The sequence below is a fragment of the Phyllobacterium sp. GQ127 genome (assembly GCF_059758635.1).
Genome location: NZ_JCAXDZ010000001.1, coordinates 965,957 through 1,079,081, shown reverse-complemented (window position 1 = coordinate 1,079,081; position 113,125 = coordinate 965,957). Strand labels below are relative to the sequence as shown.

General features: G+C 53.4%; 112 protein-coding genes (2 of these 112 cut by a window edge). 64 read left to right on the top strand and 48 right to left on the bottom strand.

Annotated features, from left to right (window positions below):
* Both cobN and cobO read left to right on the top strand, forming a co-directional pair.
* On the top strand, positions 1-2,267 hold the 3' portion of the coding sequence (cobN, locus tag AC6CHM_RS05565) for a cobaltochelatase subunit CobN (protein WP_498172320.1). The gene continues 1,465 nt to the left of window position 1, outside the view; only the last 2,267 of its 3,732 coding nucleotides appear in the window; the start codon falls outside the window, past its left edge; its stop codon occupies positions 2,265-2,267.
* A gap of 26 nt (positions 2,268-2,293) precedes the next feature.
* Positions 2,294-2,932 (top strand): cob(I)yrinic acid a,c-diamide adenosyltransferase, encoded by a 639-nt coding sequence (gene cobO, locus AC6CHM_RS05560; RefSeq protein WP_115052677.1) that lies wholly within the window; start codon positions 2,294-2,296, stop codon positions 2,930-2,932.
* A 40-nt stretch (positions 2,933-2,972) separates the two neighbouring features.
* On the opposite strand, the gene AC6CHM_RS05555 is transcribed toward cobO, so the two are convergent.
* Positions 2,973-3,764: a TSUP family transporter gene (locus tag AC6CHM_RS05555; RefSeq protein ID WP_498172319.1), complete on the bottom strand. Its 792-nt coding sequence runs from the start codon at positions 3,762-3,764 to the stop codon at positions 2,973-2,975.
* A 173-nt stretch (positions 3,765-3,937) separates the two neighbouring features.
* On the opposite strand from AC6CHM_RS05555, the gene AC6CHM_RS05550 reads away from it, so the two are divergent.
* The 3 genes from AC6CHM_RS05550 to cobM are packed head-to-tail and all read left to right on the top strand — an operon-like array spanning position 3,938 to position 5,529.
* Positions 3,938-4,366 (top strand): tellurite resistance TerB family protein, encoded by a 429-nt coding sequence (locus AC6CHM_RS05550; RefSeq protein WP_115052679.1) that lies wholly within the window; start codon positions 3,938-3,940, stop codon positions 4,364-4,366.
* Positions 4,366-4,758: a cobalamin biosynthesis protein gene (locus AC6CHM_RS05545; RefSeq protein WP_115052680.1), complete on the top strand. Its 393-nt coding sequence runs from the start codon at positions 4,366-4,368 to the stop codon at positions 4,756-4,758. Before AC6CHM_RS05550 ends, AC6CHM_RS05545 begins: the two co-directional genes overlap by 1 nt.
* A 9-nt stretch (positions 4,759-4,767) precedes the next feature.
* Positions 4,768-5,529, top strand: coding sequence for a precorrin-4 C(11)-methyltransferase (cobM, locus tag AC6CHM_RS05540; RefSeq protein ID WP_115052681.1), 762 nt, complete (start codon positions 4,768-4,770; stop codon positions 5,527-5,529).
* Here cobM and AC6CHM_RS05535 read toward each other — a convergent pair.
* Positions 5,515-6,270, bottom strand: a complete 756-nt coding sequence (locus AC6CHM_RS05535) for a cobalt-precorrin-6A reductase (protein WP_307285908.1) — start codon at positions 6,268-6,270, stop codon at positions 5,515-5,517. The genes cobM and AC6CHM_RS05535 overlap by 15 nt on opposite strands.
* Positions 6,263-7,378: a cobalt-precorrin-5B (C(1))-methyltransferase gene (locus tag AC6CHM_RS05530; RefSeq protein WP_307286615.1), complete on the bottom strand. Its 1,116-nt coding sequence runs from the start codon at positions 7,376-7,378 to the stop codon at positions 6,263-6,265. The genes AC6CHM_RS05535 and AC6CHM_RS05530 overlap by 8 nt, the downstream gene beginning before the upstream one ends.
* A 105-nt stretch (positions 7,379-7,483) precedes the next feature.
* Here AC6CHM_RS05530 and cobA point away from each other — a divergent pair, with 105 nt between their 5' ends.
* The 4 genes from cobA to cbiB are packed head-to-tail and all read left to right on the top strand — an operon-like array spanning position 7,484 to position 11,638.
* Complete coding sequence (gene cobA, locus AC6CHM_RS05525) at positions 7,484-8,323, top strand: uroporphyrinogen-III C-methyltransferase (protein WP_354344521.1); 840 nt, start codon at positions 7,484-7,486, stop codon at positions 8,321-8,323.
* On the top strand, positions 8,320-9,618 hold the full coding sequence (locus AC6CHM_RS05520; protein WP_498172318.1) for a cobyrinic acid a,c-diamide synthase CobB: 1,299 nt from the start codon (positions 8,320-8,322) through the stop codon (positions 9,616-9,618). Before cobA ends, AC6CHM_RS05520 begins: the two co-directional genes overlap by 4 nt.
* Positions 9,618-10,628, top strand: a complete 1,011-nt coding sequence (gene cobD / locus AC6CHM_RS05515) for a threonine-phosphate decarboxylase CobD (protein ID WP_498172664.1) — start codon at positions 9,618-9,620, stop codon at positions 10,626-10,628. Before AC6CHM_RS05520 ends, cobD begins: the two co-directional genes overlap by 1 nt.
* Positions 10,629-10,657: 29 nt before the next feature.
* On the top strand, positions 10,658-11,638 hold the full coding sequence (gene cbiB, locus AC6CHM_RS05510; RefSeq protein WP_498172317.1) for an adenosylcobinamide-phosphate synthase CbiB: 981 nt from the start codon (positions 10,658-10,660) through the stop codon (positions 11,636-11,638).
* Between the two features lie 13 nt (positions 11,639-11,651).
* On the opposite strand, the gene AC6CHM_RS05505 is transcribed toward cbiB, so the two are convergent.
* Genes AC6CHM_RS05505 through AC6CHM_RS05490 form a run of 4 tightly spaced genes read right to left on the bottom strand, consistent with a single transcriptional unit; the run spans position 11,652 to position 16,230 of the window.
* Positions 11,652-12,488, bottom strand: coding sequence for an ABC transporter permease (locus tag AC6CHM_RS05505; protein WP_354343997.1), 837 nt, complete (start codon positions 12,486-12,488; stop codon positions 11,652-11,654).
* On the bottom strand, positions 12,485-13,432 hold the full coding sequence (locus tag AC6CHM_RS05500; protein ID WP_336439852.1) for an ABC transporter permease: 948 nt from the start codon (positions 13,430-13,432) through the stop codon (positions 12,485-12,487). Before AC6CHM_RS05500 ends, AC6CHM_RS05505 begins: the two co-directional genes overlap by 4 nt.
* A 31-nt stretch (positions 13,433-13,463) precedes the next feature.
* Complete coding sequence (locus AC6CHM_RS05495; protein ID WP_498172315.1) at positions 13,464-14,945, bottom strand: ABC transporter substrate-binding protein; 1,482 nt, start codon at positions 14,943-14,945, stop codon at positions 13,464-13,466.
* Positions 14,946-14,958: 13 nt separating this feature from the next.
* Positions 14,959-16,230 (bottom strand): acetylornithine deacetylase/succinyl-diaminopimelate desuccinylase family protein, encoded by a 1,272-nt coding sequence (locus tag AC6CHM_RS05490; protein ID WP_115052688.1) that lies wholly within the window; start codon positions 16,228-16,230, stop codon positions 14,959-14,961.
* A gap of 161 nt (positions 16,231-16,391) precedes the next feature.
* Here AC6CHM_RS05490 and AC6CHM_RS05485 point away from each other — a divergent pair, with 161 nt between their 5' ends.
* From AC6CHM_RS05485 to AC6CHM_RS05475, 3 genes are read left to right on the top strand one after another with little or no spacing between them, the layout of a single operon-like run.
* Entirely contained in the window at positions 16,392-19,244 is a 2,853-nt protein-coding gene (locus AC6CHM_RS05485) for a molybdopterin oxidoreductase family protein (RefSeq protein ID WP_498172313.1), read from the top strand.
* Positions 19,241-20,008 carry a 4Fe-4S dicluster domain-containing protein gene (locus tag AC6CHM_RS05480; RefSeq protein ID WP_115052690.1) on the top strand — a complete coding sequence of 256 codons (768 nt, stop codon included), beginning with the start codon at positions 19,241-19,243 and terminating at the stop codon, positions 20,006-20,008. The genes AC6CHM_RS05485 and AC6CHM_RS05480 overlap by 4 nt, the downstream gene beginning before the upstream one ends.
* The gene (locus AC6CHM_RS05475) at positions 20,008-20,907 is read left to right on the top strand and encodes a dimethyl sulfoxide reductase anchor subunit family protein (RefSeq protein WP_498172312.1); all 900 of its coding nucleotides are present in this window, start codon (positions 20,008-20,010) and stop codon (positions 20,905-20,907) included. The genes AC6CHM_RS05480 and AC6CHM_RS05475 overlap by 1 nt, the downstream gene beginning before the upstream one ends.
* A 5-nt stretch (positions 20,908-20,912) precedes the next feature.
* Here AC6CHM_RS05475 and AC6CHM_RS05470 read toward each other — a convergent pair whose 3' ends face one another.
* The 6 genes from AC6CHM_RS05470 to AC6CHM_RS05445 all read right to left on the bottom strand — a co-directional run bounded on the left by AC6CHM_RS05470 (position 20,913) and on the right by AC6CHM_RS05445 (position 26,514).
* Complete coding sequence (locus tag AC6CHM_RS05470; protein WP_307285880.1) at positions 20,913-21,845, bottom strand: lipid A biosynthesis lauroyl acyltransferase; 933 nt, start codon at positions 21,843-21,845, stop codon at positions 20,913-20,915.
* A 6-nt stretch (positions 21,846-21,851) separates the two neighbouring features.
* Complete coding sequence (locus AC6CHM_RS05465; protein ID WP_337354593.1) at positions 21,852-22,880, bottom strand: zinc-binding dehydrogenase; 1,029 nt, start codon at positions 22,878-22,880, stop codon at positions 21,852-21,854.
* A gap of 116 nt (positions 22,881-22,996) precedes the next feature.
* Positions 22,997-24,274, bottom strand: a complete 1,278-nt coding sequence (locus tag AC6CHM_RS05460; RefSeq protein WP_336439860.1) for a beta-ketoacyl-ACP synthase — start codon at positions 24,272-24,274, stop codon at positions 22,997-22,999.
* 11 nt (positions 24,275-24,285) lie between these two features.
* Positions 24,286-25,470 carry a beta-ketoacyl-ACP synthase gene (locus tag AC6CHM_RS05455; RefSeq protein ID WP_115052694.1) on the bottom strand — a complete coding sequence of 395 codons (1,185 nt, stop codon included), beginning with the start codon at positions 25,468-25,470 and terminating at the stop codon, positions 24,286-24,288.
* A 71-nt stretch (positions 25,471-25,541) separates the two neighbouring features.
* Entirely contained in the window at positions 25,542-25,823 is a 282-nt protein-coding gene (locus AC6CHM_RS05450) for an acyl carrier protein (protein ID WP_008123430.1), read from the bottom strand.
* Positions 25,824-25,929: 106 nt separating this feature from the next.
* Positions 25,930-26,514 carry a histidine phosphatase family protein gene (locus AC6CHM_RS05445; RefSeq protein ID WP_115052695.1) on the bottom strand — a complete coding sequence of 195 codons (585 nt, stop codon included), beginning with the start codon at positions 26,512-26,514 and terminating at the stop codon, positions 25,930-25,932.
* A 96-nt stretch (positions 26,515-26,610) separates the two neighbouring features.
* On the opposite strand from AC6CHM_RS05445, the gene AC6CHM_RS05440 reads away from it, so the two are divergent.
* From AC6CHM_RS05440 to AC6CHM_RS05430, 3 genes are all read left to right on the top strand, one after another.
* Positions 26,611-27,570: an AEC family transporter gene (locus AC6CHM_RS05440; protein ID WP_307286605.1), complete on the top strand. Its 960-nt coding sequence runs from the start codon at positions 26,611-26,613 to the stop codon at positions 27,568-27,570.
* A gap of 139 nt (positions 27,571-27,709) precedes the next feature.
* Positions 27,710-29,167, top strand: coding sequence for an NAD-dependent succinate-semialdehyde dehydrogenase (locus tag AC6CHM_RS05435; protein WP_498172663.1), 1,458 nt, complete (start codon positions 27,710-27,712; stop codon positions 29,165-29,167).
* Positions 29,168-29,253: 86 nt separating this feature from the next.
* Entirely contained in the window at positions 29,254-30,273 is a 1,020-nt protein-coding gene (locus AC6CHM_RS05430; RefSeq protein WP_498172309.1) for an aldose epimerase family protein, read from the top strand.
* Here the strand turns inward: AC6CHM_RS05430 and AC6CHM_RS05425 are convergent.
* Positions 30,270-31,184: a sugar kinase gene (locus tag AC6CHM_RS05425; RefSeq protein ID WP_498172308.1), complete on the bottom strand. Its 915-nt coding sequence runs from the start codon at positions 31,182-31,184 to the stop codon at positions 30,270-30,272. The genes AC6CHM_RS05430 and AC6CHM_RS05425 overlap by 4 nt on opposite strands.
* Positions 31,185-31,315: 131 nt before the next feature.
* Between AC6CHM_RS05425 and AC6CHM_RS05420 the strand changes: the two genes are divergently transcribed.
* Positions 31,316-31,927 (top strand): pyridoxamine 5'-phosphate oxidase family protein, encoded by a 612-nt coding sequence (locus tag AC6CHM_RS05420; RefSeq protein ID WP_115053265.1) that lies wholly within the window; start codon positions 31,316-31,318, stop codon positions 31,925-31,927.
* 17 nt (positions 31,928-31,944) lie between these two features.
* Here AC6CHM_RS05420 and phnF read toward each other — a convergent pair whose 3' ends face one another.
* Positions 31,945-32,691, bottom strand: coding sequence for a phosphonate metabolism transcriptional regulator PhnF (gene phnF / locus AC6CHM_RS05415; protein WP_498172306.1), 747 nt, complete (start codon positions 32,689-32,691; stop codon positions 31,945-31,947).
* A gap of 90 nt (positions 32,692-32,781) precedes the next feature.
* Here phnF and phnG point away from each other — a divergent pair, with 90 nt between their 5' ends.
* From phnG to dusA, 16 genes are all read left to right on the top strand, one after another.
* Complete coding sequence (phnG, locus tag AC6CHM_RS05410; protein WP_498172304.1) at positions 32,782-33,276, top strand: phosphonate C-P lyase system protein PhnG; 495 nt, start codon at positions 32,782-32,784, stop codon at positions 33,274-33,276.
* On the top strand, positions 33,276-33,887 hold the full coding sequence (phnH, locus tag AC6CHM_RS05405) for a phosphonate C-P lyase system protein PhnH (RefSeq protein ID WP_115052702.1): 612 nt from the start codon (positions 33,276-33,278) through the stop codon (positions 33,885-33,887). The genes phnG and phnH overlap by 1 nt, the downstream gene beginning before the upstream one ends.
* Before the next feature lie 3 nt (positions 33,888-33,890).
* Complete coding sequence (locus AC6CHM_RS05400) at positions 33,891-34,988, top strand: carbon-phosphorus lyase complex subunit (protein ID WP_498172302.1); 1,098 nt, start codon at positions 33,891-33,893, stop codon at positions 34,986-34,988.
* Positions 34,985-35,266, top strand: a complete 282-nt coding sequence (locus tag AC6CHM_RS05395; RefSeq protein ID WP_307285842.1) for a hypothetical protein — start codon at positions 34,985-34,987, stop codon at positions 35,264-35,266. The genes AC6CHM_RS05400 and AC6CHM_RS05395 overlap by 4 nt, the downstream gene beginning before the upstream one ends.
* The gene (locus tag AC6CHM_RS05390) at positions 35,263-36,144 is read left to right on the top strand and encodes an alpha-D-ribose 1-methylphosphonate 5-phosphate C-P-lyase PhnJ (RefSeq protein ID WP_498172301.1); all 882 of its coding nucleotides are present in this window, start codon (positions 35,263-35,265) and stop codon (positions 36,142-36,144) included. The genes AC6CHM_RS05395 and AC6CHM_RS05390 overlap by 4 nt, the downstream gene beginning before the upstream one ends.
* Positions 36,141-36,917: a phosphonate C-P lyase system protein PhnK gene (gene phnK, locus AC6CHM_RS05385; RefSeq protein ID WP_307285838.1), complete on the top strand. Its 777-nt coding sequence runs from the start codon at positions 36,141-36,143 to the stop codon at positions 36,915-36,917. The genes AC6CHM_RS05390 and phnK overlap by 4 nt, the downstream gene beginning before the upstream one ends.
* Positions 36,918-36,919: 2 nt before the next feature.
* A complete protein-coding gene (phnL, locus tag AC6CHM_RS05380; protein ID WP_115052706.1) occupies positions 36,920-37,630 on the top strand; it encodes a phosphonate C-P lyase system protein PhnL in 711 nt (236 codons plus the stop codon).
* Positions 37,627-38,241 (top strand): DapH/DapD/GlmU-related protein, encoded by a 615-nt coding sequence (locus AC6CHM_RS05375; RefSeq protein WP_115052707.1) that lies wholly within the window; start codon positions 37,627-37,629, stop codon positions 38,239-38,241. Before phnL ends, AC6CHM_RS05375 begins: the two co-directional genes overlap by 4 nt.
* Positions 38,242-38,336: 95 nt before the next feature.
* Positions 38,337-39,170, top strand: coding sequence for a phosphonate ABC transporter ATP-binding protein (gene phnC, locus AC6CHM_RS05370; RefSeq protein WP_115052708.1), 834 nt, complete (start codon positions 38,337-38,339; stop codon positions 39,168-39,170).
* 78 nt (positions 39,171-39,248) lie between these two features.
* Positions 39,249-40,160 (top strand): phosphonate ABC transporter substrate-binding protein, encoded by a 912-nt coding sequence (gene phnD, locus AC6CHM_RS05365; RefSeq protein WP_307286597.1) that lies wholly within the window; start codon positions 39,249-39,251, stop codon positions 40,158-40,160.
* A 70-nt stretch (positions 40,161-40,230) separates the two neighbouring features.
* Entirely contained in the window at positions 40,231-41,199 is a 969-nt protein-coding gene (gene phnE / locus AC6CHM_RS05360; protein WP_498172300.1) for a phosphonate ABC transporter, permease protein PhnE, read from the top strand.
* The gene (gene phnE / locus AC6CHM_RS05355; RefSeq protein ID WP_498172299.1) at positions 41,196-42,527 is read left to right on the top strand and encodes a phosphonate ABC transporter, permease protein PhnE; all 1,332 of its coding nucleotides are present in this window, start codon (positions 41,196-41,198) and stop codon (positions 42,525-42,527) included. Before phnE (AC6CHM_RS05360) ends, phnE (AC6CHM_RS05355) begins: the two co-directional genes overlap by 4 nt.
* 66 nt (positions 42,528-42,593) lie before the next feature.
* A complete protein-coding gene (locus tag AC6CHM_RS05350) occupies positions 42,594-43,301 on the top strand; it encodes a DUF1045 domain-containing protein (RefSeq protein WP_115052711.1) in 708 nt (235 codons plus the stop codon).
* 1 nt (position 43,302) lies between these two features.
* On the top strand, positions 43,303-44,442 hold the full coding sequence (locus AC6CHM_RS05345; protein ID WP_307285815.1) for an alpha-D-ribose 1-methylphosphonate 5-triphosphate diphosphatase: 1,140 nt from the start codon (positions 43,303-43,305) through the stop codon (positions 44,440-44,442).
* On the top strand, positions 44,442-45,071 hold the full coding sequence (gene phnN, locus AC6CHM_RS05340; protein WP_307285814.1) for a phosphonate metabolism protein/1,5-bisphosphokinase (PRPP-forming) PhnN: 630 nt from the start codon (positions 44,442-44,444) through the stop codon (positions 45,069-45,071). The genes AC6CHM_RS05345 and phnN overlap by 1 nt, the downstream gene beginning before the upstream one ends.
* Positions 45,072-45,157: 86 nt before the next feature.
* Positions 45,158-46,162, top strand: a complete 1,005-nt coding sequence (dusA, locus tag AC6CHM_RS05335; RefSeq protein WP_498172297.1) for a tRNA dihydrouridine(20/20a) synthase DusA — start codon at positions 45,158-45,160, stop codon at positions 46,160-46,162.
* On the opposite strand, the gene AC6CHM_RS05330 is transcribed toward dusA, so the two are convergent.
* The 3 genes from AC6CHM_RS05330 to AC6CHM_RS05320 are packed head-to-tail and all read right to left on the bottom strand — an operon-like array spanning position 46,159 to position 47,881.
* On the bottom strand, positions 46,159-46,860 hold the full coding sequence (locus AC6CHM_RS05330) for a TIGR02281 family clan AA aspartic protease (protein WP_498172295.1): 702 nt from the start codon (positions 46,858-46,860) through the stop codon (positions 46,159-46,161). The two genes, dusA and AC6CHM_RS05330, sit on opposite strands and share 4 nt — an antisense overlap.
* A 1-nt stretch (position 46,861) precedes the next feature.
* On the bottom strand, positions 46,862-47,089 hold the full coding sequence (locus AC6CHM_RS05325; protein WP_498172293.1) for a DUF1289 domain-containing protein: 228 nt from the start codon (positions 47,087-47,089) through the stop codon (positions 46,862-46,864).
* Positions 47,090-47,107: 18 nt separating this feature from the next.
* Positions 47,108-47,881 (bottom strand): adenosylcobinamide-GDP ribazoletransferase, encoded by a 774-nt coding sequence (locus tag AC6CHM_RS05320; protein WP_498172291.1) that lies wholly within the window; start codon positions 47,879-47,881, stop codon positions 47,108-47,110.
* A 122-nt stretch (positions 47,882-48,003) separates the two neighbouring features.
* On the opposite strand from AC6CHM_RS05320, the gene cobT reads away from it, so the two are divergent.
* Positions 48,004-49,023 (top strand): nicotinate-nucleotide--dimethylbenzimidazole phosphoribosyltransferase, encoded by a 1,020-nt coding sequence (gene cobT, locus AC6CHM_RS05315; protein WP_115053267.1) that lies wholly within the window; start codon positions 48,004-48,006, stop codon positions 49,021-49,023.
* Positions 49,024-49,058: 35 nt separating this feature from the next.
* Here the strand turns inward: cobT and AC6CHM_RS05310 are convergent, their stop codons facing one another.
* The gene (locus AC6CHM_RS05310; protein WP_115052718.1) at positions 49,059-49,499 is read right to left on the bottom strand and encodes a DoxX family protein; all 441 of its coding nucleotides are present in this window, start codon (positions 49,497-49,499) and stop codon (positions 49,059-49,061) included.
* Positions 49,500-49,589: 90 nt separating this feature from the next.
* Entirely contained in the window at positions 49,590-51,113 is a 1,524-nt protein-coding gene (locus AC6CHM_RS05305; protein ID WP_354343959.1) for a sensor histidine kinase, read from the bottom strand.
* Between the two features lie 239 nt (positions 51,114-51,352).
* On the opposite strand from AC6CHM_RS05305, the gene AC6CHM_RS05300 reads away from it, so the two are divergent.
* The 4 genes from AC6CHM_RS05300 to AC6CHM_RS05285 all read left to right on the top strand — a co-directional run bounded on the left by AC6CHM_RS05300 (position 51,353) and on the right by AC6CHM_RS05285 (position 53,762).
* Positions 51,353-51,913, top strand: a complete 561-nt coding sequence (locus AC6CHM_RS05300; RefSeq protein ID WP_498172289.1) for a thermonuclease family protein — start codon at positions 51,353-51,355, stop codon at positions 51,911-51,913.
* Entirely contained in the window at positions 51,910-52,521 is a 612-nt protein-coding gene (locus AC6CHM_RS05295; protein ID WP_498172287.1) for a glutathione S-transferase, read from the top strand. Before AC6CHM_RS05300 ends, AC6CHM_RS05295 begins: the two co-directional genes overlap by 4 nt.
* A 15-nt stretch (positions 52,522-52,536) precedes the next feature.
* Complete coding sequence (locus tag AC6CHM_RS05290) at positions 52,537-53,157, top strand: uracil-DNA glycosylase family protein (protein WP_498172285.1); 621 nt, start codon at positions 52,537-52,539, stop codon at positions 53,155-53,157.
* 110 nt (positions 53,158-53,267) lie between these two features.
* Positions 53,268-53,762, top strand: a complete 495-nt coding sequence (locus tag AC6CHM_RS05285; protein WP_115052723.1) for an Lrp/AsnC family transcriptional regulator — start codon at positions 53,268-53,270, stop codon at positions 53,760-53,762.
* A 54-nt stretch (positions 53,763-53,816) separates the two neighbouring features.
* Here the strand turns inward: AC6CHM_RS05285 and AC6CHM_RS05280 are convergent, their stop codons facing one another.
* Positions 53,817-54,686 carry an NAD(P)-dependent oxidoreductase gene (locus AC6CHM_RS05280; RefSeq protein ID WP_115052724.1) on the bottom strand — a complete coding sequence of 290 codons (870 nt, stop codon included), beginning with the start codon at positions 54,684-54,686 and terminating at the stop codon, positions 53,817-53,819.
* 58 nt (positions 54,687-54,744) lie between these two features.
* On the opposite strand from AC6CHM_RS05280, the gene AC6CHM_RS05275 reads away from it, so the two are divergent.
* A complete protein-coding gene (locus AC6CHM_RS05275) occupies positions 54,745-57,198 on the top strand; it encodes a penicillin acylase family protein (RefSeq protein WP_498172283.1) in 2,454 nt (817 codons plus the stop codon).
* Between the two features lie 9 nt (positions 57,199-57,207).
* Here the strand turns inward: AC6CHM_RS05275 and AC6CHM_RS05270 are convergent, their stop codons facing one another.
* The 8 genes from AC6CHM_RS05270 to moaA all read right to left on the bottom strand — a co-directional run bounded on the left by AC6CHM_RS05270 (position 57,208) and on the right by moaA (position 63,670).
* Positions 57,208-57,828, bottom strand: coding sequence for a glutathione S-transferase family protein (locus AC6CHM_RS05270; RefSeq protein WP_115052726.1), 621 nt, complete (start codon positions 57,826-57,828; stop codon positions 57,208-57,210).
* Between the two features lie 23 nt (positions 57,829-57,851).
* A complete protein-coding gene (locus AC6CHM_RS05265; RefSeq protein ID WP_115052727.1) occupies positions 57,852-58,688 on the bottom strand; it encodes an ABC transporter permease in 837 nt (278 codons plus the stop codon).
* Complete coding sequence (locus tag AC6CHM_RS05260; RefSeq protein WP_115052728.1) at positions 58,685-59,398, bottom strand: ABC transporter permease; 714 nt, start codon at positions 59,396-59,398, stop codon at positions 58,685-58,687. Before AC6CHM_RS05260 ends, AC6CHM_RS05265 begins: the two co-directional genes overlap by 4 nt.
* Before the next feature lie 103 nt (positions 59,399-59,501).
* The gene (locus AC6CHM_RS05255; RefSeq protein ID WP_336439881.1) at positions 59,502-60,293 is read right to left on the bottom strand and encodes an ABC transporter substrate-binding protein; all 792 of its coding nucleotides are present in this window, start codon (positions 60,291-60,293) and stop codon (positions 59,502-59,504) included.
* Positions 60,294-60,529: 236 nt separating this feature from the next.
* Complete coding sequence (gene mobB, locus AC6CHM_RS05250) at positions 60,530-61,039, bottom strand: molybdopterin-guanine dinucleotide biosynthesis protein B (RefSeq protein ID WP_498172281.1); 510 nt, start codon at positions 61,037-61,039, stop codon at positions 60,530-60,532.
* A complete protein-coding gene (gene mobA, locus AC6CHM_RS05245; RefSeq protein WP_498172279.1) occupies positions 61,036-61,665 on the bottom strand; it encodes a molybdenum cofactor guanylyltransferase MobA in 630 nt (209 codons plus the stop codon). The genes mobB and mobA overlap by 4 nt, the downstream gene beginning before the upstream one ends.
* Before the next feature lie 2 nt (positions 61,666-61,667).
* Complete coding sequence (locus AC6CHM_RS05240) at positions 61,668-62,546, bottom strand: DMT family transporter (RefSeq protein ID WP_115052731.1); 879 nt, start codon at positions 62,544-62,546, stop codon at positions 61,668-61,670.
* A 134-nt stretch (positions 62,547-62,680) separates the two neighbouring features.
* Complete coding sequence (gene moaA, locus AC6CHM_RS05235) at positions 62,681-63,670, bottom strand: GTP 3',8-cyclase MoaA (RefSeq protein ID WP_307286592.1); 990 nt, start codon at positions 63,668-63,670, stop codon at positions 62,681-62,683.
* A 237-nt stretch (positions 63,671-63,907) separates the two neighbouring features.
* Between moaA and AC6CHM_RS05230 the strand changes: the two genes are divergently transcribed.
* Positions 63,908-64,285 (top strand): gamma-butyrobetaine hydroxylase family protein, encoded by a 378-nt coding sequence (locus AC6CHM_RS05230; protein ID WP_498172278.1) that lies wholly within the window; start codon positions 63,908-63,910, stop codon positions 64,283-64,285.
* A 1-nt stretch (position 64,286) separates the two neighbouring features.
* Here AC6CHM_RS05230 and AC6CHM_RS05225 read toward each other — a convergent pair whose 3' ends face one another.
* The gene (locus tag AC6CHM_RS05225; protein ID WP_115052734.1) at positions 64,287-64,898 is read right to left on the bottom strand and encodes a L,D-transpeptidase family protein; all 612 of its coding nucleotides are present in this window, start codon (positions 64,896-64,898) and stop codon (positions 64,287-64,289) included.
* A gap of 289 nt (positions 64,899-65,187) precedes the next feature.
* Here AC6CHM_RS05225 and AC6CHM_RS05220 point away from each other — a divergent pair, with 289 nt between their 5' ends.
* Positions 65,188-67,104, top strand: coding sequence for a L,D-transpeptidase family protein (locus tag AC6CHM_RS05220; RefSeq protein ID WP_498172277.1), 1,917 nt, complete (start codon positions 65,188-65,190; stop codon positions 67,102-67,104).
* 6 nt (positions 67,105-67,110) lie between these two features.
* Here AC6CHM_RS05220 and AC6CHM_RS05215 read toward each other — a convergent pair whose 3' ends face one another.
* The 6 genes from AC6CHM_RS05215 to AC6CHM_RS05190 form a co-directional block, all read right to left on the bottom strand.
* Positions 67,111-67,851 carry a proteasome-type protease gene (locus tag AC6CHM_RS05215; protein WP_115052736.1) on the bottom strand — a complete coding sequence of 247 codons (741 nt, stop codon included), beginning with the start codon at positions 67,849-67,851 and terminating at the stop codon, positions 67,111-67,113.
* 30 nt (positions 67,852-67,881) lie between these two features.
* Complete coding sequence (locus AC6CHM_RS05210; RefSeq protein WP_115052737.1) at positions 67,882-68,679, bottom strand: transglutaminase family protein; 798 nt, start codon at positions 68,677-68,679, stop codon at positions 67,882-67,884.
* Positions 68,680-68,684: 5 nt separating this feature from the next.
* Complete coding sequence (locus AC6CHM_RS05205) at positions 68,685-69,626, bottom strand: alpha-E domain-containing protein (protein WP_307285758.1); 942 nt, start codon at positions 69,624-69,626, stop codon at positions 68,685-68,687.
* 81 nt (positions 69,627-69,707) lie between these two features.
* Complete coding sequence (locus AC6CHM_RS05200) at positions 69,708-71,120, bottom strand: circularly permuted type 2 ATP-grasp protein (RefSeq protein ID WP_115052739.1); 1,413 nt, start codon at positions 71,118-71,120, stop codon at positions 69,708-69,710.
* A 230-nt stretch (positions 71,121-71,350) separates the two neighbouring features.
* The gene (locus AC6CHM_RS05195; RefSeq protein WP_115052740.1) at positions 71,351-71,860 is read right to left on the bottom strand and encodes a BA14K family protein; all 510 of its coding nucleotides are present in this window, start codon (positions 71,858-71,860) and stop codon (positions 71,351-71,353) included.
* A 115-nt stretch (positions 71,861-71,975) separates the two neighbouring features.
* Positions 71,976-72,659 (bottom strand): phosphoglycolate phosphatase, encoded by a 684-nt coding sequence (locus AC6CHM_RS05190; protein WP_498172275.1) that lies wholly within the window; start codon positions 72,657-72,659, stop codon positions 71,976-71,978.
* A 183-nt stretch (positions 72,660-72,842) separates the two neighbouring features.
* Here AC6CHM_RS05190 and rpiA point away from each other — a divergent pair, with 183 nt between their 5' ends.
* The 3 genes from rpiA (at position 72,843) to gor (ending at position 75,706) form a co-directional block, all read left to right on the top strand.
* A complete protein-coding gene (rpiA, locus tag AC6CHM_RS05185; protein ID WP_498172274.1) occupies positions 72,843-73,562 on the top strand; it encodes a ribose-5-phosphate isomerase RpiA in 720 nt (239 codons plus the stop codon).
* Positions 73,563-73,654: 92 nt separating this feature from the next.
* On the top strand, positions 73,655-74,200 hold the full coding sequence (locus AC6CHM_RS05180) for a DUF2059 domain-containing protein (RefSeq protein ID WP_336439888.1): 546 nt from the start codon (positions 73,655-73,657) through the stop codon (positions 74,198-74,200).
* Between the two features lie 114 nt (positions 74,201-74,314).
* Positions 74,315-75,706, top strand: a complete 1,392-nt coding sequence (gene gor / locus AC6CHM_RS05175; protein WP_498172273.1) for a glutathione-disulfide reductase — start codon at positions 74,315-74,317, stop codon at positions 75,704-75,706.
* A 12-nt stretch (positions 75,707-75,718) separates the two neighbouring features.
* Here the strand turns inward: gor and AC6CHM_RS05170 are convergent, their stop codons facing one another.
* The 3 genes from AC6CHM_RS05170 to AC6CHM_RS05160 all read right to left on the bottom strand — a co-directional run bounded on the left by AC6CHM_RS05170 (position 75,719) and on the right by AC6CHM_RS05160 (position 77,245).
* Complete coding sequence (locus AC6CHM_RS05170; protein WP_498172271.1) at positions 75,719-76,036, bottom strand: BrnA antitoxin family protein; 318 nt, start codon at positions 76,034-76,036, stop codon at positions 75,719-75,721.
* The gene (locus AC6CHM_RS05165) at positions 76,020-76,277 is read right to left on the bottom strand and encodes a BrnT family toxin (RefSeq protein WP_498172270.1); all 258 of its coding nucleotides are present in this window, start codon (positions 76,275-76,277) and stop codon (positions 76,020-76,022) included. The genes AC6CHM_RS05170 and AC6CHM_RS05165 overlap by 17 nt, the downstream gene beginning before the upstream one ends.
* 86 nt (positions 76,278-76,363) lie before the next feature.
* Complete coding sequence (locus AC6CHM_RS05160; protein ID WP_498172268.1) at positions 76,364-77,245, bottom strand: alpha/beta hydrolase family protein; 882 nt, start codon at positions 77,243-77,245, stop codon at positions 76,364-76,366.
* A 196-nt stretch (positions 77,246-77,441) separates the two neighbouring features.
* Here AC6CHM_RS05160 and AC6CHM_RS05155 point away from each other — a divergent pair, with 196 nt between their 5' ends.
* From AC6CHM_RS05155 to gltX, 8 genes are all read left to right on the top strand, one after another.
* A complete protein-coding gene (locus tag AC6CHM_RS05155) occupies positions 77,442-78,821 on the top strand; it encodes a class II 3-deoxy-7-phosphoheptulonate synthase (protein ID WP_115053270.1) in 1,380 nt (459 codons plus the stop codon).
* 80 nt (positions 78,822-78,901) lie between these two features.
* The gene (locus tag AC6CHM_RS05150; RefSeq protein WP_498172267.1) at positions 78,902-79,333 is read left to right on the top strand and encodes a GFA family protein; all 432 of its coding nucleotides are present in this window, start codon (positions 78,902-78,904) and stop codon (positions 79,331-79,333) included.
* A 96-nt stretch (positions 79,334-79,429) separates the two neighbouring features.
* A complete protein-coding gene (gene nhaA, locus AC6CHM_RS05145; protein ID WP_354343933.1) occupies positions 79,430-80,605 on the top strand; it encodes a Na+/H+ antiporter NhaA in 1,176 nt (391 codons plus the stop codon).
* Between the two features lie 60 nt (positions 80,606-80,665).
* Positions 80,666-81,100 carry a GFA family protein gene (locus AC6CHM_RS05140; RefSeq protein WP_498172265.1) on the top strand — a complete coding sequence of 145 codons (435 nt, stop codon included), beginning with the start codon at positions 80,666-80,668 and terminating at the stop codon, positions 81,098-81,100.
* A gap of 97 nt (positions 81,101-81,197) precedes the next feature.
* Positions 81,198-81,548, top strand: coding sequence for a diacylglycerol kinase (locus AC6CHM_RS05135; RefSeq protein ID WP_115052749.1), 351 nt, complete (start codon positions 81,198-81,200; stop codon positions 81,546-81,548).
* A 52-nt stretch (positions 81,549-81,600) separates the two neighbouring features.
* Positions 81,601-83,274 carry an NAD+ synthase gene (locus AC6CHM_RS05130; RefSeq protein ID WP_498172263.1) on the top strand — a complete coding sequence of 558 codons (1,674 nt, stop codon included), beginning with the start codon at positions 81,601-81,603 and terminating at the stop codon, positions 83,272-83,274.
* A gap of 360 nt (positions 83,275-83,634) precedes the next feature.
* Complete coding sequence (locus tag AC6CHM_RS05125) at positions 83,635-85,449, top strand: ABC transporter ATP-binding protein (protein ID WP_307285716.1); 1,815 nt, start codon at positions 83,635-83,637, stop codon at positions 85,447-85,449.
* A gap of 66 nt (positions 85,450-85,515) precedes the next feature.
* Complete coding sequence (gene gltX, locus AC6CHM_RS05120; protein WP_498172261.1) at positions 85,516-86,889, top strand: glutamate--tRNA ligase; 1,374 nt, start codon at positions 85,516-85,518, stop codon at positions 86,887-86,889.
* Here the strand turns inward: gltX and AC6CHM_RS05115 are convergent.
* Together AC6CHM_RS05115 and AC6CHM_RS05110 are read right to left on the bottom strand one after the other, a co-directional pair.
* Positions 86,807-87,856: a DUF2865 domain-containing protein gene (locus tag AC6CHM_RS05115; protein WP_498172260.1), complete on the bottom strand. Its 1,050-nt coding sequence runs from the start codon at positions 87,854-87,856 to the stop codon at positions 86,807-86,809. The genes gltX and AC6CHM_RS05115 overlap by 83 nt on opposite strands.
* Before the next feature lie 67 nt (positions 87,857-87,923).
* The gene (locus AC6CHM_RS05110) at positions 87,924-90,221 is read right to left on the bottom strand and encodes an NADP-dependent malic enzyme (protein ID WP_440805964.1); all 2,298 of its coding nucleotides are present in this window, start codon (positions 90,219-90,221) and stop codon (positions 87,924-87,926) included.
* A 195-nt stretch (positions 90,222-90,416) separates the two neighbouring features.
* Here AC6CHM_RS05110 and AC6CHM_RS05105 point away from each other — a divergent pair, with 195 nt between their 5' ends.
* The 3 genes from AC6CHM_RS05105 to AC6CHM_RS05095 all read left to right on the top strand — a co-directional run bounded on the left by AC6CHM_RS05105 (position 90,417) and on the right by AC6CHM_RS05095 (position 93,667).
* On the top strand, positions 90,417-91,238 hold the full coding sequence (locus AC6CHM_RS05105; RefSeq protein WP_115053272.1) for a UDP-2,3-diacylglucosamine diphosphatase: 822 nt from the start codon (positions 90,417-90,419) through the stop codon (positions 91,236-91,238).
* The gene (locus AC6CHM_RS05100) at positions 91,228-92,301 is read left to right on the top strand and encodes a glycosyltransferase family 4 protein (RefSeq protein WP_498172258.1); all 1,074 of its coding nucleotides are present in this window, start codon (positions 91,228-91,230) and stop codon (positions 92,299-92,301) included. Before AC6CHM_RS05105 ends, AC6CHM_RS05100 begins: the two co-directional genes overlap by 11 nt.
* 163 nt (positions 92,302-92,464) lie before the next feature.
* Positions 92,465-93,667: an MFS transporter gene (locus tag AC6CHM_RS05095; RefSeq protein ID WP_115052756.1), complete on the top strand. Its 1,203-nt coding sequence runs from the start codon at positions 92,465-92,467 to the stop codon at positions 93,665-93,667.
* A gap of 10 nt (positions 93,668-93,677) precedes the next feature.
* Here the strand turns inward: AC6CHM_RS05095 and dgcA are convergent, their stop codons facing one another.
* Positions 93,678-94,661: an N-acetyl-D-Glu racemase DgcA gene (gene dgcA, locus AC6CHM_RS05090; protein WP_498172257.1), complete on the bottom strand. Its 984-nt coding sequence runs from the start codon at positions 94,659-94,661 to the stop codon at positions 93,678-93,680.
* Positions 94,662-94,720: 59 nt separating this feature from the next.
* Here dgcA and AC6CHM_RS05085 point away from each other — a divergent pair, with 59 nt between their 5' ends.
* From AC6CHM_RS05085 to AC6CHM_RS05070, 4 genes are all read left to right on the top strand, one after another.
* Complete coding sequence (locus AC6CHM_RS05085; RefSeq protein WP_115052758.1) at positions 94,721-95,896, top strand: ABC transporter permease; 1,176 nt, start codon at positions 94,721-94,723, stop codon at positions 95,894-95,896.
* A gap of 45 nt (positions 95,897-95,941) precedes the next feature.
* Positions 95,942-96,820 carry an ABC transporter ATP-binding protein gene (locus AC6CHM_RS05080; RefSeq protein WP_336439900.1) on the top strand — a complete coding sequence of 293 codons (879 nt, stop codon included), beginning with the start codon at positions 95,942-95,944 and terminating at the stop codon, positions 96,818-96,820.
* A 47-nt stretch (positions 96,821-96,867) separates the two neighbouring features.
* A complete protein-coding gene (locus AC6CHM_RS05075; protein ID WP_115052760.1) occupies positions 96,868-97,860 on the top strand; it encodes an MlaD family protein in 993 nt (330 codons plus the stop codon).
* A 61-nt stretch (positions 97,861-97,921) separates the two neighbouring features.
* Positions 97,922-98,506, top strand: a complete 585-nt coding sequence (locus AC6CHM_RS05070) for an ABC-type transport auxiliary lipoprotein family protein (protein ID WP_370878830.1) — start codon at positions 97,922-97,924, stop codon at positions 98,504-98,506.
* 203 nt (positions 98,507-98,709) lie between these two features.
* Here AC6CHM_RS05070 and AC6CHM_RS05065 read toward each other — a convergent pair whose 3' ends face one another.
* Positions 98,710-99,132, bottom strand: coding sequence for a rhodanese-like domain-containing protein (locus AC6CHM_RS05065; RefSeq protein ID WP_498172254.1), 423 nt, complete (start codon positions 99,130-99,132; stop codon positions 98,710-98,712).
* Between the two features lie 67 nt (positions 99,133-99,199).
* On the opposite strand from AC6CHM_RS05065, the gene ftrA reads away from it, so the two are divergent.
* Positions 99,200-100,222: a transcriptional regulator FtrA gene (ftrA, locus tag AC6CHM_RS05060; RefSeq protein WP_354343925.1), complete on the top strand. Its 1,023-nt coding sequence runs from the start codon at positions 99,200-99,202 to the stop codon at positions 100,220-100,222.
* Between the two features lie 261 nt (positions 100,223-100,483).
* On the opposite strand, the gene AC6CHM_RS05055 is transcribed toward ftrA, so the two are convergent.
* Positions 100,484-105,571 carry an apolipoprotein A-IV repeat region-like domain-containing protein gene (locus tag AC6CHM_RS05055; RefSeq protein WP_498172252.1) on the bottom strand — a complete coding sequence of 1,696 codons (5,088 nt, stop codon included), beginning with the start codon at positions 105,569-105,571 and terminating at the stop codon, positions 100,484-100,486.
* Positions 105,572-105,875: 304 nt separating this feature from the next.
* Between AC6CHM_RS05055 and AC6CHM_RS05050 the strand changes: the two genes are divergently transcribed.
* The 3 genes from AC6CHM_RS05050 to AC6CHM_RS05040 all read left to right on the top strand — a co-directional run bounded on the left by AC6CHM_RS05050 (position 105,876) and on the right by AC6CHM_RS05040 (position 108,049).
* On the top strand, positions 105,876-106,244 hold the full coding sequence (locus AC6CHM_RS05050) for an Hpt domain-containing protein (protein WP_115052765.1): 369 nt from the start codon (positions 105,876-105,878) through the stop codon (positions 106,242-106,244).
* An 85-nt stretch (positions 106,245-106,329) separates the two neighbouring features.
* Positions 106,330-106,650 (top strand): 2Fe-2S iron-sulfur cluster-binding protein, encoded by a 321-nt coding sequence (locus tag AC6CHM_RS05045; protein ID WP_115052766.1) that lies wholly within the window; start codon positions 106,330-106,332, stop codon positions 106,648-106,650.
* A 373-nt stretch (positions 106,651-107,023) separates the two neighbouring features.
* Positions 107,024-108,049 (top strand): NAD(P)/FAD-dependent oxidoreductase, encoded by a 1,026-nt coding sequence (locus tag AC6CHM_RS05040; protein ID WP_115053273.1) that lies wholly within the window; start codon positions 107,024-107,026, stop codon positions 108,047-108,049.
* 159 nt (positions 108,050-108,208) lie between these two features.
* On the opposite strand, the gene AC6CHM_RS05035 is transcribed toward AC6CHM_RS05040, so the two are convergent.
* Positions 108,209-108,832, bottom strand: coding sequence for a DUF922 domain-containing Zn-dependent protease (locus AC6CHM_RS05035; protein ID WP_115052767.1), 624 nt, complete (start codon positions 108,830-108,832; stop codon positions 108,209-108,211).
* A gap of 128 nt (positions 108,833-108,960) precedes the next feature.
* Here AC6CHM_RS05035 and folP point away from each other — a divergent pair, with 128 nt between their 5' ends.
* Positions 108,961-109,800 (top strand): dihydropteroate synthase, encoded by an 840-nt coding sequence (gene folP / locus AC6CHM_RS05030; protein WP_498172249.1) that lies wholly within the window; start codon positions 108,961-108,963, stop codon positions 109,798-109,800.
* On the top strand, positions 109,797-110,312 hold the full coding sequence (folK, locus tag AC6CHM_RS05025) for a 2-amino-4-hydroxy-6-hydroxymethyldihydropteridine diphosphokinase (protein ID WP_498172248.1): 516 nt from the start codon (positions 109,797-109,799) through the stop codon (positions 110,310-110,312). The genes folP and folK overlap by 4 nt, the downstream gene beginning before the upstream one ends.
* An 87-nt stretch (positions 110,313-110,399) precedes the next feature.
* Here the strand turns inward: folK and AC6CHM_RS05020 are convergent, their stop codons facing one another.
* From AC6CHM_RS05020 to AC6CHM_RS05010, 3 genes are all read right to left on the bottom strand, one after another.
* Positions 110,400-110,936 carry a hypothetical protein gene (locus AC6CHM_RS05020; protein ID WP_115052770.1) on the bottom strand — a complete coding sequence of 179 codons (537 nt, stop codon included), beginning with the start codon at positions 110,934-110,936 and terminating at the stop codon, positions 110,400-110,402.
* Positions 110,937-111,058: 122 nt separating this feature from the next.
* Positions 111,059-112,138 carry a YcjF family protein gene (locus AC6CHM_RS05015; RefSeq protein WP_498172246.1) on the bottom strand — a complete coding sequence of 360 codons (1,080 nt, stop codon included), beginning with the start codon at positions 112,136-112,138 and terminating at the stop codon, positions 111,059-111,061.
* On the bottom strand, positions 112,135-113,125 hold the 3' portion of the coding sequence (locus tag AC6CHM_RS05010) for a YcjX family GTP-binding protein (protein WP_498172245.1). 485 nt of this gene lie beyond the right edge of the window; the window shows 991 of its 1,476 coding nt (coding positions 486-1,476); its start codon lies off the right edge, out of view; it ends in the stop codon at positions 112,135-112,137. Before AC6CHM_RS05010 ends, AC6CHM_RS05015 begins: the two co-directional genes overlap by 4 nt.

Genomic DNA, 113,125 nt, shown 5'->3' with positions numbered 1-113,125 from the left:
ATAACCTATTTGCGCTGCCTTTGGCGAGATACGGCGAAACTCTTGTCGGCATTCAGCCAGCTCGTGGTTATAATATTGACCCGAAAGAGACTTACCATTCGCCTGATCTTGTGCCGCCGCATGGTTATATCGCATTCTATGCCTATCTGCGGAGCGTGTATGGTGCCCATGCCATTGTACATGTCGGCAAGCATGGCAATCTGGAGTGGCTGCCGGGCAAATCCCTCGCGCTATCCGAAGCATGCTATCCAGAGGCGGTTTTAGGCCCTGTTCCCCATATCTATCCTTTTATCGTCAATGACCCAGGTGAGGGTACGCAGGCAAAACGCCGTTCATCGGCAGTTATTATCGATCATCTGACGCCGCCACTGACCCGTGCTGAAAGCTATGGACCGTTAAAGGATCTCGAGGCGCTTGTTGACGAATATTACGAAGCCTCGGGTGTTGATCCGCGTCGCCTTGTGCGTCTAAAGGGACAAATTCTCGATCTCGTGCGCGATATTGGTCTCGACACGGATGCTGGCATTCATGACCATGATCCAGATGATCTCGCTCTGCAAAAACTTGATGCCTATCTCTGTGATCTCAAGGAAATGCAGATTCGCGATGGATTGCATATTTTCGGGCAATCCCCCAAAGGCAGCCTGTTAACCGATTTGGTTGTGGCTTTGGCGCGTGTACCCCGCGGTTCGGGGCATGGATCTGATCAAAGTCTGCAACGTGCGATTGCTTTGGATCTCAAACTCGATGGCTTTGACCCGCTTGATTGTGACATGGCCGCGCCATGGGAAGGTTTGCGTCCGCAAGGCCTGAGAACTCTTTCCGATGCGTCTTGGCGTATCGCCGGGGACACGGTCGAGCGCATTGAAATCCTCGCGGCCAAGCTGGTAGCGGGTGAAGTTGAATGCCCTGAAGATTGGGTTACGACTACGGCGGTGCTGGAAGGCATCCGCGACAATCTGCATCCAGCTGTTTCAGCATGTGGCGACGCAGAAATTAATGCACTTTTGACGGCACTTGACGGACGTTTTGTAGCACCGGGACCTTCGGGAGCACCAACACGCGGACGGCCGGACGTTTTGCCAACAGGCCGCAACTTTTTTTCCATCGATACGCGCGCTGTGCCGACACCCGCCGCATGGGAATTGGGACAAAAATCTGCCGAGCTTTTGATCCGCCGATATACGCAAGATCATGGCGAATGGCCGACATCATTTGGTCTAACCGCTTGGGGCACGTCGAATATGCGCACTGGCGGAGATGATATTGCGCAGGCACTGGCGCTGATTGGAGTCAAACCCGTGTGGGACATGGCATCCCGCCGGGTTACTGGATATGAAATCATTCCGATTGCTTTGCTGGGGCGTCCGCGCGTGGATATAACCTTGCGTATTTCCGGCTTTTTCCGGGATGCTTTCCCTGATCAAATTGCATTATTTGATACTGCCGTTCGTGCGGTGGGAGCATTGGACGAAGACGAGCAGGACAATCCTATTGCTGCGCGTATGCGTAGTGAACAGGCGCAGTTGATTGCCGAAGGTGCCGACGAAAAGCTTGCCAAACAACGCGCGGGATTCCGTGTTTTCGGCTCAAAGCCGGGTGCTTATGGCGCCGGGCTGCAAGCGCTTATGGATGAGAATGATTGGGCGAAGCGCGATGATTTGGCCGAAGCGTGGCTGGTCTGGGGCGGCTACGCCTATGGTGCAGGCGAAGAAGGCAAGGCCGAGCGTGGCCTTCTCGAAGAACGATTGCGGACGGTAAATGCCGTTGTTCAAAATCAGGACAATCGGGAACATGATTTGCTTGATTCAGACGAGTATTACCAGTTTGAAGGTGGTATGTCGGCTGCGGTGGAGCTTGTGTCGGGCGAGCGGACCACGATCTACCACAATGATCATTCGCGCCCTGAAAAACCAGTCATCCGTACACTGGAAGAAGAGATTGCACGCACTGTGCGTGGGCGCGTGACAAACCCCAAATGGATTGCGGGTGTCATGCGTCATGGCTACAAGGGCGCTTTTGAAATGGCTGCCACAGTTGATTACCTGTTTGCTTTTGCCGCTACGACAGGGGCTGTGGGCGATCACCATTTTGAGGCAGTCTATCAGGCATTTCTGGTGGATGACGATGTGAGGGCTTTTCTTGCTGAGAAAAACCCCCATGCGCTGCGTGATATCGCCGAGAAACTGGAAGCTGCCGTGGATCGTGGTTTCTGGTCGCCACGTTCCAATTCGGCACGATTTGAACTGAGTAAGCTTGCTGCTTGAGATTATGATTCGGAAGGACACGCCAAATGGCTGAAAAATCACAAAAATTACAGAACCTGACCGAAGAGGAAATCAACGAACGGCACGCAGACAAGATGCGTAAGAAAAAGGCCGTTCGCGACAAGATACAGGCCACGAAAACGGACGAGAAGGGCTTGGTCATTGTCAATACGGGCAAAGGCAAAGGCAAGTCCACCGCCGGTTTCGGTGTTGTCTTCCGCGCATTGGGGCACGGAATGAAAGTCGGCGTCATTCAGTTCGTGAAAGGCTCGTGGGATACGGGTGAGCGCTGGGTTCTCGAAAAGTTTCCGGAGCAAGTGACGATTTCTGCCATGGGCGAGGGGTTTACCTGGGAAACGCAGGACCGTGCACGTGACATTGCGATGGCGCGCAATGCGTGGGAGCAGGCAAAGGCGATGATATTGGATGACGAAACTGAGTTGGTGCTTTGTGACGAACTGAATATCGCGCTTCGATATGATTATCTGCCCGTCGATGAAATCATTGACGTCTTGAAACAGAAGCCACACATGAAACATGTCATTATCACAGGTCGTAATGCCAAGGATGAGCTAATCGAGTTTGCCGACCTTGTGACGGAAATGGAAATGATCAAACATCCTTTCCGTGCGGGCATCAAAGCACAGAAGGGTATCGAGTTCTGATGATGTAAGGCTGGCTGGTATTGCCGCTTGAAGTCGGACTTTAGAACAAGTCCGACAGCCACACACGGACTGGATTGTCGCTGTCAAGCAGAAGCTTGGTTGCCAAGGCCAGACATACGATGATGAGAAGCGGCTTGATGATTTTCGCGCCATTTTTCATAGCCATGCCAGCGCCAATGCGTGCACCAATGAACTGCGCCACTCCCATCAATAAACCGATTTTCCAGTTGATTGCGCCAAGAAATGCGAATGTTATGAATCCGCCAAGATTTGACGAGAAGTTCAGCAGTTTCGTGTGAGCAGTGGCTTTCAACAGGCCAAAACCTGCAAGGGAAACGAAAGAAAGCATGAAGAACGAGCCCGTGCCGGGCCCGAAAAGCCCATCATAGAAGCCGATCAAGGGAACGATGCAAAGGCCAAAAATAAAGGGTGTAAGGCGCTGCGCACTGTCCACATCGCCCATATTGGGTTTGACAGCAAAGTAAAGCGCGATTGCTATTAGCAACAATGGCAAAAACGCGCGCAGCACGTCTCCGGGCAAGAACCCGGCCAGCAGAGCACCCCCAACCGCTCCAAGCGCTGCCATCAAGGCTGACGGCAGCTGCTTTTTCAAATCGACATGGCCCTTTTGCGCGTATGCCACGGTTGCGGAAGCCGAACCAAAAAGCGATTGCAACTTGTTGGTCCCGAGCGATTCTATTGGTGACATGCCGGCCAGCAATAGCGCAGGTACTGTCACCAACCCGCCTCCTCCCGCAATCGAGTCTATGAAGCCTGCCGCGAAGGCGGCAGCGATCAAAATCAAATGAACATTGTCGAAAAAGGCGGACATGGCGGGAGACTCGTTTGAACGAGGCGGACAATAGTTGGATTTTCGCGTTTGGCGAGCGGTTTTGCGGGACAGTTATAGGGCTTGATGCGATTAGGCGCCCGCTGTGTTGTTTACGCACTTGAATTTGCTGGGTTGCGCTGCAATCAATTACGTCAAATCATTTCGGGGGTATAATGAGCGAGAGCATTTTTGATCGGATCACAGCGTTTCTGGGCACAAAGAGCGCGGTGCAGAAGGTAGCGGATGATCCGGTGCTCACAGCCGAACTTTTGCTGCTTTTGCATGTGGCGTTGGCGGATGGAAAAACTGAAAAGGCTGAGTATGCTGCGATCATGCGGATAGCATCGACCGATTTTGGTATTTCGCCCGACGAATTCGGAGAAGTTGCTGAATACCTCAAGGACTTTGGTTATGAGACCACCAGCAGCCAAGCGGCGCTGGCCTTTGCGGATGTTCCTTTTGAACGCAAGGTGCAACTGCTGCGCCATCTTCTTACGATCGCAAATGCGGATAATGAGCTTGATCCCAAAGAAGCCAATCTTATCCGCAAGACTGCGGAAATGTTGGGCGTAACTCCGGAAGAGCTGCATAAGTCTCATTAATGGAAACCTATACTCTTGGGCTTGGGTGTGAGCGCGGTTGTGATCCTGCCGAGCTGCTTGCTCTAGCAGAACACGTTATAACCACCGCCGGACGCGATATTTCGCGGCTAGCCGGTCTATTCACTATCGATCAGCGGATGAACGAGCCAGCGATTGTCTATGTCGCCACCCGCCTAGCAGTTCCTTTATACGCATTTGATGCCGCCAGGTTGGAAGTGGAAACGCCGCGCTTGCTCAATCCGTCTGCGCAGGTTTTCGCGCTTGTGGGTTGTCACGGCGTCGCTGAAGCTGCCGCGCTGGCGGGTGCGGGATCCAAAGCGCAGCTAATAGTTGGCAAGACAAAATCAGCTCACGCCACCGCGGCACTTGCAGTTTACAACGCAATCCCATAGCGAATTATCATGATTGTTCATTTTATTGGAGCGGGCCCCGGTGCCCCGGACCTTATCACAGTGCGGGGATTGAAGCTGATTCAATCTTGCCCTGTTTGTCTATATGCAGGCTCACTCGTCCCGCCGGAAATGGTTGCGGAGGTGCCGGAAGGCGCGCGCGTGGTCGACACGTCTTCGCTCAATCTCGATGAAATTATTGCAGAGTTTGAGTTGGCGCATGCGGAGGGCAAGGACGTAGCGCGTGTCCATTCCGGCGACCCATCGATTTATGGAGCGGTTGCCGAGCAAATGCGACGGCTGGATGCGCTGGGTATTGAGTATGACGTAACGCCGGGCGTGCCTGCCTTTGCTGCAGCAGCTGCCGCGCTTAAAAAGGAACTTACCGTTCCTGAGGTGTGTCAAACCATTATCCTCACCCGGACTTCGATGAAATCGTCCGCCATGCCAGCAGGAGAGGAGCTTGCGACTTTAGGCAAATCCGGTGCCACCATGGTGATCCATTTGTCGATCCGTAATTTGAAACGCATTGAGGAAGAGCTTTCCCCGCTTTATGGCGATGATTGTCCCGTCATTATCGCCTATCGTGTGGGTTGGCCGGATGAACAATTTCTTCACGGAACACTTGCAGATATCGCCAAAAAGGTTGCCGATTCTGGTTTGATGCGCTCCGCGATGATCTTTGTCGGGCGGGGATTATCCGCCGACGGCTTCAGGGATTCAGCGCTTTACCATAAGAGCCACAGCCACACATTGCGTTCAGGTTCCAAGTGAATTCAATGTCTCCCTGACAAAACCGATAACGCTCTCCACGTCGGGCAATGTGCGGATTTCTGGGCGACGCGGTCGTTCAAGCATGATGACAGGAATACCCAGATCGCGGGCCGCCGTGATTTTGGCATAGGAGGCCTTGCCGCCCGAATTGCGGCAGACGATGTGGGTGATCCGCTTGGCGATAAGAAGGCTGGCCTCGCTTTCAACGGTCCCCGGTTTAGACAATTCCAGCTCGAAGTCGACAAGATCAAGGGGTGCTTCAGGCGGATCGATCATGCGAACCACGAAGTGCACGCTGTTTCGCTTGGAGAATGTTGCGATATGTTGTTTGCCAAGCGCCAGCAGCACCCGTGCCTTTGATGGAATAGCATCTGCCGCCTGCGCCAATGTATCGACCACAATCCACTTGTCGCCAGGTTTCTTAAGCCATGCAGGACGTTCCAGTCTTACAAATGCGATCGGATTTACAGTTGTGCTGGCAAAAATAGCATTATCCGATATTTGCGTGGCAAAAGGGTGGGTCGCGTCAATTAACAGCTTGACGTTTTCGGCCTTGAGATAGTCTGCCAACCCTTGAGGTCCGCCAAAGCCGCCAACGCGGATTTCGCCCGCAATTTTTGCAGGCGCGAGGGTCCGGCCGGCTAGTGATGAAATCACGCGCAGATGCGGTGCTTGCAAACGGGATGCGAGTTTAACTGCTTCCGCCGTGCCACCCAGAATGAGAATTGTTGTTTCAGACACGGGCGAGTACAGTCCCTTTGCGGTCAGTCACAATAACCTCCACGTCGACAGGGGCACCCTTCAGTGTATCAATTGCGGTCTGTTTCGCCTTGATGGCAATTGCGTGTGCAAGGTCAATCCCAAGCTCTTGAGTTATTTCAAGCACTTCCTGGGCCGTATTCGCATTTAGAATCCGGTTTCTCTCGGCTGGGGCTAGCCCGAGGTTTTCCGCCTCGTCTGCCAGAAAGGTCATATCAACCTGGCTGCGGCCTGAATGAAGATCGAGAGCGCCTTGCGCAAGCTTGGTCAGTTTCGCAAATCCGCCCGCAATTGTGAGCCTGTCAATTGGGTGCACACGCAGATATTTGAGCAATCCTCCGGCAAAATCCCCCATATCGAGAAGTGCAATCTCAGGCAGATTGTATATTGCCTGAGCAGCGTCCTCTGACGTGGATCCTGTTGCGGCAAGAACGTGTTTCAGTCCTGCTGCACGAGAAACATCAATGCCACGATGAATGGAATGTATCCAGGCAGCGCAAGAAAACGGGTGAACAATTCCGGTTGTCCCCAAGATGGAAATGCCGCCAACAATTCCGAGGCGGGGGTTCCATGTCTGCTTGGCCAGTTCTTCGCCGTCCGGAACCGATATTGCGATTAGCAGATCCGCTGGCAAATCATATTCTGCGCATATTTCTTCGCATATCTTTGTCATCATCTCGCGGGGCACCGGATTTATAGCGGCTTGCCCGGGAGGAATGGGAAGGCCGGGCAGTGTAACTGTGCCAACACCTTCGCCAGCGGCAAACTGAATGCCGCTTCCCGGCGGTGCCGGGAACACCGTGGAGATTATGGTTGCACCATGTGTAACATCAGGGTCGTCTCCCGCATCTTTTACAATTCCAGCCATTGCGTAGCCTTCACCAATCGATTCTATGGCAAGCTGGAAGTGTGGAACTTCGCCTTTAGGCAAAATGATTGCCACCGGATCAGGAAATTCACCCGTGATCAGCGCGAGCAATGCTGCTTTGGTTGCTGCAGTTGCGCATGCCCCGGTTGTCCAGCCGCGGCGCAAGGGGGCCCCGCCGGGTTCGTGTGGTTTGCGCAAGGCGGTCTCAGGCTCGTTATTCATTCCAACCTTATAGACCAGCTTGTGCAATCGTTGCATGATTTTTCCGACAGGTGCATTCTTGCAGACAGAAAAATTGTGCTATGCGCAGATGAACGAGGTTAAATGATGCGCGCAAAGCGGAATAAGCTGCCGAAATTTGAGATTGGACATGTCTGGCTTGTTGGAGCCGGACCCGGTGATCCAGGACTTTTGACGTTGCATGCAGTCAATGCTCTGGAGCAGGCCGACGTGATTGTCTATGACGCGCTGGTGAACGAAGAATGTCTCTCATTTGCTGGCCCGTCCGCTGTTTTGGAATATGCCGGCAAGCGCGGTGGTAAACCTTCACCACAGCAACGGGATATCTCTCTTCGGCTCGTTGAGCTCGCCCGTGCGGGCAAGCGGGTGCTCCGCCTGAAGGGTGGCGATCCATTTGTATTCGGCAGAGGCGGCGAGGAGGCACTTACCCTTGTCGAACATGACGTGCCGTTCCGGATTGTTCCCGGCATAACTGCTGGCATTGGCGGACTGGCCTATGCCGGTATTCCCGTTACCCATCGAGAAACCAATCAAAGCGTTACCTTTTTGACAGGGCACGATGCCACTGGCCTTGTTCCCGATTCGATGGACTGGAAGAGCATTGCACAGGGCTCTGCCGTTATCGTCATGTACATGGCGATGAAACATATTGGTCTTATAGCTTCGCGCTTGATGGAGGCGGGCCGCCCCTCTGACGAACCTGTCGCATTCGTCTGCAATGCCACTACCGCTCATCAGCAGGTGCTTGAAACAACGCTGGAGAAAGCAGAGTCTGATGTGGAGGCTGCTGATCTCAGGCCTCCGGCCATAGTGGTCGTTGGGCAGGTCGTTCGACTGCGTGGTGCGTTGGACTGGCTAGGCGCGCTTGAAGGTCGCGTCCTGACAAATGACCCGCTCGGTACGCGGCGCGCGAAGGATGCCGGATGAAAGGTTTCCTGATTGCCGCGCCCTCATCAGGTAGCGGAAAGACAACGGTTACGCTTGGCCTTTTGCGGGCATTGCGCAATTTGGGCGTTAATATTGCTCCCGCAAAAGCAGGTCCGGATTATATTGACCCTGCCTATCATGCGGTTGCCGGTGGCGCGCCGTGTGTCAATCTTGATCCTTGGGCCATGCGGCCCGACCTCATCAGTGCGCTAGCCTCCAGGCACGCAGAAGGCGACAAGACGTTGATCGTTGAGGGCATGATGGGGCTGTTTGACGGCGCTTCGGATGGCAAGGGCTCTGCCGCTGATCTGGCCAAACATTTATCCCTGCCCATTATTCTGGTTGTCGATTGTGCCCGCCAATCGCATTCAATTGCCGCACTTGTCAGTGGGTTTCGTGATTTCCGGCGAGATGTCATGATTGCAGGACTTATTCTTAACCGCGTTGGCAGTGCGCGTCATGAAATGATGCTGCGTTCTGCATTGCAGCCGGTCGGGATTGCCGTATTGGGATCATTACCCAAAAGCGAACAATTGCAGCTGCCGGAAAGACATCTTGGCTTAGTGCAAGCAGGCGAGCACCGTGATCTCGACAATTTCCTTGAAAATGCTGGTTTGATGGTCTCCGAACGAATTGATATCCACAGCATTCTCGACATTGCAGGACGATATGGCTCATTGGAATCGATGGCTAACATCAAGCGCGTTCCTCCGCTGGGGCAGAGGATAGCGGTGGCGCACGACAATGCTTTTGCGTTCTCCTATTTTCATTTGCTGGATGGTTGGCGCAGGCGTGGTGCTGAAATCAGCTTCTTTTCTCCGCTTGCCGATGAGGTCCCTGCCGCGAACAGTGATGCGATTTATTTGCCTGGCGGCTATCCCGAGCTTTATGCGGGTAAGTTAGCCGCAGCCAACCACTTTGCCGAAGGGATGAAGCAGGCAGCGGCCAAAACAATCCCAATCTATGGTGAGTGCGGTGGCTATATGGTGCTTGGCGAAAGCATCGAAGATGCTGCGGGAGTTTCACATAGAATGCTCGGTTTATTGCCTGTTGAAACAAGCTTTGCAAAGCGCAAACTGCATCTGGGCTATCGACGACTGACGCCCGTCGAAGGGTCGCCTTTCCACACGCCCTTGACCGGACATGAATTTCACTACGCGAGCATTGTGCGAGAAGGAAAGGCACACCGCTTGTTTCATGTTAGCGATGCTTTGGACAATGATCTGGGCGATGCTGGTTTGCGCGTCGGTTCGGTCAGTGGTTCCTATATGCATGTAATTGATTTGGTTGGATGATGCAGATTGAACATGGAGGCGCCCTTGATGGCGCTGTAGCGCGGTTTGGCGGTGCGCCGTCGGATTGGATTGACCTTTCGACTGGCATTAATCCGGAATTGTTTCCATTGCCCGAGATTGGGCCGGAAATCTGGAACAGATTGCCGGATCAGAAGCTGTTAGCCACGGCAATTGCCTCAGCGCGGCGCTACTACGGCACCCGCGCTGAGGCCGGTATTGTCGCTGCGCCCGGCACTCAAGCTCTGATACAAATATTGCCGGAATTGATGCAAGTTGGTGAAGTCACGATCATTGGTCCCACATATCAAGAGCACGAGTTTTCATTCAAACAGGCTGGATGGCATGTTTCCCATCAGACTCAAATTGGCGAAATTCCTCGATCTGCAAAGATTGTTGTGATGGTCAATCCTAACAATCCCGACGGTCGGATTGTGCCTGCGGAAATCTTGATTAATCTTGCCAAGGAAATGCATGGCAGAGGTGGATATCTCATCGTGGATGAAGCCTTTGCTGACCCCCATCCAGAATGCAGCGTCGCTGCATATGCAGGCATGGATGGGCTGATTGTTCTCAAATCATTTGGCAAGTTCTTCGGCCTTGGCGGACTACGTCTCGGTTTTGCTTTGACCACCCATGCATATGCTGAGCGATTGGAACTGAGGCTTGGACCATGGGCCGTATCCGGGCCAGCGCTTGCCATAGCAGCCCATGCGTTTTCTCATGCGAAGCTTTTGAGCGAGTACACCTCGAGATTAAAAATTCGCCGCAAATTGCTCGCAGATGTACTTTCGAAAGTTCAACTAATCGAGATTGGTGGAACGATGCTGTTTTCTCTAGTCAAATTCGATGAGGCGCATCGGCTTCATGACACATTATGCGAGCAGCGTGTCTTTACCCGGAAATTTAATAATGCGCCGCAGCACTTACGGTTCGGACTCCCGCTCGATGAGTTGGCAGCGAGCCGGTTGCATAAGCGACTTGCCTTGGCACTGAGTGCAATCCAGAACTGATATTTTGATTCAACAGGATAGAATCTATAATGGAAATCAACCTCTTGATCCTGTTTCTTGCCCTGCTGGCAGATCGTTATTTTGGCGACCCCGAATGGTTGTGGAAAAAAATACCGCATCCGGTTGTTATGTTTGGCAGAGCTATTTCCTATGTGGACAAGCGCTTTAATGTGCCGGGCAATTCCGACCAGCGGCGTCGGCGCGATGGTTTTCTTGCTGTGCTGGGACTTTTATTGCTTTCCGCGGCCATTGGCTTCTTTGTGCATCTGGCATTACGGACAATTCCGCCTTTTGGTGGTTTGATTGAAGCTATTATCGTCGCTGTTTTCTTGGCGCAGAAGAGTCTTGGCGATCATGTTGAGAGGGTCGCAATAGCATTGCGCGAAGAAGGGCTGATTGGCGCACGGCATGCTGTTTCAATGATTGTGGGTCGCGATCCGGACGTTCTGGATGAGCCCGCGATCAGTCGGGCTGCCATTGAAAGTCTCGCGGAAAACACCTCGGACGGCATCATTGCTCCCGCGTTCTGGTTTGTACTGCTCGGGCTGCCTGGTCTATTCGCCTATAAAATGCTGAACACGGCTGATTCCATGATCGGACATTTGAATGATCGTCATCGCGATTTTGGCCGCTTTGCCGCAAAGCTGGACGATGCTGCCAATTGGGTACCGGCGCGTTTAACTGGTTTGTTGATCGCTTGTGCGGCTTGGGTCGCTTACGGTTACCGGGCCGCCAAACAGTCTTTCGATGTCATGATGCGGGACGCTCGCTTGCATAGATCGCCAAATGCTGGCTGGCCTGAAGCGGCAATGGCGGGGGCAATCGACGTAGCGCTGGCGGGCCCGCGCATTTATGGCGGCGTCATCGCAAATGAACCAATGTTGAATGGTGCTGGGCGGCGGGACGCGGGCTTGGAGAATATCGAGGATGCTTTACATGTTTTCAGCACAACAACAGCGATCTTCGCGATAGCAGTTCTTACCCTTTTTATTGTTGGCCTGTTTTTCTAGAGCAAGCGCACTATCAGCGCATATAGCGCAATTTGGGATCGAGAAAGTCTCTAAGCCCGTCGCCAAGCAAATTGAGCCCGAGCACTGTCACCATGATGGCCAGTCCTGGAAAAAGGGCCATGTGCGGCGCGAGGCTGATCATGGTTTGTGCCTCAAACAGCATTCGGCCCCAGCTTGGCATTGGCGGTTGAGCGCCGAGTCCGACATAGGACAGCCCTGCTTCAGCAAGAATGCCGAGGGAAAACTGGATTGTGCCCTGTATAATCAAGACATTGGCCAAGTTCGGCAGGATGTGATCGAGGGTGATACGGCCTTCACCTTTGCCGATGGCCCGAGCGGCAAGAACAAATTCCCGAACCCAAAGCGCTAGCGCCGCTCCTCGCGCGACACGCGCGAACACTGGAATGTTGAAGATGCCGATGGCAATGATAGCGTTAACGGCTCCAGGGCCAAAAATGGCGGTGATCATGACGGCCGACAGAAGGGCAGGGAAAGCAAAAATGAGGTCGTTGAATCGCATAAGCATCTCGTCGACAATGCCGCCGCGGGCAGCCGCCCAAAGTCCCAATGGGACACCGATACCAGCGCCAATCGCAACCGAAACAAACGCGACGAAAATCGAAGCGCGGCTGCCGACCATGATCATAGACAGGATATCTCGACCGAAATGGTCTGTACCCAGCCAGTGCGAAATGGATGGCGGCTTTAACTTCGCGACTATATCAAGCGCTGAGACGCTGTAGGGCGTCCACAAGAACGATAGACCAGCCATCAATGCCACGATAAGCGTGATGATCGTTCCAATCAGAAATGACCTGTTGCCGATCAGACTTTCGAATTTGCGGCTCACGTGCGGCTCCACAAACGCGGGTCGACAATGGCGTAGGACAGATCAACGAGGACATTAACTGCAATCACAGTAGCCACGAGAATCATGACGACACCCTCTACCACTATCAGGTCGCGTTGAGTGATTGCTTGGAATACCAAGCGCCCCAGACCCGGCAGGTAGAATACATTCTCCACGATGATTGTACCGGCGAGGAGAAATGAAAATTGCATGCCAAGTATAGTCAAGACGGGTATTAGCGCGTTACGCAACGCATGATGATAAAGCACTTTGCGCCGTGACAGCCCTTTGGCACGGGCAGTGCGTATATAATCTTCGCCGAGAACATCTAGCAAAGAAGATCGGGTTACCCGAGCAAGAATGGAAGCTTGAGGCAGGGCCAAGGCAACCGATGGCAATATCAGTGACTTTATGCTCGGCCAAAAGCCGTTTTCCCATCCAGCGAACCCGCCAGCTGGCAAAAGACGTAACACAACTGCAAATATATAGACGAGGAGCAGAGCAAACCAGAAATTCGGGATTGCTACGCCAACTTGCGCAATTCCCATCGCAGTCGTGTCTGCTGTGCTGCCGCGCCTTGATGCTGCGAATATTCCAATCGGAATGGCTATTATTGTCGAAAGAGCGAGCGAAATCAGCGCCAAAGGTAGGGAAACCGCAATCCGCTCTTTAATGAGATCAATTACCGGAACCGAATAGGTGTAAGACTTGCCAAAATCTCCGGTCAGCAAATCGCCCAGCCAACTGAAATATCGTAAAATCAGGGGTTGGTTAAATCCCATCTGATCTTGCAGGGCTCGAACGGCGTCTTCGGTAGCATTCATGCCGAGCATTAGTCGCGCCGGATCGCCCGGCACAACTTCCAACACGGCAAATACAATGATTGATGCCGCCAGCAACGTAAGGATGCCAATAACCACGCGTTTTGACGCGTAGCTCAGCATGCCATCCCTTTTTGAAAGCCAGGAGTCATCTTTAATCGGCCCATTTTACTGCGGTCAAATCATTTGCCTGAATTGGCCCGTTCTCCCAAAGGCCCTCGATTTTTACGTCCCATATGCCGGTTTTTGGCAATTGAAACAAAAATGCTGCGGGTTCGTCGGCTGCGAGCAGCTTTTGCGCCTGCTGATAAAGCTCAATGCGCTTTGGTCCATCGGAAGTTGCATCTATCTGCTTGATCAATTCCTTAAACGGAGCGCTGTCATAGTTGAAATAGTAATCATCGCGCGCAAAAATGTTGAGATCGTTTGGCTCGGTGTGAGAAACGATTGTCATGTCATAATTTTTATTCTTGAAGACTTGGTCGAGCCATTGCGCCCATTCTACCGGGATAATTTCGGCTTCTATCCCAATCTCACGCAGTTGAGCGGCAATAATCTCGCCGCCACGCCGTGCATAGGTCGGGGGTGGCAATTTGAGCGTTATCTTGAAGCCGTCGGCATAACCAGCTTCAGCCAAAAGCTTCTTGGCAAGTTCGGGATCATAGGCCGTTTCTGCCGTCAAATCCAAATAGGCCGGATGATGTGGTGGAAAGAATGAACCAATCGGAGTTCCAAATCCAAACATGGTTCCATCGATAACCGTCTTGCGGTCAATTGCATGTGCAATTGCCTGACGCACTTTGACGTTGTCGAAGGGGGGCTTCTTATTGTTCATGCCCATCACTGTTTCGCCTTCGGTCGTGCCGATCACGACCTTGAAGCGCGGATCTGCCTGAAATTGAGCAATGGTTTCATAGCTGGGGAAAACCGGAAATGCCTGCACATCACCCGCCAAAAGAGCCGCTGTTGCTGCCGCTGGATCGGGGATAATGCGAAACGTGGCTTTTTCGAGCGTTGCTGGCGTTCCCCAATAGTCCGGATTTTTCGCGATGACGATCTGCGATCCCTTTGCCCAGTTTTCCAATTTGAAAGGGCCGGTGCCGATTGGCTTGTCCTTATTGGTATCGGCGCTTTCCGGCGCAACAATAACCGCATCGCCCCAAGCCATATTATAGAGAAAATCACCGCTCGGTTGTTTCAAAGCCACTTTGACAGTCAGCGGATCGACGCTTTCGACCGTATCTATCGCAGCAAAGAGACCCTTCTGGGCATTGGTTGACGTGTCGCCTCGAGCTCTGTCGAGGGAGAACTTCACATCGTCCGCATCAAATGTCGTGCCATCGTGAAATTTAACGCCCTTATGCAGCTTGAACGTATAGACCTTGCCGTCGTCTGATTTGGTCCAGCTTTCGGCCAAAGCGGGCAGGACATCACCTTTCTGGCCAATGCGCGTCAAACCCTCAAATATATTGGCATATACGATCTCATCGATCGCCGCTGCGGCGCCGGCTGTCGGATCAAGATGCGGCGGCTCCAATACAATGCCGAGCACGAGATCCGTCTTCGCTGCAAATGAAGCGGTTACCGAGAGCAGGGCGACTGCCGTGCCGAACAAAAATGCTTTCCAGATATTCATTCAGCGTCTCCCATTAAATCGAACCGGACAGTAGCACTTTCAGGCCAAGAGCCATCACTTTGGCTGACTCGATCATATCTTCAATACCGACATATTCATCCGGCCGGTGGGCAAGATCGAGAATGCCCGGACCATAGGCGATGCAATCGTGCAAAAGCCCGATGCGTGCAATATGTTTCTGATCATATGTTCCGGGCGAAATCACATATTCCGGTTCTTTGCCGAAAACAGAGCGAATCGCCTGTGCTACTGCCGTTACGACAGGAGCGTCGCGCTCGGTCATCAAGGGCTGAACTTCCATGATGTCGCGAATTTTGTAATGGAACTTTGGCCGTTCCCATTGAAGGCGGTCCAGGATTGATGTGACCTCGCGCTTGACCTCGTCAATATCCTCCTCAAGCAGGAAGCGCCGATCGATTGTAAGCCGGCATGAATCTGGAACATTGGGCGAGGGCAGCCCCGAAAAATCATCGGTTTGTCCGCCATGAACCGAGTTGATATTCATCGTTGATCGCCGCGCGCCCTCGGGAACCACCGGCATCCGGGTTTCTTTCCGATCGAGGGCGGGAAAAAGTTCTTTCTCAAATGCATCAAGAACTGCACCCATATGCCTGACTGCGCAATCACCAAGAAATGGCATCGAGCCATGCGCGATCTCGCCCTTGGTTTCGATCTCCGCCCACCACACGCCGCGATGACCAAGGCAAATACGATCCTTGTTCAGTGGTTCGGGAATGATCACGTGATCAACCCGAGGTTTGGAAAAGAACCCCTTGCTAGCAAGATAGGCTACGCCGCCAAAGCCGCCGGACTCCTCGTCCACTGTGCCTGAAATCTCTATGGCGCCAGCAAAATCAGGGTAGACTTCGAGAAAAGCTTCTGCAGCTATAATTGAAGCGGCGAGACCGCCTTTCATGTCGCATGCGCCACGACCGTAGATTTTGCCATCCTTGACGACACCTCCAAAAGGGTCGACGGTCCAGCCTTTGCCGGTATCTACGACATCAATATGCGAATTGAAATGAACGGTCTGGCCAGGAGTGCGACCATCGAAGCGCGCAAGGACATTTGTCCGTGGATATCGGTCCGTATCGCCAGGGGTTCCTTCAGCGCGAATCAATTGCGTTTCAAAACCACTCTTCTGCAATCGTTGTGCGATGTACTCTGCGCAGGGGGCGTAGGCTTCGCCCGGTGGATTAATCGTCGGAAAGCGTATCAACTCTTGCGTGAGTGCGATCAGATCGTCACGTCGTTTATCAATCGCGCGGGAAAGCTTTTCGTCCATTCGCCTATCAAATCAGGCGGTATCCCGATTTGGCAAGAGGCAAGTTTCGCAACGATGGCAAATTGCCGCTTTCCTGGTGAGATGTCGTTTGAGTGTTTGGTAGATTGGAATTGTTCTTATAAAACAGCATGCGAAGCTGATGATGATCGGGGCAACACGACATGAATTCCGAACCACGCCTTGCCCTGTCCGAGCCGGTTGGTGACGAGATTGCCAAAACGACTTGTTATATGTGTGCCTGCCGCTGCGGCATTGATGTCCATTTGAAGGATGGAAAAGTTCGCTACATCGAGGGCAATCGCGATCACCCGATTAACAAGGGTGTGCTTTGCGCCAAGGGCTCAGCGGGAATCATGCAGCATTATTCGCCCGCGCGATTGCGTGCGCCGTTGCTCCGCACGGGACCGCGCGGATCGGGTGAATTTAGGGAAATCAGTTGGGACGAAGCGCTTAAGCTGGCGGTCGATTGGCTGCAACCAATCCGCGATACAGCACCGCAGAAACTCGCTTTTTTTACGGGCCGAGATCAAAGCCAGGCATTGACGAGCTTTTGGGCTCAAAATTTCGGGACGCCTAATTATGCGGCCCATGGCGGGTTCTGCTCAGTCAACATGGCAGCCGCTGGCATTTATACAATCGGCGGGGCATTTTGGGAGTTTGGCGCACCGGATTGGGACAAAACAAAGCTGTTCGTACTCTTCGGTGTGGCGGAAGATCATGACTCCAATCCCATCAAGATTGGCATTTCAAAACTTAAGAAGCAGGGCGCGCGCTTTGTTTCGGTCAATCCGGTTCGCACCGGATATTCCGCTATCGCCGATAATTGGATTGGCATCCGGCCGGGCACAGACGGTCTGCTTGTCCTGAGCATTATCCATGAGCTGTTCCGGACGGGTAAGATCGATCTGGACTATCTTGCCCGGTATACCAATGCGCCTTGGCTGGTAATCGACAAGGAGGGCCACGAAGATCACGGCCTGTTCTTGCGCGATGATCTTGGAAAAGCGCTGATTAGAGACCGAAAGACAGGCGCTGTCGTGCGTTTCGATGAGCCGGGCCATATTGCCGATCTTAACGCTGAATTTACGACAGCAGATGGACTCAAGGTGCGCAGCGTTCTGCGGTTAATGGCGGAGAAATATCTCGATCCGAAATATGCTCCTGAAGCTGTTGCGGCTGAAACCGGTGTTTCAGCCGCAACAATTAGCGGGCTTGCGGCAGAGATTGCGCGCGTAGCCTTCGAAGAAGAAATTATCGTCGAGCAGCCCTGGATCGATATGAAGGGCGAGCAGCATGAGGTCATGATTGGGCGACCGGTCAGCTTCCACGCCATGCGTGGCATTTCTGCTCATTCCAATGGCTTTCAATCGGCCCGCGCCTTGCATGTGTTGCAGACAATCATTGGTTCCATCGATTGTCCTGGCGGCTATCGTTACAAGCCGCCCTATCCAAAACCTGCTACGGCGCACCCCCGGCCTCATGGTCGTTCGGAACATGTGACGCCGGGAAAACCTCTGGCTGGGCCACATCTCGGATATCCATTGGGTCCGGAAGATCTGCTTGTTGATGCTGAAGGCAAGCCGCAGCGGATAGACAAGGCGTTTTCGTGGGAAGCGCCACTCTCTGCCCACGGCATGATGCACATGGTGATCGCCAATGCTCATGCGGGCGATCCTTACCCGATTGACGTGCTGTTTCTGTACATGGCGAATATGGCCTGGAACTCGTCGATGAACACGCGTGGCACGATCAAGATGCTGGAGGAGCGTGACGAGGCAACCGGCGAATATAAGATTCCGAAAATTATCTACTCCGATGCCTATTCATCGGAAATGGTTGCTTATGCCGATCTTGTCTTGCCCGATACGACTTATCTCGAACGGCATGACTGTATCTCACTACTGGACAGACCTATTTCTGAACCGGGGGCCGTATGTGATGCAATTCGCTGGCCTGTCATCAAGCCTGACCGGGATGTACGCGGTTTCCAATCGGTATTGATAGACCTTGGTGCTCGGTTGAAGCTGCCGGGCTTTGTGAACGAGGATGGTGAGGCGCTCTACAAGGATTATGCCGATTATATCGCCAATCACCAGCGCAAGCCGGGTATTGGTCCATTGTCAGGTTGGCGCGGCGCTCAAGCCGATAGCGAGGGCAGGGGCGCTCCCAATCAGGATCAAATTCAAAATTATATTGATAATGGAGCCTTTTGGACAAAACACATTCCGCAGGAGGCATTGTATTTCAAACATCACAATGCCGCGTATCAGCAATTCGCAATCGATATGGGCTTCTTCGATACTCCCCAGCCGGTGACGATTCAACTCTATGTGGAGACGTTGCAGAAGTTCCGCCTTTCCGCAGAAGGCATTCGAAAACCCTTTGCGCCATCGCAATACAAGCAGCGCCTGCTGGAATGTTTCGACCCACTGCCGGATTGGTACCGCCCGTTTGAAGAACAGGGTGTTGATACGACGGAATTTCCGTACCATGCGATTACCCAGCGCCCGATGGCCATGTACCATTCATGGGGTTCGCAAAATGCCTGGTTGCGCCAGATCCACACGAAAAACCCGCTATATGTGCCAGGTGTCATCTGCGATGAGATCGGGTTGAGTGATGGAGACTGGGCTTGGATTATCTCCCATCATGGCCGGATCAAATGTGAAATTGCCCGTACTGATGCCGTGAATGGCAAAACCATGTGGACATGGAACGCAATTGGCAAGCGTGGCGGAGCCTGGGCGCTTGAGCCAAATTCGCCCGAGGCCACCAAGGGATTCTTGCTGAACCATCTTATTCACGAGTTGCTACCACCGAAATCCGATGGCATGCGCTGGTCTAATTCCGATCCGATTACCGGACAGGCGGCATGGTATGATCTGCGCGTACGAATTGAGAAAGCTGAAATTGGCGAAGGGTTTAGCGAACCGCATTTCAAGGCGATAAAGCGTCCTGGAAGCCAAAAGGAGCCGCCGGAAGAAGTGCGTTATGGGCAGGAGTGGGCGAAATGACGAGTCTGCCACACAGCCCTGCCTCAAAAAAACTGGGTCTGGTTATCGACCTTGATGTTTGCGTTGGTTGTCATGCCTGTGTCATCAGTTGCAAGGAGTGGAACACGGGTGGTTATGGCAGCGCCTTGTCTGACCAACATGCCTATGGCGCAGATGTATCTGGCACATTTCTCAATCGCATTCACAGCTTTGAAGTTGTTCCGGAAGGTGGCCTGATCATCGGCGAAGCGGGTGAAGCCCGTGTGGTACATTTTCCCAAGTCCTGCCTGCACTGCGAAGATGCACCTTGCGTAACGGTGTGCCCAACGGGAGCCTCATACAAGCGTGCAGAAGACGGTATAGTGCTGGTGGACGAGGATAAGTGTATTGGCTGCGGGCTTTGCGCCTGGTCATGCGCCTATGGTGCCCGGGAAATGGATCTGGCTGCCGGCGTGATGAAGAAATGCACGCTCTGCGTTGACCGTATCTATAATGAGACATTGAAGCAGGAGGATCGTGTTCCTTCCTGCGTCAGAACCTGTCCGGTCAATGCTCGGCACTTTGGTGATCTTGGTGACCCGAATTCCGATGTTTCCATGATGGTTGCTGAGCGGGGTGGTTTTGATCTGATGCCGGAACAGGATACAAGGCCGACGAATAAATATTTGCCCCCACGTCCTCGTAGTTCATTGAGTGATGTTGCACCGATTATTCCGCTTGCGGAAAATACCGAAGGTGCGCGTGGCTTCTTTGCATGGCTCGACAAAACGTTGGATAGAATCTGATGCATCCAGCGTTTTCGATGATCATTTTCACGACCTTATCGGGATTGGGCTATGGCCTAGCCATTGTGCTCGGCCTTGGCTTTTTCGATCCTGCCATGGTTGCAACAAAGCTAGCCTACCTGACCTCGCTAACTCTCATTGCAACAGGCTTGATTGCGTCGCTTTTCCATTTAGGAAATCCACAACGCGCTTGGCGGGCGCTGAGCCAATGGCGTTCCAGTTGGTTGTCGCGTGAAGGTGTCATGGCAATCGCTACCTTTGTTCCCTTTACGTTAAGCGCCGGTTTGGCAATTTTTGCCAATCGGTATGATGCGACTCTGGGTTTGATCAGCGTGCTCGGTTCGCTATTGACGGTCTATTGCACGTCAATGATTTATGGGTCGCTGAAGACTGTAGACTCTTGGCACACAAGGCTTACGCCCCTCTGTTTTATATCGTTTTCACTGGCTGGCGGCTTTCTGCTGGCAAGCACTTTTTCCGGTATGCTTATACTCGAGCTGTTGGCCGTGCTGTTATTATTGACAGCGCTCATCGCCAAGGTGGTATGGCGCAATCGCATCGCGACACTCGTGCCACGTTCAACACCGGAAAGCGCAACCGGGCTCGGTTTTATCGGAAAGGTCCGGCTGTTTGAGAGGCCCCACTCACTCGATAATTATCTGACACGTGAGATGGGTTTTCGCGTTGCCCGCAAACACGCTGCCAAGCTATGGATCATTTCATGGTTGAGCGGCGTTGTATTGCCTATAGTGGCTTTACTATCTGCCATGGCGTTGGGAACCGGCCTGCCAGCGCAATTAATACTCGCTGTCGCTGCTGTCAGCCACTTATTGGGGATATTTGTGGAACGCTGGTTGTTTTTTGCCGAGGCAAAACACGCCGTGACCAATTACTACTAAAGGCGCTATTTGTTCCAGCGTTTGTGGAACCACATCCATTGGCCGGGATATTCACGAACCCAGCTTTCAACCTTGTCGTTCAGTGCCTGTGCAGTGGCGGCAAGGTCAACGGCGCCTTTTTCATCGCGCGGCAGTTGCATCTTCTCTTCCAATTCCAGACGGAAGCGTCCCCCCGGCAGGCGAATGCAGCGTGCGGGATAGACATCACACTCATATTGACGCGCAAGTTTTGCCAATAGAGGATTGGTTTTACAGGGGCGATCAAAGAAAGTCGTGGGAATGCCGCGATGGAACTTTTGATCTACCAGCATACCCACATTGCCATCGGCATTCAAAACACTGGCAAGTGACCACGCTGCGCCCGCTTTTGATGGAACGAGGTGGCCCATATTCGTACGGCGAGCGCCCAGAATTTTCCTTGCAACATAGGGATTATTCGGTGGACGGAACAAGGCAGTCACGTTCAGTTCAAACGTTGCGGCACAGATCGGGAGCAATTCAAAATTACCCGTGTGACCGGTGAAGAAAATATGAGGCCGGTCTTTTTCGTCGCGGATGCGCTCAAAGATTTCGCGGCCCTGTACCTCGATCAATCCCGGCTTGTCACTGTGCGGATCGTAATCGAAGATTGCATCAAGGAAGACATATTCTGCCGTCAACCGCGCCATGTTTCCCCACATGTCGCGCGCGATCTGCTGTAGTTCTTCTTCCGGTCTGTCCGGATAGGCTTTGCGCAGATTGGTCATTGCAACACGGTGGCGGCCCATCAACGGGCCGATTTTGCGCGCAGAAGCATCGATGAAATCCATCGCAGCCTTGGCGGGCAACTGACGCAAAAGCCAAAGTATGCCGAATATAATATTTGCGGAAAGCCAGTAGTTGACCGATTTCAACTTCTGGCTCCACCGATACAGAGCTAGCTTTCTATCAAGTTTCATAAGGGATCAGTTGACGCGCAGAATGATCTTGCCAAAAACATCCCGGCCTTCCATTCGCTTCAGGGCCGTATCAATGTCATCAAAGCCGACTTCAGTATCGATGACAGGCTGAACCAGACCTCGCGCCATCTTCTGCATGGCATCAGCCATGTTTTCCATGCGGCAACCGAATGAACCGAGCAGCTTCAATTGTTGCTGAAACAACATCATCAAATTCATGCTGGTAGAGACACCGGATGTCGAGCCGCAGGTCACGAGCCGTCCACCGCGTCGAAGCGATAGCATGGATCCCGCCCAGGTATCGGCCCCGACATGCTCGAAAACAACGTCTACGCCCTTCTTCTTGGTCAGTTTGCGGACAACGCCTTCAAAGCGGTCCTCGCGGTAATTTATGACATGATCCGCGCCAAGCGCCTTGGCTTTTTCAATCTTGTTGTCAGAACCTACGGTGGTGATGACAGTACAGCCCATCTTTTTGGCAAGCTGGATTGCAGCCGAACCAATGCCGGATCCGCCTGCATGGACCAGAATGGTTTCGCCGGACTCGAGCTTCGCGTTGTCGAAGAGCATATGCTCGACGGTCCCAAATGTGACCGGAGCAACTGCGGCGCCAATCTCGTCAACACCGGGAGGTGCAGGGACCAGTAGCCGGGCCTTCAGATTCACCTTCTCTTGAGCAAAGCCATCAAGATGGAAGCCGTGCACGCCGGAGACATGCTCGCAAAGATTATCGCGACCTTCGCGGCATGGGCGGCATAGACCGCAGGTTTGTGCGCCATAGATCGAAACCAGTTGTCCTGGAAGCAGATTGCTGACGCCCGGGCCGATAGCATCCACGATGCCGGATGCTTCCGCACCAATTGTCAAAGGCATTTTGCGCTTGGCAAAGGCCATGCCGCGCCAACCCCAGACATCAATATGGTTGAGCGCAACCGCTTTGATGTTAACAGTGACTTCGCCGGGGCCAGGGGGAGGCGGAGGAGCGACGTCGACGATTTCAAGTTTGCGATCTTCGATCAGCTGTAGTGCACGCATATCCGTTTCCTTGAGTGGCGCCGCTAAAGGCAGGTAGCCGCTCATTTGTGGGTTGCGCAATTCCGGACGGGAAAACCGGATCCCGCATTTGAAATTGCTCTAATTCAGGTTCCGGATTAGTTCGGTTCTGCCGTCATGACAAGACACGTATTTTGTCCGCCAAATCCGAAGGAGCTTGAAAGCACCGCTGAAACCTTTGCCTCACGCTTCACGTTGGGAACGACGTCGAGCACGATTGCAGGGTCGGGATTGTCATAGTTGATTGTTGGCGGAATAGTGCCGGTCTGAATTGTCAGAACTGAAAAAACGGCTTCGATAGCGCCCGCAGCAGTCAGCGTATGGCCGATCATCGACTTGTTGGAGGAAACCGGTAACGAGGATATGCGGTCACCAAAAACCGTCGAGAGGGCCAAATACTCCATCTTGTCGTTTTCCGGAGTTGAAGTGCCGTGGGCATTGACATAGTCGATGGCATCTTCCTTGATCCCCGCATCGTCCAAGGCTGCGCGCACGGCACCAATCGCCGGAGAGCCATCGGGCTTTGAGCGTGTGCGATGGAAATCATCTGCCTTTTCGCCGCAACCACGCATGATTCCGAGAATATTGGCGCCGCGGCCGACAGCAGATTCCAGCGATTCCATAACAAGCGCGCCGGAACCTTCGGCCATGACAAAACCGTCACGGTCCTTTGAGAAAGGCTTGGCGGCCTTGTGGGCAGGTTCATTGTGGGTTGAAAGTGCCGATAGCAGCGAGAAGCGGATAAGCGCTTCTGCCGACACGGAGCCATCAGTTCCGATTGACAGGACGCGGTCGCTTTCGCCACGCCGGATAGCCTCGACACCAAGTTGGATTGCAGTTGCACCTGATGCACATGCGGTCGACAGCGTGATGGGCAGTCCGCGCGTTCCGAACTTGTCGGCGATACATTCTGCTATAAAGCCAAATTCGGCCGTGTTGAACATCGCGCTTTGCGGTGCCTTTCGGCACGCTGCCAGCAATAGATCGTAACCGGGTTCGCCTTCGGACTTTACCAGTGCATCAAGCGCGAAGCGGTTGCGCCATTCGAGTTCCACGGGTGGCGCTGCGAGAAACAAAGGCCCGCCGAAATCATCGATTGGAAAACCGGCTTGCGCTATGGCCTCTTCAGCGGCAAGGGAAGCCAGTTTCTGCGAAAGTGCTGACGCTCCCTGACTGCTCTCTTCAAGAAAATCCACAGTCCCGGCTATTTGCGTGCGCAGATTGTCGAGCGCAAAACGCGTTATGGTGTGAATGCCGGAAGTTCCCGAGGTCAGAGCTGCCCAGTTTTCTTCCTTGCCTTGTCCAAGCGAGGAGACGACACCAAGACCAGTAATCGCAACCAGGGGGCGACCTAGATGATCAGTATATTTGGACATTGGAATATCCTTTAAACCTTGCTCAGGCGGGCAACGCCTTCACTGCGCGTCGCACCGATGGAAGTCGCGAGTGCACTGGAAATATTAGCCGGACCAGTTGCCTCGTTTTCACTATCAAGCGGGAGAAAGGCTGTCCCATGAAAAACGCTCAATGCGGCGATGGCAACAGCGAGAGGGAATTGTGCCTCGCGCAGATGGCCCGTTTTACTGGAAAGTCCACGAACTGTTGAACTGGAGAAAGCCTCGAGCGCTGCTTTTTCTGCAGACGTGACTTTCTTTGCCCCGGTTGCACCGGAAACAATAAGATCAGCTGCCTTATCCGCACTTGCGGCACCCAGAAGCTTGGAAATCGTTTCGCCAAGGTTTTCGCGGTTGCGGCGAATCTGTGAGCTGTAAATAGCGTCAATGGCAGCGTAAGCGCGAACACCGCGCTTCTTGGCATGGTCTGCACTTTCGAGAACGAGAAAGGCACCGCCGGAGCCTGTGACAATGCCACCGCCCTCGGAATTTTCCCTTTGCCAAACCGGCGACCATCCATCGGTTTTCAACATCTGGTTTAGCTCGAAACCGAGCAGCATGTCGGGATGTTCAGCGTTATAGGAGCCTCCCACGAGGGCGTGGGTGCTTTGGCCGGAACGAATGCGCGAAACCGCTGTGTCTATTGCGGAAATACCCGCACCTTCTTCGCCCATGAATGTGCGTGAAGATCCTGTCACCTTGTGAACAATCGAAATATTGCCCGCAAGGAGATTGGAAAGCTGTGCCAGGAAAAGCGTCGGACGCAATTCTGTCGACAGTTTTTCGTTCAGCATCGTGCCAAGATCATTGCGTACACGTGCTTCAGCCAGAATTTGCGTGTCGACAGTCACATCGCGTTCGCCGCCGCCCGCTGCCACAACCATATCCATTGTTGCGCAGAGAGCTTCATCGTCCTTGATGCCAGCATCCTGTAGAGCAAGACCGGCAGTATATGTGCCGATGCGCTGCCAGGTTTCCATCTGCCGCTGGTCGCCGCGTTTTGGAATCTGGCTGTTCCAATCGACTTCACCGAGCGGATGCACTGTGTATGGCTTGAATCTTTCACCATCGATGCGCGGCTTGGCTCCATCGTTGAAAGCTTGCCAATGAGCATCGGCCCCTTCGCCCAAAGAGGAAATAAGTCCGATACCTGTGATAACGACGGTGTTGTTCTGCATTGTCTCGCAACACCGTTGTTACGGTGCATCCGGTTAATGGATATGTCTTAGCGCCCGCGTTGGTCTGCGGATCAGGCTTTCTTGGCGGCGACCAGTTCGTCGATTTTGGCGCAAAGATTCTTCAACACGAAATATTCTTCGGTCGGAACCTTGCCGTCATTGACTTCCTGCGTCCACTGTTCAAGCGGAATCTTGATGCCGAATGCCTTGTCGATGGCGAAAACGATATCGAGAAAATCCAGACTGTCGATGCCAAGATCGTCGATTGTATGGCTTTCCGGCGTGATGCTGTCGCGGTCGATCTCGCTGGTTTCAGCAATAATATCGGCGACTTTGTCGAATGTATCGGACAATTGATTTTCCTTTTGTTTTAGGTGTCTCGTCTAAGACCCTGCGATCTGATGAGCCGGTATCTAGCTTTTTTCGCAGGCGAGGGAAAGACCCAAGAGCATGTGGTGATTAGTCGAATATGATTCTTCCGGCAACGTGAATGGTTTTTCCGTCCTCTGCGGGAGCTGCAACAACAGCCTCGCTGGGCCGGGGTGCCACTCCTGTTAGCGCTATTATATTGTTACGATCCGTGAGCAATACCAGATTTCCAGAGCCTTTGAACGAAATGATCGTGGTTCGAATTTGTTCAAGCTGCGTTTCTCTTGCTGTGTCATCGCCAGCCATTGGATCAAGCGGGGCGAATATTTCCATAGGGGATGAACCAAAGGACAGGCGCGCTGTCTCCCGTGCATTACAAACGGTGCTTGTCAAAACCTTGTCGATTCGCACACCGCGGGCAGCAAATCGCGCGCCTAGCTTTTGCGCCAGCTGGTGACCCCGGTCCGAGAGCGTTCGTGCGGCACAATCCGCGGAAGTATCAGATGATGGGCTGAGCGCGCCTGAAGCATCGCCGCCCTGAATGAGGATTGTATAGCCTCCGCGCTGAACTCTTGCCCAAGCGGCATCTGTCGCCTGAGCGGGCACGGATGCGAGGGCGATGCCAAACGTCAGAACCAATCCGGAGTAAAGCCAAAGACTCGATCGATATGCCATTCATTCTCCTTATCAGGCAGATGGGAATTCTGCTCACAAAAATAAAGTGATCGTTTTCCAGGCTTGCTCCTCGAAACTTCCGGGCTTATCCCAAGGATCATGAGTCTTATCCAAACAATCATCGTTGTTTTTGGCGTCATCGCTATCGCCTATGCGGCGGCGCATTTCAAATTGCTTGATGAGCGGGTCGGCGATGGTCTTTCCGATTTCGTGTTCATGATTGCAGCGCCGCTATTATTGTTCAGAACCATGGTGACGGCCGACTTTCATGGCGCAGCGCCCTGGTCGCTGTGGATCGCCTATTTCAGCGGTGTCGTTGTGGCCTGGGCCGCGTCGGACCTCGCTATCAAATATATGTTTGGCCGAGATAATCGCGCTGGTGTCGTTGCCGGGGTTTCTGGATCTTTCTCCAATTTGGTTTTCCTTGGAATGCCGCTTGTGCTTGGCGTATTCGGGCAAAACGGCTTTGCGATACTCTCTCTCATTGTCGCCATTCACATGCCGATCATGATGGCAGCATCAATCAGCTTGCATGAAATCGCGATGCGACGGGATGGCGTATTCAGCGGAGAAGCCCATCTGGCGGCGGTCGTGCTTTCGTTCTTCAAGAGCTTGCTGCGAAATCCGTTCGTGCTTGGAATATTAGCCGGATGGATTTGGCGGCTTGTTGGTCTGACGATGCCACAGACAGCGGATGCTCTCATACAAACTCTGGCGAGTGTTGCCGGGCCGGTTGCGCTGTTCGCGATGGGGATGGGACTAAAGAAATTTGGCGTGTCGGGAAATATTGCCGCAGCGCTCGTCATGTCTGTCATAAAATTATTGCTGATGCCTGCAGTTGTTTTAGGGGCTGTGTGGTTCTTAGGGCTAGCCCCGTTTACCGCAAAAATTGCCGTCGTGGCAGCAGCTTTGCCTGCAGGCGTGAATTCCTATCTCATTGCCACACGCTTTGGAACAGGGCAGGCTTTGGCATCTAACTCAATGGTTATGGCGACTGCTCTGTCTGCGGTGACACTGGCATTCTGGGTTTCAGTTGTTACCTATATATTTGGCTAGCTGCGCCGTTGCAGCTTTTGCCAAAAAGGAGCAGGGTGCTTACGGACCTTGACCCAAGGCTCGATTGCCCAGCGCAATATGGTTATCCTTCACGGAATCCACCTAAAGAGCATAACCCTTCGAACACAGGGAGAATATGATGTTGCAGAAATCCAGCCAGTTCATGAAGCAGGCCAATCTTATCAATGGCGAGTGGATCGCGGCAGATTCGGGCAAGACAATCGATGTCATCAATCCCGCGACAGGGCTCGTCATTGGCACAGTGCCCAATTCGGGTAGGGCCGAAACGAAGCGCGCCATTGACGCGGCAGCGGAAGCCTTCAAAACCTGGCGCAAGACATCGGCGCTGGAGCGCTCAAAGCTGATGCGCAAATTGCACGATGCAATCCTGGACAATCAGGATGCGCTCGCCGAATTGCTGACGCTGGAACAAGGTAAATCACTCGCCGAATCCAAGGGCGAGGTTGGCATGTCTGCCGCTTATATCCTTTGGTATGCTGAAGAGGCGCGTCGTACTTACGGTGATACCGTACCGTCACCTTGGGCTGATCGCCGGATCATGATTACCAAAGAGCCAGTTGGCGTTATCGGCGCTATCACGCCTTGGAATTTCCCCTCTTCCATGCTGGCACGCAAGATTGGCCCGGCCTTGGCTTCTGGTTGTACAGCCGTTGTAAAACCAGCCACGCAGACACCTTATTCAGGTCTTGCATGGGGACTATTATGCGAGCAGGCAGGTATTCCGAAGGGCGTCGTCAATATTCTGACAGGCTCGGCCAGCGAGATTGGCGGCGAAATTACCAGCAATCCCGTCGTGCGTAAGATAACCTTCACGGGTTCTACCGAAATCGGCAAGATTTTGATCAAACAGGCGGCCGATACTGTAAAGAAAGTATCGATGGAACTCGGCGGAAATGCGCCATTCATCGTGTTTGATGATGCGGATGTCGACCGGGCCGTCGACGGCGCCATCATGGCAAAGTTCCGCAACTCCGGACAAACCTGCGTTTGCACAAATCGGTTTCTGGTTCAGGCTGGAATCTACGATAGTTTCGTTGAAAAATTTGCAGCAAAGACTGCAAAGCTCAAGATCGGCAATGGGCTTGAAGCAGGCACCGAACAAGGTCCGCTCATTGATGAAAAGGCCGTCGAAAAGGTTGAGGAATTTATCGCTGACGCAAAACAGAAGGGCGGGAAGATTGTCACTGGTGGCAAGCGCCATTCGCTAGGCGGCAGCTTCTTTGAGCCAACCGTCATTGGCGATGCAAAGCCGGACATGCTTTTCACGACAGAGGAAATCTTTGGCCCCGTTGCTCCTGTCTACAAGTTTGAGACGGAGCAGGAAGCAATTGATCTTGCCAACAACACGCAGTTCGGCCTGGCCAGCTATTTCTACACGCAGGATCTTGGGCGTGTGTTCCGTGTTTCGGAAGGTTTGAAATATGGCATGGTCGGCGTCAATGAGGGACTGATCACAACCGTCGAAGCTCCCTTTGGCGGCGTTAAAGAATCAGGTCTCGGCAAGGAAGGCGGGCATCAAGGCATCGAAGATTATCTCGATACCAAATATGTCTGCATTGGTGGGCTTGGTCTTTAGACTATTTAGCTCACATCATTCACCTGATGCATTCCGGTGCATCAGGCTGCCTGCGCAATGAATCTTATAAAAGGTTTTAAAGTCAAATGGATACGGAAGTTTTTGGGCATACTGATTCAGGTGAAGCGGTGCATTGCATTACCATTGTTGGCGGTGGCCTGACGGCGAAAGTCCTGACCTGGGGTGCCGTTATTCAAGACCTGCGCCTGAAAGGTCATGAAAGTCCGCTGGTGCTTGGCTATCAGAACTTTGCCGATTACCCCGCCTATTCGCCCTATCTCGGGGCCACGATTGGCCGTTCCATTAATCGCATTCGGGACGGCGAATTGACGATTGATGGCAAAACCTATCAGTTGGAGAAGAATTTCCGCGGCTTGCACAATATTCATGGCGGCACGCTTGGGGCGGGAAAACGTTTGTGGCAGGTTGTGGCCGTTGGGCCGGACTATGTGACGCTGACAATTCATCTGCCCGATGGCGAGGTGGGTTTTCCGGGTAATCTCAACATTACCTGCACCTATATGCTTGAGTCGAAGGGCACTCTGGCCATTCGTTTGGATGCAGTCACAGACAAGCCAACCCTATGCAATCTCGCGCATCACAGTTACTTCAATCTGGATGATGGTGGCGCAACTGACGCGCTCGATCATCAGGTACGTATAGATGCGCAGGCCTATCTGCCTACCGATGCTGATCTTCTGCCTGATGGGCGCGTTTTGCCTGTTGCAGGGACCACGCATGATTTTCGTGAATTCAGACCAGTACGGCGTGAAGAAAACGGCAAGCAGGTTATCTATGACAATAATTTCTGTCTGGCGAGCGAGCGGCGCCCGCTGTGCCCGGTCGCTTGGGCCAGAGGAGCTAAATCTGGCGTGGAAATGACCGTGTCCACCACCGAGCCGGGTGTGCAGCTTTATGCATCCAATACGCTTGGCGGAAAGCCTGCCATTGGTTTGACCGGAAAAACATATGAAAATTATGCGGCATTGTGTTTCGAAGCGCAGATTTGGCCAGATTCAACACATTTTTCGTACTTCCCGCAGGCGATCCTGCGGCCAGACGAAACATATAGCCAAATGACAAAGTACAGTTTTAAAAAATCTTAGCCAAAGGCCGCGCGCGCTTCGCTCATGGGGGCAAGCGCGCCGTGAAATTCAACCACGCGAGCGGCAACCCTATGGGCACTGGCTGCAGCCTTAACGGGGTCAAAGCCGGCAAGGCGCGAGGCAATGTAGCCGCCATTGAAGCTGTCGCCAGCGCCGGTCGTATCAACTGCCTTGGCAATGGTTGCTGGCACGTTGGTGCGGCGACCATCAGCCACTACAAGCGCTGGCTCCGTGCCATCTTTAACGACGATCTCGCCTACGCCAAAACCGGCTATCCGGTCAGCCGTGTGATCAGGTGTTGCGTCGCCAAAAAGTGCGTTCTCATCTGGAAATGTGGGTAAGGCAATGTCAGTGACGCGAAAGGCATCGCTGAGTACCTGCCGGGCTGTGTCGGCATTTTCCCACAGGCGAGGGCGGTAATTGGCATCGAAGACAATGAGAGATCCCTGTTCGCGTGCGTTTTTGACAGCGTTCAAAACATTTTCACGGTTTTGAGGACTGAGAATACCCATGGTGATCCCGGAGAAATAAACAATCTCACGTCCGGCGAGGCTTTGTGCCAGCGCCTCTGTGTCATCTGCCAGCTGGCGCGCAGCCGCGTCATTGCGCCAATAGGTGAACGAACGCTCCGCCCCGGTCAAACTTATCGCATAAAGTCCCGGGCGCGCACCGGCGATAATCGGACTATTGGCTGTTTGAATACCGTTTTCATTCAGGAATGCGCGCTGCTTCATCGAGAAGGGATCATCGCCGAAAGCCGTGACGTAATCTACGGGATACTCGGTTTTGGTAAGCGCCCGGACATACCAGGTGGTGTTAAGCGTATCGCCTGCGAAACCCATGCGCCATTGGTCGCCATTGGCACCGGACAGCTCAATCATACACTCGCCGATTGCCGCAAAACCACCCATGTCATCTCTCCCGAATATTGGTCGCGCGACTGATATACTAGTGCGGTCTGTATGTCATTTCCAAAGTGATGGCTGTCATAATCGTTTCGCCATGGCATGTTAGTCGGCGAATGCGCATGCAGGAGGAAATGATGACGCGGATTACGTCGATAGAACAACTTGAAGCCATTTATAGCGGTGTAAGTGAAGCCTCGACTGCCAAAGTGGCAGATCGAATCACGCCGGATTATCGCTTGCTGATCGAAGGATCGCCATTCGTTGCTTTTGCCACTAGTGGTCCGGAAGGGCTGGATTGTTCTCCGCGTGGTGATCTAGCCGGGTTTATCCGGGTACATGACGAGAGAACGCTGATGATGCCGGATCGGCGGGGCAACAACCGTATTGATTCGCTGCGAAATATCGTCCGTGACCCGCGTGTGGCTCTGTTGTTTCTCATTCCCGGTTTGACAACGACCTTTCGAGTCAATGGCCGTGCCTATATTGAAACGGATCAGGTAGTGCTTGAGAGTTTCAATGTGGACGGCAAGGCGCCACGATCCGTCACCGTCATTGAGGTCGAAGAGGCCTATTTCCAATGTGCCCGCGCGCTTATTCGGTCGGAGCTTTGGAATCCATCAAAACATCGTTCTCCGAAGGAGTTTCCGACGCCGGGCCAAATCCTTGCCGCGTTGAGCGAAGCGCGCTTTGATGGTGATACCTATGACCGCGAATGGCCGGAGCGGGCCGCAAAAACCATGTGGTAGCAAGAGCAAGGTTTGCTCTAAAGAGATGACTGTCTGCCGATGGCAATTTCCATGCGGTCGGCAGAAAAGTGCGTTGTTGCGTATTCAACAGGCCGTCCATTCATATCGACATTGACGGCTGTTGCGACGATAACAATGGCGCCAGGCGAAAGCTTCAAGTGTCGCAGATCCTCAGCATCAGCATGCCGGGCTCCGATAATCGTTGACTGACGCAGATAGTCATCAATCCCTGCCCGTTTAAACGCTGCGGTAACCGAACCGGTCGCACGATAATCCTCGATGATATTTGGCACACGCGCAGCATCGAACCAGGATGTGGCGCAAGAGATGAGATTGTTATCTGCTGTGTGCATCGTATCAATTCTGATGACCATGCCGGAGTGCATTCCAAGCGCAGAGGCAACTTCCGCTGTAGGCTCCTCCAGCGACGACCCAAGCAGCACACCCTTTGTCTCGCGAACCTGTGTTGAGAGAATTTCCGAAAACCTCGTGCGTTCACCAATTCGATAGGTGAGCTTTTTGGCATTGGCGACGAATGTCCCACGCCCTTGTTCAGCTCGAAGCACGCCTTCCTTCGTTAATGCGGCTATTGCGCTGCGGATTGTATGACGATTGACGGAAAATCGGGTTGCAAGCTCCACCTCAGGCGGCATGCGCACGCCACTGGCCATTTTGCCCGCTGAAATATCGCCCCTGATCTGATCGGCAATCTGCCGCCAGACAGCAACGCCACTATTCCTGGTTATCAAATGGCTTGAACGCATGCTTTGTCATGCTCCTGTCATTGACGGGTATTATAACCACGCTTATTGTCTAGTTGTATATATAAATAGACAAATTGCTGTGAGGTGTCAATGCGCAATGCAAATTTGAAAACGGGTAAAGAACCCGATGTAACAGCTGAGATTGCAGATTCCGGCCGCAAAGCGGCTATGGCGCTTCTGGCGCAAGCAACCGTGCAGGAAATGCGGCAGTTCTGGGAGCGCTGGGAAAACAAGCCAGCAGTGGAAACTCTGCGCGGTCCTGAAACCGGCCTGGTCATGGTGCGTGGACGCATCGGCGGTGGTGGCGCAGCTTTCAATCTGGGCGAGGCGAGCGTGACGCGAGCGACCATAAGGCTCGATAATGGCGCTGTCGGTCATGCCTACGCGCTCGGGCGTTCAAGCGAGAAAGTAAAGCTCGCTGCAGTCTTTGATGCGATCTGGCAGGAGCCAGCCCATCGCCAAGCAGTTGAAGACAACGTGCTTGCTCCAATCGCGCAGCGTTTGAATGAAGGGCTTGAACAGAAGCGGGCTGAGACCGCTGCAACCAAGGTCGATTTTTTCACTATGGTGCGAGGAGATGATTGATGCGTGCAGCAACTCAGGTTTTTGAAGGCGGGTTCGCCGACACGGTTTTAAACTCGCAGGAGATTTTTCGGGCATTGATGGACGCTATGGCCAATCCGGGCCGTGTCATTTCCGTCGGTGATCTGGCTCTTGCCCCATCGCCCTTATCGCCGGCGATAGCTTCGATTGCAGCCACGTTGTTGGATCATGATGCGGTCGTCTGGTGTGACAAGCCAGTGAAAGCATCGCAGGACGCTATCGGCTGGCTGAAGTTCCATACCGGCGTTGAGCTCACGAATGATCCTTCCCAGGCCGATTTTGCTTTGGTCAGCGACATCGAAAACATGCCGTCTTTTGATTCATTTGCCAAAGGCACGTCTGAATATCCGGATCGTTCGACCACAATCATTTTGCAGGTGACCGGTTTTGATGGTTCGCAAGAATTGACCCTCGAAGGTCCTGGAATCAAGGATAATGCGGTCTTTGCGCCGAACGAGCTTCCTAGAATGTTTATTGAACAATGGGCAGCAAATCGTGGCGTCTTTCCGCGTGGTATCGACCTGATCTTTGCTGGCAATGGCGCGCTTGCCGCTTTGCCGCGAACCACCCGCATTTCGAAGAAGGAGGCTTAGGCCATGTATGTTGCTGTTAAAGGCGGCGAAGCCGCCATTCGCAATGCGCACAAGCTTCTGGCAGACCGCCGCCGTGGTGATCGCTCCGTTCCGGCTATCGGCCTCGATCAGATTATTGAACAGCTGGCGCTCGCAGTTGATCGTGTGATGGCTGAAGGTTCGCTCTACGATACCGAGCTTGCTGCGCTCGCTGTGAAGCAGGCTCGCGGCGATATGATTGAGGCGATTTTCCTCGTTCGGGCTTACCGGACGACCTTGCCGCGTTTCGGCTATACAAAGCCGGTCGAGACATGGCAGATGGCTATTGAACGCCGCATTTCCGCAACATTCAAGGATCTGCCAGGCGGTCAATTGCTGGGTCCGACCTTCGATTATACGCACCGCTTGCTCGATCCTGAACTTGCGGAAGATGGGTCAGTTGATCTGCCGGATCAACGCATCGAGGCCCATGAACATATGCCGCGTGTGACCGATATTCTCGGCCATGACGGCATGATCGAAGCTGATGGTGATATGCCTGAGGGAGCTCAAACGGGCGATTTGACCCGCGAGCCTTTGACCTTTCCGCTTGAGCGGGATTTGCGATTGCAGGCTCTGGCGCGCGGCGATGAGGGTTTTCTGCTGGGCTTGGCCTATTCCACCCAGCGCGGCTACGCGCGTAGCCATCCTTTTGCCGGTGAAATTCGCATTGGTGAGGTTGAAGTGGAACTCAAAGTCGCCGAACTTGATTTTCCACTAACGCTTGGCCGCATTCGTCTTACCGAATGCCAGATGGTCAATCAGTTCAAGGGATCATCCAAGCAGCCGCCCCAATTCACGCGTGGCTACGGTCTTGTTTTCGGCCAAAGCGAGCGCAAGTCCATGTCCATGGCTCTTTGCGACCGCGCATTGCGGGCAAGAGAGCTGGGAGAGGACATTACCGCTGCGGCGCAGGACGAAGAATTCGTCATCTCACACAGCGATAATGTTCAGTCGACCGGCTTCGTCGAGCATCTGAAATTACCGCATTATGTGGATTTCCAAGCGGAACTCGATCTCGTGCGCCGTATGCGTAGTGGACATGAAAGCCAAAAGAACGAAATCAGTGAGGCTGCAGAATGAACTCAGTCGCCACCGCCTCCATCACCTCCGCCATCGGAGTCGCCCCAGCTGTCGCTGCTGCCGGAAACACCAGTGTCGCCGCTATCGTTATTCAATTTTTTTCGGTTCTTGTTGCGCTGCTCGATTGCGGCAAGCGCTACGATGAAAACAAAAACACCAGTAAAAAGATAAAACTCAATATCTCCCGTCATGCATCCCTACGTTTTGCAGTTCAAACCAAAGGATCAAAACTCCGTGGTTTTGCGCAAACCAACTCCTTTGAGGCTATGACAAAATGACCGAGCTTGCCACCTACAATTTTGCTTATCTTGATGAGCAGACCAAGCGGATGATCCGCCGGGCTATTCTCAAAGCCATTGCCATACCTGGATATCAGGTGCCGTTTGCCAGCCGCGAAATGCCCATGCCCTATGGGTGGGGTACTGGCGGCGTACAGGTAACGGCTGCGATCATCGGCCCGAAGGACACGCTGAAAGTAATCGATCAAGGCGCTGATGACACAACGAATGCGGTTTCAATTCGTGCCTTTTTTCAAAAGGTTGCCAATGTTCCGGTGACCACGAGGACCACAGAAGCAACAATTATCCAGACGCGCCATCGCATTCCAGAAACGGCGCTCGCCGCTGGTCAGACGCTGGTTTATCAGGTGCCAATTCCAGAACCTCTGCGTTTTCTTGAGCCGCGTGAAACCGAAACGCGCAAAATGCATGCGCTGGAGGAATATGGGCTCATGCATGTGAAGCTCTACGAAGATATCGCTCGCCACGGCCATATTGCGACCACCTATGCCTATCCGGTAAAGGTCGAGGGGCGCTATGTGATGGACCCTTCGCCGACCCCCAAATTCGATAATCCGAAGATGCATAATTCTCCGGCGCTACAGCTTTTCGGAGCAGGGCGGGAGAAGCGGATTTATGCAATTCCTCCCTATACGCAGGTCGTCAGTCTCGATTTCGAAGATCATCCTTTCGAGATTCAGAAGTTTTCGCAGCCATGTGCTCTTTGTGGTGCCAAGGGCAGCTATCTCGATGAAGTCATTCTCGACGATAAAGGAGGCAGCATGTTCGTCTGTTCCGACACGGATTTTTGTGAAGAACGGCAGGCCGCAGGGCATCGCGGTGAATTATCGGCACCACAGGCGGAGGCAGCAGAATGAGCGATATACCACTCTTGAAGGTTGGGGCATTATCGAAATTTTACGGAAGCCGTATCGGCTGCAAGAATGTTTCGTTTGAGCTTTTTCCTGGCGAAGTGCTGGCCGTCGTTGGCGAATCCGGGTCCGGTAAAACCACATTGCTCAATTGTCTGGCTACGAGACTTGCGCCTTCTGCTGGAACGGTCGAGTACCGCATGCGCGACGGGCATTTCCGTGACCTCTACCGCATGGGCGAGGCAGAACGGCGCTTCCTGATGCGTACCGACTGGGGTTTTGTTCACCAGAATCCCGCTGATGGCTTGAGAATGACCGTGTCTGCGGGCGCAAATGTTGGCGAGCGGCTGATGGCCGTTGGTGACCGGCATTATGGCAATATACGCGCTACAGCCACCGATTGGCTGGGCCGCGTTGAGATTGCAGGGGACCGCATTGACGATCAGCCGCGCGACTTTTCCGGCGGTATGCGCCAGCGCCTGCAGATTGCACGCAATCTTGTTACCAACCCGCGTCTCGTTTTCATGGATGAACCGACGGGTGGGCTGGACGTTTCGGTGCAGGCAAGGCTTCTTGATCTGCTCCGGGGTCTTGTCAGCGATCTTGGCCTGGCAGCGATTGTCGTGACCCATGATCTGGCCGTAGCTCGTCTTCTCTCACATCGTATGATGGTGATGAAGGACGGTCACGTCGTGGAAACGGGTCTTACCGACCGCGTTCTGGACGATCCGCAGGCGCCATACACGCAGCTTCTTGTCTCCTCCATTCTACAGGTTTGACCATGCCGACACCTCTCGTTGTTTCCGATGTTGCCAAGAGCTTCACCATGCATTTGCGTGACGGCATTTGCTTGCCGGTCGTGGCCAATGTTTCCTTCTCCATTAAAGCAGGGGAATGCGCCGTGCTAGGTGGTCCTTCCGGTGCGGGTAAAAGCTCGATCCTCAAGATGATCTATGGCAATTATGCTGCCGATACCGGCCAAATCATTGTGCCTTACCGGGACAGGTTGGTTGATGTTGCGGCGGCAGACGCGCGCACAATGCTTGGCATTCGACGCGATCTGATTGGCTATGTAAGCCAGTTTCTGCGCACTGTGCCGCGCGTTTCTGCCCTTGATGTTGTAGCTGAGCCATTAGTGGCACGCGGCATTGATCGCGATGAAGCGCGCGAAAAGGCAGCCGCTCTTCTCGCGGGGCTTAACTTGCCGGAACGGTTGTGGTCACTGCCGCCGGCGACATTTTCGGGTGGCGAGCAGCAGCGTGTTAATATCGCTCGGGGCTTTATCACGGATCATCCTATTTTGTTGCTTGATGAGCCTACCGCGTCACTCGATGCCAGAAACCGCGATGTGGTGGTTTCAATGATCCGCGACAAGAAAAATGCGGGCGTCGCCATGCTTGGTATCTTCCACGATGACGATGTGCGCGAAGCAGTCGCTGACAGGATTATCGATGTCACGGCGTTTTCGGCTCAAACCGGAGCGGCCGCATGAGTCGTCTGTCTGAAATACCTTTGGTGCATGAAACCGCAACGGTTCAGGATTCCACGCTGGGCCGTTACACGGAAGTTTCCGAGCGTTGCCGCATAAGCGAAGCTACGCTCGGCGACTATTCCTACATTATGCAGGATGGCGCGGTCTGGTGTGCGAAGATTGGCAAATTCGCCAATATCGCAGCCAGCGTTCGTATCAACGCGACCAACCACCCGACATGGCGTCCGACACTGCATCATTTCACCTATCGTTCCGCCGAATATTGGGATGATGCGGGAGTCGACGACGAGTTTTTTGAATGGCGTCGGTCAAATCTTGTCACCATTGGGCACGATGTGTGGATCGGTCACGGATCAACAATCCTGCCCGGAGTGACTGTTGGTGACGGGGCGGTTATCGGTGCTGGAGCCGTCGTCTCGAAGGATGTTGCGCCCTACACAATTGTTGGCGGTGTTGCGGCCAAAAAAATCCGGGACCGATTTGATCCCCATACTGCGGAGCGTCTGCAAAGGTTGGCCTGGTGGGATTGGGATCACGCAAAATTACGTGCTGGGCTGGATGATTTCCGCACATTGGAGATCCAGGAATTCCTGGAAAAACATCACGTTTAGATACAGCCCAAAGTTGTCACGAAACTGAGACAAAACTGCCATTGCAGGTTCACATAAACCCTCTACCACAGGCTGACGCCAACAGAGGTTAATTGATGCTGAAAATCGAAAACGTGACGCGGCGCTTTGGCAATAATATCGCCATAGACAACGTCAATGTAGAAATTCCGCAGGGTCAGATGGTTGGCATTATTGGCCGGTCGGGAGCGGGTAAATCAACGCTGCTGCGCATGATCAACCGACTGATCGATCCGTCGGAAGGTGCCATCATTTTTGAAGGCACGGATGTTGCGAAATTGCGTGGCAGCAATCTGCGCAACTGGCAGCGTGATTGCGCAATGATTTTCCAGCAATTCAATCTTGTGCCGCGTCTTGATGTGCTTACCAATGTTCTGCTTGGGCGCCTCAATCACCGCTCAACAATAAAAAGTCTGCTGGGCATTTTCTCGCGTGAAGAGCGCGCCATGGCGATCGCAGCTCTTGAGCGACTGGATATTGCGAAAACCGCTTTACAGCGTGCTGGAACACTTTCCGGTGGTCAGCAGCAGCGTGTCGCTATCGCCCGCGCCTTGATGCAGAATCCCAAAGTCATTCTGGCGGATGAGCCTATCGCCTCGCTGGACCCGCGCAATGCGCAAGTGGTTATGGAATCACTGCGTGATATCAATGAGCGTGAAGGCCTTACGGTCATAACCAATCTGCATACGCTCGATACGGCGCGTCATTTTTGCCAGCGGATCATCGGGATGCAAGGAGGCAAAATCGTATTCGACGGCGGGCCGGACGACCTGACGGAAATGGCTGCCCGCCGGATTTACGGTGCTGACGGCCTCAAGGACGCATTTTCAGAAGCTATTACATCGACCAGTATTTCGCGCGGCGCGCCAAAACCCATTCCCGAGCTTGAGGCTATTCTGGCCGCTCGCTGAGAGATCGTCTAGCCCACGTCACGGGCAACCATGAACAGATCACAAACTCAAACAGACGTTTGACAGGAGAGACCAATGTTGCTCAAAAAAGCCCTTCTTGGTGCGATCGCAATCGGCGCAATGCTTGCCGGCTCGATGGCTCGTGCAGAAAACCTCGAAACATTCCGCGTTGGCATTATCGGCGGTGAGAATGAAGCTGATCGCCTGCGCAATTATCAGTGCATTGTAGACCAGCTGCCAAAGGTACTTGGCGTAAAGAACGTCAAACTATTTCCTGCTACGGACTATGATGGTGTTATCCAGGGCTTGCTCGGCGGTACGTTGGATTATGCAGAGCTTGGCGCATCTGGTTTCGCAAAAATCTATCTCGCAAACCCGAAGGCTGTTGAACCAATCCTGACAACAGTCCAGACAGACGGCGCCACCGGCTATTATTCGATCATGGTTGCCCGCAAAGATAGCGGCATCAAGACGTTAGCCGACATGAAGGGTAAAAAGCTGGGTTTTGCTGATCCAGATTCAACCTCCGGTTATCTTGTTCCAGTTACGGCTCTGCCAAAAGACATCAAGACCTCTGTGAAGGATTACTTCAGCGAAACCGGCTTTGGTGGCGGACACGAAAATCTTGTGCTTGCTGTCAAAGATGGCAAGTTTGATGCTGGTACGACTTTCGGTTCGGGTGTTGGCAAGTTCGATGAAGGCTATACCTCCGGCAATTTGCGCAAGATGGTCGATAAGGGCATTATCGACATGAAGGATTTTGTGGAATTGTGGAAGTCACCATTGATTCCAAATGGCCCGATAGTCGTCCGTACTTCGCTAGACAGCGACATGAAGACAAAGTTTAAAAACTTCATGATGGAACTTCCAAAGTCAGATCCAGCCTGCTTTGCAGCAACGATGGGCGGCGATTTCAAAGGCTACACAGAAGTAAACACTGAATTCTACCAACCCATCATTGACGCTCGTAAGGCGCAGATCGGCGGTTAATTCAATCACCCTTTCACGGCCAGATCACTTGATCTGGCCGTGATTTTTTATGCTCTGGAAGGATAAGCCCATGAGCCGCGCCAATTCGACAGAACTAACGCCTGAAGGAATAGAGATCGAGCGTCATTGGCAAGAACTTGCCAGCCGTCGCCGTGCATATTCCTGGTTGATCGGCATTGGCTTGCTCATTGCTGTTACGGGTTCGCTTTGGTTTGCAAATGATTCGAACGCTGGAAAGTTCTTTGACCGGCTGCCACATTTCTTCGATTTCGCTGGGGATTTGATTCCGCGCGATGGGTGGGAAGTCTGGCGCGCCTTGTTCGATCTGCCATCACCCTATTTCGATGGAAGCTTGAAATTCGACTACCCGGAGGGCCGGGTTTACATTTTCAGTGGGCTCTACATTCCCGAATATTTCTACAAAATGCTGGAGACGCTCAATATCGCGATCATCTCGACATTGGTGGGAGCGTTTTTCGGTTTCCTTCTTTGTTTTCTTGCGGCCAAAAACCTTGTGAAGAGCAAGCTGATAAGGTTTGCCGCGCGTCGCTATATGGAAATTCTGCGCGCCTTTCCCGAGATAGTTATCGCTGGGTTCTTCGCCGCGATTCTTTCGCTGGGGCCTATACCCGCTATGTTCGCCGTCGGAATTCACACCATCGGTGCGCTTGGCAAGCTATTCTTCGAAGTTGTCGAGAATGCTGACATGAAGGCAGATGAAGGCCTGCGCGCAGCTGGTGCCAATTGGTTCGAGCGAGTTGGCTTTGGAATTGTCCCACAAGTCATGCCGAATTTCATGTCCTATGCTTTGTTGCGTCTGGAAATCAATGTGCGTGCCTCCACAATCATCGGTGCGGTTGGTGGCGGGGGCATTGGTGAAGAATTGCGCCTTTCCATCGGGCGTGGTCATCAAGCAAAGACACTGGCAATCATATTGCTGCTTTTGGCAACGATTATCGCCGTCGATCAATTTTCTGCCTGGCTCCGGCGACGCCTTGTTGGCAATCAGGCTTTCGCTTTCGGAGGCAAACAGTCATGAGCGCTATAACCTCCCTGAATGTTGCTGACTTCGAAGCCCGCTACCCCGATGTATTCAACCCTTCGATTTTGAAGCGCTTCATGCCCTTGATGATAGGGGCTGGTGTGGTGCTTTATGTTATCTATTGTTGGTGGTTTTTTTCCATCGGCACGGTGCTTGCATCAGGCCAATGGCAGCGGGCTGAAATTTATGCTCGCGACTGGGTGTCTTATGCGATCCGCACAACAGTCCGTATGGGCGCTGAGGGGACAACTATCAGCTATCCGCGGTTTTCAGAGCTTGGTGACAATCCGAAGCCGGATTGGGCGATCAAGCAAGGCAATGATGTCACGATAACATTCGGCACGGGTAAGTCGCTTCAGATCACCCCGACACAGGTTATTGCTACGCGCGGCAGTGAGAAACTCCTCGTGCTCATTGAGCCCGATGGTGCCAAACCTCAGGGAGCTTTGCCTGATTGGGCATCGCTCAAGGAAGATCAGGTCACGGTCAATTTCGGCTTTGCCGGAACCGCCGATATTATTCCAGAGCGGGTCGTTGTCAGCCGACGTTTCTTCGGCTGGGCGAATTTTGTCTTCGATACCGCTTCGCCCTTCTGGAACAAATCCCTTGGCGAAGTCGCATCCATGATTGTCAGCGGCGAGCGTATAAAGCCGGAAATGTCCAATGCCGAGCTGGCATTCGACAATATCTGGTACAACTCCTCCTGGCAGCATGGCGATGTCTGGACCAAGCTCATGCAGACCATTGTCATGGCATTTGTCGGGACCTTGCTTGCAACGCTTGTGTCGTTCCCGTTGGCCTTCATAGCCGCACGCAATATCATGCCGAACTTCTTTGCAAATCAGATCACAAAGCGGTTTTTCGATTTTCTCCGTTCGGTCGATATGCTGATCTGGGCATTGTTCTTTACGCGCGCCTTTGGTCCGGGACCGCTTGCCGGTATTTCCGCTATCTTTTTCACCGATACGGGTACGCTCGGAAAAGTTTATTCCGAAACGCTGGAAAACATTGATGACAAGCAGCGCGAAGGCGTCAAATCTGTTGGGGCGGCGCCCGTAAATGTTCAGCGGTATGGCGTCTTACCGCAGGTATTGCCGGTTTTCGCCAGCCAAGCGCTTTATTTCTGGGAGTCAAACACACGGTCGGCCACCATTATCGGTGCGGTTGGCGCAGGTGGTATCGGACTGAAACTTTGGGAGGCGATGCGCACCAATACCAATTGGCATAATGTTGCCTATATGGTCGTGCTTATCCTCGCGGTGATCTTTATCTTTGATAGCATTTCCAATGCACTGCGCTCCCGCCTGATGGGAAAGCAACAATGAAATTGGCGACGTTCAAAGGCTTGTCATAATCGGAGCGTAACGCGACACTGCTCCGGAGGAATCAAAATGCGCTATGCGATTTATTTTACACCGCCTTCCAGCGATCCATTGTTGAAAGTGGCGGCTAACTGGCTTGGCCGGAATGCCTTTACCGGGCAGCCGGTGCGTCCGCCACAAATTCGCAACCTGGCGCATGAGGAAGTAACGAAGCTTACGGAATCCGCCCGGCGTTATGGGTTCCATGCAACGCTCAAGGCACCCTTTCATCTGGCCGAAGGGGTGGAGGAACGGGAGCTTCTGTCCGCCTTGATGCATTTTGCGTCCTCCATGCGACCGGTAGAGATTCCCAAGCTGAAGATCGCAAATCTTGACGGTTTCTTTGCTCTGGTTCCTGAAGAACCCGTGGCGAAGCTAAACCAGTTGGCCAATGATATTGTTGTTGCATTTGATCGTTTTCGCGCGCCGCCCAGCGTGGCGGAAATCGCAAGGCGAAATCCTGAGAAAATGAGTGTTTCGGAGCGGCGTAATCTTGAACAGTGGGGGTATCCTTATGTGTTCGATGATTTCCGTTTTCACATGACGCTTACCAATCCCGTTGCGGAGCAAGACCGGGAAAAGATAGCTCAAATGCTGAGCGAATTTCTGGAGCCTGTTCTCGAAGAGCCTGTTGAGATCAACAATATCGCATTGTTTATCGAGGCGGAGCCCGGTGCCCCATTCGAAGTACATTCCCTGCATCCCTTGGCAGGAACGAACATAAGAAAGACCGCTTGAAATGTCCGCCGAACTTGTATTGAACAACGCCAAAATCGTTCTGGAGAATGAAGTAATTCCCGGTTCCGTCCTTATCCGCGACGGTAAAATCGCCGATATTTCGAACACCTCCGCATCGGGCGGGGAAGATTTCGAAGGCGACTATCTTATTCCTGGGTTGATTGAGCTGCACACGGACCATCTTGAAGGCCATTACATGCCGCGCCCCAAGGTCCGCTGGAATCCTATTGCTTCCGTTCTAGCCCATGATGCGCAGATTGCCACATCGGGTATCACCACCGTGCTCGATGCCTTGCGCGTCGGTATGGATGAAGATGCCGAAATGACGCCGCAGGAAATCCGTAAGCTGGCGGATGCAATAGAAGACAGTGTGCAGCAGGATCGCCTGCGCGCTGATCACTATTTTCATCTGCGCTGCGAGGTGTCGGCGGCTGACTGCCTGGATGGATTTGCATTTTTCGAAAATGACAACCGGGTTCGTCTCGCATCGCTCATGGATCACGCACCGGGTCAGAGGCAGTTTGTCAATCTTGAGACCTACGCAACCTACTACCAGCGTAAGCTGAAATTATCCGATGTTGAGTTTAATGCATTCTGCGAAAAGCGGATGGCGCAATCGGCGACGAATTCCGGTCCCAACCGCAAAGCTATTTCAGATTTTTGCCGTGACCATGGTATCGTTCTTGCCAGTCATGACGATGCGACGGGCGCGCATGTTGATGAGGCGGTCGAGCAGGGTATTCAGGTTGCCGAGTTTCCAACGACTCTTGAAGCCGCAGCTGCATCCAAACAGGCGGGTCTTTCAGTGCTGATGGGCGCGCCGAATGTTGTTCGCGGCGGTTCGCATTCGGGCAATGTTTCGGCGCGAGAGCTTGCCGAGCATGGATATCTGGATATCCTCTCGTCGGATTACATTCCGTTCAGCCTTATCCAATCGACATTCTTCATGAGCGAGACTGTCGATAATATTACGCTTCCCGAGGCTATCCAGCTTGTGACCAGAAATCCGGCCAAGGCCGTAGGGTTCGAAGATCGTGGTGTCATCGAAATTGGCAAGCGCGCGGATCTTGTTCGCGTTCGCGTCGATGAGCACATCCCGGTGGTGCGTACAGTATGGCGCGAAGGCCGAAGAGTGGTGTGATGACAGCTTCTGCTTCAATAGAGCGCTTGCTTGACCCTGCAGCTGACTACGTTCGAAATGGCGTATTTGTTGCGGTCGTCGGTCCAAGTGGTGCCGGTAAGGATACCATTATCGACTATGCTCGAATGGTGTTAAAAGATGAGCCGGGATTTCATTTTGTACGCCGCGTGGTAACTCGCCCATCGTCCGTCGATGCGGAGGATCATGATACGTTGAGTGAGGCGGAGTTCTCGAAGGCGTTGCAATCGGGTGCTTTTTCGCATCAGTGGGAAGCGCATGGCCTATGCTATGGTTTGCCTAAATCCGTCCATGATGAAATCCGGCTGGGCGCTGTCGCAATAGCAAATGTTTCGCGCGGTATCGTTCCGAAGCTTCGTGCGACCTACGCAAATTTTGCCGTAGTCCACATTACGGCTTCGCACGAGGTATTGGCTAAGCGGCTCGCGGCGCGAGGCAGGGAAAGTGCCGACGAAATTCAACGTCGCTTGATGCGGGCTGGTGCAAATCCTTGCGATCCTTTGGACGCCATCATGATTGACAATTCCGGGGACGTGGCAAAAGCCGGAGGCGAATTCGTTGCGCTGCTGAGAAAGATGGCGGTGAAAGCGGCAATCTCCGAACAGGTTTGAGCCACACAGCTGCTGGAGTGGACAATTGTGCCTCAGGATATTATGTGAAGGCATAACAACATATCCGAAACCAGACAGCGAAAAAAATGCCAGTTAGCAGTGCTTATGGCGCCAACCGCTTCGCGGTAGCGCCGATGATCGACTGGACAGACAGGCATTGCCGGACTCTGCATCGCCAGTTCACGCGCTATTCTCTGCTTTATACCGAGATGATCGTTGCCGATGCTGCCATCCACGGAGATCGGGAGCGGATACTGGGTTTTACGAATGAGGAACAGCCGGTTGCGTTGCAACTGGGTGGCTCTGACGCCGCCAAGCTGGCGGAAGCTGCTCGCATTGGCGAGGCAATGGGATATGTGGAAATCAACCTGAACGTAGGCTGCCCTTCAGACCGGGTTCAATCGGGAACATTTGGCGCTTGCCTTATGAAAACGCCGGAGATCGTTGCGCAGGCCGTTCTTGCCATGAAGCGGGCGGTCGATGTCCCGGTTACCGTTAAGTGCCGCATTGGTGTCGATGATCAGGATACCGAGATAGCGTTGAACAATTTGGCGAAAGCCGTGTTCGACGCTGGTGCCGATGCTCTGTGGGTTCATGCCCGCAAGGCTTGGTTGAAGGGGCTTTCGCCAAAGGAAAACCGTGATATTCCGCCATTGGACTATGATCGCGTCTACCGGCTTAAGCAGCAATATGTGAATCAATTCATTGGGATAAACGGCGGTATTCAGACCATCAGCGAAGGCCTTCAGCATTTGAATCATGTTGATGGCGTGATGCTCGGCCGGGCTGTCTATCATAACCCGATGATGCTCGCTGAAGTTGATACTGCCATTTACGGCAATGAGAACGGCCCGGCGTCGATCGATGCCATTATTGATTATATGTGCCATTATGCGGATAGGCATATAGCGGCTGGCGGGCGATTGTCTCACATAGCGCGCCATATGGTCGGGCTGTTTCATGGCGCTGCCGGTGCGCGGCGCTGGCGGCAAATCTTGTCAACAGAAGCCAATCAGACAGGTGCGACCAGCAATGTCGTACGCCGCGCCTATGCGGCTGTTCAGAATGCTGCCATCGAAAAAGCGGCCTAATCAGTCAGGACCAGCCGGTCCCCCCGAACTGAAAAACCACTGAGTGTGTTAAGAAAGTTCATGCCAAGCAAGCTGCCGTCCATACGGCCATCTTGCGTTACCATGGCGCGCATATTCCGCCGCTCGATATCGCCAATTTTTATACTGTCGATTGTGACGTTTGCAGCATTTGCAAGGCCGTTGGCCGTCATAACGGGCGTGCTGTAGTTAAGTTTATCCGGATCGATACCCGCTCTGCGTGCATCATCTGCCGAAAGCACGATGGACGACGCGCCGGTGTCAATCATGAAGGGTACGGTTTCGCCATTAACCTGTCCGCGCACTTCGAAGTGCCCGTTTTCTGCCTTGGCCAGCGTTACAGAAACCAGTCCATCTCCATCCCGCATGGAAATCGGGCTGCCGGGTATCAGGCCCGCGGTAATACGATGGCCAACATCCTGCAATTCATAGCGATATTGGTATCCGGTCACGAGGGTGAGAATAATAACGATCCATACGGCGAGGTTGCGCAAGGAATGGCTGAGCGGAATTCCCGAACCCAATAGCGCAGACCCGACAACAACGCCCAATATGCCAAAATAGGCCAGGCGCGCGAATGAATCATTGGCAATGCCGAATGTCGAACCCGCATCATTGTTTGTTACCAGTAGCAACAGGACAATGCCGATAAGAGCGATGGCGATCCAAAACACACGCATTCTATTGCTCCTGCCTTTCCCGCGCCATGCGAGTGCGACGGGTTTCCCGGCGCGGGCGCCGTTCCAGCGTCGCGAGGCGGGCGGGGAGCGTGGCCATGATGGAGTGGCGATTATCCGCAGACATCATGATCCATCCGGCGATTTCATCGCGTGTGCGTCCACAACCGAAACAATAGCCGGTCTTTATGTCGATCGCGCATACGAGAATACAGGGTGACTCAATATTCATACAGCAAATCTGGTGTGATTAGAGGGCAATGACAAGCCCAAGCTGCAGCGTAATTGCGGTCAATTGCTGTATGGCTCCCAGCGTATCGCCAGTTTGCCCGCCAATTTTATCCCGGCACAATCTGCTGAACCCGAAAAATACCAGAGTAGTTAAAGCGGCAGCAAGGATAATCGCCAAAAGCCCGCCAGCAATACCGAATGTGATGACCCCGATAAGGCTGGCAGAAATGAGTGCGAAATTGGCTGCTGATGCATCGGGTATTCCGGCTCTGTCAGCAACGCCACCATTTCGCGCCGAGGGCAGGATTTGCCAGAATTTTACCAATAATCCGCGGCTGGCAGCTTCCGTTCCGATCACGATAAGAACGACTTGAAACAGACTGACTTCATCAATGATGGTTGCAAGTAGCGCTATCCGCAGCAAGATCGTCAGAATCAGTGCCAATGTGCCATAGGAACCGTTGGTGGAGTCTTTCATGATCTCCAGACGGCGTTCCGCCGTCGCGCCGCCAAAAAAGCCATCAGCCACATCTGCCAAGCCGTCTTCATGCAGTGCGCCGGTGGTCACGATCAGCGCCGTGACAACAAGGATTGCGCTAATACTCTCTGGAAGGTCAAAGGCTTTGCAAATCAGAATGATTATTACGGCCGGCAAAGACAGAACGACTCCAGCCAAGGGAAACCCGCGCACACTGTCTGCCAGCTTCCCGCTAAATCTATCGAACCAGCTTGACGCGACGCTTATACGAGAAAGAAATGCCAGCGAGCGCATCATATCTGTGATCAAGTCCATGTTGCACACCTTGGTTGACAGGTCGCGACACTCTGCGCCGAACGTTGACCTTTGCGTTTTCCCATACAGCGCTTATAGGACGGGTAAATCTGATTTGCCATGAAGAGTTGACCGCAAGGAACATCATGACCACTGGCCTGCCATTTGACGACTTCCGCACCCTTATCGAAACTTTGCCTGGCCCGGATGACGCGGCTGTTGCAGTCGTTCGCAAACGCGACTCCATGTTGACCAAACCGCCGGGCGCGCTGGGGCGTCTTGAAGAAATTGTTGAGTGGCTTGCAGCATGGACAGGAAGGTCGCAGCCGCAGGTGACGCGGCCATTGGTTGCTGTTTTTGCCGGAAATCACGGTGTTACCGCAAAAGGCGTTTCACCATATCCATCGTCTGTAACGGCCCAAATGGTTGAAAATTTTGCTGCTGGCGGCGCTGCTATCAACCAGATTTGCATTGCCAATGATCTCGGCTTGAAAATCTTTGATCTAGCGCTGGAATATCCAACCGCCGATATCACTGAAGATGCCGCGATGGACGAAAAGACCTGCGCCGCAACCATGGCATTCGGCATGGAATCGATTGCAGGCGGTACTGATCTGCTTTGCATTGGCGAAATGGGAATTGGTAACACTACAATCGCTGCCGCGATTTTCCATGCGCTTTATGGCGGGGCGGCGGAAGATTGGGTTGGTCCGGGCACCGGGTCCGACAGGGAGGGAATGAAGCGCAAAGCCGATGCCGTACGTGCTGCGGTCGCTTTGCATGGATCGCATCTCAAGGATCCGCTGGAGGTGTTGCGCCGTCTTGGCGGTCGTGAAGTGGCGGCCATGGTGGGCGCGATCCTGGCGACGCGCGTTGAGAAAATACCGGTCATTATTGATGGCTATGTAGCCACCGCTGCGGCTGCAATTCTACATACCGCCAATCCCGAGGCGATTGATCATTGCCTGATCGGCCATGTGTCGGCCGAGCCTGGCCATCACAAGGTGCTTGAGCGGCTTGGGAAGAAGCCGCTTCTCGATCTGGGCATGAGATTGGGTGAGGGCACAGGTGCTGCGCTTGCGGCAGGGATCGTTAAGGCTGCAGCGCTTTGCCATAGTGGCATGGCGACATTTGAGCAGGCAGGCATCAGCAATCGCGATTAATTGATGGAAAAGGCCCGCCGAAACGGGCCTTTCAATCAGAACTCTTTGCCGATCTTGGCGTCGACCGAATGAGCATTGGCGCCACGGAAGAGGAAAAACAACAGGACGAATGTCCAGAGAATGGATTTTTCCGCGCCAAAGAATCCTTGCCCGGCAGTAACCCAATGGAAATAGACGGTTACGATCAAAACGATGGTCGTTGCAAAAGCTGCCGGACGGGTAAACAAGCCGAGAACCAGCAGAATACCGCCGAAAAATTCCGTTATCGCCAAGAGCGGCGACCAGAAGACACCGGGATAAAAGCCGAGGCTTTCGACCATTTCGACAGAGCCGAATGGAGCGGCGATCTTGCCTGAGCCGTGAACGACGAGCAAAGCGCCAGCCGTTACACGCAACAGCGTTTCGGCGAGCGTGCCGAAATTTGAATAGATTGAGCCTAGCGCTGGTATGAAAAGTGGGCGGTTATTGACGGCCATTAATTTCGGGTCCCCGAATTGTTGCAATGCAGCAAGCAATGCAGGCCCGCTAACCCACTATCAAATAACAATAAGTTGAAGTGGAGTCTTCTAGGCAGCTTTTTGGGACTGTGACGAAGACTTGTTCTTCCCGGCAGATGTGGCGATGCGGCTTCGTGGAAAAGTTGCGAGCGCTTCGGTTCCCTCGCGAAGCTTGGAGAAGAGATGGAACTCGCCATCATGAACGTGAACCAACGCTTGAACGATGGGTAGTCCAAGGCCTGTTCCCTGCTCGGCAGTCTTTATGGCAATCGATCCCTGCCCAAAAGCGGACAAGACAATGGGAATTTCATCGGCGGGTATGCCCGGCCCGGTGTCGCGAACTGAAAGATATTGACCGCCGCCGGCGGTCCAGCCGATCTTCACGTAGACCTTTCCTTTTGACGGCGTAAACTTGACTGCGTTAGCCATGAGATTGAGCAGTATTTGCCGCAAGGAGCGTTCGTCGCCCATCATGGGGAGCATGCCGGATTCGAATTGTGCAATGAGCGTAATTTCCTTGTTACGCGCTTTCAAAGACATCATGCGAATGCACTCATCGGCAATTTCTGTCAGCATTACCGCATCTTCACTGAGTGTGTGACGACCTGCTTCAACGCGGCTTAAATCCAAAATCTCATTGATAAGATTGAGAAGGTGTTCACCTGAAGCGTGAATATCGCTGGCATATTCCCGGTATGTGGCGTTTTCGATCGGTCCCAATACTTCCCTGACCATGACTTCCGAAAAGCCAAGTATTGCATTAAGCGGCGTGCGGAGTTCGTGACTCATTGAGGCAAGGAAGCGTGATTTTGCAAGATTTGCCTCCTCTGCGCGCCGTCTTCCTTCGTCAGACATGGCATTGGCAGTTTCAAGTTCGGCGATCAGTGCATCTTTTTCCGCCTGAAGTGCCAAAGTGAGAACAACTGAATAATTGAGGCGCGTGGCAACGAGATAGAAAAACGTCAGGCCCGCCAGCAGCATTACAACCATTGTCGCCTGAGCAGGATCGCCAAGACTATCCGATACGGCGCTTATATAGGCGAGGATAGGGAGGGTAAATGCAATCGGTACAGCCAAGCGCAGAGCGGAAGAAAACACGGCGGTAATCGCCATTGCAAGAATGAGAACCACCGCTTTGATAATCGAAAACTGGCTGATGCCGCAGACTTCGCATTGGAGGAATATGAAATATGTCCAGCCAATGCCCGTCACAAAGTGGCCAAGCAGATAGACAAGATGCCATTGGTGAATGTGACCGTCGCTAATGCTGGTTCTATTGATCTGGCGTGCAAGCAAGCCAAGCAGGGCGTAAAGGCAAATGCTGAAGCACGCCCAGATAATCATTTGCTGGCCGAACCCAGCAAAAATGCTGGTTACGGTGACGATGGCGATAAGCAAGGGAATAGTGGCGGCGTTGATGATCAACGCGCGCGTGTGCATGAACAGCAATTCCCGCTCGAAATGCTCTGTTTTTGGCCGCTGCATGAGGCGTTCCCGGGCGCTGCGAACAACCACAGACATATCGCGGTTGCGCGGCTGCTTGCGCCGGTCAACTATGTTCTTGTCTGCATGGCTTGCGTCTAGTAGTGCCATAAGCCTCATTCCCGGTGATAAACCGTCCAGTGGCTGCATTGCACCGCAAGCCCGTTCATAAATGATTAAAGCGGCGTAGATTGCGGTAAGAAAGCGAATCTATTCTTGGCGATAAAGGTAAGTATGAAACAACTTTATCAAGCGGGCAGGCCGTGAGAGGGCGGTTTCGCACCTCTCGACGATGGTCTGTAAACCGAACGGCGCCACGCTCGGCCATTCGCAAATTTTTCGATATCTGCTTGACGCTTATTTTCTTCGGATTGGTAGCGTTGCTCATAGCGCGCATTGATCAAAGACCACCGGCCATTGACGTTTCCGGTAACGCCTACGTGATTGACGGAGATACGCTGATAATCTCGAAACAGCATATTCGGCTGAAGGGTATCGACGCTCCGGAGCTTGATCAAACCTGCGGCAGGCAGCCATCGCTACGCAATTGCGGGCAGATCGCCCGGCAAGCTCTGCAAAAGCTCGTTGCCAGGACGGACGTGCGTTGTGAGGGACAGGGGCGCGACAAGTTTGATCGCTTTCTGGCAACCTGTTTTGCTGGCCAAATTAACGTCAACCGTATTATGGTCGAAACGGGCCAGGCTATAGCCTATGGCGATTATCGCGATGCAGAATTGCTCGCTCGTGGACGCAGGGTTGGCATATGGGTCGACGCATTTGAAACACCACAGGATTGGCGCAGAACGCATGATGGTGTTACCGAAACATCGCCACCTGAGCGAAACGTAGTCGCCGAAGCGATTGATACGGTCGTCGCGTGGGTTGTTGGATTATTGGGAGGTATCTGGTGAAATTATATGATGGAGGTCGCGCGCCCAACCCGAGACGCACGCGCATATTTCTGGCCGAAAAAGGACTGAATATACCGCTTGTGCCGATCGATATGGGAGCATTGGGGCATCGTTCGAATGAAATAGAATCGCTCAACCCTTTGCAAAGGTTGCCAATTCTCGAACTTGATAACGGCACCGTCATTACCGAATCCGTTGCGATCTGCCGGTATTTTGAAGAATTGCACCCGGAACCGCCCCTGTTTGGCGAAGGCGCACTCGGCAAAGCACGTGTCGAAATGTGGAATCGCCGCGTTGAACTGAATTTTTTTGGGCCAGTCTCGGCGGCCTTTCGGCACACGCACCCGGCCATGGCGGAGTGGGAAGTCCCGCAAATTCCGGAATGGGGTGAGGCAAATCGGCCCAAAGCCGTGAAGTTCATGGCTTTGCTGGATGAGCAATTGGCAACCAATACATTTATCGCCGGAGAACATTTTTCAATTGCCGATATAACGTTGCTTGTCAGTGTCGATTTTCTGAAACCCGCCAAGATAACCATGCCTGACGAGTTCCAGAACTTGAAACGCTGGCATGAGGCGGTTTCCAGCCGTCCGAGCGCCAAGGCCTGATATTGGATACTCGCGGTGGGTTCCATTGGTTTGGATGATCTGAGTGCGGCGATAAAGGCTTGCCGGATTTGCCGCGACAATCCGCAATATGGTTTGCCTTTGCCGCATGAACCAAACCCGGTTTGCGTGCCGTCGCCCGTCGCGCGCATTATTATCTGCGGGCAGGCTCCCGGTATTCGTGTTCATAATACCGGTGTTCCATTCAACGACCCATCCGGCGTGCGGTTACGTCAGTGGCTAGGCGTTGACGCTGAAACTTTTTATGACCCGCATAAATTTGCCATTGTTCCGATGGGATTTTGCTTTCCCGGCTACGATGCGCAGGGCGGGGATTTGCCTCCCCGGCGGGAATGCCGCCAAGTCTGGCACGACCGGCTTTTTGCAGCCATGCCGCAAGTGAAATTGATCCTCACCATTGGACAATATGCGCAGGCCTATCATCTCGGTTCACGCCGCAAATCCAGCATGACCGATACGGTGCGCAATTGGCGCGAATATTTTAACGACCACACAGCTCCTGCAATCCTGCCTCTGCCTCATCCATCATGGCGTAACAGTGGTTGGTTGAAAAAGAATCCCTGGTTCGCACAAGATGTTCTGCCCGTGCTTCAGCAGACGGTTCAGAATCTAATTTGATCCGTTTTCGGATGAAATTTTTTTACAATTGAAAAAGATTGGAATAATTTTCTTGTACGACGGCCGTTAATCAGCTCATAAAGTATCCCATTCCAAGGGGTAAAGCAAACATGGACAGACTCGATAGAAAAATACTTCGCCTTCTTCAGGAGGATGCCACGCTGGCAGTGGCGGATGTTGCCAAGAAAGTTGGACTATCGACGACACCTTGCTGGCGGCGTATCCAGAAGCTTGAAGAAGATGGCGTGATCCAGCGCCGGGTCGCTATTCTTGATCCGGTCCGGGTGAACACGCGGGTGACGGTATTCGTTTCCATCCGTACGGGCGCGCACAATAATGAATGGCTCAAGCGCTTTTCAGAAGTGGTGCAGGAGTTTCCCGAGGTGGTCGAATTCTATCGCATGAGCGGCGATGTCGACTATCTGCTGCGTGTAGTGGTGCCGGACATTGCGGCCTATGATGCCGTCTATAAGCGCCTGATCAGCAAGATCGACATTCGGGATGTATCGTCTGCCTTCGCCATGGAGCAGATCAAATACACCACCGAATTGCCGCTGGACTATATGAGGATCGAAGGCCTCAACGAAAACCGGGAAGGAATTTAGAGCGGTTGCCGGCCATACTGGACCCAAAACCGATCCAACCCAAGCGCGGCTGGCTTACTTTTCCAGTCGCGCGAGCAGGGATGACGTGTCCCAGCGATTTCCGCCCATCACCTGAACATCCTTGTAAAATTGATCGACAAGCGCCGTAACCGGTAATTTCGCCTGGTTGCGGTCCGCCTCTGCAAGGCAGATGCCCAAGTCTTTGCGCATCCAATCAACGGCAAAGCCAAAATCATATTTACCGGCATTCATGGTCTTGTGCCGGTTTTCCATCTGCCAGGAGCCTGCGGCACCCTTGGAAATGACTTCGATGACTTTTTCGATATCAAGTCCTGCCTTCTTGCCAAAGTGGATACCCTCGGCCAGTCCCTGAACTAAACCGGCAATGCAAATCTGGTTGATCATCTTGGTCAATTGGCCTGCACCGGCATCGCCCATCAATCCGACCATTTTCGCGTAAGATTCGATGACTGGCTTGGCTTTTTCAAAAGCTGCCGCTTCGCCGCCTACCATGACGGTAAGCGCGCCGTTTTCGGCACCCGCCTGTCCTCCTGAAACGGGCGCATCCAGAAAATGGAACCCGCGCTTTATCGCTTCTGCGCTGAGCTCGCGAGCGACTTCTGCCGATGCAGTGGTGTTATCAATAAAAATCGCGCCCTTTTTCATGGAGTGAAAAGCGCCATTCTCGCCAGTCGTTACCGAGCGCAGATCATCATCGTTTCCGACACAGCAAAAGACAAAATCCTTGCCCTCTGCCGCCTTTTGAGGCGTGTCGGCATGTGATCCGGAAAACTGTTCCGCCCACTTTGCGGCCTTTTCCCCAGAGCGATTGAAGACTGTCACGTCATGACCACCCCGCGTCTTCAAATGCCCCGCCATCGGGTAACCCATGACGCCCAGACCAATAAATGCAACACTTGCCATTCAGTAATTTCCTCTGTCTTATGGCCTTCAATCAGGTCGATTTGCGGAGGTTAGAATATTGCGGCGCATCATCAAAGGCCTGCTTTGGATTGTTTTTTCACTTATACCTCTCGCTCTTCTCGCTTTTATCTTCGCTTATGCCTGGCTCGCAGGTTCGGTAGCACCGGCAACCGGTGAAACAAGCATTGCGGGACTGTCCGGTCCCGTCACCATCACCCGCGATAAACATGCTGTGCCCCATATCACCGGCTCCTCGGTTGAGGACGTTTTCAGCGCGCTCGGGTTTGTGCATGCGCAGGAGCGCCTATGGCAAATGGACGTCACCCGCATGGCAGGGCGAGGCCGCCTGTCAGAGCTTTTCGGGGATAAGACCATTGCGACGGACGTCTTCATTCGCACACTTGGTCTTTATGAAGCCGCGCAAAGCTCGGCGGATTCACTGGCACCAGCCGATCGCGCGAAGGTGGACGCTTATGTGCGCGGTATCAATGCATTCATAGATAGTTCAGGGCCTTCTTTCGGGTCGAAATATTCGCCGGAATTCGTCATCCTCCAGCATTTCCCTGAACAATGGACAGCCGCAGATGTCATTGTAACGCTGAAACTGATGTCGGTTACGCTTGCGGCCAATATTGATGACGAGGTGCTGCGACTGAAATTTGCCCGTCTCGGAATGAATGAGCAAGAAATTGTGGATCTCTTGCCTCCTGTCGAAGGGGATACGCCGCCTCCATTGCCAAATTTGCAGCAATTGCTTGGTCTGCCTACAGGAACGATCAAGACGGGCGCGATTGAGGCGGAGAAACAATTTGCTGCGCTGAGCGATATCATGTCCACCGGAGCATCCAACAATTGGGTGGTTGGCGGAGCACGTACTGCCACTGGCAAGCCAATCCTGGCCAATGATCCGCATCTTGGTTTGACCGCACCCGCGATCTGGTATCTCGCGCATCTTCAGGTGAAGCAGCCGGATGGAACAGCGAAAAATCTTGTTGGTGTCACGCTTCCCGGCGCGCCGCTGGTTCTGCTTGGCCGTAACGACAAGGTTGCCTGGGGTTTCACCAATACAGGATCGGACGTTCAGGATATTTTCATCGAAAAGATCAATCCAGCCAATCCGGATCAGTATCAGGCTCCCGAAGGCTTTCGACCATTTGAGAAGAAGAGGGTGGAGATTCGCGTTAAAGGCAGTGAAACCGTCAGTTTCGATCGCCGTAGCACACGCCACGGGCCAGTTCTTCCGCCGGAATATCGCGGCCTTCAACACTATCTGGATGAGGGAACGGTTGCATCGCTTTCGTGGACTGTGCTTGCGGGGGACGATAAAACAATCGCTGCCGGATTGAAGCTTTGGGATTTCGCAAGCGTATTGGATTTCCAAAATGGCATGGCTGATTATGTTACGCCTATGCAGTCGATGGTCATCGCCGATGTTGACGGCAATATCGGTATGATCGCGCCGGGCAGAATTCCTGTCCGCGACCCTGCTAACCAGATTATGGGGCGTGCGCCGTCTCCCGGTTGGGATGCCGTTTACGACTGGAAAGGGTATATTCCCTATGAGGAATTGCCGCGCGCCTATAATCCAGCGGATAATGTTCTGGCCACTGCCAATACCAAGATGGTTGATGCCAACTATCCGCACTTCCTGACCTTTGACTGGGATGAACCATGGCGCTTGGAGCGGATCAAATCATTGATCTATAACGCCAATCAACAAACGCTGGAAACAAACCGGATAGTGCAGGGCGATGTCTATGCAGGCGCCTATGCTGTTCTGACTCCTGCCATGCTCAAACTTGTTGAAGGCCGCGATGATGTTGATCTGACGGCGATAAAACAATTGAAAGGATGGGACTTCATCGAGGATCGTGCGCGCACCGAGCCGCTACTGTTCAATGCGTGGGTGCGGTTTGCGACGAAACGCATCCTTGAGGACGATCTGGGCGACGCTTTCCCGTCCTATTGGCAGGGCCGCGTCGATGCCATGATGCGTTGGCTTGGACCAAATCCGGGACGTGACTGGTGTGACAATGGACGCACGCCCGAGAAAGAGAGTTGCGGCGACGTGCTGGCGCTTTCACTTGGCGATGCGCTGAAGGATATTGAAGCGCGGCTTGGCAGTGATCGTGCAAAATGGAACTGGGGTGCATTGCATTATGCCTATAGTGCCCACCGCCCCTTTGCTCAGGTCAGTCCACTCGACAAATTATTCAATGTTACCGTACGTGCTTCAGGTGGCGCTTATACGTTGGATCGGGGCAAATCGACGTTCACCGATGAGAGCAATCCTTACCGCGCGACCCATGGGTCGAGTTATCGCGGATTATTCGACCTTTCGGATCTCAACCAGTCCACCTATATCCAGACTACTGGTCAATCGGGCAATGTTTTCTCGTCCAACTATCGTGATTTTGCGGAGAAATGGTCGAATATCGAAGCAATTACGATTTCGACGGATGAAGCCGTTTATCAGGATGGTTTGCAGGGGATCTGGCGTTTGAACCCTTAATGACGCTCCTCAAGTGAGGGGAGTCATTACCGATTTCTGATAGGCGGGGCGGGTTTTCAGCCGCTCATACCAACTCTTCAGATGTGGCAGTTCTGGACGATCAATCGGCATTTCAAACCAGGCATAGGCGAAGCAGCCGAGCGGAATATCGCCGATGCCGAACTTTGAGCCCGACAGATAGGGTTGTGATGCCAGAGCATCATCGACCATCGCAAATAATTTGCTACAGTTTTGAAAACCGGTTTCCTTGGCCGCAAGATCCTGCTTGTCTGGCGCCAAGCGTACGACATTCCAGAACAGATCACGGAACGGAAGCGCAAGCGAGGATGTTGTCCAATCCATCCAGCGTTCTGCTTTTGCGCGTTGTCCCGCATCGGCAATAAAAAGCTCCGAAACGCCATATTGAGCGGCCAGATAACGGACAATCGTATTGCTTTCCCAAAGGATCAGGTCGCCATCCTCTAGTGTCGGCACAAGTCCATTCGGATTTTTGGCACGATATTCCGGATCACTGACTATGCCAAATGCGCCGCCAGCAGCGATATTTTCATAGGGAGCGCCTGCTTCTTCGGCAGCCCACAGGACTTTTTTGACGTTGGTCGAATTTGTTCGACCCCAGATTTTGAGCATGAGATTCTCTTTGTGATCGGGTTTTAGCGAGTCAAATGGCGGGTGATGCGGCGTTCCATCCAGTCCCATAAATGGCGCAAAGCTTCAACCAGCAATAGATATATGATTGCAGTCCAGAGATAGGTCTGGAAGTCAAAGGTGCGTGAATAGGCCAGTTTGGTATAGCCCATAAGATCATAGACTGAAATCAGCGCCACTATAGCCGAGCCTTTGATCATCAGGATCAATTCATTGCCGTAGGGCCGCAAAGCCACGATCAATGCCTGAGGCAAGATGACTTTGCGGAATGTCACAAACTTGGAAATACCCAAGGAGGCTGCGCCTTCCCATTGCCCCGGTGCAACGCTGCGAACAGCGCCGCGCAGGATTTCCGCCTGATAGGCGGCGGTGTTTAGTGCAAAGGATAGCAATGCGCAGTACCAGGCTTCACGAAAGAACCCCCAAAGCCCGATCGCCTGAAGTTCTTTGCTGAACGATCCGAGGCCGTAATAGATCAGGAAAACCTGAGCGATCAGCGGCGTTCCCCGGAAAAAGTAGACATAGAAATAGGCTATGGAAGATATGACCCGATTTTTACTCATCCGGCCAAGCGCAATCGGAACGGAAAGCACTGCGCCGATAATCACTGATGCGAGGACAAGGGTTATTGTGGTCCAAAGCCCGGACAGGTAAGTCGGAGCATATTTGTCGATAAGTTCTCTGTCCCAGGCGACGAAGAGAAAATATATCAAACCGACGATCAGAGCCGTCCAAAGGCCTACCAGCACATGGCCGATAATGCGTGTTTTCGTCCATGGCTTGGGCGGCGATGGTGGTCGGCGCACTGCTGCTGCAGAGGGGGCGATTGCATTATCGGTCATCTTTTTGCCCCGCTCTTGGCCGCCCAGCGATCAATACCGTTAATGACGAATGATGAAAGGATGCCGAGTATAAGGAAAATGAGACAGGCGGTTCCGTAGAACAGGAAGGCTTGCTTCGTTACACGTGCCGCCACGGCAGTCTGGCGCAAAATGTCCGCAAGGCCGATGGCCGACACAAGCGCCGTATCTTTCAGCAATATCAGCCAGAGATTACCTAGACCGGGCAGGGCGATACGGATCAATTGCGGCAGGATAATCTTGCGCATGGTTTGCCCATAGGAAAGACCAATCGCATAGCCACCTTCATATTGCCCTTTGGGAATAACACGAAATGCGGAGAGAAAAACTTCACTTGCATAGGATGAGAAGACCGTGCCCAAGGCGAACATGCCCGCGATAAAGGAGTTTATCTCTATGGCGCCGGTATAACCGAGCAATTGACCGATTTTTTGAACGCCGATCTGTCCGCCATAATAGACCAGAAACAGCGTCAACAGCTCGGGCAAGCCACGAAATATCGTCGTGTACATATTGGCGGCGAGTTTGACCGAAGGTTCTTCTGACTGTTTACCGAGGGCGACGAAAAATCCGATCGCCAATCCCAAAGGGAGGGTGGCAAGCGCCAGCGTCACAGTGACAAGAATTCCGCTGGCTATGCTCAGGCCCCATCCGCCTTCGCCAAAACCCAAGAGTGCTATTGAGCCTTCCATAGGCAACTTTCATATCTCGCGGGCAATTCCCCAACCCGTCATTTTTGTAAGTTCGCAGATGGCAGTTTTATCCGCCATCTGCCTGTCAGATCAACTTTTTATCTTAGTTTTCTGCACCATATACGTCGAACTTGAAGTACTTATCGTTGATTTCCTTGTACTTTCCGTTCTTGCGGATCGCAGCAATCGCTTCGCTGAACTTGTCTGCCAGAGCAGTATTGCCCTTTTTGACAGTCACACCAGCACCTGGGCCGTGAATCGCGATATCAGGGGTAATTGTACCGAGGATCTTGCAGCAAGAACCGGCATCACTGTCCACCCACTGGCTAAGTACAACTACGTCATCCATAACCGCGTCGATACGGCCGTTTGAAACGTCGAGCTTATACTCGTCGGCAGTCGGATACATTTTGATGTCAGAGCCGCTATATTTGGCTTCAGCAAAGTTGGAGTGGCTTGTCGAACCTTGAACGCCAAGGGATTTGCCCTTCAGCGATTCCGGTGAGACATCCTTGATATCGGAATCTTTCGGTACAGCGATTGCTGGCGGCGTGTTGTAGTATTTCTTGGAGAAGTCGACCTGCTTCAGACGTTCCGGGGTGATCGACATGGAAGCGATAACAGCATCGAATTTGTCAGCCTGAAGTGCTGGGATCATTCCATCCCAATCCTGCGTGACGAAAGTGCAATCTGCCTTCATCTCTTCGCACAGCGCCTTGCCAATATCGATGTCGAAACCTTCAAGCTTGCCGTCCGAGGTCAGATTGTTGAAAGGAGGGTAAGCTCCCTCGGAAGCGATTTTGATCTTCAGCGCGTCCTGTGCATGGGCTGCGCCCATGGTTAAGGCGAGGGCTGCAGCAGAAATCGCGATTGCGAGACGCTTGGTTGTACGCATTTATTTGAACCTCTCTTTTATAAGCCCGGCTGTTCCCCTGTTTTTTCTGGACAGCCTTCCGAGCAAAGTCGCAGTTTACGTCACTGCTCCTGACACCGATATTCCCACTAGTTTTCAAGGAAAAGCAACCGGGAATCGTGTGCCGTTTAACGAATCCGACCGTAAAAATTCCCGATATTTGAGGCCTCTATATTTTTATTTCACACATACGGGATGAAAAGACACATTCAAACACATCAAACGCGAAGTCCCGTTTCACGTTCGATCATATCTGCGAGCCCATTAACGTCATCAAGTTCAAAAACCGGCACGGTTTCATCATTTAAGGCGTGGTCACTGGCAACAGCGACGATTGTCGGATCGCCTGCCGTCAGGGGCTCGCCGGAGCGGCCTTCCTGACGCCGTGTCTCGATCTTCTTGTGTCCCTCGCGTTTATATCCCTCAATCAATATGAGGTCGCAGGGTGAGAGTCGCTCCACGATGGTGGCCAGCGACGGCTCAGCCTCATTCGTCAATTCGTGCATCAGCGCCCAACGGCGACCGGAGACAATCGCAACTTCGCCAGCCCCGGCTTTGCGGTGGCGATAAGAGTCTGTGCCTTCCTTATCGATGTCGAAATCGTGATGCGCATGCTTGATCGTCGACACTTTCCAGCCCCGCCGCGTCAGTTCTGTAACCAGCTTGACTGTCAGCGTGGTTTTCCCAGAATTTTTCCAGCCAGTTATGCCGAACAGGCGAGTCGTCATGTTGAAGGCGTCCATCGCTTTTGCGCTTCGAGAATATCTTCCTGCGTATTTATGTTGAAGAAGGGGTCGATTGTCTGGTCTGTTTGCGTCGTCGTCAGCGGAAACTCAAAGCTCTTGTGTGGGTGCGCAGCGATCCAGCTCATCACTCGGCGGTTTTCGTCATCAGCCAGCCATGCACGGAGTTCACCACGTGATGAAATCGGCCATATGCCAAAAACAGGGTGAATCCGTCCGGCCGACGATGCAATCACTATCCTATCTGGTGCATCGGCGATTTGCTGACTCAGTTTTTCACAAAGATCATCCGGGAAGAAAGGCGTATCGGTCGCAACCGTCAAAATATGCGAAAAACCATCGCTATGGGTTGAAGCCCATTCCATTCCCGCCAGTATGCCGGCCAAGGGACCGGCGTAACCGACAATTTCATCCGGGATAATCGGAATGCCAAGATCGCGAAAATGCGCAGGATCATTATTGGTGTTGAGAGCTAGAACCGGTAGCTGGCGTGCCAGACGCTGGTGAATATGGTCGATCAGTCTGCCCGTGCCGAAGGGTAGAAGAGCCTTGTCAGACCCATTCATGCGGCGCGATTGTCCGCCCGCCAGAATGATACCCGCTGTTTTCAAGATCAGACTCCGTCGGGTGAAGACGCTGCCGCAGTGGCTGCTGGCTTTGCGCGGCTCACCATCTGCTCACGATAAAGCGTATATAGACCGCTGCCAATAACTATGATCGAGCCGATTATCATTGGCATATCGGGCAAATCACCGAAAAACAGGAAGCCAAGAAGGATTGCCCATAGAAGGCTCGTATAACGAAACGGCGCAACGAACGAAATTTCACCTTCGCGCATTGCAAGAATGAGAAAATGATACGCTGCCATCACGCAACAGGCAGCAAGAATCAACAGAAACGTATTTGTGGTCGACATGGGTGTCCAGCCACCCAGCGGTACAATCATCGCGGCACCGGCGACGCCAACGCCGACCGATGTCAAAGCGGATATCATCAGCACGGGTATGGTTTTGGGAACTCTGCGGGTTGCAAGGTCTCGTAACGACGCAAAAATCACCGTAACCACAATCAGCAGAACATAGGGGCTCATTCCTTCCTGGCCGGGACGAACAATTATCAGAACGCCAGCAAGGCCTATGATGATGGCGACCCATCGACGCCAACCCACGGGTTCTCCGAAAAACAAAGCCGCACCGAGTGTGACCAGAAGCGGTAATGATTGAAGAATGGCGGACGTTAGCGCCAGCGGAATGTGAACGAGTGCGATAAGGAAGGTGATTGTCCCAACGACTTCTCCAATAACGCGCAATATCGTCATCTTGTGAAGCGCCTGCCGGATCGGGATCAGCATCCCCTGATACCAAGCCAGAGCCACGATTAACACTGTCGCTATGGTGCTGCGAACCAGCATGACCTGGCCCATGTTCATTTCTTCGGCGACAAATTTCACTGTCGCGTCATTGAAAGTGAAGCACGCCATGCCGATAGCCATGTGCAGACTTCCGCGCAAATTAGGAGATAGCGCCAAGATTTTTTACTTCCGCTGGGCAGGACGATTCTCCTCCAGAATCGCTGTCATTGATATATCAACGAAAGCAATATTGTGCATGCGGAATCTTTGGAATTTTAGCCGCCGGTCACGCTCATATGGCGGGAAACTGCCGGGCGATTATGGCGGCGGTCAATAATGAAGTCATGGCCCTTCGGTTTGCGGCCGATAGCTTCGTCAATAGCGTTGCTTAGGAGCTCGTTGCCTTCTGATGCCCGCAAGGGAGCACGCAAATCTGCTGCATCCTCCTGGCCGAGGCACATATAAAGTGTCCCGGTACAAGTCAGGCGAACACGATTGCAGCTTTCGCAGAAATTATGCGTCATCGGCGTGATGAAGCCGACGCGACCACCCGTTTCCGGAATTTCGACATAACGGGCAGGGCCACCCGTCTTGTAAGGAATATCGTTCAGCGTGAATTCTTCCCGCAACCTTGTTCTGAGCAGCGACAAGGGAAGATATTGGTCCGTTCGGTCGAGATCAATTTCGCCCATTGGCATGGTTTCGATAAGTGTCAAGTCCATGCCGCGTCCATGTGCCCAGCGGATCATGTGCGGAATTTCGAGATCGTTGAAATCTTTGAGCGCGACAGCATTCAGCTTGACCTTGATTCCAGCGTCCTGCGCAGCATCAATGCCCTCCATCACTCGGCCAAGATCACCCCAACGTGTGATGGCCTTGAACTTTGCAGCGTCGAGCGTATCCAGCGATACATTGATGCGTTTTACCCCAAGGTCAGCCAGTTCATGCGCAAACCGCGCGAGCTGTGAGCCATTTGTTGTCAGCGTCAGTTCATCCAAAGCGCCTGAACGCAAATGTCGGGAGATCTCGCTGATAAGATGCATGATATTCTTGCGCACCAATGGCTCACCACCCGTGAGCCTTAGCCGTTTCACGCCTTTTTCGATAAAGGCAGTGCACAGACGATCCAGTTCTTCAAGCGTCAGAAGTTCTTTCTTCGGTAGGAATGTCATATGTTCCGACATGCAATAGGTGCAGCGGAAATCACAGCGATCCGTTACCGACACGCGCAGATAATTGATCGTCCGCCCGAAAGGGTCTATCATGCTTGTCTGCGTTGGCGTCTGGTCGAATGTTGCCAAATGGTTCAAGAGCTTCCTCCTCACCCAGAGATAGTGCGGCGTCAAGGACTTGTCCAGTTATTGCGAATGGCGTCTATGCCTTATAGCTGAGACGTTTTCGCACATTTGCTTATAAGGATCGGCGGAATTAAGAGGCGCCGTCTTGGCGCTTGCAGCAATCAACGACAACGCCTACACCAAATAAAAACAGGGATATCAGTAATGACCGATGCTTGGCCAAAGGAACTACGCGTCAGCAGGGATCGAAAGTCGCTGGTCGTTACATTCGATAATGGCGAGCGTTATGATTTAAGCGCTGAATTGCTGCGCGTGGCATCGCCATCTGCGGAGGTGCAGGGGCATTCTCCCGAACAGCGCGTGACCGTCCCCGGCAAGATCAATGTCGAGATTGCCAAGATGGAGCCTATTGGCAATTACGCAGTGCGAATCACGTTTGACGACATGCATGACACCGGCCTGTTCAGCTGGGACTATCTGATCGATCTTGGCCGGAATAAGGACACACGCTGGCAGGCATATCTCGACGAGTTAACGCAAAAAGGCCTTAGCCGCGATCCGGTCAGCCGGAAACACTCATAAACTACCGCAGAACGACGACACGCGTGCCGACACCGACATTGGCATAGAGATGTTTCACGTCATCATTCGCCATTCTTATGCAGCCCGATGACATGGCGTGACCAATCGTCCACGGCTGGTTGGTTCCGTGAATGCGATAGATTGTCGAACCAATATACAGGGCTCTTGCGCCGAGAGGATTGTTCGGCCCTCCGGGCATATAAGCGGGAAGGATGCGTCCCTTCTTTGCTTCGCGGGCGCGCATGCGCGCTGGCGGCGTCCAGCCTGGCCATTCGGCCTTGCGCGAAATTTTGTTGCTTCCACTCCAGGTGAAGCCGGTCTTGCCGACACCGATTCCATAAGCCAATGCGCGACCTTCTGCTGTCACATGATAAAGTCGCCGTTCGCCGGTTCGTATGACTATGGTTCCGGCTGAATATTTGGAAGGAAAAGCAACACTTTTCCGTGCAATTGGCGAAAAATCAGATTTAAATTTTGTCGACTGAATTTGGTATCCGTTGTTTGGGTGTTTTCTTTTCCCAAGGTTACTATCCATTGATTTTGCTGTTGCGCCGAAGCAACTTAGACAAAAAACGCCAAGACATACTAAAAATACGCGATAAACTCCAATCATCGTATCCCCCAATTCGATGTTTCGACCGCTTGTACTGTGACATTATTGCATGTTTGGGAAAAGAATGCCTATGATCAACTCGTCGTGTAGTGAATCAAAATGAAATTCGATGTGAATCGCGTTAATCTTTGAGTCGGGGTGAGTGCCGAAAATGCGTCGCCTGAGAATTATCTGCCGGCGGCGGAGCATTGTTAAAACATTCTAAACAAGATGCGCCGAAACTGGAACGACACCAAATTGATAGCCCGCTTTTGACTGCGGGCGAGACTGTTCCAGCTGGGCGAGCACCATGACTTCTTTCTCAAAAAAACGAGCACTCTTTCTGGCCGCAATGTTGTCGGCAACGGCGAGTGCCGTGCCGCAAGCTTCGGCAGCCAATAATCTGATGGAGCTTCTGTTCCCCGGTCGCCGGGTTCAATCACAGCCTGTCATGCCGCCAGAACCAAGGGTCAACGTAGACCAGAATTCTGCGCCCGCGTCACGCGCGCCAATCAAGCGTGTAACGGTCACTGCGCCCAAGAATTATGACTACAAAGCGGATGCGCTGGTTCAGATCGATTTGACGAAGATTGACCCGCAACTGACAGCTTCCGCACATGTCGGTACCGGTGTTGCGCCATCCATGGAGATGGACCAGTTCGGTTTGAAGATCGATCATCTTCGCGAAGCGCATGTGAAAGCGGAAAAGGACATTGCTGATGCAATTGTCGCTTATTATGCATCCGGTAAGAACCCGATATGGACTGTATCCTATGATGTTTCGCCGAAAGCCAAAGCCGTTATTGCTTTGTTCGCAAAGGCTGCGGAAAGCGGGCTTGATCCTCAGGACTATGTCGTAAAAGTACCCGGAGATGACTATGAGCGGAGCGATATTCCTGCTCGATTGAAGGAGCTTGCCGAGTTCGAACTTTCACTGTCCGCCCGCGCCCTTCGTTATGCGATGGATCAGGGGGATGGCCGCATCAATCCTAATCGCCTGAGCGGATTTCACGATCTGAATACGGACAATGTAAAGCCGCGCAACGTTATCGATCAGCTTGCGTCGGCTGGCGATGCGAGCGCCGTCTTAGCGGGATTTGAGCCGCAAAATAAATGGTACGCCGAGCTTAAGCAGAATTTGCATGCCATAGCTGACACTGCTGGCCCTTCTATTCATATCGCGCCCGGCACATTGATCCGTCCTGGCGAAAGCAATGCCGAGTTGAAGAATGTGGTTGCTCTCATCAGGGCAAAAGCACCCAAGGATTATCTTCTTCAGCATGATGCGGTTCTGCAGGCGAATGAAACTGCTGAAACCTATGATGTAAGTCTTGTCGAGGCGGTTAAGGACTATCAAAAATCGCAGGGGCGACAGGCGGACGGCGTTATTGGAAATGCCACGATAAAAACTCTTCAGGGCGAGAGCAGCGCGTCCAAGCGCGACCGGATTCTCTATTCGATGGAGCGTTTGCGCTGGATGCCTCGTGATTTTGGCAGTCGCTATGTCTTCATTAATCAGCCCGCATATCGCGCACAATATTTCAACGATAATGCTGAGAAATTGGCGATGAATGTTGTTGTCGGGTCTGCGAAGAACCAGACCTATTTCTTCAATGATACGATTGAAACGGTGGTTTTTAACCCGTCTTGGGGGGTGCCACGCTCCATCATTCTCAATGAGATGATGCCAAAAATCCTGAACAATCCATCCTATCTCGAAAATAGCGGCTATGAAGTCTACGACAAGTCCGGCCGGGTGGTTCCATCAAGTTCAGTCAATTGGGGGCAGGTTGCATCAAACGGCGGCGGCGTTGGCATCAGACAGAAGCCAAGCCTGGACAATGCTCTTGGTGAGTTGAAGATATTGTTCCCCAACAGCCATGACATCTACATGCATGACACGCCTGCAAAGTCCTATTTTAAGAAGGATATGCGCGCTTTGAGCCATGGTTGCATCCGTTTGGAGCGTCCACGCGATATGGCAGCTGCAGTGCTTGAAATGCCTGTGGAGGAGTTGAACCAGTATTTCGGCAAGAACGAGCGTAATGTGAAGGTGAAATCACAGCTTCCGGTTTACGTCTCCTACTTCACAGCTTGGCCGGATGCGGCGACTGGGCAAATTCATTATTATGACGACGTCTATGAGCGCGACGCCTATCTTCAAAAGGCTATTCTCAAGACACAGGCCGTCCGTCAGGCTGACACCATTCAAACAGCAAATCTCTGAGCGAATTTAATCGCGCGATTTGATTTCAAAGGGCGGCAGGCTCTGGAACGCAAGTTTCAAAGCCTGCGACCAGCCTTCCGAGACGATCTCGTAATAGGGATCATTGCGCTCGATACGCTTCTCAAACCCGAGACGGAAACTGTCTGATTCGTAAAATTGCAGATCGAGCGGCAGTCCAACCGACAGATTCGATTTCAACGTAGAATCAAATGAAACCAGCAATAGCTTTGTCGCTTCCTCGAAAGTCATCGCGGGATCGTAAGACCGCACGATGATCGGCTTACCATATTTATGTTCGCCAATTTGGAAGAATGGCGTGTCCTGCGTCGATTCAATAAAGTTTCCCTCAGGATAAATAAGGAAAAGCCGAGGGTCGCCGCCCTTTATCTGACCACCAAGAATAATCGAAGCTCCAAAAGAATCGGCCCGCTGACCGCCACTATCCACTTGGTGGATCACATCGCGAATCGTGTCTCCGACCAGCCTTGCTGTCTGAAACATCGAAGGCATCTCGTAAATTGAAGGCGAGCGTTCAGAGGGCGTTTTCGTCCGCTCGTTGAGAATGCTGATGACGGCCTGCGTGGTTGCTAGATTGCCGGCCGATAAAAGGGTAATCACCCGGTCGCCCGTTTTGGCCCAAGTGTACATTTTCTTGAATGTCGAAATGTTGTCGACGCCCGCATTGGTTCTTGTGTCAGACATAAACACAAGCCCACGGTCCAGTTTGAGCCCGACGCAATAAGTCATAGCGAATCCCAAGTTCGAAATATAAAGCGATTACTGCTCTACATTGACCTCGACGGCAAGTGATTCAATTGATGGTCCAAAGCGTATTCCGGAAACAGGCGCTGCTTCCCGATAATCTAGCCCGCAGGCGATGCGGACATAGGTCTCGTTAGGACAAAGGTCGTTAGCGGCGTCGAAGCCCACCCATCCCAGCCCATCTATATGTGCTTCCGCCCAGGCATGGCTGGCGGTCTGTTCAATCGTATTGTTCATCATAAGATAGCCGGAGACATAGCGGGCAGGTATACCCAAAAGTCTGGCAGCTGACAAAAATACATGGGTATGATCCTGGCAGACCCCGGTCCCAAGTCGAAGCGCCTCTTCGGCGGTTGTGTTGATGGTGGTTGAGTTGGGCGTATAAACCAGCTTGCGGTTCAATGCTCCCATCAACTCATGCAATATTTCCAGCCTGTCCGATTTTGCCGGCAATCCCGCTGCCAGATCCTTGATCGCCTCACCAGCCGCCGTCAATTCAGTTTCGCGCTCATAGAGCCAGGTCGGCATGAAATTGTAGACCTTGCCGAGAACGCCGCTCCTGTCTTCTGTTTCAACATGTCCTGCGGCGCGGATCACGAGTTCTTCTGTTCCCCGGTCAACACTGATCAACATGGTCCGGTTGCCATAGCCGTCGCGGTAATTTGCTTCCTGGGTTGCGCCGTCCACGGTTACTGTCCAGTCGATGACTTTCTGACCCGGAGAGCTTTGCGGATGAAGGCGTAACCGCTGAATGGCATAGTGAACGGGCGCATCGTAGCGGTAGTGGGAATTATGCTGGATGTTCAAAAGCATGGGTTTCAATCAAAATTGTAGGCTTTAGCAATTTTACTGCTCAAGCCAGTTGTTTGATAGATGAGATCGCTCAGGAATTCATGCAATCCATTGTCGAAGATCGTGCGGATATCATTGTTCTCAAGACGCGTCATGATGCCCTCTGCCATATCGTGGCATTCGTGCCGGGCACCATAATCAATCGCCAGATGTTTAAGATTGTCGACTATATTGGAATAGCAGAAATTCAGCGAACGGGGCATGCGTGAATTAAGGATCAGATAATCAGCAATATTCACAGGGCTATATTCGATATCATAGACCCAGCGATAGGAGCGATGGGCGGAAACCGACCGCAAAATGGACTCCCACTGAAAATTGTCCAGCGTTGTACCGACATAGGAAATCGATGGCAGGAGCACATAATATTTTACGTCGAGAATTCGCGCCGTATTGTCGGCCCGCTCAATAAAGGTGCCTATCCGAGCGAAATTGAAAATCTCGTTGCGCAGCATCGTGCCATGAAAAGCGCCGCGAATGATTGCTGTTTCACGTTTGATCTGGTCGAGAACGCGTGGCAAGTCTGTTTCGGGAACTGCTGAGGCCAAGGTCGACTTCAACACCATCCAGGTTTCATTGACGCTTTCCCAGGCTTCGCGGGTCAAAGCGGTACGCACCATGCGCGCATTTGAGCGGGCTGTTTCGACGCAGGACATGACACTTGAGGGATTGCTCGGATCACGCAGGAGAAAATCCGAAACGAGGCTGGCGTTATATTCCTTGTACTTGTTGTCGTAACCGATCTTCACACCGGCGCTCATCAATACGGATGACCATTCTTCGGGTGCATCGGATGTTTTGGTCAGCGCCATGCGCAACCCGGCATCGATCAACCGAGCCATGTTTTCTGCCCGCTCTATATAGCGAAACATCCAGTAAAGACCGTTTGCGGTGCGCCCAAGTAGCATTTTCTAATAAAATCCCTCTTTTATTCATCGGGGGCCTTATGGATGACCCTTATTTCCGCAATTATCGGCAGTCGCTTGAACCTAATCGTCCAATACCCATGTGTCCTTTGTGCCGCCTCCCTGACTTGAGTTGACCACCAGCGAGCCTTCCTTCAACGCCACGCGTGTCAACCCGCCGGGTGTGATGCGGATACGGTCCGAAACGAGCACGAAAGGCCGCAAATCCACGTGGCGTGGCGCGAGACCTTTTTCCGTCATGATCGGTGTGGTCGATAGCGCCAATGTTGGCTGGGCGATGTAATTTTTGGGGTTGGCCTTCAATTTGAGTGCAAAATCCTCGCACTCTTTTTTGGAGGCAGCCGGTCCGACCAGCATTCCATAGCCGCCGGAACCATGCACTTCCTTGACCACAAGTTCGCTGAGATTTTCGAGGACATATTTCAGCGTGTCCGGTTCGGAACAACGATGGGTCGGGACGTTTTCCAGTATTGCCTTTCGCCCGGTGTAGAATTCGACGATTTCCGGCATGTAGGAATAAAGCGCCTTGTCGTCAGCAATCCCGGTTCCCGGCGCATTGGCTATGGTGATGTTGCCTGACCGATACACATCCATGATACCGGCAACGCCAAGCGCCGAGTCGCGGCGGAAGGTGAGGGGGTCGAGATAGGAATCATCCACGCGGCGATACAATACGTCGATGGCGCGGTTGCCTTCGGTCGTGCGCATGACGACCTTGCCATTTTCGACCTTCAGGTCGCCACCCTCGACCAGTTCCACACCCATCTGATCGGCCAGGAACGCGTGTTCGAAATAGGCGGAATTATAGATGCCGGGTGTCAGAACCGCGATTGTCGGTGTGCCGTTGCATCCGGGCGGTGCCACAGCCGCCAGGGACTGCCGCAGCATTTTCGGATAGGTCTCTACCGGACGAACCTTGATCTGCTGAAACAGTTCCGGAAAGAGCTGCATCATTGTTTCGCGATTTTCCAGCATGTATGACACGCCGGAAGGGGTTCGCGCGTTGTCTTCAAGCACATAGAACTGGTTTTCGGCCGTGCGGACGATATCGACGCCTATAATATGGGTATAGACATTGCCCGGTGGGCGGAATCCGACCATTTCCGGCAGATAAGCATCATTATGTGTAAACAATTCGCGGGGTATGCGCCCGGCGCGGATGATTTCCTGACGGTGATAAATGTCATCAAGAAAGGCGTTAAGAGCCATCACGCGCTGTTCGATACCTTGGGAAAGGCGTCGCCATTCATTGCCTGTTATAATGCGCGGGATAATGTCGAAAGGAATAAGCCGCTCGGCAGCCTCTTCGTCGCCATAGACGGCGAAAGTAATACCGGTTTTACGAAAAACATTCTCAGCGTCGAGTGCTTTTTGCGCCAGTCGGCCTGGATTTTGCGTATCGAGCCAGCTTTTCAGCTGGTCATATGGCGGACGGACCTCGTCGCCGGTCTTGATCATCTCGTCAAATGGCTTCACTCAAATCCCCTTTTATACAACTGACATTCAAGCGCGTTCGGGGAAAAATGCAAGCACATTCCTCCGTTAACATCCGCCACGGATAAGAGGGTCTAAAAACTAGGCAGCTATGATATCTTATGGGCAAGAGCAAAAAGCCTTCGTCTAATATGAAGGCATTTCATTGATGTCGGCTAACTAGAAATGGGCCCGGCTGTGATAGTCGGGCCAAAGAATCGAGTCACACCACCTTAATAGGGTGAGTTGCACTGGCGGCGCGGACCGTAATTGGGCTGATATGTGTTGTCCGACGCACGATATGAACGATATCGGTCATAGCACCATTGAGTATGCGAACGGACGCCACGATATGCCGGGCGATTAACAGTGCTGCCAACAATCACGCCCGTGCCAAAGGCGGCCAGCGGGAACCATGCGCCGTCATAATAACGATATCCTGGACGATGATGACGCCAACCGCGATGGCCGCGCCAATATCTGTCGCCTCTCCAGCCGCGATCTCCTCGCCAGCCACGATCGCCGCGCCAATGCCTGTCGCCGCGCCAGCGATCACCACGGCTCATATATTGTTGATGCTTGTTGTAAAAAATGGTTCTGCGATCACGCACGGTTTGCACATTCGCATTGCTGGTTTCGATAGCGACAGGCGCAAGCGGTGCGGAAATTGCCGGAACGGCACCCGCCGATAGCATACCGACCGACATGGCCATTGCTGTCAGAATTGAAGTGAGCTTTTTCATCGTTCCTCCAGAGTTTCCCGAAGTATCAAACACTTCGTTCTAATGACGAACCAATTTTGTCGGCATCATTCTACAACAGAAACGCGCATCGCGATGTTTTGTTCCTTCCTCTGGCCTATGCGTTCACGGCAGCAATCAAATTCCCGGTCATCTCGACGCTCAACTCGCGATAATGTGAAATGATGCGGCTGGGATCGTAAGTCGCAACCGGCATATCGGAATAGCCGAAATCAACTGCGATCACCGGAATTCCGGCTGCTTTGGCTGTGTTGATGTCCGTATGACTGTCGCCCACCATCACGGCTCTGTCGACGTCTCCGCCTGCCAGCCGGATTGTCTCAATGAGATGCCGTGGATCGGGTTTTCTGAAGGCAAACGTATCACCACCGGTAATGGCGGCGAAACGGGATGTCTCTCCAAGGTGGCCCAGCAGCGATACGGCCAAACCTTCAAACTTATTCGTGCAAATAGCAAGGAGGTAACCGGCATTGGCAAGCTCGTCCATTGCCTGTGCAACGCCTTCATAAAGCGCGGAGTGTCCTGGCATATTTGCACTATAATGCTCGATAAAAAGACCGAGAAGCCAGTCGAGTTGTTCCGGGCTCAAGAGTTTTTGCTGTGCCTCAAAAGCACGCTCGATCATGACGCGGCCGCCCTGGCCGACATAGCGGCGCAGCGCCACTGGGTCGATTTTTTGCATTCCTGCTGCATTCAGACAATGATTGAGACTGTCGAGAAGATCAGGAGCTGTATCTACCAGCGTTCCATCAAGGTCGAATACTATAATGGGTTGAGACATCTTATTCCTGCAATCGCTTTGTGGGTGTCAAACCGGCCAAAATCAAAAGGCCAGCGGTCTGATTCAAACATTCGCATCCCTTTTCGATCACCACTGGTCTTGACCCTTTTGACTGACGTGTTAGGGAGCCCAATGTCAATGCAAAAAGATGGCATGTCAAAGCTGCAAGAGGACGCATCACCTATGGATCCGAGAACACTGAAGATCGAAGCTGCCGCTGCGGCATTGACCTACGTCGAGGATGGCATGCGTCTTGGTATTGGCACGGGATCGACGGCAGAAGAGTTTGTTCGCCTTTTGGCAAAGAAAGTCGAGGAGGGAATATCTGTCATTGGCGTGCCCACCTCGGAACGGACAGCAGCGCTTTGCCGCGAGCTTTCTGTGCCCTTGTCAACGCTTGAAGAAACGCCGCAGCTTGACCTTACCATTGATGGTGCCGACGAGATTGATGCACAGCTCACCCTTATCAAAGGTGGCGGAGGGGCGCTGCTGCGTGAAAAGATCGTTGCCGCAGCTTCAAGCCGGATGATCGTAATTGCCGATGCTTCAAAGTTCGTCGATGTGCTCGGCGCTTTTCCGCTGCCCATCGAAGTCAATCGCTTCGGACTGGCCGCGACAAAGCTGGCGATCGAGCGGGCGGCTGCGGGGTTGGGTCTGTCGGGCGCCCTTACATTAAGGGTGACGGGAGGCGATGCATTTGTTACAGAGCCATTTGTAACGGACGGTGGACATTTGATCCTGGATGCATCTTTTGGCCGCATTCCGGATACAAGAGCGTTGTCCAATGCTTTGCATGCCATTCCCGGCGTGGTGGAGCATGGATTGTTTCTGAATCTGGCGCATACAGCCATATTGGCCGGTGCTGACGGTATTCAAACATTGCAGCGTGCCCCATCTGTCTAGGCGCGCAGTAATATTAGAATTGGTTGTTTCATCTGCAAGCTTGGAGATGTTTCGGGTGAGACGCGTACAACGAAAAACGGAGCGATAAATTCATGAACCGAGCAACTGGCTTTCGCCGCTTGATTGCACCCTTGTCCATCGCAATCATGCTGAGCGGTGTTTATTCTGCACAAGCGCAGGAGATCACTCCATCACATCTGGCTGCTGCACGCGCCGCTGTTACGGCTATCAAGACCACCGATCAATTCGATACAATTTTGCCAATGGTTGCCCAGCAGCTGAAGTCGGAGCTGATCCAGAAAGACCCGAACCTGGAATCGATCATCAGCACCACTGTCGATGAACAGGCTCTGGTTTTGGCTTCGCGTCGCGGTGATCTCGAAAACGAAGCAGCCCGTGCATATGCTGTTTCTTTCACTGAAGAAGACTTGAATGCCATCACTGGGTTTTACAATTCTCCAGCTGGAAAAAAGCTCCTTTCGGAAGGCCCGATTGTTACGCGTGAAGTTCTGAAGGCCGCCGGCATCTGGCAGCGCGGTATAGCCCGCGATCTGGCTCAGGCTGTTGCCGAAAAGGTTGTTGCAGCAGCGGCGGCAACATCGCCTGCTCCCGCAGCACCGGAAGCCCCCAAGCCGTGAGCTAACTCTACGGTAACTTGATTTCAAAGCCCGGTTCAAGCCGGGCTTTGTGCTTTTAAATCGTTTGGATAAGTCCCATATAGTTGCTCAGGCAAAGATTCGGAGTGCTCCCCCATGACATCATATGACTACGACCTTTTTGTTATCGGGGGAGGGTCCGGGGGTGTTCGCGCTGGCAGGCTTGCGGGCGCAATGGGCAAAAAGGTCGGCCTTGCCGAAGAGTTTCGCATGGGCGGAACTTGTGTCATACGCGGCTGCGTTCCCAAAAAACTGTTTGTTTATGCCTCGCAGTTTCCAGAGCATTTTGAAGCAGCCGCTGGTTATGGCTGGACGGTTGGACCTGTCAGCTTTGACTGGGCCACGCTGATTGCCAACAAGGATCGTGAGATTGCGCGGCTGGAAGGGCTGTATCGCAAGGGGCTGGATAATTCGCATGTCGAGATATTTGACAGCCGAGCAGTGCTGATCGACGCTCACACAATTGAAATCCTCAAAACCGGTAAGCGCATTACGGCTGATCAGATATTGATCGCTGTTGGTGGGCACCCAAACCCGCATGCCGCATTGCCGGGCTACGAGTTTTGCATAAGCTCCAACGAGGCATTTCATCTGGAACAGCTGCCGAAGGCCATTATAATCGCCGGTGGGGGTTATATAGCTGTCGAGTTTGCAAATATCTTCCACGGCCTGGGTGTCGACGTCACCCTTGTCTATCGTGGCAAGGAGATACTTTCGCGGTTCGACCATGATCTGCGGCATCTTTTGCACGAGGCGATGGAAGCCAAAGGCATAAAAATCCGCTGCGGCGAAATATTGAAAGAGGTCAAGCGTAATACTGACGGTCGCCTCGACGTGCATTTATCGTCAGATGACGAACTTGTTGCAGATCAGGTCATGTTGGCAATTGGGCGTGTGCCGAACACAAAAATGCTCGGTCTGGAGCAGGTCGGCGTCGAAGTCGATGAAATTGGCGCCATTAAGGTTGACGACTATTCACGCACGACTGTTGGAAATATCTGGGCGGTTGGCGATGTAACAAATCGCGTACAGCTAACCCCGGTGGCCATTCATGAAGCTATGTGTTTTCTTGAAACGGCATTCAAGGATAATCCCACCAAGCCTGACCACAATGATATCGCGACGGCGGTGTTTTCGCAGCCCGAGATCGGTACGGTGGGTCTCTCGGAAGAGGAAGCCGCCAAGAAGTTCGACGAGGTTGAAGTCTACAGGGCCTTGTTCCGCCCGATGCGCAATACGCTCTCGGGGTCAACAGAAAGGATGCTGACCAAGCTCATTGTCGATGCGGCGAGCCGCAAAGTGGTGGGTGCCCATATCCTTGGGCCGGATGCTGGCGAAATGGCGCAGCTTTTGGGCATTCCGATCAAAGCGGGCTGCACCAAAGACGATTTTGACCGGACAATGGCGGTTCACCCGACCGCTTCGGAGGAGCTTGTTACAATGTACAAGCCTAGCTATCGCCTTATCAAAGGCGAACGCGTCGACTGAATTTGATGGAAATTAGACTTTTGCTCGCCGGAGCACTTCGTTAATCCTGGACTGCCAGCCCTTCCCGGTCGCTTTGAACTTGGCAATCACGTCAGGATCAAGACGTATCGTTACCGGCTGTTTGGTCGTGGCAGAAAGCGGGCGGCCACGTTTGGCGATTTCCTCATCGATTTTTTTCGCCAATTCAGGGAAAACTTCGCGAAATGGGCGCGCATTCTTCAGTTCTTCCTCCGTCCACTCAGGATTATCTGGATCATTTGCAATGCCAGCCTGAATTTTTGCCTCTTCCTCGTCGCTAAGGGGGCTCACACGCCTATTGGGAATGTTCATATATTCTCCTCTCCAATCGACTTGCCAGACGCATTGATATTATCGATATCGCTTCGGTACCGAGAGCCACAAAAACAACTGCGATGATCTGGCCATAGAATAGGCTCGTCGCTTTTAGCCGACGATGATTTGCCGATACAACCTGTGCTTCAGCAAGGAATTCTATGTCCAGGTCGGCAAAGTCGAGCTCATGCTTCAACAGGTTTTTTAAACGCTTCGGTTCGTCCCAAATGATTATCATATATTGTACGTACAATAAATAAGAGAAATCAAAATAATGGAACGATAGTAAGGAATATTGTCTCCGTTTAAAGCACGACCTTGGTCTTATGCTGCACGAGCGCCAACGCGTTTTATGGCGTTTGCGGGCAGCGTCCCGTTCAGCAACCAGCCCATCACGTCTGGCCAGAGAGTTTCAGCGCGGGTTTTGCGGAAATAACCAAGATGGCCGATCTGATCGGCGCGGTTTTCCGGTGATAACCAAAGCTCGTGAACATCTGCATTCACCAGCCTTTCGAGGAATAATCGAACAGCCCTTGGCGTTCCCCAAGGGTCGTCATTTATGCCAATGCCCAGAACCGGTATCTCCACTGCTGAAAAATGCCGTGCTTCAGGAACTTTTGGGTCTTCGAATAAGAAGTTCCGATTGCGGCACCAACGCGCCCAGTCACGGAAAATGCTGCCGGGAAGGGCTTCGCCTATTCCGCTCCATTTGGGCAATCGTCCAAGCGGATATGTGAGCGGCACGCCCAGGAGGTTCATTCTGGCAAAGACGGCAATGGGCTCGGCAGTGTTGCGATAGTAACCCGACAGCGAGGCGAGGGTGGTATATCGCTCAAAATCAACTGAACGGTTGCATAGGCCGAGCGCGACCCCGCCAAAGGAATGGCCAATACCGACAATTGGTTTGTTACCGGATGCATTCTTCAGCTCGTCCAGCGCCGCAGGCATGTCCAGAACTGCCCAATCCTTCATGTGGAGGCGGGGCTTCCAGCCTTTGGGAACTTGTGATTTCGCTACTCCGCGATAATCGTAAGTGAGTACATGAGAAGCGCCGAGCTCAAGCAATCTGTTGGCAAAATGCCGATAAAAACTGTCAGGAACCGCGGCGGCAGAAGAGATCAGAACCGCTGGCTGTTGCCCCGGCCCGCTGAACAGAGTGCCGCGCAAGGGAAACCCATCTTCAGCCTTAAAAGCAATCTCCTGCATCGCAGCCTCCCACACTTACTTTTACGTTAAGGTAATATAGATAGGCGCTTCTCACAATGACCAAAAGAGATGAGCGGGGTAATTGTTAACGGGACTGGTATCACAGGCGTAATTGGACTATATGAGCGCCTTCCGGCATGACCGGAAAAATTCAAACAAACGCTACCAAAGTGGAAAGCAAGTAACAGGTGCAATAATGACCAAGAACTGGACACCGACTTCCTGGAGAGGCAAACCGATCAAGCAGGTGCCTTTTTATCCGGACGCTCAGGCTCTGAGCGATGTCGAGGCCCGTCTTCGGACATATCCACCGCTGGTTTTTGCAGGTGAGGCACGCAAGCTGAAGAAGCAGCTCGCCGCTGTCTCGCGTGGTGAAAGCTTCCTGCTGCAGGGTGGTGATTGCGCCGAAAGCTTCGCCGAACACGGCGCCGACAATATTCGCGACTTTTTCCGCGTGTTCCTGCAAATGGCAGTTGTTCTGACCTTCGGTGCCTCGCAGCCCATCGTCAAGGTTGGCCGTATTGCGGGCCAGTTCGCCAAGCCGCGTTCTTCGGACACGGAAACAAAGAACGGCATTGAACTGCCAATCTATCGCGGTGATATCATCAATGGCACCGAGTTCACCGAGCAATCGCGTATTCCGGATCCCGCACGTCAGGAAATGGCATACCGTCAGTCCGCAGCAACGCTCAATCTTTTGCGTGCCTTCGCGCAAGGCGGCTATGCCAATCTGGAGAACGTCAACCAGTGGATGCTTGGCTTCGTGGCCGACAGTCCGCAAGGCGAGCGCTATGGCATGCTTGCACGCCGTATCGCCGATACGGTCGACTTCATGCGCGCTGTTGGCATTACTGCTGAAACAAACGCGCAACTGCGTGAGACAGACTTCTACACAAGCCATGAAGCGCTGCTGCTTGGCTATGAAGAAGCTTTGACTCGCGTGGATTCCACGTCCGGCGATTGGTACGGCACGTCAGGTCACATGATCTGGATCGGCGATCGTACCCGTCAGGCTGATCACGCGCATATTGAATATTGCCGTGGCATCAAGAACCCGCTTGGCCTCAAGTGCGGACCAAGCTTGGAGCCCGACGATCTTTTGCGTCTGATTGATCTGCTCAATCCTGCAAACGAGGCTGGGCGACTGACATTGATTGCCCGTTTCGGTCACGACAAGGTTGGCGATCATTTGCCAAAGCTGATCCGCGCCGTGCAAAAGGAAGGCCGCAATGTTGTCTGGTCCTGTGATCCGATGCATGGCAATACCATCACTGCCAATGGCTACAAGACACGTCCATTCGACCGCATCCTTAAGGAGGTTGAGGGCTTTTTTGCAGTTCATCATGCCGAGGGAACATATCCAGGCGGCATCCACATTGAGATGACAGGCAATAATGTGACGGAGTGCACGGGGGGGGCGCGCGCTATCTCTGCTGAAGATCTGCAGGATCGCTACCACACCCATTGTGATCCGCGCCTTAATGCCGATCAGGCTTTGGAGCTTGCTTTTCTGGTTGCCGAGCTTCTCAAGAAGGAACGTGACAGCCAGCCACAGAAAATGGCTGCAAACGGCTGATCAAGCTAACTTAAAATTTAATGGCGGCCTACGTGGCCGCCATTATTGTTTTAGGGGTAAGGTACAGCGCAGGAGGTGCCATGGACAAGAATATCAACGAAATCGATGGCGCCTGCCATTGCGGCACTGTTCGGTTCCATGTGCGACTGAAGAATGGCTTGCACAGTGCTCGCAGATGCACCTGCTCCTATTGTCGGATGCGTGGTGCGGTTGCCGTGAGCGCCAATATTAGTGACATCACAATATTGCAAGGCGAAGACGCGCTGACACTTTATCAATTCAATACGAATACAGCCAAGCATTATTTCTGTTCAAAATGCGGGATCTATACGCATCATCAGCGCCGCTCAAATCCACAGGAATACGGCGTTAATGCTGCATGTCTTGAGGGTATCAGCCCCTTTGATTTTGAAGAACTGCCTGTAAATGACGGCACCAGTCATCCTTCCGACAGGGGAAAGGATGCAAGTTCGGAACTAGCCGGAATTTTGAGGTTCTATCCGCGACAGTGACGTCCTTATAGACGCAGAAAACTCTATTCTCACAATCATGTCATTACAAACCACTTTGGGGTGGAGTTTTCTTACTTCGAATACTATCAAAGCGGGATGAACACGAAAACGCCCCGCCGAGTCCGTCTGTCAGCATCCTTCCGTTCATTCATGGCAAGCGAGGCCGCTGGCGGCATCATTCTCATGGTGGTTGCTGCGCTGGCGTTGATCATCGCCAATTCTCCGCTCAGTCAGACATATTTTGATTTGCTTCATCGGTATGTTGGCGGATTAAGCGTCCTGCATTGGGTAAATGACGCGCTGATGGCAGTGTTTTTCCTGCTGGTCGGCCTTGAGATCAAACGTGAGATGATCAGCGGACAATTGTCAAACTGGTCGCGGCGAGCACTTCCCGGCTTTGCTGCCGTTGGCGGGATGGTCGTTCCAGCTCTGATTTTCGTTGCCTTCAATGAAGGCGATACCATCCGGGGCTGGGCTATACCATCGGCCACAGACATTGCTTTCTCGCTCGGCGTGCTTTCGCTGCTCGGGTCACGCGTTCCAATGTCGTTGAAAGTATTTCTGACGGCGCTTGCCATTATCGATGATCTGGGTGCGGTCATCATTATCGCGCTGTTTTATTCGCAAGGCTTGAACATACCGGCCCTCGCCGGTGTCGCCGTCGTTTTTGCTCTCCTTATGGCGATAAATTTCATGGGCATGGTCAGGCTCTGGGCCTATGTCGTGCTTGGTGTAATTCTCTGGATACTGGTTTTCAAATCCGGCATTCATGCGACGATTGCAGGTGTGCTTCTTGCTTTGACTATCCCCATGAAAGGGGAAAAGGGCGAGGCAGATTCGCCGCTTCTCAAGCTTGAGCATGCCATCCAGCCATGGGTCGCTTTTGCAATTGTGCCGATATTCGGATTTGCTAACGCAGGTGTTTCGTTCAGCGGCGTCTCGCTCTCCAATCTGGCCGATCCGGTGCCGCTTGGTGTTGCAGCCGGCCTGTTTGTAGGCAAACAGCTTGGCGTGTTTTCCTTTGCATGGCTTGCCATCAAAATGCGGCTGGCTGAGCGTCCCGCCGGCGCAAATTGGATGCAAATGTATGGCGTCTCTACCCTTTGCGGCATTGGCTTTACGATGAGCCTGTTTATCGGGTTGCTCGCTTACGCCAATTCGCCCTTGCTCCAGGATGAAACGAAGCTCGGCGTTCTGCTTGGCTCTTTGCTGTCGGCTCTGCTTGGTGCGCTCCTGCTGGTGCTGTCGTCAAAACGATCAGCCAAGGCGTGAATGTAAAAGCAGGCGGGCTTGCGCACGGCTATTCTCCAGTCCTGCAAGGAGGACCATTTGATGACGGAATTGCATAAAGGCTCGTGCCTTTGCGGAAAAGTGCACTTTGAAACGCGCGGTCCCCTTCGTGGCATAGTCTATTGCCATTGCTCGCAATGCCGTAAACAGTCCGGCCATCATTACGCAGCGACGAACGTGCAGGATGACTGCATTAATATATCCGGAAAAGAAAATATCAGTTGGTATGCCGCCAGTGAGTTTGCCCGGCGCGGCTTCTGCAAACATTGCGGCTCTGTCCTGTTCTGGAAGCACAATGAGGTTGACTACATCTCAGTTATGGCTGGAGCCTTCGATAGTCCCACAAGTCTTGAGGGTGAAGTCCATATTTTCGTTGCTGACAAAGGCGATTACTACGAAATTGCCGATGGCCTGCCGCAGTACGAAAAAAGCAGCAGCGGTGTTGTAGTGGCCCGCCAAAGCATTGATGCGGGTTGACGAATCGCCACATTGCGCTTGTCACGTTATTCGGCGATCTGGAATATTTCCGCGATTCCGTTTAACTGAAATTCTCTAGAATATTCAGGGGCAGGGCATGCACCGGCTTGTTATGGCATTTATCAATTCTATGCGGGCACTCAAGCATCTTGCCGCGCATGAAAAGGCAGTGCAACAGGAACTCGTCCTGTTTTTCCTGTCCATTCCCATTGCCGCTTTTATAGCCCCCTCTGTACTCGTTTTCCTGCTTCTAACCGGCTCGTTGCTCTTCCTGATTATGGTGGAAGTTTTAAACACGGGCATTGAGGCGGCTTGCGATGCAGTTTCGCGCGACTTTCACAAGGAAATCCAGATCGCTAAAGATTGCGGTTCGCTCGCGGTGCTGATCTCGGTTATCCTTGTTGCCATCGTCTGGCTCTATTTGCTCTGGCACGTATTTTTCCTGTGATACGCTTCATGGCAACATTGTTTTTCCATCAACGAAACGATATATGTTCATAATGAGCAAAAATCCTGATATTCTCCGTATCGCCATTGCCCAACTCAATCCGGTTCTGGGTGACATCAAGGGCAATCTTGCCAAAGCGCGCGAAGCCAGAGCCGATGCTGCGCGGCAGGGCGCTAATCTTGTGCTGTTCACGGAACTGTTCATTTCCGGCTACCCGCCAGAGGATCTGGTGCTGAAAAAGGCCTTTATCGCAGCTTGCGAGAAGGCAGTTCAGCATTTTGCCGAGGATACCGGTGATGGTGGTCCAGGTGTCATTATTGGTGTGCCGCTGCGGCGCGAAACAGGTCTGCACAATTCTGTCATGGTTCTGGATGACGGTAAGGTTATTGCCGAGCGTTTCAAAGTTGATCTGCCAAACTATGGCGAATTCGACGAGAAGCGTGTGTTCCAGCCGGGGCCGATGCCAGGTCCCGTCAATTTCAGGGGCATCCGCATCGGCATACCGATTTGTGAAGATATATGGGGCGAGCTGGGCGTTTGCGAAACGCTGGCCGAAAGCGGCGCGGAAATACTTTGCGTGCCGAATGGCTCTCCCTACTATCGCGGTAAGGTCGATGTGCGCCATCAGGTGGCATTGCGTCAGGTCATTGAAACCGGACTGCCGCTGATTTTTGCAAACCAGCTTGGCGGGCAGGATGATTTGATTTTTGACGGCGCTTCATTTGCCTTCAATGCCGACAAGAATCTCGCGTTCCAAATGTCGCAATTTGAGGAACAGCTGATTGTCACCACATGGCGTCGTGGCAAAGATGGCTGGAGCTGTGGCGAAGGCCCGATGTCACGTATCCCGGAGGGGGAGGAGGCGAACTACCGCGCCTGCATGCTCGGCCTGCGCGATTACGTCAACAAGAATGGCTTCAAGGACGTGGTGCTGGGACTTTCCGGCGGTATCGATTCAGCGATCTGCGCCGCTCTGGCCGTTGATGCGCTGGGTGAAGAGCGGCTTCGCGCTGTTATGATGCCCTACACCTACACATCCAAGGATTCGCTGAAAGACGCCGAGGATTGCGCAAGATTGCTCGGTTGCCGCTACGACATAGTGCCGATCTTCGAGCCGGTGGAAGGTTTTCTCAGGGCGTTGGGGCCAACATTCGAAGGTACCAAGGAAGGAATTACTGAAGAAAATCTGCAAAGCCGCGCCCGCGGTACAATCTTGATGGCTATTTCCAATAAGTTTGGCTCCATGGTTGTGACGACCGGCAACAAGTCAGAAATGTCCGTCGGTTATGCCACGCTTTATGGCGACATGAATGGCGGCTATAATCCCATTAAAGATCTGTACAAAATGCAGGTCTATTCCATGTCCGAATGGCGCAACAAGAATGTGCCTGCCGGTGGTCTTGGCCCCTCAGGAGAAGTGATCCCCGTCAATATCATCAGCAAAGCGCCCTCGGCGGAGCTGCGCGAAAACCAGACGGACCAGGATTCTTTGCCGCCTTATCCGGTTCTCGATGACATCCTCGAATGCCTGGTCGAAAATGAGATGGGGGTGGATGAAATCGTTGCGCGCGGGCACGAGCGGGCCACGGTCGAGCGTATCGAGCATCTGCTCTACATTGCCGAATATAAGCGTCGCCAGTCGGCTCCGGGTGTGAAGGTCACGAAGAAAAATTTCGGTCGTGACCGCCGTTATCCGATCACCAACAGGTTCCGTGACAGGCAGTAAGCGAACTGTTGCAATCTGGCCGCACCAGCCAATCAAAGCCATTTGCCCAAAAAATAGGCGCTTGGCGACGCAAAGCGATTCATCTATAAGCCAATCTCCGGCAATTTCGACCGGGAGGTTTAAGAATGGCAGCTTTCATCATGTCCCCACGGGGCGGCGCCAGTTTCTGATATGTGACGGCGAAAAGCCTTCTGGCTTTTCTATTGGCTTCACAAGTCAAGAACTCATCGCCGACATTGGCCTTGTCCGTATTCGGTCAAGTCGCCAGACCACAATGCCGTACTGATTCACTTTCCTACTCGCGGCATCTTTCTTCTACAATTCCTATTGAGGCCGGTGCTTATGTACCGGACAATTGTCATGGCTTTTTTTCGACTCGCCATCCGGGGCGGAGCTTTCCGCAGCGTTCTCGGATTCACCTGGAAACATTGGCAGGCACAACCTTTGCGCCTGTCGCTAACGCTTGTCGCAGTGTTGCTGTCGACATTGGCCGATGTGTTGACCCCGCTTTATTCGGGGCGGCTCGTTGACGCCATCGTCAAAGGCAGTCCGCAGGATGAACTGGCATGGAATGCTGCAATAGCAGCCTTTTCAACGCTCATTGCCCTGTCGTTCGGGGCGATTGTCTTGCGGCACATCATTTTCTTGACGGTGGTCAAGCTGACATTGAAAATGATGTCCGATATTGCTGCAAATGCCTTCTACCGTATTCAGCGTTTCTCGACCGACTGGCATGCCAATAGCTTTGCCGGCTCTACGGTTCGCAAGGTCACGCGGGGCATGTGGGCGCTTGATCTGTTGAACGATACGCTGTTGTTGGCGCTGTTTCCGTCCATCATCATGCTTATCGGCTCGACAGTGCTTATGGCCTGGTATTGGCCTGTCATGGGCATCATTGTCGGTCTTGGTTCACTGCTGTTCGTTGTCGTTACAGTGCTGATGTCACTTGGCTTTGTTGCTCCAATGGCAAGTCTTGCCAATCGTTGGGACACAAAGCTTGGCGGTGCATTGGCCGATGCGGTTAGCTGCAATATGGTTGTCAAAGGCTTTGGTGCTGAGGCGCGCGAAGATGCACGTCTTGCCAAGGTCGTTGCAAAATGGCGTGACCGTACGGCGCGTACCTGGCGGCGCGGAACGATCAACGGCACAACACAGGGCTCGATGCTTCTTGTATTGAGAGCTTCAATGATTGGCTCCGCCTTGCTTCTATGGTCCAAAGGCCATGCAAGTGCGGGTGACATTACCTTCGTGCTCACCTCGTTCTTCATCTTGCAGGGCTATTTGCGCGAAGTTGGCATGGACATTCGCAATTTGCAGCGTTCTGTCAATGACATGGAAGAGCTGGTTGATATTCAGAGTCAACCACTCGGCATTGATGATCGACCCGGCGCAAAGCCGATACAGATCACCAATGGCAAGATCGAGTTCGACAATGTGACGTTCCATTATGGCGCGCACAGACTGCCGCTCTATGACCGGTTTTCGGTAACGATCCGGGCAGGCGAGCGGGTTGGTCTGGTCGGGCATTCGGGCTCGGGCAAATCCACATTCGTCAAGCTGATCCAGCGTCTGCATGATGTGCAGTCCGGTCAGATCCGTATCGACGGTCAGGACATTGCCGATGTCAGACAGGCGTCGTTACGCCAGCAAATTGCCATCGTGCAGCAGGAGCCGATCCTGTTTCACCGGACGCTGGCGGAAAACATTGCCTATGCAAGGCCGGGAGCAACGCAGGCCGAGGTGGAGGAAGCTGCGCGACAGGCAAGTGCGCATGAGTTCATCACCAATCTGCCGAAAGGCTACAGCACGCTCGTTGGCGAGCGCGGTGTGAAGCTTTCCGGTGGTGAGCGCCAGCGTGTTGCCATTGCCCGTGCTTTCCTTGCGGATGCACCGGTTCTTATTCTGGACGAGGCTACTTCCAGTCTCGATTCAGAATCGGAAATGCTGATCCAGCAGGCAATGGAACGGCTGATGCTTGGCCGGACGACTTTGGTGATCGCTCACCGTCTGTCGACCGTGCGCTCTCTCGACCGGCTTCTGGTTTTCGACCATGGCCGCATCGCAGAAGAGGGTAACCATGAAGCGCTGATCGGGCTCAAGGGCGGTATCTATCGCGGTCTGTTCGAATTGCAGGCGATGGAACTGACCAAGGGCCTCATGCTTCAGGACAGCTAACAATATGGGCCGCGTGAAAACGCGGCCCATATTGCCATTCATCGCCGCATCCGATATGCCCCGATCATGACCCCAATCGTACGTTTTGCACCATCGCCTACGGGCTATATCCATATTGGCAATACACGCACTGCCTTGTTCAACTGGCTGTTTGCGCTGAAAAATGGCGGACAAATGGTCCTGCGTTTCGACGATACGGACGTCGAGCGCTCCAAGACCGAATATGTCGAAGCCATTGCCGAAGATGTCGAATGGCTGGGTATCAAACCTTTTCGCGTCGAATATCAGTCGAAGCGGTTTGCTGAATACGCGGCAGCAGCCGAAAGATTGAAGGCCGCTGGTCTTCTGTATCCCTGCTATGAAACTGCCGAAGAACTTGATTTGAAACGCAAGCTGCGGCTCGCGCGACGTCTGCCGCCAGTCTATGGCCGCGACGCGCTGAAGCTGTCGGACGAAGACAAAGCCAAGCTTGAGGCGGAAGGAAAGCGCCCGCATTGGCGTTTCCTTCTTCCGAATTTCAAGGACGACCCTTTCGCCCCGGTACGTACAGAAGTGCATTGGGACGATCTGGTGCGCGGGCCGGAAACTGTCGACCTGGCATCGCTGTCCGATCCGGTGCTGATCCGTGAAGATGGTACCTATCTTTATACATTCACCTCTGTTGTCGACGATATCGACATGAACATCACGCATATTATTCGCGGTGATGATCATGTTACCAATAGCGGTGTGCAGATTTCCATTTTTGAGGCGATGGGCGCAAAGTCACCGCAGCTCGGCCATCACAATCTGTTGACAACGGCCACGGGCGAGGGACTTTCCAAACGGACAGGCGCTTTGTCGGTGGGCAGTCTGCGCCGCGCCGGCTATGAACCCATGGCGGTTGCAAGCCTTGCCGTGCTCACGGGTACTTCAGAAAATGTTGTTGCAATGCCCGATATGGAAGCGCTGGCGGCGATATTCGATCCGGCTTCCACGTCGAAATCATCCTCGAAGTTTGACCCTGCTGATCTGGACGCGCTCAACCGAGCGCTGATCCACGCCATGCCCTTTAGCGATGCCAAAGACAGGCTTGCTGCTCTTGGCATTCAAGGTGATGATGCAGAGGCGTTCTGGCTGGCTGTGCGCAGCAATCTTACTTTCGTATCCGATGCCGCGCAGTGGTGGGCAATTGTCAAAAATGGCCCTTCGAGCGACGAGCCTCTGGCCGATGAGGATCGCGACTTCGTGCGCGCTGCTTTCGATGTTCTGCCATCCGAGCCTTGGAACCATGAGACTTGGAAATCATGGACCAATGCTGTGAAGGTACAGAGCGGGCGTAAAGGCAAAGGATTGTTCATGCCTTTGCGTATTGCGCTTACGGGGCGATCTTCCGGTCCTGAGCTTGCGGATCTTTTGCCCCTCCTTGGTCGGGAAGGAACGTTGGCCCGACGACCCTGACCTTGCGGTTCGGATCGATTGGCTTGTCCACGCTCAACGGTTTGGGCAGTGGCGCTTCGTTGGGCGCCGCTGCGGGCTTGCCCAATTCAATGATGGATGATGGCTTTTCAACTGGCTTTGTTGGAGGGGTCGAAGGTTCAATCTTGGTCTGAACCGGCGGTTGTTCATTGGGCTTTACAGGTTCCGTCAATGCCGGATTTGCGGGCGGTGTCGCAGCGGGAAGCGGCTCCTGCTTTGTCACTGTTGGCTGTTGCGGATGCGCTGGCGCAATCGGCGGAGTTTGTGGTGCGGGCCGCGCGACTGGCGGCGAAGCTGGTTTTGGCGGTTGTTTCGCCAGTTCACGCGGATTACCCATGGTCGAAAAATTGCCGGCTGTTTTCTGGCATGTGCATTGCGGCGTGGCATTAGCGCCAGCCTTGCGAAATTTAAAAGCATTCGGCATATCCCGGTAAGCCTGACCACCCAGAGAAATCATGGCTTCCGGCCGCTCTTCGCCTGTTGGCTTGAAGAACAATTGCGCGCCGGGGCATTGTGCCTGGCATTGCGCCTGATCGCGCGCAAAATTCTCCGCTCCGGTTTCATAGGTCAGCGGAAAATAATAACCGTCACACGTGCGAACGCACATAGTCTGGTATTGACCGCCTTCGATGGGGACCGGGATTGATCCAGGCCCTACAGGTTGCGGTGCGCGGCCTCCATAAATCTCGTAGGATCCCGGCTCTTCCTCATCCAGCCGCGGCAGATCGCGATACTGATAATTGTTTACAGGGCAATTATTGGCATCCAGCGCCGCCTCGATACGATCCCGGCGCAGATTGAACTCGTAATCATCCAACGTTGGATCACTGTTCAGCCTGTCGAGACGCTCTTGCATGCGCACGCATGTATCGCTTTGCGCATGGGAGAAACCAGTCGCAGCCAGTACAGCGCCAAATGCGGCAACGATGATAAAAGATGTCCGGAGCATGGATGGTCTCTTCTTGGAGTATAGGCGAAACCATCCATGTTGATGCGGCAGCAATAAGACGAAAGTTTTACTCAATCCGCTGTGAAGCTTCCACAACTGCCAGCGCCGTCATGTTGACAATACCGCGCGATGTCACTGAAGGCGTCAGAATATGCGCGGGCTTGGCAGCACCCAGCAGGATCGGGCCGACATGCAGGGCATCTGTTACCGACTTGACGACATTTAGCGTGATATTGGCTGCATCAAGATTGGGGAAAACCAAGAGATTTGCCTCGTCCGTCAAGCGGGAATGGGGCAGTACGCGCTCCCGCAGAATTTGTGAAAGCGCGCTATCGCCGTGCATTTCGCCGTCCTGCTCAAGTTCCGGAGCCTTTACGCGCAGGATTTCTGAAGCGTTGCGCATTTTTGCTGCGCTTTCAGAATCGCGTGAGCCAAAGTTCGAATGTGAGAGCAAGGCAGCTTTAGGCTCAATGCCAAAGCGTCGGATTTCGTTCGCAGCAAGGACGGTTTTTTCCGCGATCTCTTCCGCAGTTGGATCGATATTCACATAGGTATCGGTCAGGAAAAGCACGCCGCGCTGTGAGATGAGCAGGCTGAGAGCGGAGAAATTACGGATGCCTTCTGACTTGCCGATAATGAGCTCGACATTGCGCAAGTGCCGCTCAAAGCGACCTTCAAGACCACAGATCATGGCATCGGCTTCGCCACGCACGATGGCAAGCGCTGCAATAACGGTGCCGCTGGCGCGAACCATTGTGCGAGCAACCTCCGGAGTCGTGCCGCGTCGCCCTGTCAGGCTAACGAGCAGATCAACATAGTCGCGATAGCGGGGATCGTCTTCCGGATCGATAATATCGAAATCCTGTCCAATCTTGATTTTCAAGCCGTAGCGTTGAAGGCGTGTTTCGATAACCTGGGGACGACCGATAAGTGTTGGAATGGCGATACCTTCTTCCAGCACCACCTGAGCTGCGCGCAATACGCGCTCATCCTCACCATCCGCATAGATGACGCGCTTCTTCTCGGCGGTTTTTGCCGCAGTGAAGATTGGCTTCATGATAAGGCCGGAGCGGAACACGAAGCGGTTCAGCCGGTCGAGATAAGCGTCGAAATCTTCAATGGGACGTTCAGCAACGCCAGTTTCCATCGCTGCCTTTGCCACCGCTGGCGCAATGCGCAGAATAAGACGCGGATCGAACGGCGAAGGAATCAGGTAGTTGGGGCCGAATGTCGGTGTTTCGCCAGAATAGGCGCGGGCTGCAACATCCGATGGTTCTTCGCGGGCAAGGGCCGCGATGGCCTGAACTGCCGCCATTTTCATTTCTTCGTTGATCGCACTTGCGCCGCAGTCGAGCGCGCCACGGAAAATATAGGGGAAGCAAAGAACGTTGTTGACCTGATTTGGGAAGTCCGAACGGCCCGTGCAGATCATGGCATCAGCACGTGCTGCGCGGGCCACTTCGGGCATGATTTCCGGATTTGGATTGGCAAGCGCCATAATCAACGGATTGGGTGCCATCTGCTTGAGAAGTTCAGGTTTCAACACGCCCGCTGCCGACAGACCAAGAAACACATCAGCACCACCGATAACGTCGGCAAGAACGCGCGCATCGGTCTTTTGCACATAGACAGACTTCCAACGGTCCATCAGCGTGTTACGGCCCTCATAGACCACACCATCCAGATCGCAGACCCAGATATTCTTGCGGTCCGCACCAAGCTTGACGAGAAGATTGAGGCAGGCAAGCGCTGCGGCACCGGCACCGGAAGCCACGATTTTGACCTTGGAAAGATCTTTGCCGGCAAGCTCCATGCCGTTGATGATCGCAGCGGCGACAATGATCGCCGTGCCGTGCTGATCATCATGAAATACCGGAATATTCATCTTCTCACGAAGCTGCTCTTCAACTTCGAAACATTCCGGTGCTTTGATATCTTCGAGGTTTATGCCGCCGAAAGTGGGTTCCAAGGCAGCAACAACGTCAACAATCTTGTTGATTTCCTGCGCGTCAATCTCAATGTCGAATACGTCGATATTCGCAAATTTCTTGAACAGGACGGCCTTGCCCTCCATCACTGGTTTGGAGGCCAGCGGTCCGATATTGCCAAGGCCAAGCACTGCGGTGCCGTTGGAAATAACGGCAACCAGATTGGCGCGGCTTGTGTAATCGGCAGCGGTAGACGGGTTGGCGTGAATGGCAAGGCAGGGCGCGGCAACGCCGGGAGAATAGGCAAGGGCAAGATCACGCTGGTTGCCAAGCGGCTTTGTCGCCTGAATTTCCAGCTTACCCGGCGTGGGAAAGCGGTGATAAAACAGCGCGCTTTCATCAAGTTCTGAATTGCCGGGCGTATTGTCCTGGGCCATGAATTGCTTCCTTCCGGAGTATCGGTCTGGGTCGTCGTCGGATATCTATCTTGAGGCATAAATGAACATAGATTTGATACAAGTCTTTATCGTTCAAATCTGCATTTTTCCTTGCCGTCATAAGACTGTGACATGAATCGGGTTTGTGTCGCGCAGAAGACGCGTTTGCGTCAGCGCGATACGGAGATCCGCATCATGGTCGAGGCCGAGCCTAAAAAGTTCCGCACGCTGTTTCTGTCCGATATCCATCTTGGCTCAAAAGGCGCTAAGGCTAGCTTTTTGCTGGACTTTTTGAAGCACCATGATGCCGAAACCATCTATCTCGTCGGTGATATTGTCGATGGTTGGCGTCTTCGCCGGTCATGGCACTGGCCGCAGGAACATAATGATATTGTGCAAAAGCTCCTGCGCAAAAGCCGCAAAGGTGCGACAATTCATTATGTCGCCGGCAATCACGATGAATTTCTGCGTGACTTCCAGGGCACGCATTTCGGCGGCATTGAAGTCACCGACCGCCTGATGCACGAAACGGCTGATGGCCGTAAGTTTCTGGTGATTCATGGCGACCAGTTCGATGTGGTTGTGCGCAATGCCCGCCACATCGCCTATCTGGGTGACTGGGCCTATGATGCAGCGCTTGCTATCAATACCGTGATGAACAAGGTGCGTCGCCGTCTTGGTCTGCGCTATTGGTCCTTCTCCGCATGGGCCAAATTCCGCGTCAAGAAAGCGGTCAATTTCATCGGTTCGTTCCAGACAGTTGTTTCCGACGAGGCGCGGCGTATCGGTGCCGATGGTGTTATCTGTGGACACATTCACCATGCGACCATCGAACAGATAGACGGTATCGAATATATCAACACGGGCGACTGGGTGGAAAGCTGTACGGCCATCGTGGAACATTTTGACGGAAGGATGGAACTTCTATCCTGGACACATCTCATCAGCGAGCATGCAGGCTTCGCGCCAGTGATCCAGATTGCCGATAAACGACCAAAGGCGGCGAATGCAGCGTGACGAGATTAAACGGCTCGTCATTGTTTCGGATGCCTGGCATCCGCAGGTCAATGGTGTCGTGCGAACCCTGACGAAAGTACGCGAGCAGATGGAGGCGCGGGGCTTTGAGGTGACGATCATCTCCCCGGCCGACTATCATTCTGTGCCTTGCCCGACCTATCCGGAAATCCGGCTTGCGTTGACACTGCCATCGGCGGTCAAGGCACGGATTGAGGCCATACAACCGGCCTATGTCCATATCGCGACGGAAGGTCCGCTGGGCATGATGGCGCGCCGCACGTGCATCAAGAATAACTGGCGTTTTACCACAAGCTTTCATACCCGTTTTCCTGAATATCTGCGCAAGCGCTTGCCGGTCCCGCTGTCATGGTCCTATGGCTGGCTGCGGCGCTTCCACAATGCTGCTGAATCCTGTCTTGTACCAACGCAGTCAATCCATGATGAGCTGATTGTGCGGGGATTTGAAACCCTGAAGGTGTGGACGCGGGGCGTAGACCGGGAATTGTTCCGGCCGCAACCAGACGTTGATCTGCACTTGCAACGACCGGTTTTCATCTGTGTGGGGCGGGTCGCTATCGAGAAGAATCTCGAAGCTTTCCTGTCGCTGGATTTGCCGGGCACGAAGCTGATCGTCGGTAATGGTCCCGACCTCGAAAATCTGAAACGCAAATATCCAAAGGCCGTCTTTGCCGGCAAGCATGAAGGTGAGGTGCTGGCGCGCTTATATGCCGGTGCTGATGTCTTCGTTTTTCCAAGCCGCACCGATACGTTCGGGCTGGTCCTGCTTGAGGCTATAGCCTCCGGCTTGCCGGTCGCCGCCTATCCTGTGCCTGGATCTAAGGATGTCATCAACGCAACCGGCGCTGGGGTTCTCTCCGAGGATTTGGGAGAGGCGGCTCTGGCTGCTCTTGCGATGTGCCGCGTCGACCCCGAGGCAACGTTGCAGGGATTTAGCTGGGAAGCCTGCGCCGATATTTTTGAAAGTATCCTGACGAGGATCGGCGTTTCGCGCGAAGTGCCCGGTCATACGGTCAAATCTGGGCAGACTATTTCTGTGCGGTAGGGTACTCAATCTATACAATTCCAAAAAACGCAATGAATTATGCGCATGAGCCGACCGCTATTTCTATGAACCAGCTAAGTTTCATGATAATGGCCAAGCTCAAGGCAACGCATGGTTGTGATTCTGCCTGAACAGCTTCGTATTTTTCCGAAAGTCCCACCGAATGACAGCCGCCGTTGCGGATTTAAGCCAAGGGAAACCGTCTCGCTTTGAGTTGCGGATTGCGTTGACCTATTTCGCTATTTTCATGTCGAACGGGTTGCATCTGCCCTATTTTCCGCTCTGGCTTGAATATCGGTCGCTGACTCCGACAGAAATTTCCATCGTATTGTCGATGCCCCTTTTCGTCCGGGTCATCGCGGCACCTCTGGTTTCGATGCTGGCAGACCGCTCCAACGACCGGGCGCATATTCTGACCTTGTGCACTATATTGGCGGTAGCCGTCGCGGCGTTCTACTTCGTACCCTTCGGCTTTGTCGGTATTCTCGCTGTGTCGTTGCTGCTTTCGCCGCCATGGACTTCACAGGTACCAGTTGCAGATACGATTGCCCTTTCGGGCGTTCGCCGTTACGGCGCCGATTTTGCCAAGATGCGGGTTTGGGGCTCAATTTCTTTCCTGCTCACTTCGTTTGTGGCGGGCATCTTCATCCAGCGTTTGGGCGAGCACATTATCCCTTGGGCTTTGCTCGGCGCGCTGGTGCTGGCATGCGGCATGAGCTTTATCGTACCCAGAATTGGCAAACCACGCAGGCTTTCCCCACTTTCCGATGTCGACATAGCAAATGCGGGCAGGGCGCTGCGCCGTCCGGCCTTTGTAACATTTCTCATCGCGACAGGCATCACACAGGCTAGCCACGCCTATGGCTACAGTTTCTCGGCGATTTACTGGAAGTCGATCGGCATAGAAGAAACCGTAATCGGGGCATTCTGGTCGATCTCTGTCGTTGCGGAAGTGATCATGTTCACCTGTTTCCGCCGCATATTCGGCAATCTCCATCCCGCCAAGGTGCTGATGATCGGGTCTGCCGTGGCAATGTTCCGATGGGCCGCCTTTCCTTTGATCGAACCCGCCGGACTTGGCGTTGCTGGTTTTCTGGTCGTCCAGTGCCTGCACTGCTTCTCATTTGCCCTGTCATTTCTCGGCATGCAAAAAATGATCGTCCTTACCATTCCCGAAGAGCGCGGCGGCACGGCGCAGGGGCTTTCAACCTTTTTCATCGGCACGTCATTGGCCATTGCCACGATGGCGTCAGGGCCGCTCTACTCGGCCACCGGCATTTACGGCTTTTACGCCATGGTTGCCCTCGCAGCTATCGGTCTGTTCCTCGCCGTTGTGTCTCTGAGGCTTGAGCAACGCGAGACCTAGAAAATTTGGTCTAGCCCCATAATTCCGATTTAGGCGGCGAAACCCGGCTTCCGTTAAATTCGAGTCCCGGCGTCCGGTCCTGCTTGAGGATCAAGGGACCGTCCAGATCGACAAAATCGGCATCTTGAGCCACTATAACAGCCGGAGCCATGGCCAGGGATGTGCCAACCATGCAACCGACCATGATCCCAAAGCCAAGTTCGCGTGCGCGATTATGCATGCGCAGCGCTTCGGTTAGTCCGCCGGTCTTGTCCAGCTTGATATTGATGCTGTCATAGCGCCCCAGCAATTTGTGCAGATCATCCGTGCCGTGAGCGCTTTCGTCGGCACAAATGGGCACAGGGTGCGGAATTTCAGCGAGGATGGCATCATTTCCGGCGGGCAGTGGCTGCTCGATCAGCGCAATACCGGCCCGCGCGCAGGCAAGCATGTTTTCCAGAATATTGGCATTGGTCCAGCCTTCATTCGCGTCAATGATAATGCGGCTTGATGGCGCGGCCAGTGCTACGGCTCTTATCCGCTCTGCATCATTTTCGCCGCCAACCTTGACCTTGATCAAGGGTCTGTCGGCAAAGCCGCTCGCTGCCTTTGCCATTGTTGCAGCATCACCGAACGAAACAGTCACGGCGGTGGTCAAATCGTGCAATTCTGGCAGGCCCAGTAGAGAGGTCACGCTTGTGCCTTGGCGCTTGGCTTCGAGATCCCACAAGGCGCAATCTACGGCGTTGCGTGCCGCGCCTGCATGAATGAGCCCCGGCAGATCGTTGCGTGTCGCGCCCTTGCTCAAAGCATCGCGCAGACCTTCAATCTCGGCACAAACCGAGTCGATGCTCTCACCATATCGCGCATAGGGCACGCATTCACCGCGCCCGCTGTGCACGCCGTCACTTAACGAGCACACGACAATTGCGGCTTCAGTCTTGGAACCACGGGAGATCGTAAACGTTCCGGCAATGGGCCATCGTTCTACCGCTATATCCAAGCTAATTATCATAATCTGCGCCTTAATTGTTCCAGTGACATCGGTCGGGAGACTCGATATGTGTGTTGTTGATGTTGACCGATAGAGCAAACAATTCAAGTGCTTCTACTGCCGCGCCTCCGCATGTTGAGTTCAACAAGGACGGGGATCGCGCTACAGTTACACTTACAGGGGCATGGACCACACGCAATGTTCGCCGCGTGGACGAAACCATGCGCGATATCGAAGTTGATAACGGGTTTTCTAGCGCCGTTATTGATCTGTCCGGCGTGGAATTGCTGGATACTGCCGGAACCTGGCTGGTAGAGCGTCTGCGCACCGCGCTGGAAAAATCCGGCAAAACAGTTTCCATTGAAGGACAGTCCGAAAGCTGGGGTGCTCTGTTTGAGGCCGTTGGCGATATTGCGGCTGCTCCTCCGGAAGTCATTCATATTGACCGCCCGTCCTTGATAACGCGATTCTTTGAATCGATTGGTCGCATGGTCTATGCCTTTGGCGATGATTTCATCAAGGCGATGCACATTCTCGGCGCAACCGTTCGCGGCGCGCAGATGAAGGGCAGCAGCAGAAGCAGTATTCGCCCGGCGGCAATTATTCATCAAATAGACAGTATGGGCATCGGCGCGGTGCCGGTGGTTGTGCTTATGTCGACCATTATTGGTGCAATTATCGCGCAGCAGGGCGCTTTCCAGTTGCGCTACTTCGGTGCCGAAATATTCGTTGTCGATCTTGTTGGCATTTTGGTGCTGCGTGAAATCGGTGTGCTTTTGACGGCAATCATGATTGCAGGCCGCTCGGGTAGCGCGATCACCGCCGAAATCGGCTCAATGAAAATGCGCGAAGAAACCGATGCACTGACTGTTATTGGTCTCAATCCCGTCGGTGTTCTGGTTTTCCCGCGTCTCGTTGCATTGGTGATCTCGCTGCCATTGCTGACAATTATTGCGGATTTCGCGGCATTGGGCGGCGCCATGGTCATCACATGGGCCTATTCTGGAATTCCGCCGGATGCCTTTATCCAGCGTTTGCGCGATGCGGTCGATCTTTCCAGCTACCTTGCTGGTCTGATCAAAGCGCCTTTCATGGCCATGATCATCGGGGTGATGGCTTCGGTTGAAGGCATGAAGGTTGGTGGCAGCGCTGAATCTTTGGGACAACGGGTTACAGCATCTGTGGTCAAATCGATTTTCGTCGTCATTGTGGTCGATGGCATTTTCGCCATCTTCTACGCGTCCATCAATTTTTAAAACTGAAGCCCCAGGCAGAAGCCTGCTTAAAGTAGATCGAGGCGCATGAATCCGAAAGAAAGTAACCAGAGCACGCACACAAAGGCTGACGACGTCATCCTTTCTGTGAAAGATGTCAGTGTCTCCTTCGGTCGTTCGACTGTGCTCAACAATCTTGATCTTGATGTTTATCGCGGCGAAATCCTTGGTTTCGTCGGAGCGTCAGGAACGGGTAAGTCTGTTCTCATGCGGACGATTCTGGGCCTCAACCAGAAGCAAAAGGGCAAGATCAGCATTTTCGGTCACGATATTGACGAGGCGAGCGAGCAGGACAAACTCGCTGTCGATATGCGTATGGGGGTGCTTTTCCAGCATGGGGCGCTGTTTTCGTCCTTGACCGTGCTTGAAAACATTCAGGTGCCGATGCGTGAATATCTCGATATTCCTCAAAAGCTTATGGATGAGCTAGCTCGGCTCAAGATCGAACTCGTGGGACTCAAGCCCGATACCGCAGAAAAGTTTCCATCGGAGCTTTCAGGCGGAATGATCAAGCGTGCGGCCTTGGCCCGCGCCCTGTCGCTTGATCCCGAAATCGTCTTCCTCGATGAGCCGACATCAGGTCTTGATCCTATTGGTGCCGCTGACTTCGACGAATTGATTGCCGATCTGCGCGATACGATGGGGCTTACCGTCTACATGGTCACCCATGACCTCGACAGTCTGTTCGCTGTATGTGACCGAATCGCTGTATTGGGCAATAAGAAGGTTCTGATCGAAGGAACCATTGAGGATATGTTGGCGTTTGACGATCCGTGGGTGAAAGAATATTTCCGTGGAAAGCGTGCTCGTCAAATTGTATCCAATGGCGATAACAGGCGGCGTTCGCCGCGTAGTGAAGCTGCGCCAACGCCAAATGTACCACCGCAGAACAGGCTAGTGGAGTGAATTTTATCAGACCACTAGCGGAACAACAGGGTCGAGCAGAGTAATTCATGGAAACAAAAGCCAATTATGTTCTGGTCGGTATTTTCACGCTTGCTGTCTGCATGCTGGCCTTCGGATTTGTTTACTGGATTGCGCGTTATGGTGACAAAACCGAGACTGCAACTTTGGAAATCCGTATTCTCGGCTCGGTAACAGGTTTGGCTGACGGCAGTCAGGTGCTGTTCAACGGTATCAAGGTTGGTACAATCCGGCGCTTGAAAATTGACGACAATAATCCTGATGCTGTGATTGCGCAGGCGGAAGTCGATGCAACAACACCTATTACGCGTTCCACCCAAGCCACGCTGGGCTTTGCTGGTCTGACCGGCCAGGCCTTTATCGAGTTGAAGGGCGGAAAGCTATATGAACCGATGCTGCTTGTGGAAGCGGCAAAGGAAGACTCCATTGCCCGCATTGATGCCGATCCGTCTGTCGTGAACAACCTTCTGCAAAAGGCCCAAACCATCCTTGAACGCGTCGATGGCGCGGTGGGATCGATTGAGAGCTTTATCACGGAAGTGAAGGGGCCTTTGGTCGATACGGTCAACAATACCAAGCAGTTTACCGATGCGCTTGCAAAGAATTCCGATGTCATCGAAAAGTTCAGCCGCAGTGCTGAAGATGTTCAGGCTGTCGTGGCTGAAGCACGGCAGATGATGGAAAAACTGAATAATGCGTCAACGCGTGTGGACGGCGTATTGGCCAAACTGGACAAACAGCTTTCCGACGAGGATGGCAGCGTTGTACGCGAAGCCCGTCAGACGCTGCAATCCTATCGTTCCGTAGCAGACAATCTGAATGCGAGACTTGGACCAATCACCGACAATCTCAACCGCTTTTCAGGGCAGGGATTGCGTGACGTGCAGTCTCTTGTCAATGAGAGCCGGCAGTCGGTTCAACGCATCGAGCGCGCTATTACAGATCTTGAGAAAAACCCGCAGCGGGTGATTTTCGGCGGTAGCGGCAATGTTCCTGAATATGACGGACGGACGCGCCGTTGACTTTGATGGATTCGCATCGCATGAAAGTTAATGAACTGTTACGCGTGGGATTGGTTAAGTGGTGAAATCGAAGACAGTAATTGCAGCGTTGGTTATCGCCTTGTCCTTGTCGGCCTGTGCCAGTTCCAAGAAGCTCGATACATTTGATCTTTCCAGCCCATCGCCGGAAGTCACCTCGTCAAGGAAGCAGGGCCGTCAGATATTGATCGCTGCCCCGTCCGCATTGAAAGCGCTCGACGGTGAAAATGTCGTTGTTCGTTCCGGTCCCAATTCAATTTCCTTTTTGAAAGGTGCGCAGTGGGCGGATCGTCTGCCCAATATTGTGCAGTCTCGCCTCGCACAGGCATTTGAAAGCACTGGACGGCTTGGCGGTGTTGGTCGCCCGGGCGATGGCCTTGCCATCGATTATCAGGTGATCAGCAATATTCGCACTTTCAACATTGATGCTTCCGGCAGTGAAACGGCCGTTGTTGAGATTGCCGTAAAGATACTGAATGACAAGAATGGCACCGTGCGTGCGACAAAGGTCTTCCGTTCGACATCTCCCGTAAGGGGCGCAGGCAACGCATCCTATATTGCCGCGCTTGATAGCGCCTTCGACACTGCCACCAGCGATATCGTCACCTGGACCCTTTCGGTTATTTAGAGCGTAAGCTCAATACCGGCTATTTGGCATTCCATTCAATGCGTGGTTCGACGGGGCTCACCATGAGGAAGATTAGTGATCTGCAAAGCTAGCCTTTAATGTCGGTGATCTTGTTCATGCAACCCATGAACCTTCCTCATGGTGAGCTTGTCGAACCACGCAGTAAATTGGTGCCAGTTTCAGCAACTCGATGAGATGAGTGATCAAGCTGCTTGCTTAAAGCTGCCAGCTTCCGGTCCAGTTGCAAACGGCAATTCTTCGTCGGCCCAACCGGTTATTCCACCGATCATGATTTTCACAGGCCGCCCAAGACGCGCCAGCTTAAGCGCAGCCTGGTCTGCACCATTGCAATGGGGTCCGGCGCAATAGACGACAAAAATCGTATCCAGAGGCCATTCAGCCATGCGTTCGGCTGAAATATCTCGGTGGTTCAGGTGGATTGCAGTGGGAATATGGCGACGCTCATAGGCAGCGCTTGTTCCTACAACATGCAAAAGGGTGAAGTCGGGTCCATCCTTCAGCGCGTGTGCCACGTCGGCGCAGTCGGTTTCCAGCGATAGACGCCTGGAAAAATGATCAATGACCTGATCGGCTGGGGCCGGGGCAATCTCGGTTACGTAGCTCATTCTGTCTCTCCTCGTGTTGGATGAGCAAGAAGTAGAACAGGTGATAAATTGCTGGTAGTTGGCAAGAATGCCATATATCGTCAATATCATGTCAAACGCCTCAAATCCGCCCCGTCTTGATAATCCGCTTGTGGTCGCCGTTGCTTATGACGGTCTTTGCACTTTCGAATTCGGTGTCGTGGTCGAGATGTTCGGGCTACCAAGGCCGGAAATGGGCGATGACTGGTATAAATTTGCTGTCGCCAGCATTGAAATGGGCGAGCTACGCGCCACAGGCGGCGTGCGCGTGCTTGCCGATGGCGGCCTTGATCTGTTTGAGCAGGCTGGAACGATTATCATGCCGGGCTGGCGCGGCGTTGAACATTCTGTCCCGGAGCCGTTGGTACAGGCTCTGCAAAAGGCCCATGCCAAGGGCGCGCGCATTCTTTCAATCTGCTCGGGCGTCTTTGTGCTTGCCGCCGCTGGCCTTTTATCGGGACGGCGCGCAACGACCCATTGGCGCTACGCCGATCTGTTGACCGAGCGTTATCCGGACATCGAGTTTGCGCCGAATGTGCTTTATGTGGACGAAGGCAATATTCTGACCTCAGCTGGCAGTGCGGCGGGTATCGACCTTTGCCTGCACCTTATTCGCCGCGATTTTGGTACCGAGGCCGCCAATAAGGTTGCGCGGCGCCTTGTTGTGGCTCCCCACCGCGATGGCGGTCAGGCTCAATTTGTCGAACAAGCAGTCCCCACAGCGCATGAGGGAGTGAGGCTTTCTCCGCTGCTGGAAACGATGCGGAACAATATTCATAAGGATTTTTCGATTGCCAGCCTCTCTAAAGCTGCGGGTATGAGTACACGTACCTTCCTGCGCCGCTTTGAAGCTGCAACTGGTACGACGCCTGCCAAATGGCTATTATCCGAGCGGTTGGGTAAAGCACGCGATCTTTTGGAAAACTCTCCGCTTTCTATTGAGACGATTGCCTTGCACACGGGTTTTGGCACTGCCGCTACGCTGCGGCATCACTTCCGCCAGCAATTGGCCACCACGCCCACAGCCTACAGGGATATGTTCGGGAAGGTGTCAGAGCTGGAAGGGGCTTGAGTGTTGTATCATCCAGATTAGCTGCATTTGACTTGTGCGTGGTTCGACGAGGCTCACCATGAGGAAGATTGCTATTTGCAGGGCGTTATATCCTGCAAGTTTGGCAATTAATCTGCAATCAACCACCTTCCTCATGGTGAGCCTCGTCGAATCAGGCAGCTACCGGAATGCGAGACTACGTTGCTCTCAGCAATGAACCACGCATATTAACAAAGAACGCGGCCCGAAGACCGCGTTTTTTGTTTTCATACCAATTGGCTCTTAACGCAGACGATTACTCGCATGGGCAAGCATGGTGTAAACCTTGCCTGTGTCGGAGGTCAGATAGGCCTGGGTCGTTGTGTTGTCGCGATCGTTGCGTGTGACATCCTCAAGCAAGCGCTCAAAGTCATCCATGTAACGATCAACAGCACGCTTGAACTCGCTGTCCGACTGATATTTGCGCTTGATCTCGTCAAAAGTCTGCTGGCCCTTGAGCGTGTAGAGACGGCGGGTGAAGACATTGCGCTCACCAGCCCGGTAACGCTGCCAGAGTTCAACGGAAGCCTCGTGGTCGATGGCGCGGGTGATGTCAATCGATAGCGAATTGAGCGACTCGACAACCTGACCGGGTGAGCGGCCTGCCGGTGCCTTTGGCGCTGCCTCGGCTTCATCGGTCGAAGCACGGCGCAGGAGATCGGACACCCAGCCATTACCGGCAGGACGAGCCGGTTCAGCATTGCCACGTGTGTCGAGTGTGCCGCGCATTGCAGGCGCAGCCGGTGCTGATGCTGTCGGTGCCGCCGCAGGACGCGGTGCCGGAGCGACCGCTTCGGTCCGTTGTGGCTGTGCTGCCACTGCGGCTGTTGCGCGGGCTGGCGCTGCGCGCTGTGCCCGTGCTTCGCCAACGTCAGTAAGACGCCCGGATTTCTGAACGATTTCCGAGAGTTCCTTCAATGCGTTGATCTGTTCGGAAACAGCCTTGCGCATCTGTGCCGTGGATTGCTTGGCTTCTTCAGGCATATCCATCACACCGCGTTGCAATTCGGAACGGGTCTGTTCAAGCTCCGTACGGATCGCTGCGGAAGAACGACGGATTTCATCGGTCGCGTTGGCAAACTTCTGCGATGCCTGTTCCACAACTTCGGAGATGGAATTGCGGATCTGTTCGGTTGTCTGGTTTGCACGGCCTTCGGCGCGGTCGAATGCCGAGGAAACAAGCGATTCGAACGAACGCATTGTCTTCTCGATTGTTTCCGACTTGGCGATGAGACCTGATGCCAATGCCTGCAAAGCTTCCTGGCGCTCGTCAAAAGTCGAGGCGAGGTTGGTTTGCGATGCGTTGATCAGTTCCGATGCCTTGTTGAGCATGTTGCCGTGCTCGTCAAACCGCTGAGCGATGGAAGCAATGTCGGTTAGCGTGCTGTTGGACAATTGTGACAGTTTGCCGAGATTGCCATCAATCAGACGGGTTGAGGTCTCGAAGGATTCAGCAGCCTTCGTGGCGTTCTCCGCAAAGGCCGTCGTCGTGTCGAGCAGGCGTCCGTCAATGTCGCCAAGGTTCTTGGTCGCCATATCGATGAGTTCCCCAAGCTTCGCATTTGAAGAGGAGAGGCGGTCGATAAGGTTGCTCACATCATCGGTCAGACCAGCCTTGGCCGCCTGAACAGCAGTGATTGTCTCTGCGGTACGGCTGGCGATAGCATTGATCAGAGCCGCATTTTCAACCCGCAGGCGTTCAGTTGCGGATGTGGTTGCTTCAACGAGCTGCGAGGCGAGCGTACGGCCATTATCGGCAAGGCTTTCGACCAGCGGCTGAGCCGTATTGTCGAGAATGCTGATGATTTCCTGCGAACGGGCCGAGAGAACCTCGTTCAATTCGCGGGTGCTTTCCGCAAGCTTCGATGCGGTCGTATTGGTGGCTGCCGAGAAGCGGGCCTCCAAAGCCTCGAGATTGGCGGCGGCCTCCGTTGCGCGCTGACCAAGCCGTTTTTCGGTTTCCGCCAGGCTTTCATTCATGCGCTGGCTGAATGCCTCGCCATGGCCGTCAAGAGCTTCGCCGGCCTTCTGTGCTTCACCGGTAAGGGTAGAAGCAGCTTCTGTGATTTTCTCACGCAGCGTGCGGGCGACAACCGAAGCACTCTGTTCGAGCGATTTGCGAACATTATCGACACCAATGGCCAGTGCATTCTGCATGGTTGTGGTGCGTTCGTCGATTGTACCGCCATGGTTTTCGAAGGCCTTGGCAAGCACGTCTGCGCTGTCTTGCAGGACCGCCTGCAAGGCTACCGTACGGTCGCCAATAGCACCTGCCTTGTCGTCCAGCGTCTGACCCAGAGCAGCATTGCCCTGTTCCATGGCTGCGCGAATGGCTGCAATGCGCTGGTCGAGAATGGTCGCATGATCGTTGAGCGTTTCGCCGACGCGGGTATCGCTTTCGGCCAAGGCTGCGCGAATAGCGGCAGCGCGCTCGTCCAGCGTTCCGATATGGGAAGCCAGCGTGTCGCCGATCTGCATATTGCTGCTGTCGAGCACAGAACGGATGCCTGCTGTGCGCTCTTCAATATCGCTAGCATGCTGTGCCAGTGTCTCGCCGATGCGGGCATGGGTATTTTCAAGCGCTGCCTGAATACCGGCTGTACGCTCATCCAGCGAAGAAGCGTGCGAAGCCAAAGTCTGGCCGATACGCTGATCGCTATTGCTGAGCGCCTGCTCGATTCCCGCTGTCCGCTCGTCGATGGAACTTGCATGCGAGGAAAGGATATTACTGATGCGCGAGTCGCTTTCGATCAGGGCCTGACCGATACCGGCCGTACGCTCTTCAATGGCGCTGGCATGCGAGGCCAGAACATCGCTGATACGCGCGTCACTGCTGGTCAAAGCCGACTCGATGCGACCTGTACGGTCATCCACACTGTCGATAAAGCCGCTCAATGTGCCGTCGATACGTGTGCCGCTATTAAGCAGCGTGGCCTGAATTTCGGCGTTGCGTGCATCAATAGCCTGCGTATGAGCAGCAAGCGTTTCGCCAAGTTTGGCATCGCTGCCGGAAAGAGCCAGCTGGATTTCCTGGTTGCGCTCGTCAAGGCTTCGATTGTGCTGATCAAGCGTCTGCGCAATCTTGGCATGTGTTTCAACAAATGCCGCACGCATTCCAATGGTGCGCTCATCGATGATCTTGGCATGGGCATCAAGTGTCTGGCCAATGCGTGTGTCGGTGGCGTGTATCGCTGTTTCAATATTGGCGCTACGCAGATCGATGTTGCGAGCATGTTCGTCCAGCGTGTCGCGAATGCGTGTATCAGTGTCCGCAAAGGCAGCGTGCATGCCGGCTGTGCGATCTTCGATTGCTTTAGCGTGCTGTTCGAGTGTTGCACCAATACGGGCTTCATTGTCTTCAAGCAGCGTATGAATGCCGGCAGTACGGTTTTCAATTGCCTTGGCATGTTGTTCGAGCGTGGCACCGATGCGGGCGTCATTATCCACAAGCGATGCACGCAGACCAGCAGTACGCTCTTCGAGGGTCGAGCCATGACCTTCGATGATCTGACCAATAGCTGCAGTGCTGCTTTCCAGTATGGATTTAAGGTTTGAGGTGTGATCGCCGATCTGTCCTGCCTGATCGCGAATAACGATGGCAGCGCGGTCGGTTTCCTGAATCAATGTCGCGGCGAGGGCATCGCGTTCTTCAGCAAGTTTGGCAGCGAGCGCTTCACGGCTTTCCACAAGGCGGTCGGAAAGAGCCGCCGCATTGGTGGAAAGAAGGCTGCCTACCTGCTCGGAAAGCGTCGACAGATCATTGCCGATCTTTGCTTTTGTCTCATCGACAATGCCGTCAATCGAAGCGCGGCCATCGGTAAAGGTCTTGGCGATGTCGCGAGTGCGTTCGATCAACTGTTCGTTGATCTGGCGCGCACGGGCTTCGAGGGCCGAATTGAGACGCTCGGTGCTGGCATCCAGCGAATGGGCGCGTGTTTCGAACTCTGCAAGCAGTGAGCGTCCGCGTTCGTTGATTGTTGTATCGAGCCCGGCGAGACGTGTGTCGAATTCGCCAACCAGCGTCTGCGTGGCATTGCCCAGCAGCGACAACATGCTGTTGGTGCGGCCGTCGAGCGTATCAGCCAGTTTCATTGTTACAGAATCTGTCTGTTCGGACAGAGCTGCAATGCGCATTTCCAGAAGATTTGCAAAGGCTTCGCCGGAAGTGCTGATCTTGTTTGATATGTCGTCCGAACGGGAAACGATCTGCTCGGAAATTACCTGTCCGCTCTGTGTCAGTCGTTCAATGAGCGACTCACCAGACTGGTTTATCGACATGCTAAGATTGGTGGACGCGCTGGAAAGGTGTTCGCGCAAGGAATCGCCTGCCAGTGAAAGCTCGTCTTTCAACTGCTCGTGGGCACTGGAAATAGAAGCGCGCACGCGTTCTGCGTGGCCGATTACCGATTCGCGTTCACCGCCGAGACGGTCAACGAGGGTACGGATGCGGTATTCATTGTCGGTGTAGACGCGTTCAAGCTGGTTCACTTCGGTCTGGACCAAGGTTTCCAGTTCAACGGCGCGCGCCAGCGTGCGCTCGACACCTTCGCTCATGGCCGCAACTTCGCGGCGCACAGCCTGACCCAGCGAAGCAACGCGGTCGGATGAGAGCATTTCCGGTTCGGACAGGCGCATTGCTGCTTCCGCCATGGAACGCGCAGCATACTGCATTTCCTGACCACGACGGATCATGATCGCGAATGCCCAGAAAAGCATGATTGGAACGATGATCGCTACCGCTAGGCCAATTGCGTAAGGCGCTGCGGCAAAATCAGAGAAGGACCGGATCGACCAGAGCGATGGACCGTAAAGAGCATTGCCAAGTGCCAAGACACTGCCGGCCCAAAGAACACTGATGATCCCTGTAATCAGGGTATAGGATTTCGGCTGCGCAACGGAACTGGTGGAGTGCGTGGTCTTGGCGGCTTGAAGCAGGTCGTCATTCGCTGGCCGGAAGGAGGGCTGCGATGGAACAGCCGGAGCCTTTGGTGGCGCGGGTGGAGCTGCGGGAATGGGATTGGCAGCCTTGATCTGCGGCTTTGGCGCAGGCAATGGAATGGCGGCAACAGGCGGCGTTGTTACCTCAGGTTCGGGCAATTTTACAGGTTCGGCCGCGGCAGGTGTCTCAAATTTCTCGGCGGCAAGCTCCTGCGCTGCCTGTGAAATCTGGGCTTCGAGATCGTTCAGGGACAAGAGATCATCGTCAAGTGGAGACAGATCCATATCCATCCCGAGCGTTGACTCGTCGAAATCGATTTCTAGAGCCTTTTCAAGGGCTTCACCGAGCTCGTCTTCGGCTTTGAAAGCCTTGCTTTTCGGGGCTGTGGCCATGTTTTCCTCACAATATTGGGCGGTGGCCACATGTGGGGCCAACCGCGCCATACTCTTTACGCCGCTACTTTAATGTACTGGCACATGGTTTGGAAAGAAACAATGGATTCAGGAAATGCTTAAAAGTTTAAACACAAGGTTAATTTTTGGGCCTCTCATAAAATTTCAATTGTAGGCAAAAATTTACCCGGCATTCACCATAAGGCACCATTTAAGCACGATTTCCGCCCCGTTTTAACCTTGAATCAGCGTCATCAGCTTAGGCTCGTGAGTTCAAATGTAAAAGCGTTCAGGAGAATATCCAATGGCCCAACAGGCATCGATGGCATTTGCTTCGCCAGGTGGCGAGCGATCGAAGCCAGCGCGAAAGCGCCCGATTGATCTTGTTCACCTTACCCGTGAAACATTCGGCAACCGCGCTCTCGAAACCGAAATCCTCAACCTGTTTTCCCGTCAGACCTGCGGCATCGTGGACAGACTTATCCACGCAAATCCTGATGATCGCGTCCGGCTTGCCCGCTCGCTCAAGGGTTCGGCCAATGCAATTGGCGCATTTCGCGTGGCCGAACTGGCAGAGGCGGTCGAGCAGGCTCCAGCCGATTCGAAACTGGTCAGGGACCTTCGCCCTGCCATTGATGATGCGCGCGATTATATAGCGGCAATAACGCGCTGAAGTTTGCGCTGCGTCAGGGAGTACAATTGACTTACGCCTTTAAAGCCCTATGTCAGCGGTAACTTGATCACTGGGGCCTTAATTCATGGCGAAAATCACCTTTGTCACTCACGGTGGCGAACGCATCGAGGCGGACGCCGAAAACGGCTCTACCGTTATGGAAAGTGCCATTCGCTTTGCTGTTCCGGGTATTGATGCGGAATGTGGCGGCGCCTGCGCCTGCGCCACCTGTCATGTCTATGTGGATGAAGAATGGAAGGCTGCGACTGGCGAACCCGAGGCCATGGAAGAAGACATGCTCGATTTCGCCTATGATGTGCGTCCCAATTCACGACTTTCCTGCCAGATCCACGTTTCTGATGAACTGGATGGTCTTGTGGTGCACGTTCCGGAACGTCAGTCCTGATATTTATTGCAGTTCTGTCGTGCGCCCTTCGACAAGCTCAGGATGAGGAATGTTGGTGTATTTGCAATGGATAGCGCCGGGCGCGGTGACCTGCCTGCAGCCAACTCACCTTCCTCATGGTGAGCCCGTCGAACCACGCACAATAGAATTGCCACTCATAGGCCGATAATTGCAGCTCACAGGCTGATATTTTCTCATTGACCCATTAGAATCAAACCGCAGAACGGCTTTTCATAGCTTGAGCGGCGGCATTGTCTTGACCTTGGGACAAGCAATCGTTACGCGCATGGCAGCCCGTGTGTCTTGAACACGCCAGCCATTACCCTTTTTCTATCTGCACGGCATGCAGACCGTCCGGCATGAGGAATTTGCGATGAGCGAGATTATCAAAACCGATGTTGTCATCATTGGCGCAGGGCCCGTCGGCCTGTTTGCGGTGTTTGAACTTGGCCTTTACGATCTGAAATGCCATCTCATCGATATTCTTGATCGCCCCGGCGGCCAGTGTGCAGAGCTTTATCCGGAAAAGCCGATCTACGATATTCCGGCATGGCCCATCATCAGCGGCAATGAGCTGACTGAAAAGCTGATGGAGCAGATCAAGCCGTTTTCACCCCAATTCCATTTCAATCGCATGGTGACGGGACTTGAACGTCTCGAAGATGGAACATTCCGCATCGAGACGGATGATGCTGAAGTGTTCGAAGCCAAGGTGGTCGTTATTGCAGCCGGTGGCGGATCTTTCCAGCCCAAGCGCCCGCCGGTTCCCGGTATCGAGGCCTATGAAGGCAAGAGCGTGTTTTATTCCGTGCGCCGCATGGAAGAATTCCGCGATCAGGATGTTCTTATTGTGGGGGGCGGTGACAGTGCGCTGGATTGGGCGCTCAACTTGCAGCCGATTGCCCGTAGCCTGACCGTGGTGCACCGGCGCGCAGAATTCCGCGCTGCGCCCGATAGCGTCAAGAAAATGTTTGAACTGGTGGAAAGCGGCAGCGTTCGTTTTGAGCTGGGACAAGTGTCTGGCCTCAAAGGCGATAATGGCGAACTGACCCACGCTGTCATCAAGGCGGCAGAAGGCGAGGTCGAGATTCCTGTGACGCGCCTTCTGCCATTCTTCGGCCTGACCATGAAACTGGGTCCGATTGCCGATTGGGGCCTGAACCTGCATGAAAATCTTATTTCGGTGAATGTCGAGACTTTTGAAACATCAGAACCCGGCATTTTCGCCATTGGCGACATCAACTGGTATCCGGGCAAGCTCAAGCTGATCCTGTCGGGCTTCCACGAAGCTGCATTGATGACCCAGGCGGCAAAGCGCATCGTCAATCCCGGCGAGCGCGTTGTGTTTCAATACACAACCTCATCAACCAGTTTGCAGAAAAAACTTGGGGTGAACTGAGGGGGTAGTTTACTATTGAACACAAAACTCTCCGTCATCCTCGGGCTTGACCCGAGGACCCGGAGTTGCGCTACACAACAAATTGACTGATAAATCCCCGGTTCAAGCCCGAGGATGACGGAGATGTTTGTACTTTATTGATGGTGGCGCACTACCTTCTCAAGGCTTAGACAGTTCCTTCACCATGCGGTAAGTCAACAGGCGCTCGAAGCGTGTCTCGAAATTGACTGTTTCAATGCGGTCGAAACGCACCTGATCTGCATCATGTTTCTTGAGCAGTTTTGCCGTCAGCGCGTCAATATCGGCTTTCAACTTCATACAATCGCTACGCCAGGGCAGGGCTTTGACCTGACGCTCCATATCGCCAGCTGCGGTGCGCGCAATGACGATATGGCTTTCCTCATGCCGCTTGATATCCGCCGAAAGCGTGTCCCACACAAGCGCGAGATCCCGCTTTGCGCTGCGGCGCTGTTTCCAGCGGGGCAGGTAAACAGTTGCGCGCACGGTGATATCCGCATTGACGACCTGACAGTTCTTGCCATTGGAGCCAAACTTCACCTTGCTGTCAAAGCGCATCCGCGTCATGCCGGGATGCCGTGTACCGGTCTTCGCCAATACTGGTCCCCTGCGGCTCAACTCCTTGTCGAGTTCGGCTGCATTATCCGCATTCAATGTGAAATACTGGTATTTTCGCAGGACGGTTGCGGCGTCGGCGGGAGCAACGAAACTGGAGGCAATAGCGACCGCAATCGAGCTGGCGGCTAATCTGGCCAAAATATGCATTCAGCTTTTCCTTTTCTTTGGCCAGTGTGCATCATTCAAACAGTATCGTCAAAAACCTTGCAGATGAATTGACGTTCCGCGCAATGTGATAAAAAACCAGACAGCGAATAATCAACGGGAGCGTAGGAATGGATCGGGAATGGCAACTGGCACATGGCCGGTCTTTGACCTTGGGGCCACGCGCATTGATTATGGGCGTGCTCAATGTGACACCCGATTCGTTTTCCGATGCCGGTGTCCATTATTCGCTGGATCAAGCTTTGCAGGGCGCGCGCAAGATGATCGAAGATGGGGCATCGATCATTGATGTGGGTGGCGAATCCACACGGCCAGGCGCGGCGCGGGTTGAACCTTCGGTAGAGCAATCGCGAATTTTACCGGTCATCGACGCTTTGGCGAAGCAGGACGATATAATTATCTCGGTTGACACATATCGCGAGGAAACGGCGCGGCTTGCCGTGGAGGCTGGAGCCCATATCGTCAATGATGTATGGGGGGTACAGCGGGAGCCCGCCATTGCTGATCTTGCTGCGCGCACCGGCGCGGGGCTTGTCATCATGCATACAGGCCGCGAGCGTGAACGCGATCCGGACGTGATCGCCGATCAGTTTGCCTTTCTCAATCGGTCGCTGGAAATCGCACGGCTTGCTGGCGTATCGGATAGCCAGATCGTGCTTGATCCCGGATTTGGTTTCGCCAAGGATACCGATGAGAATATTGCGTTGATGGATCGCTTTTCAGAACTTGCCGCCTTCGGCTACCCATTCCTTGCGGGGACGTCGCGCAAGAGATTCCTCGGCGCTGTTTCCGGTGGTGAAGCCAATGAAAGAGACGTGGTGACAGCTGCATCCTCGGCTATAATACGGCTTGCCGGAGCCGATATTTTCCGTGTGCATAATATCGCTATGAGCCGCAGCACGCTCAACCTCGCCGATGCAATGCTGGATAATCGCGGCAAGCGCCCATGACTATCTTGCGTAAAGCCTGGCTGGGTCTTGGCGGCAATCTTGGCGATCCGATCTTGGCCATGGGACAGGCTCTGCGCGCTCTGGATAGCCGGGCTGATACCTCGGTCAACATCGTGTCGCCGGTCTATAATACGCCGCCATGGGGCAAGCGCGATCAGCCTTCTTTCTACAATGCCTGCGCGGAGCTTGCGACTGAGCTCGAACCGGAATCCCTGCTGGCGGTCTGTCTCAATATTGAACTGGTAATGAAACGCGAGCGGCTGGAGCGCTGGGGCCCGCGCATTATCGATATTGATGTGCTGGCCTATGAGGGGATAGATCGCTTTGAAAGCTCAAGCCTTATCCTGCCGCATCCGCGCATGACGGAACGCGCATTCGTGCTCGTGCCGCTTGGTGATATCGCCCCCGATCTGAAGATTGAGGGAATGAGCGTTTTGCATTGGGCGGCGCTGGCAGATAGTACCGGAATGACAAAAGCCCGCGATGATGCGGGCTGGTGGTCCGTTCAATAGCAGAACAGAAAGGTGCGTGGTTCGACAAGCTCGCCATGAGGAAGAGGGCGGACTGCAGTAGCGTTGTGGCTGTAGACTATTGTGCAATCAGTTCTTAGCAACGCTGCCCACGGCAGTTGTATCAACGCGCTTCAAGGACATGCCGACGACAGGAATCAACTGGTCTTCCAGATGAACGGAAATCGTTACATTCATGCTGTTATCATTGTTGAATTTCGCCTGCATGGCACCGCTGAGCTGTCTGCGGTTGATTGCAAGAACAACCCGATTGCCTGAGACATTGCCGCCGGTAATGTCGAGACCCTTGCCAGCCGAACCGTCTAGGAAGGTGCCCTTGTAGCTATTGCCGCTGCGGGCGATCGTTGCCTTCATCGGTTGATTGAAAATACCGACACGGCAGTTGCCATCCAGCGTCATGCCTGTTGCGGCGGCTGGTGTGGAGCCTTCCAGCGTGCAGGTAAATTTTGTACCCTTATATTTGCCCGCCACGATTTCTCCGGGGCCAACCCACTGGCCTTGGACATTCTCGAAGAATTCCGCATCTTTATCCTTAGCTTGCGCCGGCAGCGCCAATAGCGCGCAGGCGAAAAGGGACAGGGCGGCAACTGCTGCGCTTGTTTTCATCGACACGGACTCAAACTCTAATCATTGGAATGGCTGCTTCGAACCAATCATGGGTTGGAATGGTTAACAGATGGTTGCCAATGCCATAAAACTTGGGGATATGAAATGCTTCTATTGCCCGGTCAGGGCTTTTTAACACCGCCGATCCTTGCCAGATCGCCGATGAAATCACCAATTCCCGGTCGCTTTTCAGCGTTGAACGGGAAGGGCCGCACCAGATCCATCGCTGAAATGCCGATGCGAGCCGTCATCAAGCCATTGATCACACCTTCGCCAAGCCGGGCTGAAAGCCGGGCGGCAAGACCATGGCCGACCAGTTGCTGAATGATGCTGTCGCCCATTGCCACTGTTCCTGTCACGGCCAGATGGGCGATGACATTGCGCGTGAGCTTAAGGAAGCCAAGCGTTCCCGGCCTGCCTCCATAGAGTTCAGATAGCCGCCGGATAAGCCGCGCTGATTCGAAAATGACATAGCCGATATCGACAAGCGCGCGGGGGCTGACCGCCGTGACAATCGAAACGCGCTTTGAGGCGGCAAGGATCATTTCACGCGCCTGCCGGTCAAGCGGGCGCAGCAATTCGGTTTCCGTGAGACGTATCAAATCGCGTCCATCGATTACATCATCACGCAAGTCGTGCAGAAGCGCGCGGCCCTTGGCGGTGGCGGGCAGGGTTTCGGCAATGCTGACGAGCTTGGCCACAGCAGCCTTTGCCTGTACCGGATCATTTTCGCTGGCGGCCTTGGCTGCCTCGTCACGCAAATGCTGCACTGAGGCGAGGCGGCGCAAGGCCAGTGTTTCGCGCACAATAATAGCGATTAGCGCCAAGGCACCGAGTATCGTGACCCCAAGCGCCACCCAGCCCAGCCATGGCGCACGTTCAAAAAGCGTGCGGATAAGATTGTCGGCCCAAAGGCCCAACGCCAACGATGCAAGCACCCCAATTGCGCCGGTAAAGACTGTGGCGAATGAAAACTTCTTTCTATTCGCCAGAGCTGGCGGCGGGGTCAGGGCATCCAGCTCATTGGCAGCCTCAGGATCAAGGTCAAACACATCGACCGCGGCGGGCGTTACAACAGCAATATCCTTGATCGCTGTTGGCTTGCGCTGTGCCGCTGGTGCTGCCTCGACAGCCTTTGCAGAGGCTTTTTCTTCCTCCGGCTGGTCCATGCGAAACGAAGCTGGCTTGCGTTTTTCACTCATGCGAGGCGATCTCCAATGAGGAATTGTATGGCCCGATCCAGCCTTATGTGCGGCAGTGAAAGCGTAAAGCCTTCTGCCGTTTTCTCCAGTTTGGGAGGGCGGAAACGGACAAAGCGGATAGAAGGATCTTCAGATACTGATTCCGGTCCTTCAAATATTGAATCCGGTTTTTCCGGTAAGTCACCGGGAAATATGGCTGTTTCGGTTTTTCCGTCGAATTTCTCGCCGTCAATTGTCTCGCCTTTCAGTGGTGTCCCGACGATGACCGGCAATATGTCTTTGCCTTGGGTGACAGTTGCCTCGCGGGTTGTTCGCACAGCGGCCATTGCCAACACCTCGACGCTGGCGCTGGTAAAATCAGCGCGGCTTATCGCGCGATCGACAAGGCGGCGTACGATGGCCTGCAACCGGTCATGGCTCTCATGGTGCAAATGATCTGCCTTTGTTGCTGCAACAAGAATGCGGCTGATGCGCCGCTGTACGAGCCCGGTCAGAAAATTCGTGCTGCCGGGACGAAAACAGGAAAGGATTTCCGTCAATGCCCGTTCAAGATCGGCAACAGCGGAAGGCCCGGCATTCATTGCCTGCATGGCATCCACTAGAACGATTTGCCGGTCAAGCCGCGCAATATGCTCGCGGAAGAACGGCTTTACCACGTGGGTCTTATACGCCTCGTAGCGCCTTTCCATCATGGCGCCAAGCGAGCCGGACTTGTGTTTTTCCTGTCCCAATCCGGGTAAGGGCGCGAATGTCAGGGCGGGTGAGCCTTCCAGATCGCCGGGCATCAGGAAACGGCCCGGAGGCAGCGTGGAGAGTGCCCTTTCATCGGCCTTTCCCGCCTTCAGATAGGCGGTAAAGCTTTTTGCCAGTCTCTGCGCTGTCATTTCATCGGCATCGGCAGATGCATTTGCTGACGCTGCGGCTTTGAGCCAATCTTCAGCCAGATCGCGCCTGCTTTCCAGCTGCGCCAATTCGAATGAATCCTGC

Excerpts from the sequence above, each read along its gene's own strand:
- AC6CHM_RS05180 (WP_336439888.1), top strand. The coding sequence starts at position 73,655 with ATGAACCGAGCAACTGGCTTTCGCCGCTTGATTGCACCCTTGTCCATC.
- AC6CHM_RS05085 (WP_115052758.1), top strand. The coding sequence starts at position 94,721 with ATGTTGACCGATAGAGCAAACAATTCAAGTGCTTCTACTGCCGCGCCT.
- AC6CHM_RS05135 (WP_115052749.1), top strand. The coding sequence starts at position 81,198 with ATGCACCGGCTTGTTATGGCATTTATCAATTCTATGCGGGCACTCAAG.
- AC6CHM_RS05495 (WP_498172315.1), bottom strand. The coding sequence starts at position 14,945 with ATGAATATCTGGAAAGCATTTTTGTTCGGCACGGCAGTCGCCCTGCTC.
- AC6CHM_RS05035 (WP_115052767.1), bottom strand. The coding sequence starts at position 108,832 with ATGCATATTTTGGCCAGATTAGCCGCCAGCTCGATTGCGGTCGCTATT.
- AC6CHM_RS05550 (WP_115052679.1), top strand. The coding sequence starts at position 3,938 with ATGAGCGAGAGCATTTTTGATCGGATCACAGCGTTTCTGGGCACAAAG.
- AC6CHM_RS05490 (WP_115052688.1), bottom strand. The coding sequence starts at position 16,230 with ATGGACGAAAAGCTTTCCCGCGCGATTGATAAACGACGTGACGATCTG.
- AC6CHM_RS05320 (WP_498172291.1), bottom strand. The coding sequence starts at position 47,881 with ATGGACTTGATCACAGATATGATGCGCTCGCTGGCATTTCTTTCTCGT.
- AC6CHM_RS05465 (WP_337354593.1), bottom strand. The coding sequence starts at position 22,880 with ATGCGTGCACTACAGCTGATCGAAGATCGCAAACTTGAAATCGTCGAC.
- AC6CHM_RS05110 (WP_440805964.1), bottom strand. The coding sequence starts at position 90,221 with ATGGCCCAGGACAATACGCCCGGCAATTCAGAACTTGATGAAAGCGCG.
- AC6CHM_RS05190 (WP_498172275.1), bottom strand. The coding sequence starts at position 72,659 with ATGTCTCAACCCATTATAGTATTCGACCTTGATGGAACGCTGGTAGAT.
- nhaA (WP_354343933.1), top strand. The coding sequence starts at position 79,430 with ATGAACACGAAAACGCCCCGCCGAGTCCGTCTGTCAGCATCCTTCCGT.
- phnK (WP_307285838.1), top strand. The coding sequence starts at position 36,141 with ATGAGCGATATACCACTCTTGAAGGTTGGGGCATTATCGAAATTTTAC.
- AC6CHM_RS05075 (WP_115052760.1), top strand. The coding sequence starts at position 96,868 with ATGGAAACAAAAGCCAATTATGTTCTGGTCGGTATTTTCACGCTTGCT.
- AC6CHM_RS05270 (WP_115052726.1), bottom strand. The coding sequence starts at position 57,828 with ATGCTCAAAATCTGGGGTCGAACAAATTCGACCAACGTCAAAAAAGTC.
- AC6CHM_RS05455 (WP_115052694.1), bottom strand. The coding sequence starts at position 25,470 with ATGCAGAACAACACCGTCGTTATCACAGGTATCGGACTTATTTCCTCT.
- phnL (WP_115052706.1), top strand. The coding sequence starts at position 36,920 with ATGCCGACACCTCTCGTTGTTTCCGATGTTGCCAAGAGCTTCACCATG.
- AC6CHM_RS05395 (WP_307285842.1), top strand. The coding sequence starts at position 34,985 with ATGAACTCAGTCGCCACCGCCTCCATCACCTCCGCCATCGGAGTCGCC.
- phnE (WP_498172299.1), top strand. The coding sequence starts at position 41,196 with ATGAGCGCTATAACCTCCCTGAATGTTGCTGACTTCGAAGCCCGCTAC.
- AC6CHM_RS05425 (WP_498172308.1), bottom strand. The coding sequence starts at position 31,184 with ATGGGTGGTTTTGCGGCAATCGGCGAGTGTATGATTGAGCTGTCCGGT.
- cobA (WP_354344521.1), top strand. The coding sequence starts at position 7,484 with ATGCGCGCAAAGCGGAATAAGCTGCCGAAATTTGAGATTGGACATGTC.
- AC6CHM_RS05475 (WP_498172312.1), top strand. The coding sequence starts at position 20,008 with ATGCATCCAGCGTTTTCGATGATCATTTTCACGACCTTATCGGGATTG.
- AC6CHM_RS05100 (WP_498172258.1), top strand. The coding sequence starts at position 91,228 with ATGCAGCGTGACGAGATTAAACGGCTCGTCATTGTTTCGGATGCCTGG.
- AC6CHM_RS05170 (WP_498172271.1), bottom strand. The coding sequence starts at position 76,036 with ATGAACATTCCCAATAGGCGTGTGAGCCCCCTTAGCGACGAGGAAGAG.
- AC6CHM_RS05045 (WP_115052766.1), top strand. The coding sequence starts at position 106,330 with ATGGCGAAAATCACCTTTGTCACTCACGGTGGCGAACGCATCGAGGCG.
- AC6CHM_RS05040 (WP_115053273.1), top strand. The coding sequence starts at position 107,024 with ATGAGCGAGATTATCAAAACCGATGTTGTCATCATTGGCGCAGGGCCC.
- AC6CHM_RS05260 (WP_115052728.1), bottom strand. The coding sequence starts at position 59,398 with ATGGAAGGCTCAATAGCACTCTTGGGTTTTGGCGAAGGCGGATGGGGC.
- AC6CHM_RS05485 (WP_498172313.1), top strand. The coding sequence starts at position 16,392 with ATGAATTCCGAACCACGCCTTGCCCTGTCCGAGCCGGTTGGTGACGAG.
- AC6CHM_RS05065 (WP_498172254.1), bottom strand. The coding sequence starts at position 99,132 with ATGAGCTACGTAACCGAGATTGCCCCGGCCCCAGCCGATCAGGTCATT.
- ftrA (WP_354343925.1), top strand. The coding sequence starts at position 99,200 with ATGCCATATATCGTCAATATCATGTCAAACGCCTCAAATCCGCCCCGT.
- AC6CHM_RS05330 (WP_498172295.1), bottom strand. The coding sequence starts at position 46,860 with ATGCGTGTGTTTTGGATCGCCATCGCTCTTATCGGCATTGTCCTGTTG.
- phnN (WP_307285814.1), top strand. The coding sequence starts at position 44,442 with ATGACAGCTTCTGCTTCAATAGAGCGCTTGCTTGACCCTGCAGCTGAC.
- AC6CHM_RS05350 (WP_115052711.1), top strand. The coding sequence starts at position 42,594 with ATGCGCTATGCGATTTATTTTACACCGCCTTCCAGCGATCCATTGTTG.
- AC6CHM_RS05255 (WP_336439881.1), bottom strand. The coding sequence starts at position 60,293 with ATGCGTACAACCAAGCGTCTCGCAATCGCGATTTCTGCTGCAGCCCTC.
- AC6CHM_RS05375 (WP_115052707.1), top strand. The coding sequence starts at position 37,627 with ATGAGTCGTCTGTCTGAAATACCTTTGGTGCATGAAACCGCAACGGTT.
- phnH (WP_115052702.1), top strand. The coding sequence starts at position 33,276 with ATGCGTGCAGCAACTCAGGTTTTTGAAGGCGGGTTCGCCGACACGGTT.
- cobM (WP_115052681.1), top strand. The coding sequence starts at position 4,768 with ATGATTGTTCATTTTATTGGAGCGGGCCCCGGTGCCCCGGACCTTATC.
- gor (WP_498172273.1), top strand. The coding sequence starts at position 74,315 with ATGACATCATATGACTACGACCTTTTTGTTATCGGGGGAGGGTCCGGG.
- AC6CHM_RS05430 (WP_498172309.1), top strand. The coding sequence starts at position 29,254 with ATGGATACGGAAGTTTTTGGGCATACTGATTCAGGTGAAGCGGTGCAT.
- phnG (WP_498172304.1), top strand. The coding sequence starts at position 32,782 with ATGCGCAATGCAAATTTGAAAACGGGTAAAGAACCCGATGTAACAGCT.
- AC6CHM_RS05195 (WP_115052740.1), bottom strand. The coding sequence starts at position 71,860 with ATGAAAAAGCTCACTTCAATTCTGACAGCAATGGCCATGTCGGTCGGT.
- AC6CHM_RS05345 (WP_307285815.1), top strand. The coding sequence starts at position 43,303 with ATGTCCGCCGAACTTGTATTGAACAACGCCAAAATCGTTCTGGAGAAT.
- AC6CHM_RS05140 (WP_498172265.1), top strand. The coding sequence starts at position 80,666 with ATGACGGAATTGCATAAAGGCTCGTGCCTTTGCGGAAAAGTGCACTTT.
- AC6CHM_RS05400 (WP_498172302.1), top strand. The coding sequence starts at position 33,891 with ATGTATGTTGCTGTTAAAGGCGGCGAAGCCGCCATTCGCAATGCGCAC.
- AC6CHM_RS05240 (WP_115052731.1), bottom strand. The coding sequence starts at position 62,546 with ATGGCTATCGGCATGGCGTGCTTCACTTTCAATGACGCGACAGTGAAA.
- AC6CHM_RS05155 (WP_115053270.1), top strand. The coding sequence starts at position 77,442 with ATGACCAAGAACTGGACACCGACTTCCTGGAGAGGCAAACCGATCAAG.
- AC6CHM_RS05390 (WP_498172301.1), top strand. The coding sequence starts at position 35,263 with ATGACCGAGCTTGCCACCTACAATTTTGCTTATCTTGATGAGCAGACC.
- gltX (WP_498172261.1), top strand. The coding sequence starts at position 85,516 with ATGACCCCAATCGTACGTTTTGCACCATCGCCTACGGGCTATATCCAT.
- cbiB (WP_498172317.1), top strand. The coding sequence starts at position 10,658 with ATGGAAATCAACCTCTTGATCCTGTTTCTTGCCCTGCTGGCAGATCGT.
- AC6CHM_RS05150 (WP_498172267.1), top strand. The coding sequence starts at position 78,902 with ATGGACAAGAATATCAACGAAATCGATGGCGCCTGCCATTGCGGCACT.
- mobB (WP_498172281.1), bottom strand. The coding sequence starts at position 61,039 with ATGACGACTCGCCTGTTCGGCATAACTGGCTGGAAAAATTCTGGGAAA.
- AC6CHM_RS05115 (WP_498172260.1), bottom strand. The coding sequence starts at position 87,856 with ATGCTCCGGACATCTTTTATCATCGTTGCCGCATTTGGCGCTGTACTG.
- folP (WP_498172249.1), top strand. The coding sequence starts at position 108,961 with ATGGATCGGGAATGGCAACTGGCACATGGCCGGTCTTTGACCTTGGGG.
- AC6CHM_RS05280 (WP_115052724.1), bottom strand. The coding sequence starts at position 54,686 with ATGGCAAGTGTTGCATTTATTGGTCTGGGCGTCATGGGTTACCCGATG.
- AC6CHM_RS05220 (WP_498172277.1), top strand. The coding sequence starts at position 65,188 with ATGACTTCTTTCTCAAAAAAACGAGCACTCTTTCTGGCCGCAATGTTG.
- AC6CHM_RS05160 (WP_498172268.1), bottom strand. The coding sequence starts at position 77,245 with ATGCAGGAGATTGCTTTTAAGGCTGAAGATGGGTTTCCCTTGCGCGGC.
- AC6CHM_RS05080 (WP_336439900.1), top strand. The coding sequence starts at position 95,942 with ATGAATCCGAAAGAAAGTAACCAGAGCACGCACACAAAGGCTGACGAC.
- cobD (WP_498172664.1), top strand. The coding sequence starts at position 9,618 with ATGCAGATTGAACATGGAGGCGCCCTTGATGGCGCTGTAGCGCGGTTT.
- folK (WP_498172248.1), top strand. The coding sequence starts at position 109,797 with ATGACTATCTTGCGTAAAGCCTGGCTGGGTCTTGGCGGCAATCTTGGC.
- phnF (WP_498172306.1), bottom strand. The coding sequence starts at position 32,691 with ATGCGTTCAAGCCATTTGATAACCAGGAATAGTGGCGTTGCTGTCTGG.
- AC6CHM_RS05545 (WP_115052680.1), top strand. The coding sequence starts at position 4,366 with ATGGAAACCTATACTCTTGGGCTTGGGTGTGAGCGCGGTTGTGATCCT.
- AC6CHM_RS05055 (WP_498172252.1), bottom strand. The coding sequence starts at position 105,571 with ATGGCCACAGCCCCGAAAAGCAAGGCTTTCAAAGCCGAAGACGAGCTC.
- dgcA (WP_498172257.1), bottom strand. The coding sequence starts at position 94,661 with ATGATAATTAGCTTGGATATAGCGGTAGAACGATGGCCCATTGCCGGA.
- AC6CHM_RS05460 (WP_336439860.1), bottom strand. The coding sequence starts at position 24,274 with ATGTCCAAATATACTGATCATCTAGGTCGCCCCCTGGTTGCGATTACT.
- dusA (WP_498172297.1), top strand. The coding sequence starts at position 45,158 with ATGCCAGTTAGCAGTGCTTATGGCGCCAACCGCTTCGCGGTAGCGCCG.
- AC6CHM_RS05435 (WP_498172663.1), top strand. The coding sequence starts at position 27,710 with ATGTTGCAGAAATCCAGCCAGTTCATGAAGCAGGCCAATCTTATCAAT.
- AC6CHM_RS05050 (WP_115052765.1), top strand. The coding sequence starts at position 105,876 with ATGGCCCAACAGGCATCGATGGCATTTGCTTCGCCAGGTGGCGAGCGA.
- AC6CHM_RS05520 (WP_498172318.1), top strand. The coding sequence starts at position 8,320 with ATGAAAGGTTTCCTGATTGCCGCGCCCTCATCAGGTAGCGGAAAGACA.
- moaA (WP_307286592.1), bottom strand. The coding sequence starts at position 63,670 with ATGATAGACCCTTTCGGGCGGACGATCAATTATCTGCGCGTGTCGGTA.
- AC6CHM_RS05015 (WP_498172246.1), bottom strand. The coding sequence starts at position 112,138 with ATGAGTGAAAAACGCAAGCCAGCTTCGTTTCGCATGGACCAGCCGGAG.
- AC6CHM_RS05205 (WP_307285758.1), bottom strand. The coding sequence starts at position 69,626 with ATGCTACTTGGGCGCACCGCAAACGGTCTTTACTGGATGTTTCGCTAT.
- AC6CHM_RS05310 (WP_115052718.1), bottom strand. The coding sequence starts at position 49,499 with ATGGCCGTCAATAACCGCCCACTTTTCATACCAGCGCTAGGCTCAATC.
- AC6CHM_RS05230 (WP_498172278.1), top strand. The coding sequence starts at position 63,908 with ATGACCGATGCTTGGCCAAAGGAACTACGCGTCAGCAGGGATCGAAAG.
- AC6CHM_RS05020 (WP_115052770.1), bottom strand. The coding sequence starts at position 110,936 with ATGAAAACAAGCGCAGCAGTTGCCGCCCTGTCCCTTTTCGCCTGCGCG.
- AC6CHM_RS05125 (WP_307285716.1), top strand. The coding sequence starts at position 83,635 with ATGGCTTTTTTTCGACTCGCCATCCGGGGCGGAGCTTTCCGCAGCGTT.
- AC6CHM_RS05305 (WP_354343959.1), bottom strand. The coding sequence starts at position 51,113 with ATGGCACTACTAGACGCAAGCCATGCAGACAAGAACATAGTTGACCGG.
- AC6CHM_RS05095 (WP_115052756.1), top strand. The coding sequence starts at position 92,465 with ATGACAGCCGCCGTTGCGGATTTAAGCCAAGGGAAACCGTCTCGCTTT.
- phnE (WP_498172300.1), top strand. The coding sequence starts at position 40,231 with ATGAGCCGCGCCAATTCGACAGAACTAACGCCTGAAGGAATAGAGATC.
- AC6CHM_RS05555 (WP_498172319.1), bottom strand. The coding sequence starts at position 3,764 with ATGTCCGCCTTTTTCGACAATGTTCATTTGATTTTGATCGCTGCCGCC.
- AC6CHM_RS05210 (WP_115052737.1), bottom strand. The coding sequence starts at position 68,679 with ATGCTTTTGAACATCCAGCATAATTCCCACTACCGCTACGATGCGCCC.
- AC6CHM_RS05265 (WP_115052727.1), bottom strand. The coding sequence starts at position 58,688 with ATGACCGATAATGCAATCGCCCCCTCTGCAGCAGCAGTGCGCCGACCA.
- AC6CHM_RS05470 (WP_307285880.1), bottom strand. The coding sequence starts at position 21,845 with ATGAAACTTGATAGAAAGCTAGCTCTGTATCGGTGGAGCCAGAAGTTG.
- AC6CHM_RS05420 (WP_115053265.1), top strand. The coding sequence starts at position 31,316 with ATGACGCGGATTACGTCGATAGAACAACTTGAAGCCATTTATAGCGGT.
- AC6CHM_RS05530 (WP_307286615.1), bottom strand. The coding sequence starts at position 7,378 with ATGAATAACGAGCCTGAGACCGCCTTGCGCAAACCACACGAACCCGGC.
- rpiA (WP_498172274.1), top strand. The coding sequence starts at position 72,843 with ATGGATCCGAGAACACTGAAGATCGAAGCTGCCGCTGCGGCATTGACC.
- cobO (WP_115052677.1), top strand. The coding sequence starts at position 2,294 with ATGGCTGAAAAATCACAAAAATTACAGAACCTGACCGAAGAGGAAATC.
- AC6CHM_RS05285 (WP_115052723.1), top strand. The coding sequence starts at position 53,268 with ATGGACAGACTCGATAGAAAAATACTTCGCCTTCTTCAGGAGGATGCC.
- AC6CHM_RS05105 (WP_115053272.1), top strand. The coding sequence starts at position 90,417 with ATGGTCGAGGCCGAGCCTAAAAAGTTCCGCACGCTGTTTCTGTCCGAT.
- AC6CHM_RS05130 (WP_498172263.1), top strand. The coding sequence starts at position 81,601 with ATGAGCAAAAATCCTGATATTCTCCGTATCGCCATTGCCCAACTCAAT.
- AC6CHM_RS05500 (WP_336439852.1), bottom strand. The coding sequence starts at position 13,432 with ATGCTGAGCTACGCGTCAAAACGCGTGGTTATTGGCATCCTTACGTTG.
- AC6CHM_RS05215 (WP_115052736.1), bottom strand. The coding sequence starts at position 67,851 with ATGACTTATTGCGTCGGGCTCAAACTGGACCGTGGGCTTGTGTTTATG.
- AC6CHM_RS05445 (WP_115052695.1), bottom strand. The coding sequence starts at position 26,514 with ATGGCATATCGATCGAGTCTTTGGCTTTACTCCGGATTGGTTCTGACG.
- phnC (WP_115052708.1), top strand. The coding sequence starts at position 38,337 with ATGCTGAAAATCGAAAACGTGACGCGGCGCTTTGGCAATAATATCGCC.
- AC6CHM_RS05165 (WP_498172270.1), bottom strand. The coding sequence starts at position 76,277 with ATGATAATCATTTGGGACGAACCGAAGCGTTTAAAAAACCTGTTGAAG.
- AC6CHM_RS05480 (WP_115052690.1), top strand. The coding sequence starts at position 19,241 with ATGACGAGTCTGCCACACAGCCCTGCCTCAAAAAAACTGGGTCTGGTT.
- AC6CHM_RS05325 (WP_498172293.1), bottom strand. The coding sequence starts at position 47,089 with ATGAATATTGAGTCACCCTGTATTCTCGTATGCGCGATCGACATAAAG.
- AC6CHM_RS05225 (WP_115052734.1), bottom strand. The coding sequence starts at position 64,898 with ATGATTGGAGTTTATCGCGTATTTTTAGTATGTCTTGGCGTTTTTTGT.